The sequence below is a fragment of the Pantoea sp. App145 genome (genome assembly GCF_047947045.1).
Lineage (GTDB): Bacteria > Pseudomonadota > Gammaproteobacteria > Enterobacterales > Enterobacteriaceae > Pantoea.
On sequence record NZ_CP133293.1, the window covers coordinates 1 to 112,838 of the forward strand.

The window sequence follows — 112,838 nt, forward strand, 5'->3', positions numbered from 1 at the left end:
GGAAAAGGAACGTCTTTCAGCACTGTTGCCGAAGGACTGGACGAGGGATGCCACCTCGCTATTTCACCTCAATGAACACGAGCTGAAGTCACTCATGAGTTTCTGTACGGCATGCAGCCTTGACGGTGTGCAGACGCGTGAATACAGCTATGCGCGCAAAAGCAGGCTGGATGCACTGGAAAACTCTCTGGGATTTCATCTGCGCGACTATAAAATCATTACGGCAGATGTTATCAGGTCTATGACACCTTTCGATTTTGAGGATTATCACGCTGGTGGACTGGATATGCGCTGGAAACTGACCTGCAATGTAATGCAGGACCTCAGTACACCGTATGGATGGAATATCAGCAGTGAATACTCGGATGAACTCGGTGGCATTTTCCCGGTCCAGGTGCGATTCACACCTCCACATGGGCGATTTGATATTGCGCTGAACAGCCCAGGTAATTTCAGCCCCGTATGGCTTTTCTCCCTGATTAATGGCGGTCAACTGCCTTTTATCCACCCTGTGGCGGTCTATGATCCGGTTATGATTAATCACATAACCGGCAGGGCAGCAAGACTCGATGCGGAGTTCGGGTCCTTGTCTGATATCGTCAGGACTCTGATGGGAGAAAGTATCGCCGGAGACGTCTCATTAGTGAATCTTCCCGGGCCACGAATGCGACCCCGCATCCTTTCAGCGTACAAAGGTAAATCGGTCCTGCCAGACGAACCGTTCAAATAAGCAAAAAGAGAACTGCTCACGACGTTATGAGCCGTTCTCTCTTCTGCGAAGCCCCGGATTTTTCTGTTATTAAAGGGAATAACACCCTGATACCAAGAAGAAAAGACAGTGTTGAAATTCCATGTTAATGGTTCCAATTATAATCTGATGTCATTTTATTAAGCAGTGGAACAGTTGATTATTGTAGTAATCAACGCCTTTTGAATTAAAGACAAGGGTTAACTAATGTACTATTGCCATGGAGGAAATGAATCAGTATGTTATAAACTTACCATACATGACAGACCATGAATCTCACCTTATAGGTGAATATTTTCAATGCGTTGAATGTGCATGAGAGGGATGTGATTTTTCAGAAAAGGAGTGTTCTGTAATGTTTAACGACATAGTTAATGCCAACGTTCGTTGATGATTTAATTATACCGATGATAAAAGTAGTCATTATCTTAAGTGCATTTATGCTGCATTCTTCGATAGATAAGCTCCAAAGTGCTCAGGAAACAAAGCTAATCAGAAATGAGGCTGAGAAATTTTTACACGCTGAATACCTGAGAGAATTCCATACCGTTAATCATACTGATTTAGCCACTATGTATCGTTGGGAAATGATTATGGGCATATTGGGGGTTGTTTTATCTGTGGCAATTATCTTCAGTCTTGCATTTATAGCAAACACAGAAAATAACATGATTTTCTATAGCTATGCATTTGCTTCATTCATGTTGATAACAGCCACGATACGTTCTGTCAGAAATGTTTTTAAGTATCTCAATGTGATACACCGATGCAAAACTTCCAAAGAGGATACTGAGCATAAGATGTTGCTCAGAGAGATAAATAAAAAGCAACTTATCATTGCGTTACCCCTTTCCATCATTTGCTTAGTGATGTCTGCCATGCTGCTGAATCAGGTTGGGATTGTAGTGTAAGCCAGTTCTAAGGATGCTTAAAAGGCCGGTTCACAGCACCACTTAACACGGCTGTGCAAACTAATCATCTCCAAACCTACTTAAGTGCACAGTGAAATGTCATGCAGTTGGGTTGGTGACAATCGGCAATGCTTGAACCATGATGGTTTGTGTCATCAGCATCACGATATAGTTACAGCTCTTTTCTACGAAAGCATTATCAATGATGTAGAAGTAACATTCAGGTACATCAGGTCCTTTAGCAAATGCGCACGCCAGCTCGAACATAGGCTTATATACGCCATTCTCATAATGAGATAAAGGCGAATAAGCACTGGTTTTTACCAGACCTGCTGATACACCTGATTTCTCCTGCGTCAGATTGGCATTCAATCAGGATTCATTTAAGCGTTTTGCAATCATTATATAAGTGCCAAATACTGACGCATGAAGAAAATTTGGTGTTTAACCAGTAGTTGATATTGCCGTTAAAGGAATTGGCTATAAACTATCCTGGTTGACATTTAACTTACTGAGTTCATTTCGAAAATATAAATGAGCACAGTTAACTTATTTTTTGATAGTTCCGAAAATAGAAGGGTCTTTTATACCCTTGTTTTTTTAATCGAGGATTTTCGTACTCCTCGTCTTGTAGGTTTCCTGTAACGACTTGGCCATATATCTGATGCTGGAATCCCTATTATATCTGCAATGATGTTTTCTCCACGAGGCCAGGGCTTGTTTATGGCATTCATTAAAGTACCAGAAGCAAGGCCATATTCTCTTGATAGTGCCGCAAGAGATTTCTTCTTCTTTCTTACTGCTGCGATAATGTCTTCTTTATGCCAGTCTGAGGTCATGCTTTTTTCCTTCATCTTCACTCCCGATAAAAAATAATTAAAAATCCTTTAAAAGCGGATTGCTAATGCATCATCTTCCTACTCCTAATAATCAGGATATATTTTAGAAGCAAAGCTTTAGCCTTAATTCTGGTTCTGGTGAGACTCAAAGATAGTGCATGAATTAAAGTAGAGGAGGTGCTTTCAAGATAAAAGCAGTAAAAGAAGAGTCCGAATATGTCAGAATGAAAATGTTGAGGAATGCTCTACAGATTAGAAGTCAGAATGAGTTGCATTTTCATATTTTTCATGTGGTTATGAAAAAAATCTCTTTTAAGAAGAGATAAAAAACGACCGCCAGTACAGAGAATGGAGGTCGTTTTTTCAGAAGTGTTTCAGTGTTACATCTTAATTATTATTAGTAAATCATATAACCTTTATAACTCCTTTGATAAAGCTGATTTTTGAAGGATGGAACGTTATAGAGTTACCATCAGCCGTGAATAATAAACGGCGCAAATCGCACCGAAACCCCATTGCATCAGCTGCTTTTGTAAGATTAAGTACTCTGCCTTTAAGAACCTCATGATCAAGTTCTGTAAACTCGATCTTCCTCTCAGGATTTCTATAAAGGTACTCAAAAAGAGTATGATTTAAGGATTGACTACGAAAAGTTGCAAGAATGTATCGATCATCCAGAATGACACTTCGTGTTTCGTAATCATATGCAAGTGAAGGTCTTGCTTCTCGCTGATGAAATTTATCTGTCTTGGATTTCATTTCCATCAACGTAATCACAAGGATAAAAAGCAGGACTTCCAGTGCGCACCAGAATAGAAACATATTCAACACAGAGAAACCACTTTATCCACCAGTTTATCAATGCCTATTTTCGCTTCCCGGAGGTTTTTTGCCAGCATGAACGCAGGGGTGGTTACGATCTTTTTTTCTTCATCAAATACGATTTCATCGTATCCGGCTAGCTGGTGCATACCACCAGATCTTCTGATAAATTCAATGACACTATCGTCATTTCCAATCGTCACTTTAGCATCCGGGCCGTAGACGGTTGGAATCAGAACAGGCGCAATACACATATAACCAGCTGGTTTTTTCTTGTCTGCAAATTTCCTGAGAGTGGAAAGTGTGCTCTTCTCAACATGGAATTCAGATTCAGCTGCTGCAAAATTTGAAAGGCTTTTGGCAACCCCAAACCCACCCGGAACAATTACAGCAGCAAATTCTTCAATGAGACAGTCTGTGAGAGGCAAAATCTCGCCGCGTACAATCCTTGCGGATTCTTTCAGTACATTTCTCGGGATGGCCTCAGTATCCCCAGTTGTATGATCTACTGTATGGTATTGCTCTATGTCAGGAGCGAAGCACTGATATTGAATATCATTACTTTCCAGAGCCAGTAATGTTAGTACAACTTCATTTATCTCTGCGCCATCATAAACACCACACCCAGACAAAATAACCGCAACCTTTTTATTACTCATGGTAAACTCCCTCTTTGTTTAATTTATCAATCAGTTTCCTGTTTGATATGTTTTGGTACTCTTCCATTACATCAGCTATATTGCGTATTTTTTCATCAACGTTTAGCGCGTTGTCGAAAACAACTGAGTAAACGTCTTGAAGGAATTTATTGAAATCGAAATTATCCTGGTACCAGTTTCCTAAATTTTTTATTGGTGTTCTTAAACTGTTAAACTCTCTGATATATGCTGATGATCTGTGTTGCAACATGTTTTTTATTCTTATTTCAATCCTTTCTTTTTGCTTTAAATCATCTGTTAGAAGAATTGAACGCAGTTCCTGAAGTTTTCCACGGGAATGGTACCAGACCATCGCTCTGACATAATTAATGGTCATGTCAGGAGAGATATTGTCCATGACGGCAACATTCTTATGACGCTCCATCTGAGCCTGATATTCATACCAGCCAAAAATACCGATGAGTCCATAAATTGCTAATGCTGTGTATTTTGCAAACGTGAGCATCTTCAAGAAAAGTCCTTTTTATAAGAATTGTCCGTATCCATACCGGTTAGAATAATAAATCGAGGTTATTATTGTTGGATTTTTGATTGATTCCAGTCGAATGCTGAAATTTTTGAGGAATGTCACGGGATTGTATGCAACATGTCTCAATTGCAACTAGAATAATGTGCTACATCAAATAGTAAAGTATGTTGCTGTGAAACACGGTTATACCGCCTATGGAGGCGAAATCAGCCTATACCATCAGTTGCGTTCAGGCATTTTGGTTTCAAATTTTGCTTTGCTGCCATCTTCTTGCGTTCGTATTCGAGTTGGAGTCACCGTTCTGGTTGTGGATTCGGCGCGCTCTTGTTTTCAACTGCTAAATAAGATGATTGCAGTGCCTGCAGGAGCAATAAAACGAGTCTCGCGAATGCAACGAAGGGATATCTTCAACCAACTGTTTTTATTGAAAATAATGTTTATTTCTGCTGTTTGTGTTTCAGATATAAATCGAGAACTTCTGCAGCAAAATCATCTTTAAGAATGTAAAAATAGCATTCAGGAACATCGAGCAATTTAGCGAACTCGCAGGCAAGTTCAAATGTAGGAGTATGAGTCCCTTTCTCATAATGTGACATCCGAGAACTGGCTGTAGATTCTTCAATACCAGCCAGAATACCTAACTTTTCCTGTGTCAGATTCGCTCTTAATCTGGCTTCCTTTAAGCGATTGGGGATCATTCAGTCATTACCTAGGGATTATATTGATACCTCATATTTAGCATTTCTAAAGTTTTTATTTGTTGAGAATTACTAAGATTAGTACTTTTTCTGGGCCATACCATCCCCCGTACAAGCATGTCAGAATTACCAGCTCATCCATTTTTACTATAACTCCATCGAATGGATTGAAATTTTTTTGAAAAATAATATTAAAAACAGATAGTAAGAGATGGTTGGTAACTGCAAGGTGCCTTGTCACTTGCGGACATCAGAGAACGTCTAGATGTTCACCGTATTAGAAACTGGTTACTACTGATCTGCCGTTGAGTGAAAAGTAAGGCATTTACTAACTGTTCACATTGACAGCAGTCTTAGTATTCCTTAAGGTAACAAATCTTAGCAATGCTAAGGTTTATTTTTGAAGAGGGTACTCAGTCAGAATCCAAAACTTATCTGTTCTCCCTATAAGTAGGAATTTACGATGACCAAAAAGGACTGGCACGCAGCAGACATTATCGCTGATTTAAGAAAGAAAGGTACAACGCTATCTGCCATATCAAGAGCTGCAGGGTTAGCTCCAAATACATTACATAATGCTTTAAGGAGACCCTGGCCTAGAGGCGAACGCCTCATTGCAGAGGCGTTACAGTCCAGCCCGGAAGAGATCTGGCCGTCCCGATATAACATTCAGCTACTGGCTTGTTGGTATACCTGATATAGCATCAGCCAACTGGTGGTGCTTGTGCGATCAGAGGTCCTGAAGATTCGTGGCCTCTGTCGCTGCCGAAATTTGTCCTATAAAGGAGTTACGTAATGGATTCATGGAACTTCAGAAATGTCGAGAAAGAAGCTACACATAAAAAGGAAGCAGCACTAACCCCTGAACAATTTCAGGACTTGTATTTGTATATATCTAATAATGGTCGTTTTGCTGGTATCAGAGGAGTGTCCTGGCGAGCATTGGCTGAGTTAACAGCTATTGATGAACCTACGGACAGAGCGGAAGGGATGACGATTTATCTATCAAATGGTTTGCCGGTTGCAGCCTATGAATTTGATATTGGTTTCAGGGTCATGCCAGAAATTAATGTTTGTACCAGGATAAGTTTTTTGTTGAGGAGTAAGCATGTAAATTCGAAACGTCATTAGATTTAACACATTACGGCCACATTTTAAAGCCAGAATAGTTGAGAGTCTGACAGACTAGTTATGAGAGGGACTATGAGGTAGGGGAGTTCCCCTAAATGAGACACCCTCTTAGACTGGAAGCTGATATGTGTTTGAAATGATAATTTATCTTGCTTCTGTAACTGTAAATCACCAAACCTGAGTGGCAGTAAAGAGCGAGGATTGGAAGTTAGCAATTATTCTCACCGTTGATGGCGACTTAACTAACGAGGGGCAAGCCAAGGGTAGTTCTCATTGGACATAGATTCTATATCACTACGATGAAGTCGGGGGCGTGTGGAAAGAGTCTGTACGGTGGAGAAAGTTTGGTAATGCCTCTACGTTATACAGGGTATGGTCGTCTGTTCACATGGCTAAACCTTTAATAGCAAGGCTGTTTAATCTCCGAGCCTCAAAGAATACAACCCCCTTAATTCTGATAGTGCTAACAGCTTCCCTACATATACACATATGGTTAAGATTATTCCCAACGTCATGGAGGGGGATTTATGGGATTACGTTTTAGAAAGCGCCTAAAAATTGCGCCGGGTCTGTATCTCAACGTGTCATCGGGCGGTACCAGTTGGTCTGTAGGTGTGCCGGGTGCAACACTTAACTTTGGGGGAAGGAACGGAGCAAAGGCCACGGCTGGTATCCCGGGTTCCGGAATTTCATACACTCATAAAATCGGTGAAAAAAACTCAGGTTCCCGGACTGATTCGGTCCTCCCGGCCGTGCCTTTTGAATCTGGTCATTCCCCTTCACCAACTTTTGAACATATTGACCTTTCGACCACGCCCGTGGTGAGCGCAGATATTGACACCATTGGTGAAATGGGAATGTCAGAGCTCGCGGATATGATCAATCAGGCAGAAACAACACGTCAGGAGATTTCCAGCGCACTCGCTGCATTAAGAAATCAGAAGCAGAAGCTCGACAGGCAGGCCAGATTCTACGGCATGATTATTCTGCGAAGCCTCTTCAGCAAAAAGCTGGCCACGCTTCGAGACAAAGCACACGCTACTGCCGAAAATATTGAGGGCGGGGAGGCTGAGTTGGAAAGCACGGGCGTGATGTTTGACTGGGGAGGTGATGAGAAAATTCTAGCGCATTATCGCGCGCTCAGTCAGTCATTTGGCACCGTCTCACGGAGCAAGAAAATCTGGGATATTCTGTCATACAGGGACACCGACAAGTTCAGGCAGCGTACCCAGGCGGATAAAGAGGTTTCACGCGAAGGCGTGTTGTTCAGCATGGGACGACCAAACTGCCTTCCGGTTTCCAATAGTGATGAGTTCAGGATGGTCCCGCATCTGGAAAACCGCAATGGGGGAGACGTTTATATATTCCCTGGGTTCCTGCTGATCGAAAACGAATCCCAGTTCGCAGTAGTTTCAATTTCCGACGTGGAGTTAGACTATGGGCGTACACGATTTGCTGAAACCGAAGACGTTCCGACAGATAGCAAAGTGGAGGGGAATACGTGGCGATATGCGAACAAAAATGGCGGGCCAGATAGGCGTTTTAATGATAACCACCCGATCCCTTGGGCCATTTACGGCATCATGACGATTCGTTTCAAAAACGTACTTCATGAGGAGTACATGGTATCGAATGAAGAGGCGGCGAGGCAGTTTGCCCAGCATCTTCTTGCCCTGATTCAACAAACAAAACGGAGTGCCCTCTGACCAGTGTGCTGCTGAGGAACGAACTGTTTACTACTATCTATCTTCAGGGCTCGGCAATCGGTGGTTTGCTCCCTGACATTAGCACACCGTAGTGTTTGTAATGTCCTTTATTGGCACCAGGCAGTCCTACAATATAGGGCTGCTTTGAGCGATGTATTGACTTTCATACTCTGAAAATTTTGCTATCAGGTGATCTAGGGATCTCACAGAGCAATGGTGTTTTAAGTAAGTGGGGGGAGTTAATAAGCCTGTATCCAGGCTGCATAGTCAGTACAGAATTGGATGCTCCCCACAATACTATCTTAAGCGTATTGATCTAAAAGCTGGTGGAGCATCATTTTTCAGCGAGTGATTTCAATTTTTACTTCCTGTTTTTTTGGGTGTGGAGTGACCACTGTTAGATTTATTAGTACCTCTGCGAGGAGTCTCGCTTGCATCTCTCCTTGTAGCTCCCCTATACCGGCTGGGCCATATATCTGATGCAGGTACGCCTATAATATCAGCAATGATGTTTTCTCCCCGAGGCCAGGGTTTATTTAATGCGTTAATCAGAGTTCCTGAGGAAAGGCCATGCTCCCTTGAGAGTGCTGCAAGAGACCCCTTTTTTTTCTGATTGCTGCGAGTATATCTTCCCTGTGCCAATCGTCTGATTCATCGAACTTTTCCATATTACTTACCTCCATATAGGTAGTTGCTCCGAATATCACATGAGGTATTTCAATCTGCTTATATTTAAGGGCAGGGGAATTGCAAAACGAATACAAAGAACTTAATATCAATCCAGGTAAAATAAATTATGTGTCTTTATACCAAATAGACACAAATCAATCATGATGAATATCACATAAATGATCAAGCGTACTCAATTCATTAAGAAAGCCCTGGAACTTTCTGAGTTAATCCTTCCCGAGATTAGAAGTAAAGAGAAGCGACTTGCTTTGATAAGTGGGGAAAAAGAAACGACGGTTAAGAACTGGATTTTCCATGATAAGATACCTGTATCGAGCAAAAGACTCCATATTTCAGATAGTTTTGGTGTATCAGAACAAAGTCTCTTCGATTTATCTGAGAAGCATAGTATTCCTGTCGCGGTGTTTAACAGAGAGTTAAACTGTTATCTAATACCTCAAATTGATGAGTCAGGTCTGGAAAGACTCTTGTCAGCGACACCTCCTCTAATCGCTACCGAAAGGGTGCCTTTAAAACTTCAGGATTTTCTGAAGGATGATATTGCAATTCCACACCTGACATATTGCATCAATGTAGTGAAACTTGTTTTTCCACCATTCATATTGGAAAGTGACATCATATTTATAAATCATACCGCTTCCAGAAAAGGGAATATATTTTGTGTCTATACATCAGGAAGTCAGGTTCAGATTGTTAAAATTAAATGCAGTGACGGGCGGTTTATCCTGATTAACAAAGAAGGGTGTGAAGTCAGGATTGAAGAAAATTCATTTGTTGCTCCAGTTATTCTTACTTTATCAAGAGGTTACTTTCATGAAGTTTAATGTTCTTGACAGGGTGTTTGGACAAACCATTGAGCATGATCACGCAAAAATTTTCTTGCCAGTTTTATTTTGCATCATACTCACGTCATCAACTTTTTTCTTTTTCGATTACAGAACAGTTTATATCATGGGGGCTAAAATTCATTTGTCCATGGGGCTGATATTTTTCCCGGTTACTTTTACACTGGTTAATATCATTCAGGATTTGTATGGCAGACGGTTTGCTAATACAGCTGTAAGGTATGGGTTTCTGTCGGATGCCATCTTTGTTGCCATTGCATATCTGCTCTCACATATTGGTGAGAGGTCGGACTATCTTTCCGTCTATGAACAGTTGCCAACTATCATGGGCATGACATTTTTGTTTGTATGGATCAGTAACATGCTGAATACATGGATTTTTGAAAAACTAAAGGTGGCTCAATACTTTGTTTTTATCAGGTATTTCATATCCGCCTTTGTGGCAGAGACTGTCATTAGTGGAATTTCAATTCCACTAATGATGAGAGAAAATAACCTTAATGAAGGGGCAATTGTATCTGTACTGTTCATTGCAACGTACAAAATGACTATCACAGTGCTTCTTTCTGCTTTAGTCGCGGTGAGAATGAGGATGAATATCCACCGTCCATAAGGAGATCACTGCCAGTCATGAAGTCATTCTCTATGAAAAATTTCACTGCTGTCCATATATCGTGAACCGTTCCGCAGTTCCCGGTAAGATACGCATCACTATAATCAGGTAATTCACCATTATATTTTCGCCGGATCATTGGGGTGTCCACTGTTGCTGGGGAGATGGAGTTTATCTGTATTTTGGGAGCATATTCAACCGCACAGACTTTAGTCAGATTAACAATCGCAGCTTTAGCACTGCTATAGGCAACCATATCTTTGCTGCCAAACGATGCTGTTGAACTTGCAATATTGATTATTTTTGAATGACTATCATTCCTCACCATGCAATTGATTTCTGCTTTGCAGGCATGAAAGGTTGGCAGGAAGATGGCTTTATACGATTCAATCATTTCTTCCGAAGTGATGTTATCGACACTTTTACGTACTCCGGATACACCAGCAGCATTAACGGCATAATCTATTCTGTTGAGATGAGAGAATGTGTCTTTCACTGCTTCCCAGTTTGAGAGATCGCATTGAATCTGATTTATTGACTTCTCCAACCCACTTGTTCTATCTTTATCGATTCCAGTAACATTAAAACCTTCATCATGAAACTTTTTAGCGATATACCATCCAATGCCACTGGCATGCCCGGTAACGATGACGTTGGTTCCCATCTTAAAGTCCTTTTAAAATATAAAATCGTTGGTTTCAGTATGACAAAAGAGACAATCTGGGTTAATTTGTCTTCTTTCTGGACCTTCCGAATTCATAATACCTCATCAGCTACATTGATAAGTCTTCAGGTTAAGGATTGTGTGAAGAACATCAATAAATTTCGCGATGAAGATAAAGATATCATAAAACTCATAGAGTTACTGGTTAACAACAGAAAACTGGAGCGTAGAAAAGTTATTCTTGGCGAGGATATACAATTGGAATATCAAAACGGTGATGTTGCTAAAATAAACCATTGTGCTTTCGTGTCTATTTTGGAAAAAGACACAGGTTCGAAAGATGTAATGGATTTATTGATCAATATTGTTGGGTAGCTAACCGGTTCACAATCCTTGACTAAAATTATAATGTTCATCATAAGGAACCCTCTTTCATCAACACAGGCGATATTTATAAGTAAAAGATGACATAAGGAGGCCATCTCGTCATTTGCTATAAAATGAAGGATGGAAATATATATTTTAATGATCCTGCATCAATAAATCCCGCACCTTATAGCTCAATCATGCCATTGAACAAATTTTACAGCTACTGTTCTGGAAGAGGAACATGTCTTCCAGAATTATAAAATTAATGTCAGGATTTAAGCGTGGTTAAATTTATTTTTTATCGACAAAACAATGTAAGTGTTATCCTTTATTCTATAAAATTCGATAGTGGAGCACTAGAGAATTTAATTTCTTTATTATTGAAACTTATATATCAGAAGAAATGCGTTTTTTAAAAAGTATCTTGCCGAAGGGAGAAGCTTGAGATTACATCTTTGACGAATGGCTTCAACCCGTTGAACTTACAGCACGAAGCGGACAACTTATAGACGACGAAGGGAAGCCAGGAGCGAGCAGCGGAAATTGCTCTCACTAAGACGAATTGTACATTTTCAATACAAACATGAGTGCAATGTCAAACTGGTGGCGCCAATCCGGGGTTAATTAGCCATAACGTAGCAAAGCCTGCTATGTTGCAAATTTTAGTGGCAGCCGAGCTTTAAGGAGTTTATATGATCAATTCGCTTGACGTCGCCGTTTGGTTCCGGCGTGCGGAAGAAAATGAAGTGGAAAAAGTTCGTGAAATAGTACTTGCGGCCTATTCTAAATGGATTTCGGTTATTGGTCGTGAACCGACTCCGATGACGGCCGACTTTAATAAGGCCATCCGTGAGCATGACATTGACCTGGCCATTGTTGAGGGGGAAGCGGCCTGCCTCATTGAAATATGGCTCCAGGCTGATTTTCTTTGGATAGAAAATGTTGCGGTACATCCTCATCGACAGGGGAAAGGAATCGGCCGGAGATTGCTGGCATATGTTGAAAGTAAAGCAGCTCAAGCTGAGATTGGAGAATTTCGCCTGCAGACGAACGAAGCATTCGAGGCGAACATTGCATTATATGTGGCGCTAGGATATGAAATCGATAGACGTGAACCATTCATGGGGGGAACGACCGTCTTTATGAGCAAAAAATTGTAGCGGTTACGAAAACTGGCCCCGAAACAAAAATTTCTTGATTTACATTATGGTGCATCGCTGCTCAGGCCTATCCGCTAAAGGAGCAATGGTAATTATGAGCGAGCTGCGGGTATTTCATGATTAATCTCAGCCATTAAGAGGAGTCTTCCACTCATCTTAATTCGGTATTTATCAATACGCTGGACATAACATCCCTGTTTCACGCCTCACGTCAGAAGCTACAGCAATAATGAATAATGTCTTTTATAAGCGCCTGTTTTATGTTTTCCTGTTTTTATTCATCGCAATAAGGACATCAGCATGAAAATTTTCTGGTCACTCAGAAGCATTCCTGAGCTTTCACAACTGCCATCAAAAGAGTGTGGCAAACGCTGGAATGAGGTCTATGCCTTGACCTTTCGGCACTGGGAAACGTGGGCCGGGCTGGCACTCTGTGCACTCTTATGTGGCATGGGTGTAAAATTTTTTGGTATACCGGGTGTTATCATCATGGGCGCGATTGCTGGATTTCTTTACAGCCAGGTCGTTATTCATGTTGCACGCAAATATTACAGACAACGCTTACTGGGTGAGTCAGTCTGATACCTCAGGCTGAACCTTGGAAATCATACAGGGCAACAGGCAGAGTCAGGGAGGATGAGATGAAGCATTATGTGATTGAGTTCGTCTTTAGCGCCGTATGCTTCTCGGTATTGTGGGGCATGGCCATGTGGTTCGTACAGTGGAAAAATGCCAGTTTTTCACCACGAAAAGCTACCTGCATATCTTTAATTGCAGGTCTGCTTTACGCATCTGGATTTCTTCTACTCAGGTATGTCAGGCACCATTTTTAATATAAAAATTCTATCAGGAACCACCAGCAGTTAACTCTGCAAGCTTCTCAATTACAGATTCCGGATCAGCAGATAAATACTCCATTACGTTTAACCATACGATTTTATGCTTGTCGAATCCGCGATGGAAGAATTGATACCGAAGGCCTGGGGCACAGACGAGAAGAGCAGGAGAGCGTGCTATCAGTATCTCTATATCTGACTCCGTATCGTCAGCGATAACTTTCCATTCAAGACCCATCCGGTCCAACTCGCCCTGAAGATTCTGGATGTATTTCCTGGTAAAAGCGTATGGAAAAACCCCTTTCTGTAAAGGTGAACGACCTAATGTCGGGCTGAGACTATGAATAAAGTAAATAGTTTTGTTGATCATAACTTTCTCTGTGCGTGATAAACCCTAAACATACTGCCAGCCGTACGCTTTTCGAATACAGTTCTGCAACGTTGAATTAGACATGGGAATTCAATATCTGTGTTGCTCGAACGCTAACGTCTGCTTCTGGCACTCAGGTGATGCAGGAAAGGCCACAGGCAGCTTTGAGCGATCAACGGACATTGGTAACAAATTCTGAGTGGAGCAACGGGGAGCAGCTCAGCTACGCTACATAATCGGAAAGTATGTTGCGTAGCGAATTGATTATTCTCGCGAAGTACTACGCTGAAAGCTTTAAATCTTCACATTTCAATCATTGATGTATGTCTGCAAGAACATCGCCGTCGTTACGGCGAACTTTAATACAGATATAATTACCAATGCCCCTCATTTTTCATAGATATCCAAGGCTCGCAGGCTTCCAGTGGCTCACCTTTTTGAAGCAGTTCAATGGAGACATTGTCAGGGCTACGTACAAAAGCCATGTAACCATCCCGAGGAGGTCTATTAATGACAACGCCATTCGCTGCAAGATGTGAACAAAGAGCATAGATGTCTTCGCATTCATAAGCGAGATGCCCGAAATGTCTGCTATCTGAAGGTAAACCTTCGTCCCCGTCCCAGTTCCATGTCAGTTCGACTGACGCTTCATGCTGGCCTGGCGCGGCCATATAGAGCAGGGTGAAACGGCCTTTTTCGTTATCTATTCGTTGAATCTCCTCGAGACCAAGCAGACCAAAAAAGTGCGTTGTTTTCTCGAGATCTTTAACACGGACCATCGTATGCAGGTATTTCATTAATAATTCCTATAGTTTCATTTAATTGGCGGAAGCAGCCATATTGGCTGCTTCACAATTACTTCGCCTGGAAAGAACGAAGGCTTGCCTTATTAATGTGTCGGTGCTGGAGGTGCATCGATCTTAACCCGCATTAGGCTGTATGGTTTTTCGCGCATATCTTTGCCATTGTTGAAACCGGGTTGGCGCTGAACTTGGTTAGCTGTGAAATAAAGATAGCCGTCAGGACCAATCGACAGAGTATCCGGCCATAGAACTCGTGGATCATGAACAATGGTCTGCCAGCTGCCGTCCGCCATGCGCTTACGGATGCCGTTGTGTTCATAATCGCTCGCATACACTGCACCGTTGGCATCAGCTTCAAGACCATCGGACGCACCTTTCTCACCGAGATCTTTCACAGCAGCGGCGAGTTGCACCTCGCTAACGTTCTCATCACGTAGCAGGTCTGTCGATACTGAATATAGATGACGGCTAGACAAAGGACAGAAGTACAGCGTCTTACCGTCAGCTGAAAGAGCAATACCGTCAGAGGCAATGCCTAGCGACTTGAGTTTTCCGTCCGCACCTTTGGTCAGCAATGCCTGTTTTCCTTCAACTACAGGAATGTAATCAGGATCAGGTGTTGTTGATTTTGCTCCACTCAAACGACGTACGGCCTTCCCGGTGGCGATGTCCATTACGATGATGGCTCCTGGACCAGAAATAGATGAGTCAGTGACGTAAATAGTTCCTTCCTTGCCGATTCGGAAGTCGAAACGCATGTCATTTACGTAGGTACTTGGCAGCATCACATTCGGTGGGAAGACTAATGTTTTGACAATCTTATTGCTGGCAAGATCCACTGCGACTAGTTTAGCCCCTCCTTTTTTAGGAGTTGAGAAGCCAGGGGCAGCAGTATCCAGCAACCAGACACGACCTTTCCCATCGGCAACCACGCTTTGCACACTAATCAATCCTTTGGCAGGATCTTTTTCATTTTCACGATTGAACGCCGTGTCTGGATACGCAACCTCCTTGCCATTGCGAATCTCAGCAACGGTGAATTTTACATCGTCGCCCCATTTTGGGTAATTTACAAAAATACGGCCATTTTCGGTGACGGTAACTCCGGTTGGCATCGCGTTATGGAAAGTAAAGACCTGCTCAAGCTGACCTGTCGTTTTCTCGATAGGTGCATTAGCCGGCAGCGGCCTGGCATCTGCAGCGAAGCTGCTTTCGCCTGAAATGGCGATCGCGAATGCCAACGCTGATAAGGCAAAATTGTATTTTTTAGACATAGAAGTTCTCCCTGGCGCTGTCAGAACAGGCCATTTAAAAATGCATTCATAATATTTGAAGGCCATGAAATGGGTTTTTCCATGGACTTATTGGGTTATTCCACAGAGCGAGGTGAACGGACTTGATAGCACCGATGGTGTTGTGGTCGTCGACGAACGCAATGCTGAGAATCTGTTAACTAACTGGTCCGTAGGTCGATAAAGAAAGCTGAGGTGCTCGTGTCATGCTTCTGCTCACTTACAACGGATTGTCTGTGTTTAGGCCTCTAATGTGGCCATATCAATTACGAAGCGATATTTCACATCACCGGCAATCATTCGACTGTAAGCCTCGTTGATATTCTTAATATCAAGCATTTCAATATCGCAGCTGATGTTGTGCTCTGCGCAAAAGTCCAGAACCTCCTGCGTTTCCTCGATGCCACCGATCAGAGAGCCCGCCAGTACGCGGCGATTCATAACCAGGTTGCCCGCATGGATCGCAGGTTCAATCGGCTCGACCAGCCCCACTAAAATGTGAATGCCATCGAATCGCAGAGTTTGCAGATATGGGTTTAAATCATGCTGCACAGGGATGGTGTCCAGCAGAAAATCGAAACGCCCGGAAGCTGCTTCCATTTGTTCAGCATCAGTCGACACGATTACGTGGTCAGCTCCCTGACGGCGGGCCTCTTCAGCTTTGCTCGCTGAACGGGTAAACAATGTTACCTCTGCCCCCAAAGCCTTAGCGAACTTGATGCCCATATGGCCAAGTCCACCCATGCCCAGAATACCCACCTTATCGCCCGCCTTAACACCGTAGTGCTTCAGAGGGGAATAGGTCGTAATGCCCGCACAAAGAATAGGTGCAGCAGTCGCCGGATCAAGTTTCTCCGGAATGCGTACGACGAAGTGTTCGCTGACTACAATGCTGCTGGAATAGCCGCCCATGGTAATTGAGCCATCAACACGGTCCGGGCTGGCATAGGTCAGGGTCGGGCCTTCCAGACAGTATTGCTCAAGATTTGCAGCGCAGGCTTCGCAATGGCGGCAGGAATCAACCATGCAACCGACACCGACCAGATCGCCAACTTTATGCTTAGTGACTTTTTCACCGACTTCAGTAACTTTGCCGACAATTTCATGGCCTGGCATCAACGGGTAAACCGACATGCCCCATTCGTTTCGTGCCAGATGAATATCGGAGTGGCATACACCACAGTAAAGAACCTCGATAGCCACGTCGTCTGGTCGAGGGCTCCGACGATTAAAGGCCATCGGGGCAAGAGGTGCTGTAGCCGTTTGTGCTGCGTAACCTATAGCTTTGTACATTTGCAATATCTCTTTGACGATGATGATTGATATGGCGCAACGGGTAGAGCTAATCGGACGATGACGAGTTATCTGTTGCCGCATCTGTTCGTATTGCTCTCGGTCAGCAAATTTCTCGCCGAAAGTCAGGCGTTCAGTTGTGAGAATCAAATACTTTCCCGTCGCACCATAGTTAGCAGAATCGATGCGATCAGCTTCTGTGCCGGTAAATTAGTATTTCTCAACAACGAATGCTTATTAGAGCGACATTGAAACGGCTGACATCTCTAAAGGTCTAATTTAAAGACACTTTTTAAGATTATCTCTCTTCGAATGGTTCCGTGTACGTCGAGTGGGAAATATGTTAGGTTGTGCAGTATTAATAAACAAGTACGCACAATTATGTGCACTAGTTACATTTTTTATACTGTGGAGATGCCTATGAAACTCGGCACTGCTAATTGCGAGGTTGAAGCCTTTGCCTGTCCGGTGACGTTTACAGTCGACGTAATTGGAGGTAAGTGGAAGGCACTTATCCTCTTTCACCTTATGTCCGGGACTAAACGATTTAATGAGTTGAGACGTCTGGTGCCAGAAGTGACTCAGCGAATGCTTACGCTGCAGCTGAGAGAGCTGGAAACCGACCGGGTTATACACAGGGAGATCTATCGGGAAGTCCCGCCAAAAGTCGAATATTCACTCACCGAACTGGGGAAAACGTTAGTACCTTTGATCAATGCAATGCGTGAATGGGGAGCAGTTCATGAGGAAGCAATCCTGAAATTCCGACATGAGGCGCAGGGTCTTGATGAAACTATGACGTCAGAGACGGTTTAAAGGCATCTGTTTATCATTACTAGCAACGAGTTAGTTTTAATTAATAAATTTATCCGAGCTGTTCTTTCAGACCTCACTTGATACCTTGTTATCTCAACCGGGGGCAGGGCTAAGCATTATTCGGTATGTAGCGAAATACTGCTTCATTTGAGGCAGTATTTCGGCGCTACAAACTTTGTTTTGCGTATCTGTTGTTGGCTCGCTGATCAAGTGAAGTCTGAATGGCTTCTAGTTTTAAATGTGTAATTTTTATTCAAAACATGGTGTTATCATTTGCTGCCTTTTCAGGCACATTCTGAATTACGTCCCAGTGTTCTGTGATTTTCCCGTTTTTGACTTTAAAAATGTCAACGACAGAACGCCCACGATCTTTCTCGCCATTGGTTGAATGCACATGAAGCCAAACCAGGTCACCGTCGGTCGCGCTTCTTACAATTCGGGCATGAGACTGAGGATTATGTTTGAAGAAATCAGAGAAAAATTCTACGAAAGGTTTTTTGCCGTCGGGTACATGAGGATTATGCTGACGATAATTATCTGAAACCAGCTCAGATGCTTCTGCCACATTATGCTCGTTAAAAAAAAGTTCATAAAACTTGATGACTACTTCCCGGTTTGCATTTTCAAAGGGAAGATTGCGATTTAATTCTGGTCCTGATGCTAATGCATAGGTAGAGCTCAGTAATAGTAAGGGAAAAAGAGCAGATTTAAAGAGATTGTTCATGGTATCCATCCTCGTTTAAAAATGTAATATCAATTATTTTTGATGGGATTTAAATCTTTTTTTCAAAGTAATTGGGGGTCATTAAATAACAGGTCAACTCAGTTGAGTTGTGGAAAATGTCACTAGCTTGCCAACTGACCAGATATTTTAGGTTGCGGTATTATCTGGAAAACTATTATTCGAAGAGTTAGCCTGAATCAGGAGCCGGTGAGAAGTTGCGATTCAGGTTTAAATCATTTTATCGTTCGGTTAAGCAAAGAGCATGTATTGCTTTATCAGACGCAGTCAGAATGTGTAAAGCTTAATACGAGCAGCAATGCCACTTGTCTATGATACATCTTCAGCTCTATCCGAAGAAATATCTGAAGAGAAGTCATTGTATCGCTTTAGTAACCAATATTGAGGGATAGAAATGAGTCTGTTATTTAGTGCGTCAAAAATCGGGGATCTTGAGCTTGATAACCGCATAGTAATCGCACCGATGTGCCAATATTCTGCTGAAAATGGACACGCCAGCAGCTGGCACCAAATCCATTATGGTTCTCTGGCAATGTCTGGAGCAGGATTGCTGATTCTGGAGGCGGTCGCCGTTGAGCCGGTTGGTCGTATATCGACGGGAGACTTAGGGCTATGGGATGATGAAACAGAGGCCGCATTACATCGCTTAGTGTCTGATATCCGCACCTGGTCGCCAATTCGTCTGGGGATGCAACTCGGTCATGCTGGCCGCAAAGCTTCCTGCCATAAGCCATGGGTGGGAGGGCATAAACTTCAAAGGAGTGATGGAGGCTGGCAAACCGTAGCCCCTTCGGCTCTGAGTTTTGCTGAACAAGAAGAAACTCCGGAGTCACTGGACGAAGCGGGACTGGAGCGTATCAAACAGGCGTTTGTTGAAAGCGCGAAGCGTGCCGTGCGTTTGGGTATTGAACTGATCGAGCTCCATGCTGCGCACGGTTATTTGTTGCACCAGTTCTTGTCACCGCTGAGTAACCAGCGAGAGGACCAGTATGGTGGTTCGCTGGAAAATCGCTTACGTTTCCCACTGGAAGTATTCGCAGCAGTACGCGCAGCTATACCTTCTGCGATTCCGGTTGGTGTACGTCTTTCCGCAACAGACTGGATTGATGACGGCTGGGATGTTGAGCAATCCATCGTGTTTTCTGAGCAACTGGAACAGATGGGCTGTGATTATCTACACGTTTCCAGCGGTGGGCTTTCCCCACAACAAAACATTGTTGTAGAACCTGGCTATCAGCTTCAGTTCGCACGCATTATTCGTCAGAAAGTAAAAATCCCAGTCATGGGCGTTGGGTTGATCACCGAACCACAGCAGGCCGAAAATGTGTTGATGCAAGGGGATGCAGACCTTGTAGCATTGGGGCGTTCAGTGCTTTATAACCCTCACTGGCCATGGCAGGCTGCCGCTGCACTTGATGCAAAAGTTCAGGCACCGCCACAATATTTGCGCTCTGAGCCTCATGGTGCAAAAGGGACTCTGGTGAAACCTTAATTATTATATCGGCTCAGTAAGCTGGGCCGTAAATTTTCATTCACGAACTACGTTAGTACAAGCAAACTTGAACAGTTTAAGAGTATTTATTTCTCAAGCATGACGCATTCCAATTTCCGGCGGACAGACCTAAAACCCAGACTCACATCTGGTTGAGGCAGATTTTATTAATTTCTTAATAGTATCAAAAATGTGACTAGAGAACATAATTGTGCGTACTTGTTAGCAAGCGCTGAAAGATTTAGCATTGTTCTGAACCAAAGAATACGGAACCCGGAAGTTATCTCGCCACAGTCTCTCTGGGAAGATAACGGCTTCTTATTTTAAAGAGAAGTTTGTTATGAACCGGCCCGCGTATATTTACTCCCAAATTTTTGGATGAATGAAATGAGTAAGATAAATCTCCAACCGAGCCCAAATGGTGAGGTTGCAATTGTCGTTAATTTAGAGGTTAAGGTCGGCGCCGAAGCCGAGTTTGAAGAAGTTTTCCAGCGTTCTGTAACTTACTCGCGATTGGAGCCTGGTAACATTATTTTTAATATCCATAAAGTCATCGGTACAGAGCGCAGCTATGTGCTTTATGAAGTATGGCGAAATGAAGCAGCGGTACATAGTCACTTCGCTCAGCCATACACAGTGGACCTGTTCTCGATGTTTGATCGCAACTTAGTCCACCCACTTTCGGAAGGTGGCCTGAACTTTGTTCAAGATTTGCACCCACAGGCGCGCATGGCTCCAGCTAAGACAATCCCTGATTCCGATGCAGAGTGACGTTGGATTGATCACTGATTAGGTACATCCTTAGCCTCCGCAAGGAGCACTTCTGCGCCAAATGCTATGGAGTCTGAAGAGGGTGAAGAACGATGCTGTTATAGCCCTGACCTGCTACCCGTTGATCAAAAGAGGCTGTTTTAGCTACTTCCGCTTTTGGCACAAAGCAGCCCACGGCAACGGCAACTGCCACGGGCAGCGATGAAGGGCAGTTCGCAATTGTCCCCACAGTTGATCGTTAGTGCTAATCAATGAGGAACAGAACGGGGTGTTTTCACAGGCTTGATTAATTTCGGTTATGGCCAAACTCCCGCGTGAGCAGTATTTGTTTCCAGTGAGTTTCGCGGCGGTCAATTTCACCTTCTTCGGCATTAGGATCCATGACTTCGAGGATCGCGAAAGTGATATTCTGCAGCCGGTTTTCATCGCCTGTGCCGAAAGCTTCCTTAAGCCCTACATTGCCGCCATGCCCGGAACCAAAATAAAATTCCCATCGGCCCCATATCCCCTCGATTCCATCGGCTTTTCCCACGTAGAGTTTTCCGCCATCCCGATCGGTCAATACATAGATGCCTTTAACCACGGACAGTGCGGTGCGCCAGGATTGCAGATTAAGTCTGAGGATCGCGCCGATGCTGTTCCGGTCCAGCACAACGTTGCGGTAGCCCGGGAACTCGCCGAAGGTCAGACGTGACGGGGTGATGGCGCTGATAACCAGTTCGCTCTGAATACTTTCACCGAGGCGAATGAAGTTGCGGGCCGTATTTTTAAAGCTGATATACATCCGTCCTGCATATTCTTCAGTCTCAGGGATTTTCTGAAGGTGTTACTGATAATACAGTTCCTCACGATCAGGATAGGTTTTCTTTCCCGCGTTGCCTGTCTGCTGAAATGCTCCCGCAAACAGCCAGGTTTCAGTCCCCGGGATTCTGATCAGTGAAACGACATATCTGCGGCTAAATTCCAGTCGCTTCTGCCAGCACTGCCAGTCATCGAAAGTCCCTTCCCGGAATTTAACCAGCGGATCCTCTTTATAGTCATTCATTTGCGCAAGATGGACTTTGGTGGTTTCAGGCGTCAGATCTGGAAACTCCATCCTCAGATAATCAAAAAGCTTCAATTCCTCTCCTTAATAATAAGCTGAGTCTGTTAACGCTTTGCCGTGACTTCACGTTACACGCCCGCATTCCACTACGCTGTTGCCCATAAATTAGCACGGTTCGATATCAGCAACGTTCTCTTCTGGCAGGTAATTTCTGGACGGCGGAATAAGGATGTTGCTGCGCGCCTCTGTTATGCCGCCTCCGGCGGGGAAGGGTAATCGTAAGGATGTTGCTGCGCGCCTCCGTTATGCCGCCTCCGGCGGGGAAGGGTAATCGTGCGGCCTGCGGCCGGTGCCGTGCCTTCACTTTAGCCCGGCCGCTGCGGATACAAGGGTCCGCTTCGCCACCATCCTCACCCGTTCGCACTCGCGCCGGCGTAGTCATTCCCGTCGCGGCGCCGCTCAGGTTTCACGTTACCGCCGTCCATGCCAACACCTCTGCTCGCTTGCGCTGCGGCTTCCGGTGGTGCCCCTGCATCCTCCGCTTTCCGCCGGGCTGTCGTTAAGGCACGGCACAGGCCGTGATTGTAATTAACCTTGACGGAGAGCGATTTATGAAGAATCCACAAAAACCCCGGACCATCGTTATTGATGACCGCATGGCATTCCTGCCCATGCTTTTTTCTGACGACCTTCTGCGTGCGGAGCTGAATGTCTATCTTTATGCAGACCGTTTTCTTGAAAATTACGACGGCGGGTTGTGGGAGTTTGTCGGACTGACTGCCGGTGGCGGGTTTATGCAGCCGCCGGGGGAGCGCTGGCGTTTCACCAATCCGGCAAACTGGGCTGACGAAGTTGTTTCAGCTGAGGCGGCGGGGATCATCATCACCGCCCTGGTGCTTAATCATCGCAGCTGGATGCACTATCACGATGATGAACAGGCACTCTGTGAGCACTTCTGCAAACGTTATGATCAGCTGATCGCATTTGCAGACAGACACCGCGAAGCAGTTGCTATATTCCGGGCACTGGACTGACAGGAAGCGGGGCCGGAAGGCCCCGTTATTGCGGTGTGGCTGGTCGACCTGGACACAGCCCGACAGCAGGGGAAAAATGTGGCGCTCCTGGCGCAACAGTCTGTCTGCACTGCCCGTACCGGATAAGCTATAACGGGTAAATAAGCTACAGGAAGAAGATAAGCTGTGATGAGTAATGATGTCGCTTCGCTCCTCTTCAGACCGCCACAGCAGGACTGTGCCGGAAACCCGGTGCAGGCGAAATTCATTTCACAGCATACAGATGCGAAAAAGGCCGCCCCTGGGGGCGACCTCTTCCGGCACTTCCTTTTGCGACCATCCGTTATTTGTACAGTTCAGCGGTCATATGCACACGGTTGTTGGTGTTGGCTTCGGTAATTTTATACTGATCGCCATGCTGTGCGGCCTGAGCGGCAACCTGAGCTTCGGCGCCGTCGAGGGTATCGGCAGTAACAGAGATGCTCTGTGCGAAGCTAGCTGCTGACATCAGAGAAAGAGCAGCTGCGGCGGCGATGGTCATTGCTTTGATAGTTTTCATGGTCTTATTCCTTGGTTTGTATGGTTGAAAGCATGATTGCTTTCGATGGGAATAATGATAACCATAGTGACCATTAGCATATTAACAATAAATACGGATATTGTGATCATGCTAACTATCACGGTGATAGGGCATACCTATAGGCAGCATTCGACTATCGATTCATCAAAGCTGCTTTATGAGAGTTGCTAACTCTTTTCCCCGGCTTTAGCCGTCTGTCCTTAACTTTTCACGCCATCTGTATCTGCTCCGTGGTGCTTAAACATAACCGAACGCTTCCCGGAAGGTGTTTAGCTTGCTCGTATCTGTCTCTCTGTTTGCGGAGTGTTCAGTAAGTTCACGGTGACCCGTTCTGGTGCCATGCCGCCATGGTACAGATCGCCGGGCAACCACTGATATGCTGAATCGGTGGGAATACAGACGGAGTACCAGTAGCCGGGAGCCGGATATTTTGCGGGTTGATGCGTTGATTGAGAGAAAGAGGTTATCAGTCGTATGTCTGCGCAGCGGCGGAAGATATCCGGTTGTGCATGGCTGCTGTCACTGGCCTCTGAGACTGGCAGCCTGCGGCTATTGCACGTTATATCCGCAGTTTACAGGTGAGCTGGGTTATCGGTTATATGCTGATGAAGTCGAACTTTAAAGATGAAGAGCAAATAAAATCATATGGTTATGACGTAAATCATTCGTCTGAGTGGTGCCATGGCTTCTGACAACTGCATGTTCTCTGACTGTTCACTCTGACGGATGATGAAGAATGACTGGCAGGTGGCGCCTGTCTCGCGTCGTACAGACAGAACATGGCCACAATGCGCATGTCGATGTTATGTGCATACCAGCCTCAGCTGGCATTTCAGGGCATTGTGTCGAAACGGAGCAGGTGCGGCAGGAGGAGCAATAATAAGGATCTGACGAAAGGATGAGCATACTCAGAAGAACATCTGATTGTTCTCTTATGCCATCAAGTCAGTGGATGGTCACCCTGTGAAAAGCAGGCTGATGCACTGGCTGACCGATGCTGCCATTTTCATTGCGCTGGCTTTTACGCTGTGAGCATCAGGCCGCTTTACGGCCCTTTTTGTCATTCGTATCTGGCTAGATACGCAGCATAGGCAACCAACTTTTTTTAGCTTATAGTTAGGTTCAGTAGTAGAATGCTTCGCCTCGTCGGGAGATGATGATTATGGAGTCTATCGTGAAATTCAAAATCCAGCATTTGCAGGCCGCAGTGGCGCTGGTACTTGCCAGTTTCCAGCCACAACCTAACGCGGCTACGTGTCAGCCTACGATTGTAGAGCGGGTTTATGAGATGGGCGCCAGAGTCAACAAAACTGACATCAAAGAACTCACTGCTGCTCTCAACTCGCTGGCGGGGGAACTACGCGGCAGTCGCGCTGAACTCTCTCATTATGCAGACAATGATTTTGAAGGTGCTGTCAGAACGGCTAAGGAAATCCGGAGCCAGACTATCCATGTCGCTGGCATTGCTGAATCCTTCGTTCTGATGTTGCCTGAAAAAGAGATCATTATGTCTTACGACAAAAACTCTGTTGAGTTTGCGTTCGTTAAGGCCATCAAGATGGTCAGCATTGCGACCAAAAGCTACCTCAGTCTTATCGACCAGCTTACCCGCACAACCGATGTCCGCGACTCAGGTGTCAATTTTATAGCCATGAACCACCTGCTGAACACTGGCAACAAGGCCGCTGATACATGGCGCTAACGGCTGAATACAGTCGTGTTACGTGGGGTGAATTTTTTCAGCCCACGTTTGCCATTCACCCCTACCTCGAAAATCAGCTCAAAGCCGAGTTCATCACTTATAAATCAACGGGCGCACCTTCGAATCTGCTTGGGCGGGATGCGCCTTTTGACTTTCCACCCTTCGCGGTTGATGCGAACGTACAGCACATCCACGTCAATCTGCACTTTCAGCTGACCTGGAACGCCAGGCAGGAAAATTACAACCGAACCTCTGATCACTATCTCGTTTATACCGAGCATATGTGGGAGAGTGGCCGCTTTTTGCTGATGGGCCTGATTACACCAGCTCATGAGCGCATGTCAGCCAGAGACACCCGGTTGCTCAGGTATTTTTCTGACGTTGCAGAAGACTTTCACGCCTCTTAACCAGACAGAAGCAGATTTGTGGATGGTCAACAAAGATCTTGCTGCGGGCATCCTTACACTGCCTGTGGTGTGAGGTTAAAAACCTGATCAGCACAAATACTCTGCCATCCGCTGAGACAGCAGGCGGTAATATCCTGCCATCTGGTCAGGGTTTTGCTGCTAAGTTTCCAGTGTGTATTCCGAGGATTTCGGTCAGTGATTCCGACGATTTCGATCGCTCTTCTCGCGCTGTTTTTTTCTTCTTTAGTTTTTAACTTGCCTGATCGGTTTGCGTCACTTTTCGCATCGATTCGCCTCTAAGTTCTACCCGATGTCCGTTATGCAGAAGCCTGTCCATAAACGCGTCTGCAACTGTGGGATTGCCCACCAGTTTGTACCATTCCCCCACCAGTAGCTGGCTGATGATGATTGTGCTCCCTCTCTGATATCTGTCTTCCATGACCTCGAGCCGATCTGAGGCCTGACGCGTATTCAGTTTCTCGAGATCCCAGTCATCAAGGATCAGCAGTTCTTTCTTCGATAGTTGCAGGAGCTGTTTCTGGTAACTTCCGTCTGCATGACCGATGTTCAGATCATCAAGTAGACGCGTCTGGCGGTAGTACGTGTCAACAGCAGTTGAACTTTGACCCGCCGGGGGGGCGGGCGTTTTCCTGGACTCTCAGAATCAAAAACATACTGGAACTGGTAGATGTCAGACTACTTGATCACATTATCATCGGGGGCAATGACGTTGTATCCATGGCCAGAGAGGGATTGATCGGGATGTGATATCACCGGGGCAGAAGAAACTCTGCTCCCATTTCCACAAAGGTGAGACCGGATTACTTGAGGAAATGATAAGCACGGCAGATATCAAGAGCATGAATTTGTTTATCATAAACTGAAGACAGGTTGCTGCCTGAGTGAATGTATGTCTGTTTTCTGTTCAGGGTATCTGAGAATAATCTGTACTTATTGCAGAATAGTTTCAATTACATAAGTGGATTTGAAATGTAGGGTCGGGCTTTACATGCCGTATACCACATAAATCAGTCAGTAACGACCGCATAGCCTGTTTATGTATTATCCCCGAAGCATGAGGTTTGTAGATAATGTCTTTCTTTGATAATGATGTCATTAATTCAGTAATGACAAAAAGTTTAAGTAACAGCCTTGCCAGCTACAGTGACGGTAAGTTTGCTTATGCCATTCTTAACAAGAGAAACCTCTCTGAAGTCGCTTTTCTGACAAACTATCCGCCGGAATGGGTCTCTCAGTACAAAGAGAATAGCTATCATAAAACAGATCCTATTGTACTGCAGGCATCCACCACAAACTCACCATTTGTCTGGGGGAAGAATGTTCCGTCAGTAAATAATATCGTTATTAACAGGATTTTTTCTCATTCCAGTGAGTATAATGTTAATAATGGATATACCTTTGTTTTACATGATTACAATAATCATCTGGTCATGCTTTCACTGATTTGTGTCGAGGGTGATGTCGATAAATTCATCGAAAAAATTGATGTGCATAAAAAAGATATCCAGATGCTCCTTATCTCCACACATGATGAAATGATCGCTCTTTATAAAGAACTTCCGAGTAAGAAAACCAGAGAGCATGCTCTTTTCACCGAAAGAGAGAATGAAGTGCTTTATCTGGCAAGTACAGGTAAAACCTATCCCGAAATTGCCGCCACTCTGAATGTAACAACATCAACTGTTAAGTTTCACATGGGGAAAATTGTTACTAAGATTGGGGCTCTCAATGCCAAGCATGCGATCAGCCTGGCAATTGAGTCCGGGATTATCATACCTCCGTTGTTGTGAGTCTGAACAGCAGCGGCCAGTTTTCCAGCTCATCACAGTTAATCAGTATGTTGCTGCTGATACTTTCGATAAGTGTGTTTCTGCTGAGGTATGTAGTCGGCATGAAGAGCAGGTAGATGGACTCTGATGTATCAGGTGCTCTGCCTCTGTTTATTAGTTCAAAACTCCATCCGGATTTTGTTATTATTTTCAACATAGCATGGCTTACGATGGTGTATATCCCGCAGTATTGATGATTGATGCTATAACTGATCATTGCGATGTAATGTAATGTGCTGATAACCCTTTTTTTCTCTATGGTTCTCGTTCTTTCTTTATCGACAAAAAAACGACTGGACTCTATCTGGTTGGGGATAGGTATCGATAAATTATCAAAGCAAGTGGAAAAAGTGTTATCTATCATATTGGGCTGTGACATGTGTCTGAAACGGTTACTGCATATAATATTGTTATCTTTAACGCCCAACAGGTAGACCGTGTCGCTGTTATCATACTCATCGAACTCAATGTTTCCCGTGCATTTGACATCCCAGTTCAACCTGTCTTTAAAGGTTGTTTTTCTGAGTCTGAATAATTCATTTGCGATGCTGGATTGTGCGCTATATCTGACGCTATAAAATTCAATCATAAAATATTCCATTATCTGATGATGACTTTCCATGGTTGGTGAGAAATTAAATCATAGGTCAGTTAACTAATCTTTGGTCTTGTTCACGATAATTGAATTTAGAAGGGATCTGTTCAGGACTGGGTATGAAGTTATGCGCTTTTGTTTTGATCCACATCGGTTCCGGTGACGCCAGGGCTTAAGCTTCGTTTCGCGGGATGGCTGGCCAGGAGGCCTCTCCAGACGACTAAAGCAGGATTATATGAACAGGTAACAGCGTCTGGGGGCACCACTTAATATGACGTTGCTGAGCCCGCAGTGTCTCAATGTGGAGATTATCGGGTTCGGCCATAACACGGAACGCTGCTGAACGAAGTTATCATCTATCAGACTGTACCAGCAAAGCGATATTGTGCCTGGCAGTTGTGTAATGGTTGAATAGTAATCAAGGTTCGGGGCGGACTCTGAATACACGGCTGGCCTCATTTTATCCACAGGGTTTAGGGCCTGATATGCACGTAAGATGTGGACAACAGGAGAAGATCCCTTTCAAGCCTGCAAGCAGATTTGAGAATGTTAAAGACGTTATCCCGGTACCAACAAGTATTACATCAGCGTAAATAAGCGCAAAGTCACGCATCACATGTCCCCCTCCGGCTCCCCGGCACTGCCGGGTCGTCAGCCCAACTCCGCCAGGCGGCGGTAAATCCACCGTCAGTCTACGCCGGATCGCACAAAGACGCGTTCCGGGCCTGTCGGCTAAGGTCTGATGGCTAAACACCAGGTCAATCCCTGCAACCGGCTGTCGCCGGTGCAATCACCGGGCGCGGTTGCGCCCTCTGACGTCGCCACGCCGTTCCGTCGTGTCGGGTGTATTCATACCCGTTCATCCGCCCGTAGAGCATATTCCGGTCGGCCACTCGCGGAGGGCTTTTCGTAGCACCGGATTCCTCACGCCCGCAAGGGGCCGCCTTGCTGTCTCCTCACCCGTTCGCACTCGCCTGCGGCTCGCTTGCGCTGCGGCTTCCGGGACACCCCCTGCTGGCGCTCGTCACCGTTGCTACTTTGCCTTTTGCCGCGACTGGATCGACCGAAACATGACTACACACCGGAACAGGAGAAGTGCCATGAACACACACAACGTCAACATCCAAACCGCCACGCCAGAATCTCTCAAAACATGGGTGAAACAAAACTTCGACGTCCTTCTTGCAACGCGCACCAGTCGCCTGCTCAACCTGGCGAAGCTGGAAGGGGATCTGATGATGTATCGCTCTCTCGCTTCACTGGGTGAAGGGACGGTTGAGGAGGAATATTTGTACGATGCCGTTCACTGGGCGGCAGAATGCATTAACCGGATGGTCGCTGATGGCGACATCGCTACCCCGGCTGCATATGAACTGACCTTATCTGTTCAGACGCTGGCTGAAACGCTGTGGCAGGAAGTCTGGGCAGAGGAGGTTAAAGGGGCTGGGCTGCCTGGCCTGGCAGAGCTGCAAACCTCCGCAGAACATCGTCGCACCGAGCTGCGCCGATCTTTCACTGAAAGCGCACGTCCATTCGGGGTGATCGTTAGCGGGCACATGGAGTTCTCTGAAGACGACCTGTTTTACGGTACCTACTGGCAGGACGGGGAAGTGTGTCTCGGACGTGCTGACACCCTGGAAGACGCGATGGAGCTGCTTATCCAGGCTGATGCCAGCGGCGACTTGAAAATGCGCAAGGATGTTCATGAATACCGGGATGAAGATTTTGGGCGTGAAAGGGTACCGGTCAGCTTTTCCCCGCACATAGTTACCATTATCGACCTGGCAGGCCGGGTTGTGCTGTGTGGCAACGCTCTGACGCTGGTCTGGTCAGTACCGGAAACTGATCCTGCTGTTTTGGAGCGTATCGCCGTAGAAAAAGACGCCCTGCTGCGCGAGGCCGAACAGGCATCAGACTGGGACAATGATGAAACCGCCCGCCAGCTGCGGAGTCAGGCCGCCCTGCTAGATATGCCCCGTACCCATCCGGTGTGGCACAACACTCCGGAGGTTGCAGCTGCCCTGCGAAATTACATTCACCCGTAAGCAATTATCAGTACTCAGGCGGCGGTGCTGCCGGAATGTACCCCACAACAGGGAGAGGTTATATGGATTCACGGAACCACGGTACAGAATCACCCGAAGTAGCAGGCACAGAACTCACCCCTGAACAGTTTCAGGATTTGTATCTGTATATCGCGGACAACGGCGTTTTTGTCGGTATCAGCGGGGTGTCATGGCGGGACCATGTTGCGTTAAAAGCAATCGATGAACCGACCACCGCACCCGAAGGACTGTCAATTTATCTGTCAGCTGGCTGGCCGGTGGCCGTTTATGAATTTGATGTCGGATACAGGGTGATGCCTGCATTCAGACACCGCTGGGGATGGCGTCGGCCTGACGAACAATAAAACTTTTTTCCATTGATACAGCCGGGGTAGATCCCGGTTGTGATTTAACAGCAACACAAATATACGAAATTACGTATATAATGGAGTGCAGGATGCGTAAGAAAGTCAGCTTTATCGGGACCAGCCTGGATGACCTGCGTGCTTTTCCGGAAGGTATGCGTCAGGAGATGGGATATCAGCTTGACCGGGTCCAGCAGGGACTCGATCCCCTGGACTGGCGGCCTTTTAATAAGGTGGGTGCAGGCGTCCGGGAAATTCGGTTAAAAGGGGATGACAGCAGCTACCGTGCTATGTATGTCGCAAAGTTTGAAGAGGTAGTTTATGTCCTCCATTGTTTCCAGAAGAAGTCACAGACGACAAGCCAGTCCGACGTACAACTTGCGAAAAAACGTTATAGCGCCTTGGTTCAGGAGCGTGATAAATGAAAACTCAGACTTATGAAAGTGTGTGGGATGCAATCAGTAATACCCCGCAGGAAGCCGAGAACATGAAAGTGCGTTCTCAGCTGGTGACCAGTATTAACCACTGGATTAAACGGAATGGATTAAGTCAGGCGGAGGCAGCAAAAGCGCTGGGTGTTACTCAGCCGCGGATTTCTGAACTGGCGAGAGGCAAGATCATGTTTTTCAGCGTGGATAAACTTATTACCATGATGGCACATGCGGGAATGCATATCGTGAATATCGAAATTCGGGAAACTGTCGGAGTCTGAATTATCACGTTAAACCGGCACAGGGTGCCGGTTTAACTGCTAAAAATCATGTCCATACCTCTATTAACCTGGTCTCTGGCGCGGTATTTTCCCGGTTTTAATGTTTTTATAGTGCGTATCAATCATCATCGCATATCGGTAACGATTTCTGACTGACTCCCGGCTATTTTTCACTCCTGCATTATACATCCCGACGGCCAGCCATCCGGTCCCGTATTGATTGAAATTACGGCGGAGCAGCATAGCCCCAAGGTGAATATTCAGGCAGGGATCATCCAGCAGCAGCCTTTCGGTGACGAAAGGGTAATCTTTCCGAAACCGCCTGATGGTGGCGTCATTAATCTGCATTATCCCATAATCTGCGCTGATAACGTTACCGTTGCCGTCACGGTTATAATTAATGGCCAAAGTGTTGTATCGGGATTCCTGCCAGGCGATTGCTCTCAGATAGTCTGGGTCAATAGAGAACCATTCACCCGCCTGATTAAAACAATCCGCCTCGGCTGCGAGAGATATCAAACCTGATATCAGCAGAGTAATAGCCTGATTTATTATGCGCATTGCATTTCTTATTTTTAAAAGTTCACTACGGTTATCCTATCCAGAGTATCCTTAGAAACCAAATTCCTACACACCACTCGCAAATCTGTATTTGCAAAAAAACCATCAATAAATCAGTAGGCTGATTGGGGATTGTGTGTTTTTCACGATATAGTTAACTGACTGGGAAGGAATCAAAGAGTAACATTGCCGTTACTGCATTGTATTACTCCAGTGTATCTTTTTAAATCAATGCATTCAGTTCATTTCCTGGGATTAATAACTTCCCTGTGCTAAGCATGTTCCTGTAAAGTAACGTATTCGTAACGCCATAACCTTGCCATAGTCACGCTGCAGGGCGTAGATTACGCCTTTGTGGCCTTGCCTCATCAGAGTACCTGATTTTTATATTTTCTGTTCAACAAGGAAGATAATATGAATAGTCCCTCGATTTCAAAAAGTAATCGCGTCAATCTGACGGTACCTTTCTCGGTGCTGGAAAAGGTAGATGCACATATCGCTCATAAACTTGAGGATGGTGAGTCACGCGAAACCGCAAATCGATCAGCCTTCATTATGGAAATATTTAAGCTTGGCCTGCGTGTTTATGAGAATAAAATTAATAAGGATGTATCGAATAAAACACTGGATCAGAAGCTTGAACTTATCGCGAAAAACGTGATCATCAATGGTTTTATTACCGATGCTATTTTTGGTATCCAGAAAGAAACGGTAGACAAAACAAAAGTCATCAGAAACGAGATGGTGCTGGATCCGGACTGGCCTAAATCCATAAATGAAAGGGTAGCAGGAAAGTTGCAGGAGTACTTTAAGTAACAATTCTTAAGGCTATTTCTTGTTTTTATTAGAGACTGGCTGGATATCACAGATATTCAGCTCGGCTGTTTCTTTATTCTGCGCAATGCGGATATAGCGGCGCAGGGTCAGTGCATTGATACCATACTGCTTACAGATTTGTTTGCGGGTATGTCCACCTGCCAGAACAGCATTTACTGCCTGGTCTCTGTCATGCTTAGATAATGGATTGCGGTTGTCATATTTTACTTTTAAATTTTCAGTTTCCGGAGACTGCTTTGCCTGACGCCAGACTTTTTTGACGGAATCTGTACTCACGCTGAGAATATCGGCTGTTTGCTGGATTGTTTTGCCCTGAACTCTTAATCTGACGATGTCCTGTTTTACTGATTCAGGAATAATGTGGTGATCATCGTTTTTCCCCATGTACTTTATCAGCGTATCAAGACTGATATGATATTCGTCACAGACATCTTTACGCAGAGCCCCCTGGCTAAGCTTTTCCTGGATTAATTCAATATCCCGCGCCAGCAGCTTTCGGTTGCGACGTTCTGTGTCTTCCCTGCCACTTACCATTTTTACCGCATGATAAATCTGTGTGCGACTGACGTTACTGATTTGCTCTATCTCACGCAGCGTTTTCCTGGGTGATGCAAAATACATCTCCGCAATCATCTTCCAGCGCTGCCAGCGCAGATCCGATGCCGAAATACCTTTTTCTTCTCTGAGCAGTTTGTAGACATAGGATTTCGAGCAACCCGTGTTTTCCGCAATATCTGCCACGCTCCAGCCCTGATAAAAACGCTGCATCACTTCGCCTTCTTTCGAACTGACTGGCCCCCGGGATTGTTGTTGCGCAGGAGCGGGATCTATCCCATCAACGTTGAAAGCACCCGTCAGGCTGCGGATTAATTTATCTGCTTCGGCCTGGTTTTCACCAGGGGAGGGAAAGGGGATAAAGATATCTTCATGCACAGCTATCCACACATCCGGATCGGCTGCACCGGAAGCCAGGCTGATGTGTTTCATTGCGCGCGTAAAAAATGCTTTGGCCTGCGGCGTGGCAATACGGTGATCGAGAAAATAGAGGAAAGGCAGGGTGATGGTGCGGCAGGAAAAGAATTGTGTGCCTGAAACCGCCACCTTAAACCAGCCAGGATCACGATTGAAATGATACATGGCATAAGTCAGGACGCCTCTTAAGGCTTCCTCATCGTTGTGACTGAAAATCTGCGCTGTCACGCCTGCAGGGCTGGCGACATGAATAAACAACTGCCCTGTCTTACTCATCTCAGTTCCTGCCAGTCCTTCAGTTACGCCATCAGGTTAGAAGTCTGATTAACTCGATAAGATAAATTGATCTTAAAGATCAATACCTTAAATTGAATAAAACTTATCATTGGCGTAAAAAACACCAACTCTTTTCAACCCGTGAAATGGGTTCAGGTATCGCCATGACGGCGATAAAAAACGACAAGGAGGTGTGCCTCAGAAACGTCAAATCAGCTCACTGCTCTGGCAGCAGCAACTCTACCTTATCTCTAATTAACGGATCCATTATATCCCTAACCGGAGAGATTTCCTATGAATGGCAAGGTTCTCGCGTCTTTACGAAACTGCTGCAAGGCAGGGGCGGTAGCGTGGAAAAAGATGAACAGTACGGTTTGGCTGGCTGTTTGCCTGCTGGTGGCAATGGCTCAACAGGCATATGCCATTGACCTGTTTGCGACTGGCAAGCAGATGATAAATGACACATTAGGAAGTGGGTCAACCGTAGTATGGATTTTGTATATTCTGGAGGCGATTGGTGCCACTTACACCTACATCAAAACCAAAAATCTGGCCATTTTTGGTGGGATTGTGGCTGTCATGATTTATCTCAACGTGGTTTTCGGCATCATTCCGTCATGAAACAAAAACGTGATCGATATCGCTACCCGACCACGTTTTCTGAACAGCGACGCTTTATGGGGCTGCCACCTGACGAATTTTGCCTGTATGTCCCTCTGGGCTTGCTGGCGGTTTTTCTCAACATGTGGATTTTTGGCCCTACGCTTCTCGCTGCCATTGTCGGTGTGCGTCATCTCAAAAAGGGCCGGGGTTCTCAGTATCTGCTCAATCTTGCGTACTGGTGCCTGCCGACCTCATTCATGCGTTTTTTTATCAACGTCCTGCCGGAAAGTTATAAACGACACTGGGTCGCCTGACCCAGTCCGGAGATCTAATGGAATATAAGCTGCGTTCGGCAGGGAATCGCAACCTGGCCGTCGCCATATTAGTGCTGCTGGTCATCAGCATCCTTGCACTGATGCTCTGCTGGCGTCTGTACAGCGACAATCGCGACCTTTTCCGTCAGCTGGCGAATAACCGGCAGATAATCGTGGTGCCTTATGGGGCAGATTCTGCGTTCAGTTTTACCGGTGAACGCGGTGATGCGCGCTATTTGCGGCTGATGGCACTCGCCTGGGCAAACCTGCGGCTCAATATCAACAGCGCCAACGCGGAGGCCAGCCATGAAATGTTGCTTGCCGCAGCCTGCGACGGTGCGGAGGCCGTTATGCAGCCGGTGCTGGCGGAGGAATCCTCGCGGGTTAAGGGTAACAGTGGTGGGTCGGTATTTTATCCCAAAGACTTTCAGGTGTGGCCGGAGAAAGGCATCGTTGATATCGCCGGACAGCTTGAGCTGAGCTACGGCATGCACAGCGGTGGGCTGGTGGACAAACGCTACCGCATTCGCACGGATCTGCGTAACAACCGGCTGTGCTGGAGTGCTTTCCTGGAGGTTCCTAATGTGTAAAAACGTCCTCCTCAGCATGCTGATCTTGCTGGTTACGATCTCTGCTCAGGCAGAGCAACGGACCATCCAGACAGGTGCGCGCGTGTCGGTTGAGGTCAGCAATATCAACCCTAACGCTATCCGGGTCAGTGATGACCGCATTATTAGCCTGCAGGCGACACAGGGCATCCTGACATCGAAAACACCGACGCCAGACGGTGCGATAGTGTTCTCCACCCTGGCAGACAGTCCGTTCACTCTGTTTATTCAGACGGCATCCGGTTTTGGATTTTCCCTACAGGCGACCCCCGCCAGACTCCCCGGGCTGAACCTGACTATTGATAATATCGATGTTCGCGGAACGGAGCAGGCTCAGTATTTTGAGCAGAAGCAGGACAGTTACAGTTCGCTTGTCAGCAATCTGGTGAGCCGCTTTATCCATAACCGTAAGCCGGACGGATATGTTGTGACCAGGAGTACGCAGTTACCGGTGAGTGGGGCAGTGGAAGCCGCTTTCACTCTGCGTCCTGTTACCGCCTGGCAGGGGGATCGTATTCGTATTGTGCGCACGGAAGTGACCAGCCGTTCAACACTGCCACTGCGTCTGTCTGAGCGTTATTTCTGGAGTCCGGGCGTAATGGCCGTTTCCTTTCATCCCCAAATGGATGTGATTTCACCGGGTGAGCAAGTTGCTGTTATCACGGTATTCCGCACACGAGGCCGTGGCGATGAACCTCAATAAGCTCATCCGCAGCAAACAGCGCAAACTCATGGCCATCATTTTCTGCATCGTTGCTGTGTTTGTTGGCGTGCTGTATTTCCTCAACCGGCATGCAGCTGAGATGTCGGGGAGCAAAAGCGAAACCGCAGAAACTGCACAGCCTGAACCGGATCTGACGGGCGGGACGGTAACCAATACGTTTGACGGTTCCGGGCAGAATTCATTGCTGGTGGATGCTCAGCGGCGTGAAAAGCAGACCAGAGAAAACCTGGCAACGATGCAGAAGGATTTTAAGACACTCCAGGACCAGGTGAATGTGGTGCTGAGCAATAACCAGATGCTGCAACAGAGTGTCAGAGAGCTGCTGGAAAAGCTGGCACAGCGGAACACTCAGCCCCAGCTTCCCGCGGCACCTGAGGTTGGTTCACGCACGGAGTACAGCCTGGGGCCAGTGCCGGTCCTGCCCGGACAGATTGATAACACTCTGCTGGACGATCTGTCCTTGAAGAAGAAAGCCACTGATACCTCTTTCTGGATCCCGACCGGTGCTTTTTCCGATGCAATCGTTATTGAGGGAGCGGACACCAACGCATCGGTTCGCGGTGAAAACAACCTTGTACCGATGCAGTTCAAACTGAAAGGGCTGGCACATCTGCCGGGGAACCAGCGTACAGACCGGCTCGATAATTGTTTTGTCACCGCCGCTGCGTATGGCGATATCTCCAGTGAGCGCGCTTTACCCCAGCTTCAGCGCCTGTCCTGCATCATTGACGGGAAGCACATCGATCAGCCGGTCAAAGGGCATGTCGCTTTCTACGGTAAAAATGGCATCAGGGGCGTGCCGGTGATGCGAAACGGCAAAATCCTTGGTCTGGCTTTCACTGCCGGTGCGTTGGGCGGCCTCGGTCAGAGTGTGTCACAGGTCGGCCAGACGGTAGCCGGAATTGGTGCAACGGCCAGCATTAGTGGCGGTGAGGTTGCCCGGACTGCGGTCGGCAGCGGTGTGGGTAAAGCCGCCGACAAACTTGCGGATTACTACATCGAGCGTGCTGAGCAGTATCACCCGATTATTCCGGTAGGCGCAGCCAACCGGGTTGAAGTGGTCTTTATCGAAGGTTTCCGGGCGAAATTCATTGAGGATGAAGAAGCCCGTAAGGCAGAAAAGCCGCCTACCCAGACTGCAAAAGATTCTGCACGCACACAGGGTAATACCGGACTTCCTCCGGATCTGATTGGAAGGCTTGGAGACGCCACCAGACTCAGCATGGATGACTTTGTGGTTCCGGTATCCGGCAAAGTCAGACCGTCATCTGAACCCACCTCACAGGGAGTATCGCCATGAAAGGAAAGAAGTCGATGTTCAATTATGCCGAGCATTGTGGCTGGATAATATTTACCGACCGCACTCTGACTTATACGGGACGTGAGACAGATGTGCGTATCCCCGCACTGCACAAGCTCTTTTGGGCAGGGCTGATAGCACTTAACCTGACCGGTTGTGCCGGGATGAACAGTGAATTTGAGTTCAGCAAACCAGCAAAAGATTCCGGGGTGTGGATGGCAGAGGCGGATGAGATGTCTGCTGGCACTGCATCAGACTTCCGGCTTGATGATTACAGGCTGATCGATACCGGCAGTATTGTTCTGGCACCGCAAACGGTGCCTAAAGATGCTGAAACCAGGCAGGCAATCAGCCCGGGAGCAGAAGAGGATACCCCATGGGGTTACTGCAGTGCCCCACACTGTTTCCCGGAGCCATCAGCCGCCTTTCGCCGCCCGGACAGCGTTGCGCGCATCTGGATTGCCCCTTACGTTTCACCCGCCAGTAACGTGCATATGGGAGAGGTGATCTATACGGTTGCGAACCCGGCAGACTGGCATGGGATCCTGATGTGAGGCACTATGAAACTACCGGAACGCTTCCATTTTGATCCGCTTAACGTTGTAGACACCGTCGCAGATATTCTCGGTGAACGGGACTCGACCTCAGAGACACGAGAAAAACTCCAGGAACTGGATTATCCGCATATTCGAGATTTGTTGCCGTACCAGGATTATGACAGTGACAGCCAGATTTGGGTCAATCAAAGCTCACTGGGTTTCATTATTGAAGCTCAGCCACTGATCGGCGCTAACGAGAAACTGGCTGAGAGTCTTGAATATATCGCGCGTGATGTCGTGCCCCGCGAGACGCCACTGCAGGTCATGCTGGTCTCTACCCGAGCAGTTAAAGAACAGGTCAGTCAAGGTCTGAAGGATTTTGCCTGGCGGGGACATCGTGCGCAGGAGTGCAACGATATTACCGCCCGATTTTACCTCAACGGAGCACGCTATAACTTCAGCAACGGTCTGGATCATCCGCTGACATTACGTGACTACCGGTTGTTCTTTATCTGGAGCATGCCGGTTAAATCGGTCTCGGATACTGAGTTTGTGCGGGTCGGTGATGTACGGCGCAACCTGCTGAATGCGCTGAACTCTGCTGATATCTGGTCTGAGGCCATCGGTGTGACGGAGTTCAACAGTGTGCTGCGCGAGTTTTTTAATCACGACACTGAATGTCTTGAACGGTACGACGCAGCCTATGATCCGGGAGCGGATCTCCGGTCTCAGTTCGTTGACTCCACCACCAGCTGGAGGCTGAAACCCTCGCATATCCGCATTAAAGGGACTGACAAAGCGAACCGGCCGTTCCGCACGCGTATGGTGAACCTCAACCTGGATCGTAACCCGGAGGAGCACTATCTGTGGCAGAACGGCAACATCCTGCAGGACCTGGCATCGCCGACGAATGGGATACCGTGCCCGTTTATTTTATCGATGGTGCTGGTTACCGAAGATCAGATGAAAAGCCAGGGGGAAGCCAACAGTAAATTCCTGGCGCTGGATTCCCGCGTCAACACCAGTTATGCGAAATACATTCCTTCGACGAAAAGCCAGCATGCAGAATGGAGTGATGCGCGAACCCGACTGCTGGCAAATCAGACGTCACTGACCCGCTATTTCTACGGTATTGCGCTGTTCTGTCCGGATGATGATGACCTGACTTCCCGTTATACCGAAAAAACACACAATGCCTTTGCGGCGCAGGGGCTGCGATTTGTGCGGGCGGATTTTATGCAACTGCGCAATGTACTGGCGATGTTCCCGTTTGCCATGGTGGACAGGAAACTGCGCAGTGACTGTCAGAAAACCGGTGCCTTACAGCGTGGGGAGACGTTTCACGCGGTTAACCTGCTGCCGGTGATTGGTGACAACAAGCTGTGTGCCTCAGGCATTCTGATCCCCAGTTACCGCAATCAGCTGGCATTTATCGATGTGTTTGACGAGAGCCTGCCAAATACCAACTTCAACTGGTTTATGTCGGGCACCTCGGGGGCGGGTAAATCCGTGCTGGCCAACTCGATTGCGCGTTCGGTGCTCGAAACGGGTGGCAGCGTCGCCATTCAGGATATTGGTGATTCCTACCTTGCCGCCTGCAGCAGTCTGGGCGGCACGTACATAAACGGGGAGTCGCTGCGCTTCAATCCGTTTGCCAATGTGACGAACATTTCCCTGGCGGCTGAGCGTATCCGTGACCAGCTCTGCATCCTTGCCAGTCCTCATGGCTTACTTGACGAAGTGCATGAGTCGTTGATTCTGGAGGCGATTACCGAGTACTGGCCGTCATACCATCAAGATATGCGCATCGATCATGTGATCGATTATCTGCGGGCGCGTAAGGATGACGTCACCCGCCAGCATTCCCCGCAGATTGGCGGGCGTATTGACGAGATCGTGACGCTGCTGGGCAAATACAGTACCAAAGGGATCTACGGAAAATTCTTCAACTCATCCGAACCAACGTTGCAACCCGGTTTGCAGTTTGTGGTGACAGAGCTGGGTGATTTGCGTAAGCAGCGTGACCTGCTGTCAGCCATCCTGTTTACCATCATGATCTGGAACGAGAACATGATGTATGTGACACCCCGCAGCATGCGAAAGATGAACATCACCGACGAAGGGTGGAAAATGCTGGGCGGATCCACACCGAAGATCGAAGACTTTATCGAGGAAGGCTATCGTACCGCCCGGCGACATAATGGTTCCTACGGTACGGTGACCCAGTCCATACGTGACAAAAATCTCTCCCGGGCGGCGCTGGCAGCGTATGACAACAGCTCCTTTAAGTTCATCTGTATGCAGGATGCTAAGTCATTTGCCACCTTCCAGAAGGAAGAACCCCACACCTTTAATGAGCTGGAATGGAGCCTCATCCGTAAGTTTCCACCCGCCCGGAAGGCACGTTACAGCGCGTTTCTGCTCAGCGTTGGCGAATATTCCAGCTTCCACCGTCTGATCCTCGATCCACTCAGCGACAGCCTGTTTTCATCAAAAGGTGAAGACTTTGCTTTTCGGCAGAAGCGTCTGCAGGAAGGCGCAGACATCAAAGACATTCTGTTTGAGATGGCAGACAACGATGTGCACAAACGGGAAATCATCCGGGCTCTGCGGGGGATGTCGCTGTGAAGACATGGCACCTGATGATGACGGGCACCCTTGCTGTGCTGACCAGCCTGACACTGTGTGTGGCCGCATGGTTCTTTGTGCTGCGACCACCGGGACTGGTGATCTTTGATATGAAAGCCACTGTGAATGCGTTTATCCGTCAGAGTACCGGACTGGATCTGACGGATGAGCAGCGCCAGCAGTTAGTGCATCGTTTTAACCAGAGTCTGTTTGCCGTGACTGATACCTATGCAAAACAGCATCGGGTCGCCATTCTGGTCAGCCCGGCGGTGGTCACCGGCCTGCCGGATGCCACACGTGAGATTCAGGCCCGTCTTGCTGTTGAGATGAATAACGCAGCCCGATCACCGGAAACGGCGGGAGACATCCGATGAAATGCCTTATTTCTGTCATCGTGCTGGCGGCTTTTTCTTCGTCGGTAGCCGCTGTCGATCTCGGTGCCTGGGGGGAGACCTGGGATATCCGGGAACATAACCTGATCACGGTTATGCGCAATAATCTGCAGCTGCATTTCGCCGGGCAGTCTCAGGCTGAAATGGAACAGGAGATACAGCGCAGGACAGAGGCTCAGGCGCTGCGACCGGTCCCTGTCGAAGGGCTGATCACCGCCAGTGAAACCCGGACCCGGCTCTATGATCCTGCTTTCACCGTCACGCAGGATCTCAGTGACCTGAGTGGTACCCTGTTTGCCCGCAGAGGTGAACGGGTGAATCCGTTCGATATCATCCCGGTATTTGATGAAACGCTGTACTTCATTGATGGCGATGATGCGCGCCAGATTGCCTGGATACAGCGGCAGAAGCCGCAGAGTACCACCAACCGTATTATCCTGGTGAACGGCAACGTACGTGACAGCGCCGGGATACTGGGTGAGCGCGTCTACTTCGACCAGAATGGCATTCTTGTCCGTAAGTTCGGCATTAAGCAAATCCCGGCTGAAGTGAAGCAGCTTACCGGAGAGAAGCTTTTCGTCATCAAGGAGTATGGCCTGGTGGATAGCGAATCCGGAGCTGATGATGAGTAGCCGCGAACGGAGGGACAGATACGCGGGGATTCTGCTCGGCCTGATCTTCAGTGGCCAGGTACAGGCGGCGGATCATACCTGTGAAGGACGCTGGGTGAATCCGATCACGGACATTTGCTGGAACTGTCTGTTTCCGATGAGTATCGGCAGTGTTCAGGTGTCGCAGGGTAGCCTGCCGGATACGGAGAATCCGTCATCCCCCATCCAGTTCTGCCCGGTACCTCCGCCTGTCTTTCAGCGGCCCGGAATTGCCATCGGATTCTGGGAGCCGTTTGCCATGACGGATGTCACCCGTGCGCCTGGCTGTATGGTCAATATGGGCGGATTTTCCGTGAATATTCCAAATACCGGTACGGGTACCGGAACAAAAGTTGCCACCCAGCATCCGGGCACGTTCTATCACGTCCACTGGTATAAATATCCGCTCCTTTCATGGCTGAACATTATCGCTTCAGAGATGTGTATGCAGGGCGGGGAATACGATATCGGCTATCTCTCGGAGCTGGATCCGACCTGGCAGAATGACAATCTCGCATTATTCATCAACCCGGAGGTGATGCTGTTTGCGAACCCCGTGGCGCAGATGGCCTGTGCCGCCGACGCACTGGCGTCGGCGGTCAGTAAACCCATTGATGCGCTGTTCTGGTGTGCCGGATCGCATGGTTCGATGTATCCGTTCACCGGCAATATTGTGAATGAGTCCAGCGGGCTAAACAGTTCGGCGCTGCTCTCGGAACGCATGAACTTCAAACTGCACAGGCAGGGGCTAATCCTGGATACGGTGCCGCAGGACCGGGCGGTCTGTTATGAATATCCATCGGCTATTCTGCCAAAAAGCCGTTACCGCTACCAGATGGTGAATACCATTCCCGATGTGGCGTCATGTCATCCTCTTGGCCGCAATGTCATGCAGTGGCAGAGCGGCAAAGAGATGCCGATTTCAAGGAAGAACTACGGATATCTGATATGGAAAAAACGCAACTGTGTTGTGCTTTAAGGGTAGCGCTGGGATTGCTGCTGGCGACGATTTCGCATGCGAAAGCCTCGCCAATCGACGCAACATTGAATGAATCGGCCTACTTCCTCTCCACTTCGATCCCGGAAAAGCAGCTGGCTCTCCTGATTAAAGCAGCGGAGTCACACAACATCCCGGTGTATGTGCGCGGGTTGGTGGACGACAGCATGGAACAGACCGCGAAATACATGCTGCATCTGGTGAGCACTTACCACGTCAGCGGGGTGCAGGTTGACCCGGTACGTTTTGACTACTACAGCGTGCAGCAGGTACCGGCGCTGGTAAGAAAGTGTGATAAACACTTCGATATCATTTACGGCAATATCGCGCTGAACGATGCGTTCACGCTGCTGGATCAACGCGGTGAGTGTCGCGCCTTACCTTAATCCTCTTTCTCTCTCAGCCCGGAAAATCAGATGACGAATCCAATCCGTTTCCTGCTGGCGGGGATGCTCTTTGCCTGCCTGTCCGTGAACCTGTATGCCACTTCCATGGACGCCTCAAATCAGGAAGGCATTGAAGCGGGAAAACAGGCATCAGGTGCAATCCGGCCGGATCCGCACAGTTATTTCGAAAACTTCAGTGCGCAGGCACCCCAGGCGTCTTACTACGGTGGCGTCACCCAGACGGATACCGATATGGCCGTGCATGGCGAAACGGAGCTGAATACTTCAGAACTGGGGCAGACGGCTCAGGAGGCGTATATCAATAATCCTGCCGACAGCATTAGCCATGACTCTGACATGATGAAGTACAGCGATGAAGTGCGCAGCAACGCAGAGGCCATCGCCGGAGATTCGGTCAACCAGTGCGTGGCGCAGGAGCTGAGCAAAACCACGTATACCACTCACCAGTGTGAAATGGCTTCTGACCTGAGTCAGTCCTGCATACGCAAAGCCACCATAATCACCACCGGATCGCTGGAAAGCGTCCAGACCAGGCTGGTACTGGATGCGGGCAGCGTCAGTGGCCGACGTGCTGAGGATTACTGGATCCAGTATGACTTCACGATGCCGGAAGATGGCACGCTCAGCAGCGGCAGCTGGGAACTGCTGTATCCGGCTGATCCTGGTTATCACGGTGACCGGCTGGATTATTCCATTCAGGCATTCGGGCAGAGCATCCGGGCAAAACTAAACAACTCAGGCCAGTTTGTGATTCCTGTTCAGCAGGTCAGCCAGGGGCAGGTCATCAGTCTGCGGGTGCGTTATAACACCGATGGCCATCATGACTCTGGCGCTAACGGGCTGATGAATGCAATTTCCCGTGGAACGATTGTGGTTCGCGTGACTCTGCCGATGGATGTCATCCGGGAGACGCTGAAGCCGGTGCTGCAATGGACCAGCAGTTGCCCGGCAGAAATGGGCGATGCTGTCTGGATGAGTGAGGAATGCACAGATCCCGGTGGAGAACGGACCGTGGTGCTGAATGGTATTCCCTACACCCTGTACAGCGATTGCTGGGGCTATACCACCCTCTGGAGCCTTTACGAGAACGACACCAACAGCTGTCAGGCGTTTATCGACGATCCCAATTGTAGCGAGGGCATGCGGACCTGCGCAGAGAAGATCGGTAACTACTGCGTATTTCATCATATGACCTGGCAGTGTGCTCACACGGAGAAGAGCACCGGCTATGTCTGCGGTTCTGAGTTCTACTGCTCTGATGGCAGCTGTGCAGCGATGCAGGCCGGGGAGAACCTGAGCTTTGAAGGTGCTGTTTCACAGCTGGCTGCACTGGCGGCGGCCGGGAAAGAATTCGCGGGTATGGATCCGGCATCCGTCAATGCGTTTACCGGCACAGGGATGGCCTGCCGCAAAAGCGCCGCAGGCTTTAGCAACTGCTGTAAAAGCGGTGGCTGGGGGCAGGATGTCGGGCTGGTGCACTGCAACAGCGAGGAAAAACAGATTGGCACCGGGAAAGAGAAAAAGCTGGTGGTGAGTGTGGGAAGTTACTGCGCCAGAAAGGTGCTGGGTGTCTGCCTGCAGCGTAAGGAAGGTTACTGCGTGTTTGACAGCAAACTCGCCCGTATTCTGCAGGTTCAGGGACGTCGCGAACAGCTCGGAATTGGTTTTGGTTCCGGTGATAACCCGGACTGCCGGGGTATCAGTATCGGCGAGCTACAGAGGATCAGCTTTGAGCGTATCGACTTCACCGACTTCTATGATGACCTGAACAGCCACGTCGAGTTACCTGATCGGGAAGCGCTGGAGCAACGAATTCTCTCTGATATTCAGAACAGCCTAAAACCCGGCGGAGGCTGATCATGAAAAAGCGACTCTGTTTTACGTTACTGCTCGTCGTACTGCCGCTCTGTGCAGAACAGGAGAAGCCAGACGGCTATCACTATCTGCCCGCTGTCGGCTGGTACTGGTATAACCGGCCGCAGCCTGTTGCAGAGGAAGAGGCGGTAACTTCCGCCCAGGAACAAATCCCGGATACGCCGACCAGCCGAATGAGCCGCCTGCAGGCATTTCGCGACGATCTCATGAATGAGGCGATGCTGCACCCCTCTGTTGAGAATATCCGGCGCTACAAAATCGTGCAGGACTGGATGGTGAACCAGGCCAGCCTGTTTGCTGCCCGCTGGGAAAAAGTTCTGCTGGATAACCCGGAACTGGATTACAGCTTGACGCATCCGTTCTACAACGGCACGGCGAATATCCAGCACATCCGCCAGCGGCAGAGACAGCAGGAGGCGATCCGCTTCGTCAATCAGCGTTATGGCGTGTTCTTCTTTTACCGGGGGCAGGAGCCGCTGGATAACCGTCTGGGCAGCGTGGTGAAGGAGTTCAGCGCACAGTACGGTCTGACGGTTGTCCCTGTCACCATTGACGGACGAATAAACCCGGATCTGCCCGACAGCCGCATTGACAGCGGACAGGCCGGAAACATGCAAATCGAACACTTCCCGGCCATCTATCTGGTGGAACCGAACAGCAAAAGATACCAGCCACTGGCTTATGGCTTCATCACTCAGGATGACCTTGCACGCCGCATGCTCAACGTCGTGACAGACTTTTCACCGGAGGATTAACCGATGCTGACTCACCTTCTGATACTGCTGCTGTTACTGGTTCCGTCTGTGGCGGAATCGGGCACCCTGGATGACATTGCCCGATTGGAAAAAAAGAAAGAGAAGATACCGCCGTCTCCGCCTGCGGAGCCCGTGTCGGTCTGGTTCCGTCTGGCTGATGGTCGCCCGGTAAATATCAGCCACTGGCAGATTGTCCATTTCTTGCGTTCCGACTGTGTCCATTGCCATCGTTTTAACCCGGTACTGAAGTCGGTCGCCAGGCAGACCGGGCTGAATGTATTTGTCTTCAGCTTCGACGGGATAGGCGATGAGGTATTTCCGAAGGTGATGCCGGTGAATGAGAGCGTGGTGAAGGATTTTTTCGCTGAACTGCCGCGGGCAACCCCGACCGATTTCCTTATCAACACGAAAACGCTGGTCACGATTCCACTGTCGCAGGGGGATATTTCCGAGGAAGCACTGAAGCAGCGACTGATGGAGACATTTGCTCTTGCAGCCCAACTGGAGGTTCTCTGATGAATAGCCGCAGGTCTCTTTTTTATTTCACCACGGCAGACACCATCGTGCGCGATAGCTTCAGTGATGCATTCGTCAGCAATCTGACGTGCCACCTTAAAAGTATGAAGAAGATCGTGATGACCTGCTATCGTGCAGGCCCGGCGATCACCGAGTTAGTTATTCATACTCACGATGAAAGTCTGTTCTGCCTGACCATTTGGCAGGGAGATCTCAGTGTGAACGCAATGACAACGGACGACCTCCGTCTGGGACACAAGGAAATCTCTCTTCCTGACGCCGCTGATATATTCGCACTGGTAACGACGCTGGCCCGTTATGCCGGGCTTTCACCTTCGCTTAATACGGATAACGAGTCATCTTCATTCTTAGTGTTCAGTTCATAGTAAATAGCCAGCTGACGCAGTTTTGTTATTTCGAGGTTTATTGCAGTTTTCCCATTATTAAGTTCCTTTTCAGATACGATGGGGTTCAAAAGAAATATGCGGAAATATCTGACATCAGCTGTGCTGAGTATTTCATCCACATAATGGCCGAAGCGACTTGCATTCATGATGTCTTTGCTGACATACAGATTAATAGATTTGTCTTCATGTCTGTCAAAGAAGTTAATCAGAAATCCTTTGCCATAGCGCTTGACCAGTTTTCCACCACCATAAACCACACCATCATACTTGTTGGTCAGACCGCTTTTGATGTGGGTGATGTAATTATGTAAATAGACCTGACCGCGGTTAACGATATTTATCCTCATTGCACGGTATTCATCTTCAGGGAGTCTTTTTGCTTCCTGCCATGAATCGATCAGGCGTTGCAGCTGGTTAGTGCGTGTGTATCTGCTCCAGCCAGGATTTTCAGTGGTATCCGATGAGGGATTACTGGGCTGAGTATTCGGATTGCCATCATCCGTAGCTGTGAGTGATGGGTTCGATGAACTATTGACATCGTCAATTGAGGGATCAAAGCAGTTTATATAGTCATGTAATTTCTGCCTTGCTTTTCTCTCCTTGTAATCCTGTTCAGACTCGTCAGGGCGTTTTTCCTGCACGGTATCTTCGGTGAACTGAAGCCATTCACAGCCAAATTGATGGGGAACATGAGAGCGGAAATGTGCTTCTTTGAATTTGTGACCATCCTCAGCCTTAACGTGATAGTTAACGCCGGTGATGCTGACATTACAGTGGCGATCGCTGCAGGAGAACTTAAAACGTTTCCTTTTATCTGGCAGCGCGGAGAAATACTCCGTTCGGGCTTCGTCAATAGAAACACTACGATCCAGTTCATGACAGTAAGCAAATAATACTTTTGTATTGGACATGAGTGCTCCGCATATTATTTCTGATTGAGGTTATCACATGAATTATCAAATTACGGCCGCGACAGCAAGTATCAGTCTGTTGTTATCCATCGGCTCCTATGCGGATGTGCAATCAGATATCAATAAATTCTTTGCCGAGATTGGCGGTGGCAATTACACACAACCTGCCGCCTGGCAGGGCCAGTCTGCTGGTTATCTTACTGGCGGTAACCTGTTTATCCGCACCCCGGTGCGCAATATACAGCTTATCTCCGTCACGCTACCGGATATTAAGTCCGGCTGCGGAGGCATCGATGCTTACCTTGGATCGTTCAGTTTCATCAACAGCGACAGCATCAAAATTATGGGCAAGCAGATCCTGAGTAACGCGGCAGGTTATGCCTTTGATCTCGGGCTGGAGACCATCTGTCCGCAGTGCAAATCCGTGAAGGATTATCTGCAGAAGCTGGCGGCAGATACCAACAATATGAACATTTCGACCTGCCAGGCGGCGCAATCATTCGTGGGTGGCCTGTGGCCTAAAACCCAGGCCGCGAGTACTCAAATCTGTCAGGACCTGGGCACCCGGCATGACGTGTTTTCGGACTGGGCGGCCTCGCGCCAGGGTTGTGGTGTAGGCGGGCAAACGGACAGCGTGTTCAGTAAAGCCACTGAAGAAGAGAAGCGGCGTATTCCGCGCAATCGTAATCTCACCTGGGACTCGTTCAGCAAACTGAATCAGTTCTTCAGCAACGACCGGTTGCTGAAGGAGTTTCTGATGTCGATGGTGGGCACGGTGATGTATGACGACAGGGGCAATCCGACCTTCCTGCAACCGCGCGGCGGCAGTGAGTCCATGTTCAACACGCTGCTCAATGGTGGTACGGAAAAAATCTATCGCTGTAATGACAGCGACACCTGTCTGTCGCCGGTGGTCGCCAGTCTGACCCTGGCGGAGCAGGATGGCATGACAGGGCAGGTGCGCAATATGCTCAACGATATCTTCGACAAGAGCCGCAGTGATATGGCGTTGTCGGAAAACGAGAGGGCGCTGATCAGCAGTACCCGTGTTCGTATCCTGCGCTACACCATCGATTCTGCCTCGGTCGGACTGGATCAGAGCGTGGTCAGCAGCCTGGCTGAGTACATTGCTGCCGACATGGTGATGTCCTATATCAACGGACTGATCGATGTGGCGTCCAGCGGAGCCGCAGGCACGCTGGACACCGAAGAGGAAAATAAACACTTTCGCGAGAATCTGCGTCAGGTCAGAAACGAGCTGAGTCAGCGCGTGGCGCGCATCCAGGTGCAGCAGAATGGCCTGGCGGAGTACGATCGCAGCCTGCGTGAGATCCGGCAGCAGCTCTCAACATCACTGTCCGATCATATGATGGCCAGCTATGAGTTCGGGGGCTGAGTGATGGCGCTCGATATCTGGGTGGTCAGTGCTGGCAGCATGATCACACTGGGCCTCAATGCCGTCGCCACCCTGATGCAAAACGGTGGCTGGCGCACGGTGCTGTGGATTGCCGAATTGCTGGGGGTGCTGCTATGCGCATTTACCTACATTCGCAGTCACGATCTGAAGGTTATGTTTGCCTGGGGGCTGACGTTTACGCTGGTGACGGCACTGCTGCTGACGCCAAAAGTCACTGTCATCGTTAACGATCTGACGGCGCCGGAGAATATCGGGCGCGTTGATAATGTACCGGTGGGGCTGGCCGCACCGCTTTACCTGATTACCGGCATCGGTTATACCCTGGCGACCACGTACGAAGACACTTTTCACTTCCCGAACGAACGCGCATATACCAGAAGCGGGATGATGTTTGCCTCAAAGTTGATGCAGGACAGCTTCACCATCGACAGCCGGGATCCGGTACTTGCCTTCAATCTGGTGGAATACACGAAGAACTGTGTGGTGCCGGATATCATGCTCAACCACAAATACAGTTACCAGGATGTGATGGAGTCCGGTGAGGTGCAGGCGGTGATTTTCAGCCAGCCGAGTCCATTGCGCGGGGTGTACTGGCGTGATGCCAGTGGCAGTGCCTTTATGTTCTGCCGCGAAGCTGCTCCCAAACTGAAGGCTCTGTTGCAGGCGGAAAGCAGCAGCACCGGCACCACCTTTATGAACCATGCCGTGAAAATGCTGCCGGGTAATAACGCGCCACAGACAGTATATGCCGATCAGTTGGCAGGATCTTACAGCTATTTTTTCAACAGCAGTAAATCGGCCCAGGCCATCATGCTGCAGAACATCGCGGTTGCCGGGCTGCGACGTGGCATGAGCAGTTATATGAAAGGGATGAGTGATACCGCCTCGATGGTGGATATCGCTTCGGAAACCTCCCTGATGAAGCTGCGTTTGTCCCATGCTGTCAGCTATGCCATTGCTACCGAAGTGCTGCCGCAGCTGCACACGGTCCTGCTGCTGTTCAGCGTATGCATTTTCCCGGTGATGGTGCTGGCGCTTTACGTGCGCGAACTTGCATGGCCGGTTTGCCGCAGCTACCTGAATTTTATGGGCAGCCTGATGCTATGGCCCATCATGTTCGCCATCTTCAATTTTGCCGTCAACTTCAGCACCCAGAACAGTTTTCACGCTACTGGCCCGACGCTTTCCAATATGAACCGCCTGATGGAGACCAGCTCCACAACAGCGGGTATCGCTGGCTGGCTGATGATGTCGATCCCGTTCCTCGCCTTCAGACTGTTTACCGCGCTCGGCTCCGGTTTTGCCAGCCTCAGTTCCAGCTTGGGCAGCGCACTCAGCAGCTCAGCGTCTGCTGATTCGTCGGCCGTTGCCTCCGGGAATCTCAGTGCTGGCAACGTACAGGTGGATAACGTTAATGGCTTCAAGACCAACCTCAATCGCGACTACCGCGAGGGAATGACAACGCAGCAGCTGGGTAACGGGGCGCTGGAGTCGCAAACCACCAATGGTCAGACGGTGTTTGATACGTCCGGAGCGATCAGCCGGTTGCCGGTCGATTTGCATCTTGATCGCCATCTTGCCAGCACAGCCCAGCAAATGACGCGTGACAGTATAAGTCAGACAGAATCAGCATTGCAGGGATATAACCATTCCCTGCAAAAAAGCGGTTCTCAGCTGAGGCAGTTTCATGAGCAGTATGGCAACAGCGATTCCAGCACGCTCTCGGCCTCGACAGGCCTGAGTATTACCGAAGCGGAGAAGGTCAGCCGGATGCAGAACGTGGCGGAAGATTACGCCACCCGCAACCATATCAGCCTGAACCAGGCCTATTCAGAGCTGGAGGATAAATCCCGCAGTCTGGCCGCCAACGCTGGCGTTCGGGGACAGGCCGGTATCGACAGCAGCAAAGCGCTGTGGGGCAGAGCAGGACAGTGGATAACCGGCGCATCGGCGAAAGGGGATATTCATAGCGGCATAGAACTGACCGGACGAACGGGATCCCATTCGCAGACAACGGACAGCGGTAGCAAGGGGTTGGACACTTCACGGACGCTGTCAGCCCGGGAATCGCTGGATTTCAGCCAGGGTATGGATGTGCTGCGCAACTACAGCCTGACCTATAACGGCCAGCACATTGATAACAATGCGGCAGGTCTGATGCACCAGGTTTCATCCGGTATCACAACTTCCGACAGCCAGTATCAGCAGTACACCGCCAGCCTGTCCCATACCCACGAGCTGCAGCGTATGGCATCTGAAACTGAGACGCTCAGCGCAGGAGCGAGAGAAAACTATACCCAGCAGTTTGTGGAATGGGTCAGGCAGAAGGATCCCGGGGATGCGCAGGCCATCCTGACCAACACCGCAGATCCCGGTGTCGCCCGGCAGCGTGAGGAGAGGGTACAGGCGTTTGTGCAGGATAAACTTCAGGGCCGCATTGGTGATGATTATGCCCGCCATGCCGGGCAGACAGGACAGGGGATGGTGATACCCGTCAACGCAGCAGAAGCGCAGTTTGGTCTGGCATATGAACAGGCTGGTGAGCAGATCGATGCGGGTCATGCGCTGCATAATATCCGCACCGATGTGAAGAAAGAAGTTGATGCTCAGCAGACGATAGTGAAAGATAGAGAAAACTATACTAAAGGTGAGTTTCTGGAAGGGGGAAAGATTACGGATGCAGGTAAAGCTGAGCGCCAAAGTGATGATGGAATCACATCTAAAAATTACGAGGATAACGAACATCTTTCTCGGTCTTCCCAGAAGAATATGCTTCCTAAGGAATTGAGCGACTGGTTGCATAAGGACGATAAAAAATAAATTAACTAACTAACGATCATTTCATTGGTGATTTATATGCCTCTTACATATAAGAAAATACAATTTGAAATTAAAGAGATCTCGCTTGATATAATCTATTCTCAGGAAGTCGTCCCCGGAGTGCTGGCACATATCAAGCTGACTTTGTTGCCGATGGCTTTGTACTTTGGATTCTATGTTACGTGTGCATTTACGGATGTTTTTATTCAAAACATATGGTTGGGGTTAGGTTTGATATCACTGGCTTTTTGGACTTTCCTGACGATTTTTGTCAGTGGCTATCGATCCCTTTTTTCTATGCTACCCGCCGATGCATTTGATAAATATGAAATCCTTAAGCTATATAAAAAGAAGGTCATAATTTATTATTCAATATGGCTATGTTTCATCGTGATGGGTGGTTTAGTCTCCGTGTTTACCATGTTAAATATACTCCCCCTCGTCGCAATGACGTTGCTATCAACAATAATCCTTTCTTTGCTATTTCATCTGGATATTTCTCGCTATCAGATATCCAGTTTGTTCGGGGCGTTAAGTGCAGTCAAAGAGAGCATTAGCGATGACTGACCAGGTTCAGATTTCTGGCTGACTCATCTCTCATTCAGTTAGCTTATTCCCCCATCACTCCTGACTAAGGAACAGTCCATGAGCCTCAACGCCCGTGATTTCACCCAGGGCGGGCAGGTAATGAAATACATGATCGGCATGTTTTTGCAGATCATGAATATCGCCTCTTACTGGGTTGTGCTTTTCTCCGTGCTGGTCTTTTTATCATGGATGCTGCTGCGGTTGACCTTGCAGGAGTTCATCCACGGCAGCGCCTACTGGTTGATCAAATGGTTTGTCATCCCTCTGCAGGCGCTGAGTGGGCGCGCATCAGGTGGCAGCTGGACATTCCATTTTAAACGGACCAATGGTGATGTCGTGGCGTTCAGGCGAACTGCTGCGGAGGTCATGTCTGATCCGTATTTTGTGCAGATGGGGGAACAGGTCAGTGATGCCGCTTTTTATGGCTGGGGACTTGCCACCTTCAGTTTCCTGGGAGCTTTTCTCGGCATCACCTGGTTCCTTGGTCGGAAAGGCGCTAAACAACGCGAAAGCGAAATAACCGGTGGCCGTGTACTTGCCCGGAACGTCAGAGAGGTTAACCAGCTGCTGGAAAAAGCCGGTATGCAGTCACTGCTGAAGATCTGCGGGCTGCATCTCCTTAAAGACTCTGAAATGCAGAATCTGGGTCTGCACGGAACCGTTGGCACAGGTAAGAGTACCGTCCTGAATGACTTACTGATGCAGCTGCGGAAACGAGGTGACCGGGTCATCATCTATGACAAAGGGAATAACTTTATCCCCCTGTTTTACCGGCAGGACAAAGACAAAATTCTCAACCCCTTTGATGCCCGCTGTGCGCCCTGGGATTTATGGGCAGAATGCCAGTCGGTTGCTGACTTTGACAACTTTGCCACGACCTTGCTGCCGGACAGTGGCGGTGGCAGTGATCCATTCTGGGTGCTCTCTGCGCGCGCACTGTTTGTTGCAACAGCACGGCGTGTAGCAAAAGACAAAGATCGTAATATCGCATCTCTGCTGAAAAAACTGATGTCCATCAGTATGGTGGATTTGCGGGCCTATCTTCAGGGAACCGATGCTGCAAACCTGGTGGAAGGCAGTATTGAAAAAACTGCCATGACTATCCGTACTATCCTCACCACCTATGTTCGTTCCCTGCGCTATTTGCAGGGGCTGGATGAGCAGGGGCACCGGCCTTTCAATATTCGTGACTGGCTGGCAACGGAAGATGCCGATGGCGATAACCCGTGGATATTTGTCTCCAGTGATGGCCGTCACCATGCCGCCATCACACCGCTGTTATCTGCCTGGCTCCATATGACCATGACCAGCATCCTGGGTCTGACTGCCAGCCGATCCCGACGAATCTGGGTAGTGTTAGATGAAATACACACTCTGCACAGACAGCCTGTCATGCCTGAGTTTTGTGCGGAAGGACGAAAGTTCGGCGCCTGCATTATTGCCGGGGTGCAGAATTTCCCGCAGCTGAAGGAACAATTTGGTGCCAACTTTGCGGAATCCATCTGGGATCTTCTCAATACCCGCATCTTCTATCGTGCGCCCAGCGGCACAGTAGCGGAATGGGTGCGCAATGAGATTGGCGAGTGTCGGCATAAAAAGTTTCGCGATCAGTACAGTTACGGCATCGATATTATTCGCGACGGGGTGCAGTTCTCTAAAGACGAGGTAAATGAATACCTGGTCAGCTATTCCGATGTGCAGAAACTGAATGATCTGGAGTGTTACGTTACCCTGCCCGGTGACTGGCCGGCAGTCAGAATGAAACTCCGGCGCAGAGAATATCGGGTTATTGCGGAGGGACGCATCGACAGATCGGTGGAAGATCTGTTCGACCCGGAACTGGAAACACAGCTGGCTGGTGGTTTTAACGATGTGCCGATAAATAACCTGGTAACTAAGGTGTTTGACGGAACCGCTGTTACTGCTGCATCAGAAGAAGCGGATGGCCGGGATAACAGCACTTTGCCTCCTGTTCCGACACCCGTCCCGGTACAGGAAAGCGATCAACCTTTGCCTTCGGAACAGGCAACTCCGCCTGCATACATGCAACCCATTGAAGATCTGAAGCATCACGCTCACCAGCCCGATTCGTGGGACCGTTTCTGAGGCCATCCATGCTGTCCGTATCCGGTGTTAAAAACGCCTCAAAGGCGGCTGCCTACTATACGGCAGAAGACAACTATTACTTCCTGGGTGACCAGTCTACGCAGTGGTACGGCATCGGTGCAGAGCACCTTGGGCTGAAAGGGCCGGTTGTTCGCGATACGTTCACTGCGGTAATGGAGGGACAGCTGCCGGATGGAACCGACATGCGGCACATAGAGAATGGTGTCAATAAACACCGGCCGGGCTATGACCTGACATTTTCAGCTCCAAAGAGCGTTTCTGTACTGGCGCTGGTCACTGGAGATAGCTTCCTGGTAGAAGCCCATAAACGCGCAGTAAGTCGCACCCTGGATGAGGTGGAGAAGCTCACGACCACACGAACCATGTGCGACGGCATTACCAGTATGGAGCGTACCGGGAATCTGATCATCGCCCGCTTTACCCACGATACCAGCCGGAATCTGGAGCCGCATCTGCACGAGCATACAGTGCTGGCCAATGCCACACGGGCCGAAGGCGGGTGGAAAACCCTCTCGACAGATATCACCGGTAAGCAGGGGTTTACCGATGTGGTGTGGAAGCACCAGGTCAGCATCGGCATGCTTTACCGCGGTTTCCTGCGGGAAAATCTGACTGAAGCGGGATATCCGATTACCACGACAGGTCCGAAGGGCGAGTGGGATATCACCGGCGTACCCGTGAAGCCGTTCTCATCGCGACGCCAGGAGATCCTCGACCTGGTCGGCGCTGACGCGAGTGCCAGACAAAAAAGCATTGCTGCGCTGGATTCGCGGGAAGCGAAGCACTTCACCAATATGGAAGCGGTCCGGGAGCACTGGCAGGTCCGGCTGGCTGCCACAGGATTTGACCATCAGGCATTGATGAGAACGGTTATGGCTAACCGCGAAAAGGAGCGGGCAGAAACGGGTGTGATATCACCAGGGCTGGAGGATGCAGTCAGGCAGGCAATTGATCGTTTGTCCTGTAACAGCGTGCGATTCACCTGGGATGACGTCATGACCAGCGTACTGAGCCATGTACCCATTGAGCCAGGTGTTTACGGTAAAGCCCGCGCGGCAATTGATAACGCCATCGGGCGAGGTCAGATGCTGGCGGTGAATAAACACCAGACGTTATTCACTTCTGCGGTGCATGTCCGGGATGAAGCCCGCCTTGCACAGCTTGCTGCTGGGCTGGCGGAAAAAAAAGGCGGTTTACTGGCACCCGCCGGTGAGAAAGGAGCCATGGCTCAGATCGCGGATGCGAATCGCGCGGTGAGCCTGATTGATGTCAGGGGAGGCACTGCGTTTATCGGTGAACTGAGCCACAGCGTGATGAAGATGGCAGAGCGTAACCAGCGCTCGTTGGTGGTGGTGGCAGCCGATGGTGCGGCGCTGAAACGCCAGGCTGCGATATTCAGTAGTAACCCGGATGTCATGCTGATTACGGCTGACAGATTTCAGGCCCTCCCGCTGCCGGATAAATCTCTCGTCCTGGTCAGTGAGTCAGAACGCTTCAATACCTCTGGCCTGCATGATGTGCTGAAAACAGCGGCACAGCAGGGTGCGGTGACGGTGGTGACTGACACCCATGCCCGCCGTGCCACCGGCTTTGCTTCAGAAGTGCTGCGGGCTGCCGGCGTGGTGAATTTCACAGCTTCGCCGAAAACTGAAAATGTCAGTATCACCCTGGTGACCAGGGACTCGGCTGAGGATCGACTGTCTGCTGCGGCCAGTTATTACGCACAGCAAAGGCTGCAGGGAAGAACCGCCGTCCTCCAGGCGGGGAATGCGCGTATGCGGGAGCAACTGACAGCGCGTACCCGAGCAACTCTGGCAGAAGAAGGGGTGCTGGGTCGCGTGATTGGCGACGTAACGGCACGAATCCCGGTGTGGCTCGATGCGTCTAACCGCAATGATCGTCGTAGTTATCGCGAAGGTATGGTGCTGGAACATATTCAGAGGAACGGTCTCATTGACAGTTTTACCGTTACCGGCATCAGCGAAAAGCTGAACCTGCTAACTCTTTCTGATGATAAAGGACAGGTACATGGGTTAAAAATCCGCGATATTGACAGCGGATGGCGACTTTTTCGTGAAAAAAAGCTGCAAATTCGGGAAGGCGAACAGCTGCGCACCACTGCTTTTCACAGCCCGAAAGCGCCCGGCAGTGAAAAACTCACCGTTCTTCGCGTCAGACAGGGTAACTGGCTGTTTAAAGAGAAATTTGTGATGGAGAACACAAAAGGAGAGACGCTGCATATGAACGGGAACGCGCCTTTATATGTGGATTACGATTACGTGGAGTCGTTCGGAGCGACCCGAAGCACGAGTGGCAGCGTCATTGCCGTGCTGGCCGCAAAGGAAGTTACAGATCCAACAGTCAATCTTCTCCGGCGTAGCGGTGACAGGGTGATTGCCTTTACCCCGCTGGATGAGAGCACCATCAACCGTCGCCTGGCAGAAAATCGCCCGTCAGTGACTGTATCGCAAAGCCTGAGAACTGTGTCCGGAACAGACTGCATTAAGCATGCCCTGCGTAGCATCGAGGCAAGCAGGATATCGTATCCGGAACGGGCCATGCGTCTGGCGATTGAAAAAGCCACGGGTACGGGCGTGACCTTCAGCGGGATAGAGGTCATGGCTGAGGTGACAACCAGCGAGAGCCATATCAGCCTGGAACGTGCTGAGCAGGAACTGCTTAGGCTCCAGACGCGAAGGGATATTTTTCCACTGGCTGCGGAACAGGGCGCAGCCGGGAGTTTTATCACGCGTGAGAATTTTGATAACGAAGTCACCATCCTGAGCCATATCACGGAAGGAAAGCGTAGTGTGCACCCACTATCGGCTTCCGGCGTCAGCCAGCGGGAGAGTGGTCAGCTGACCGGGGGGCAGCTACAGGCAGCACAACTTATCCAGACATCAGTAGACAGAATTACCGCCATTCAGGGGTATGCCGGTACCGGCAAAACCACACAGTTTCGTACCGTAGCAGCAGCACTCAGGCAGCTGGAAAACCCACCTGAGATTATCGGGCTGGCACCGACCCACAGGGCGGTGAGTGAACTGAGCGAGGCGGGGATCTCTTCACAGACAATAGCCAGTTTCCTGAGCGAAAGCAGCCAGTGGCAGGCAGCCGGGCAGTCTCGTGATTACGGCAATACGCTGTTCATTATCGATGAATCCTCCATGAACGGGAATGCGCAGCTGGCTTCCCTGCTGACGATCATTACTGACGGAGGTGGTCGTGCGGTGCTGAGTGGTGACCGTGACCAGCTTAAGTCACTGGAGTCCGGTGTACCTTTCGCACTTGCTCTGGACCGCAGTGCTGCGGACAGGGCGGTGATGCAGGAAATTGTTCGTCAGGTTCCTGCGCTGCGGCCTGTCGTTGAAGCCATGATTGCAGGCAATGTCCGGGAGGCCCTGCGTGTCGCAGTCGCCACGGTACCGGTAGTGGTGCCACGCCAGGAGGGTGCCTTTGTTCCGCCAGCCAGCACGGTTGATGGGAAATTGTTGATCACGGCTGAAGAGGATGGAGCCGACCTGCACGCGTTGATTGCGGATGACTACTGCGGTCGGACGGCTCAGGCGCGTTCAGATACGCTTATCGTGGCCGAGCTGAACAGTGACCGTATGGCGATAAATGACGCGATTCATCAGCGACTGAAAGAGGATGAGGTACTGGGTGACAGTGTCACGCTACCGGTGCTTATCAGGGTCAATAATACCCACGCTGATCTGGGTCTTAATGCATTCTGGCAGAGGCAGACCGGCAATGTCATCAGGATGGGCGAACACTATTACGGCATTGGTACGACCGATACGGACAGCGGAGTTATCAGAATGAACGGGTTGGATGGCCAAGCCGATCGCTGGGTGAGGCCAGCTGAACTGCGTAAAGAGGACGTAGCCGTTTTCCAAAAGCAGGAGCGTGAAATCAGTATCGGTGAAAAAGTCAGGCTCACCGCGACCGATCGTGAGCGCAATCTACGGGCAAGCGATATGGCCGTTATCAGCGGCATCACGGATGAAGGTAAATTGTTGCTTGATACCGGTGGAAGAATCCTGACTCTCGATCCGGCTGGAGCGCACACCGATCAGCATATCGATTATGGCTATGCCGTGACGACTTACAGCTCACAGGGTGCCTCCATTCCTTATGTCATCGCGCTGGTAGGGGCCGAAGGGAGCAGAAGGATGATGGCAGCGCTGGACAGCACCTACGTAGCGCTTTCCCGTGCGAAAAACCATATCCAGGTGTATGCAGATGACATGAATAAGTGGCTGTCGGCGGTCGCCCACCACAGCGGAGAGCGCGAAACCGTGCACGATGTGCTGATGCGGGCTGAGGATATCCGCGCCGGGCGTGAAATGCATTTGTGGAACAACAGCCTGCCGGTGTCGGAAACGCTGCTGGCGGCTAAAACCGAACCGCACCTTACAGTTGATGCGCGATTTTTGTCAGGTCGGACTCCGGAACTGCTCTGGCCGGTGATGAATTCATACGGGAAACAACGGGGTAACTGGCATGTGCCAGTTTCTCCCGCGACCGGCCTGATGGATTTCAGCCGTGCTCACTATAAGGGGGCAGCGGACGGTGAATGCATCGTTCTGCAGTCGGGTGAACCTCATGCAGAAACGCTGGAAGCCGCGGATATCAGGGAAGCGACCGCGATGATGGTGGCGCATCCCGGTAGTCAGATAGTGCTGGTTACTGACTACAGTGAACGTTCAGATGAACAAAAAACGGCGGCTGCAGAAGAAGCCGGTGGTGAGGAACTGGCGCGTAAGGAAGACGAAGCGCTTGAAAAGGCCGTCAAAGACGCTGCCCGGATGGAGAAGGATGAACATATCCCGGATAGCACAGCGGAAAAAGAACACATGCTGGCAGAGATTGACCAGGAAGACCAGCCGGCAGACACCCTGCTCGACAGGGACAGCGAATGGGCAGACGTCATGAATCACGCCCCGGATATGGATAAAGCCGAAAAACACCCCTTCATGAATGACGAGGCAAACATCTCTCGCCACTCCCGTAACGAGCATACCCCTGAACTGTTGCCGGAGCGTTCTAAAACGCTGGAGTAACCCCATAAAAGGAAAACCCCGAAAATCTTTCCTGAGTTTGGCGACCTGGAAGATTAACGGGGCTGTCTTCAACCACACAGGACATATTGCCCTGTGCCCAGAGTATAAAATTATGACCGGAAAAATGGAATATTTTCTGTGCACGCTGCTGTTGAGCGGCGTAAGTGCAGGTTATGGTGGATAAGTTAAATACTGCCCGGCAGATCCGGAAGCGTGCAGATCGCCGCCATCGTGGAATGCATTCAACAGCCTGCAAGTGTCCGCATCCGGAATGGTTTGCACCGAAAGATTACCGGCCTCTTCCGGGTGAACTGGGGCATGCCATGCGGCAGCTGGTTATCAGGGATAAAGTGACCGGGATCCGACGGCTGCGCAGAAGGGTATCTCTCGATCCTTACTTCGTCTTTCTGCGCAAAGCGGCAGGGCGGGTACGTAATTTCAGACCGGAGCGGCAGGCATTGATTGATTCCATTTTCCCGCTGCTGGTACAGCGTGCTGACCTGGCAACCTGGATAGTGACGGTGAATGTAGGACGACTGGCGGCAGAACTGAGTGAAAAGGATGAGGACGGCAACATCATTCCTGAGACTCGGGTAGAGCCATCACGTCTGTCCCGACTTTTACCGGAACTCGCCAGGTTCGGGATCATCGAAATACCGGATCTTGAGTGGGACCCGATAGAGAAGTACTGGATGCCCCGACACATCAGGCTGACCGAACGCTTCTGGCAGTTGTGTGGGGTAAACATGGATAAGTTACTGGCGCAGCGTAACGCCCGTCTGGAAGCTGAAGGTCGGACCTATGCTGAACCTGGTACGATGGCTTCTGTTCGGGAAGCCCGTAATCACTGGTATGAAAATGCACGGATAAATACGCTGCGTCAGCGGCGTAAGAATGTCTTGCGAGGGAAGCGAAGAAAACGTCTGGCTTTGCTGTCTCTGGATGAGAGGAGGTATGTTATGTCTTCCTGGCTTATCAGGACACTGCCAAATCATGAGCTGTTCAATATGGATAGTGACAGCTTTGATCGTCTGGTCTGGCAGTATCTGAACTCTCTGGGGCTTGGTATTACTTACGAAGCCTGCGTTTCTGATTCAGTTCAGTAAATTTTCAATTTTCATTGTACCGCCTTAACTGGCGGTGAAGTTGTTTGCCCAGTAATGGAGAATTGAAAATTCTGCCAGTTCTGAGCATTTCTTTCATGCATTCAGGGAAGATGTCTTAAATGTTCTGCTTTGTCCACAGCTAGCTGCAAACGATGAGATCAGGATTTTTGCTCACAGTTTAATCCCTATCAGCAGTACATTCCTGACCTATGGTCAGTAGAAGAAAATATCTAATTAACAATTTTTTATTCGGTCAGACAGGATGAAGAACAAGCCTAATCATCTTAGTGTTTAGGTTAAGAGAAAGGATTGCTGATTTCAGAAAGTAGACAATCAATCACATTACTGTGTTTGAAAAAGGAGGGGGCTCGCAGAGTAAAAAAATTTACTGCAGTAACTTTGTCAGTATTGCCTGACACGTAGCGGCTCTGTAAACAGTAAACCCTAAAAATGCCTCTGCGATGTGTTACATTATACTTTTTTCACATTAATTCCGGCATCAGTGATAAGTCTGATTACTTCATTTTTCTCAACATAACGACCGTGAATGCCAACAGTATTGATGTTCATTTCGATTTCGATAGCTGCCCGACTGGCCTGCCAGGAATCCTGCCAGCATACCCAGGCGTTTCCTGTAGACGGATCATCATAAACATTGCCATTTTTCAGAAGATCATAACCCTTATCATCGGCCCATTCTTCGAAAACTGTTCTCATCGATTCAATCATCTGCCGTCCTTCAATAAAAAGTAGGGACACCTAATGGATTTATGATTATAAACCATATGTTTTAATAGATAAATATATGGTTTATATCTTGAGGTAAGTAGATTCCGCTATTTAATAATCAATTGAAGGCTCTATCAAGATTAAAATTAGATAGACCATTTATCAGTTTGGGCATAAGGAAAAATGCTATCATTCTTTCTTAACATGATCCCAAACAGCGCAAGCGAGCAGATGTAGTAGGTAGGCCCACGCAGCAGAAAATACGCATCCGAGCAATCCAAGATAAAAAAGTAAATCTGACACTCCTCCACAAATTAGCAAAACCGTTGTGAAAACAAGAACGCACCAAAAACCCTTCAATACATAACCAGACAATGTTTTAAAGTCATTCACTTTGCTATTCCTAAGAAATTAATTCCAGTCTTCAAATCATCGTGCTCATTTTTAGTCTCGAGAGATTACACATTAACACTGCTCATCTCAAACTTATTCTGCTGCAGCGGGAGTAAAGGTTAAAATGCGGGGCGTATTATGATACGAAGTAACTTAGAACCCCACATTAGTTACAACAAGCAAAAGACTATTACGTGTAAACACCGACCCAAATCCAGCACCTTGCCCCTCCACGCAAGTCCCGGAGAAAATCCTTAGCATCGAGCCCCTCTCAGACAGGGATCAGGGTGTTCTGAAATTCCGAGTGCTCATTAACAGGCCGCCCCGCCGGGCCGTAGGCCCGTATGTGTTTAGTTTCTGTGAATGTCTGTTGTAACTAAGCCTCTAACCTTTTCTGTCCTTTTGAACAGAAAAGGCAAGACCCCGGAAATCACTGCTTACGTGTCGCAAGCGCCACGAAATCAGCTCACCGGGGCGTCGGGCTTAGTGTTAAGTAAATTACGACAGACAGGTTGTCAGGCTTATCAGGGATAAGTCGGCGATCAACTCAGCTCTTCTGAATCGGAAAGATATCCCAAAATTGAACTTAGCAAATTTACCGCATTTGATAATCATGCTTATATTATTCAATCGATTTAAACTGACAGGAGAAAGTGACATGAATGATAACAGACCCGTTCCGTGGCCATGGGCTGAAAGCATCAGGGATGCTTATAACAACAGAAGATAATGAAATATTATGGCCCCGGTCTGTTTCCAGTCGTCAATCGCTTGGAAAAGAACTCATCGGAAAAACCTGTCAGATTTATCGTAAAGGCGATTTACTCATTCAAAATATTGTAGAAGGGCGCATTACTATCTGCCTTGATGAAGAGGGAAAAGTTATTGATGTTTTTGAAGAAGCGACACTTGATGAGAAATGAAGGTAGAACGCTAAGGGTTTTTCAGACAGGAACTCCGTGGAAAACCAGCAGATATGTGAATGAGATCGATATCTGCTGGCCTGAACCAAGTGTTAACAATCGGGAAGTGGCAAAAAAGAGCTTTTTAAATCAGGAAATCATCCAGAGATTTACCGCTTTCGATTGCTGCTTTAATCGGAGCTGGTGTACGTCCCTGACCAGTCCAGTTTTTCTCCTGGCCATTTTCATCGGTATATTTATACTTGGCCGGGCGAGGGGCACGTTTAGCACGCGGTTTGCCTGTGCCTTGCAGGGAGCCCAGCAATTCAGTTGGGTCAATGCCTTCTTCCAGAAGCATTTCACGATATTTAGCCAGTTTCTCGGCTTTCTCGCGACCGGCTGCTTCTTCCGCATGACTTTCTTCACGACGTTCAGCTACAACAACACTGAATTTTTCCAGCATTTCTTCAAGATCAACAAGTGCCAGCTCACGTGCCTGCGCACGCAGTGTACGAATATTATTTAGCGCTTTAAGTGACTCACTCATGTCCGTCTCCAGAATCTGGGTTATAGAAAATCAACTAATAATGTCCTCATGATTATGAAGACTGCTTTGATTGGATTATATACAGCTGGTACATTACAGAAAAGTAGAAGGTAATGCAATAAATGACAAAAAGTCTGATTTTTATTCTGGTTCGTTAGAGAGTTCTTTAAATTACCTTAGTTACTCTGTAACCGGACTATTTGTATCAGAAAAAATCTGAATTACTGCAAGGAAACGTAATTTTATCTATGATTCAGGACTGTAAACGAAGTCACAAATCATTCACGATGATAAAATCCCATTTCTCCTGAGATGAATGGCGAACGATTGTTCTCGTTGATTAAGTAACCTCCTCCCATTCATACGATAAAAAACAGATTGATCTGGCAACAAAGATAGTTGATTAAAGGAATACAATGCAGATTGAAGATTTGTATCAAAAAATCGGACAAATCGTTTTTAGCTGTGGTCCGGACAATGCTACCGGGCTGTACGTAAAAGCAACACTATTTCCGGAAGAGGATGGTGGTGAATTTGAATTCGATTACCTGGACGCAGATAGTGAACCAGACTGGTTTGATCCTGATCCGCTTGCCGTAGCCGACCTGTCTGATGCACTAAGAGAGTTACAACGCATTTTTATCGAAGAAAATACGAACAGGGGTATGGCAATCTGGACCAGATGCTCGATTACTGTGAATGTTGCTGAAGAAAATATCGACATCGATTTTCAATATGAATAACCCCATCAGCGCACAGGTCGGGGCAATACTGGAGCAGTTCTTAATTACAGGGAGGGGTAACGTGTGATGACTGAATCGATAACAGAAAAATCGGGGCATCTGGCATGGTGCGCTCTGGTTGCTCTTGAGCTGGCCAGGCATGACGGACAGGTAAGTTCCGAGTCTCAGGAGAATATTTTTCTGACACGCTGGCTGGCCACTGCTCTCAAACAACATCGTTTCCCACGTGAAGTGGCGACAGATATTCAATGGTTACTGAAGCAGGGCAGGATGCTCGGCATAAGAGCCAGACTACGGCATAAACTCGATTATCTCTGGCGCTCATGCACCGGCGACCTGACACAACAGAATGATTTATTCCGTCTGACCTATGCGATCGAAACTGCCAAACAAATGCAATGGGTATATCGGCTACTCAGTGACAGAGAGTGGTCCGGGCGCAACGCTGTACCGATAAACCAGAATGTAAATGGTATTTATCTGCCCCGAACATCACTAAATACAGCGTTCGATGATGAAGGCAGGCAAATTACCCCCCTTACAGCAAGACTCACTGGCAACCTGGCAGGGCTGGATAAACTGTTAAACCGTTGTGGATGGCGTCGTAAACTTGCTGACGGGGACAAATCCTCATCGGAGTATTTGCTTTTGGCCAACGCTGAAAACTTCGGTTCTGTATGCCCGGCTGATGGCCCTTAAGCATGTACTCGGGTTGGGTGGTTATAAGAGGGCGACAGGGGTATGTTCAACAGGCTGCTGTCATATTTCCGGGTTTTCAATTCTGGCTATTAGATTTTCCCCATGATTACGTATATTGCCGACGGCCCGACTCACCGGATGCCAGGCAAATGCTGTTTCAGGAAGAACACCATGGTGAATGATCTCTTCAGCGCGTTCTGAACGGGTTTCATTACTCAGCCATTCCCGTACTGCGTCTGGACAAAGTGCCAGTGGCCGCCGATCGTGGATGTCGACCATGCCCTGATTACTGTCCGCCGTGACAATCACGAATCCTTCATGGCCATGATCTTCATTACATGGTGCCTTGCCAATAGCAGCAAAAAATAGTGGCTGCTTATCGGCGCGATATATGAAGTAGGGCTGTTTTTTATTTCCCTCTCGTTTCCATTCGAACCAGCCATCAGCTGGCACTATCGCGCGGCCGTGATTCCAGAGCGGCTTAAACATACGGCTGGAGGCGGCTGTCTCGCCGCGGGCATTGATGAGAGGCTGCTTCTGCCACCATTCCGGACCGTAACCCCAGAATACAGGGTCGAGGAATAGACCTTCATTCCTGGCATTAAGCAGCAATACCCGTGTACCGGGGGCAACATTGAAGCGCCCGATCGGCTCAGGGTCATAAAGTATCTCATCAGGCCTGATACCCGCAGCTTCAAAATAATCATCCCGGCTGCGGTACTGGGCGAAGCGTCCACACATAGCCACCTCCTGATTAAAGGATAGCGCTATACAGACTCCGGCAGGGCAACGCGATACGGGATATTACTGATTCGTTTTATCTCATGGGTTACCACACCCACTATACGTATATCTTCCGCCAGGACCTGACCGCTATCAGTGACGATACGCCATGGGTTAATAAGCATCGTTCCCCATTCATAATTACCGGATATCTCCAGCAACACTCTGCTGCCATCACCAGGGGATTTGTACTCGTCAATGATGCAGCGCTCTCCGCCACACTCGACCAGATAACAGGTTTTGCTGGTAGGCAGGATCTGCGCCAGCTTTTTCATCACAAACGTCACTTCGCGACGGGCAGTTCGGCATACCTTGTTGTGTATGCCGGAGATAACATTTCCCGTTTCATTGCCCATGCTTTCTGAATCCCCTGTCCTGCGAACCATATTTTTCCCTTCCCGCTTTGATTGAGGCCGTCAATGACGCGCATCAGCGCCTCACTGTTGGCCTGTGGACTGTATTCGTCAAAGAGATTGAGCTGCGCCACGCCCTGTCTGAAAAAATCCCCCAGCATTACGCCAGCTTTCATGTAACGATGACCGTCAATCCAGATACGATCGAGTGCATCCATCGCAACACGCACAATGTCACGCGTATCATTTGACGGAGTGAGCAAGCGGCCCGTCGCCTGGTTGCCGTAAAACACTTCATTTTCTGCATGCGGGCTGGTGCGCAGAAAAACGGATATCTGCCGGCAGTATTGCTTCTCTTCACGAAGCTTTTCAGCCGCCCGTTCGGCATAGGCACACACGGCCTGACGCATATCCATATAATTCGTGATGCGGGAGCCGAACGATCGTGAGCAGATAATCTGCTGCTTTGTCGGGGCATACTCTTCAAGCGCAAGACAGGATTCGCCACGCAGCTCCCGTATGGTTCGTTCCATCACCACAGTAAAATGCTTACGCATCACCCAGGCGGAACTCTCTGCCAGCTCCAGCGCAGTTTCGATCCCCATCAGATTGAGTTTTTTACCAATACGGCGTCCGATCCCCCAGACATCATCCACCGGAACCTGAGCCATCAGCTTTCGCTGCCGATTAACATTTGACAGGTCAACCACACCGCCGGTTTTACTCCACTTTTTAGCGGCATGGTTGGCCAGTTTCGCCAGCGTCTTTGTCGGGGCTATGCCCACGCCAACGGTCAGATGCGTATCCCTTGACACCCGTTCCCTGATCATCCTGCCAAACGTTTCCAGCTCCATGCAGTTACGTACGCCGGTCAGATTCATGAAAGCCTCGTCAATCGAGTAAATCTCAACGGAAGGGGCCATCTCCTCAAGCGTGGTCATCACGCGCTTGCTCATATCGGCATTTATGTGGAATGGAAATACCACAGCTTTAAGGGTGACGTTTTAGTAGTAACGACGATGGATCGCCTCGGACGCAACGCAATTGATATCAGAAAGATCGTTGAGCTGCTTTCTCCGTCAGAAATACGGCTACACTGCCAGACGCTGGGTGAGGTATAACTCGTCAGCCCGGCACGAAAGATGGCTATACAGTTAATATCTGCGGTTTCTGGATTAGAATGTGATCTGATACCTGAACGTACATATGCTGGTATCGCGTGGACTAAGGCATTCGGAAAACGTTTCAGGCGCCCGCATGTTATGGATGATAGATAAACCTGCGTCTCAGTGAAGGGAAAAGCATCAGCGTGATCGCCCCTGAATTTAACATCAAACGGCAAATCATCCTCAGGGTGATAGCGGCAATGTAAGACGCTGATGCTCGCCCGCGAGTTGCATCTCAGTAAGTGTCCGCTTAAATCCAATAGTGAATGTTCGTATTTAATTATGTAGTTAAAGTAAATTTCAAACCGCTCTTTTTAACATCGATCCTTTTTGAAACCCTCACTTTTCTGAAAATATTTAATACTAATCAAATTTCAGTATAAATATATTAAAATAAGAATTTTCCAGTTGCGTGGAGGGGGTGGGAATGGAGAGGGCATCTACTGGGGCGACTTTAGCCCCTTTACTGACAGGAGTCATCGGCGAAGCCGTACTCGAACTGATAGATCGTGGCTTAATTGTTAGCAGTGAAGACATCGTGACCATGCTGGAAAAGAAAAAGCGTGTGTGCGAGCTTCCGGCGGTCACGCGCGTCATTGATGATGCGCTTTTCTGGATGCGTAAAGGTAGCTCCGGCTAATTTTTTGCAAGGGTCTAAGGGAAGGCCGGATATCAATAAGCGATATGCTTTTCTTGTGCTGTTGTAGAGAGAGGGGAGGGGGGCATTACGTAACAACCTTCAACGCTGAGTGTCTGATGCGTAGTTCTGATCATTTGACACTGGTTTGATCGGCAATCCTAATAACTTCGCCTTTTCGCAGCACGCGGGAATAGGTCAGCACCAGGCCGCTCATGGCATGGTTCATCACGCCTGCCGAGCCCAGCGTCAGCATCAGTCCGAAGAAAACGCTAATTCCTTTGAAGGCGAGCGAATTAGCGCCAGGTAAAAACGGATACGCCGCCGATAAGGCGAATAACCAGATGACAACGCTGATGAGTTTCCAGGTGACGCCAACGGTATCCGGATGCAGGCCCGGCAGGTGTAACTGCCCGGTCTCAACGCGTCTTAGCACCAGCCGGAGCAATCGCGTCACCAGCGTCGTGATCAGAAAGATGACAACAACAATCAGCATACCCGGCAGCACGGAAAGGATTGCCAACCCGAGACGTTGCAACAACCCTACCGCATAACCTCCCAGCTCCATGCTCCAAATCCGCGTCCATGGGAACAGCCGCAACACCCAGCTCATATTTCTCCCGGCCTGTTTCGGCCATAATTAGTCACCCGGCTAAGCCACTCACTGATTACCTTGAGTCGCGGCACATTGCGCAGGGTCAAACACCGTTTTCCACTCTTTCTTCATATCGACGATGACCCAACCCTTTTGCGGTGCCAGTTTGAGCCCGCTAATAAGTTTGCCACTGGCGGGCGGATGCGCGTCGTAGGCATATTCACGCGCAGCATCGGTGTGATGAACCAGTAAACCAAAGGATTTGTACGTCGGATTCGCAGAGGTGTACTGAAGCATCGGCACATCGCCGTCGCTGTTACCGAAGGCACCGACCGGATACCGCCCCATGAACAGATGGATGGCGACCGGTTTCATCGCTTCGTCATCGTAAAACGCGCCGTTCATGGTTTTACGCAATTGCGTTCCGTTGTTTGTCAGAGAGAACTCACTCAGCGAAAAGGAGCCAACAACCTGTTCGGGCGGGATGCCGTACATTTTTTCGGCAAGTACGCGCATAAAATCGATGCCGCCGCCCGACACAATCCAGGTTTTGAACCCGTTAGCGCGCAGATAATCGAGCAGCTGGCGCATCGGCTGATAGCCGAGTTGATCATAGCGACAGCCGAAACGTGCATGCCGGTGGCTATCGACCCAGTTACTGACGCGCTGGCTAAATTCTTCCGTTGTCATACCGCTGTGTGTCAGAGCCATCAGCTGCATCAGCCCCTTTTTGCCAGCCTGAGCCACGGTTTTCATATCGTCGTTAATCACTGCCTGCACCAATGCATCGCTATTCCATTCCGGATGCTGCGGGGCGAGGCGTTTGATTTCATCTATCACGAACTGCAACTGGAAGGTCAGCGGCGCTTCCGGCCACAATGTGCCGTCATTATCAAATACCACATAACGTTGACTGACAGGAATGAAGTCCTTGCTCTTCGCTGTGGTGGTTTCGTTCACCCACGTCTCAATCGCCTGTTTGGCGTGACCATCATTCCAGGCACTGAGCGGGTCGTCTGCCGCAAAAGCCGGACCAATATGAGCAGTAATCAGCAATGCCAGCAGAGGTTTTAATTTCATCATCTTTTCCTTTTGGTCGGAATGAGGTCGGGCAGCGGGACGATCCGCCAGTATTCCCGCGTTTGATGGACCAGCCGTTGCAGGATATGGCTCAGGAGGTGCCGGAAAAAGAAACCCAGAAGCAGCAGCGCCAGTAGCGTCGCCGATCCCATAAACAGCGGCTTCCAGTGCGTCGGAGCACGCGCTTTCAGTGTCTGTTCACTGCCAGCCTGACGCGCAGCCGCAATGGTGTAATGCGCACCGGGTAATTCGGCCAGTTGCCACTGATGCTGGCGCGTATCCCACCAACGTAAACGCAAAGGCGGGACCACCAGTTCGCCTGGCTGAGAAGGCAGATAACGCAGCCGTTCTTTACGCTGCACGCCGACAATCTCATCCCGTCCTTGTGTCAGGTTGCTGTTGATCGGCGGCAAACGTTGCGCACCGGAACCGGGAATGGCATACAGCAGCTGCGGGATTTGCACCGCAATCACATCGGTGGCGCGCAATGTCACCACGCGCTCAATCACATCACCGACATGTAACTGCTTATCTTCAGTTGCGCAATAAAGTTGCCATTGCTGCGAGAGTTCAAGACTGCTGGCGGGTAAAAAACGGTCCGGCTGACGCACATCGGCGGGCCAGTTGACTGACTTCTGCAGGACCGGTAGCGACACCGTTTTTGGCGGCTGATTCGCCGAACGAATCACCACATCTGCTGCCGGAAAACGCAGGTCGCCCTGATCCCACGCCATAACCTGACGTTCCATGCGGATGCCGCTCCAGCTGATACCGTCGTTATTGCGCGTAACCAGTTGGTTGGGCAGCGGCGTGTTAAGCAGGTTTCCGTTTTCAATCACCATTTCCGGCCATTGCGGCGGCGGATTAAACCAGCTGTCCGTCCAGAAGGTCACAGCAATCGTGATCGGCTGTCCCGGCACCATTTGTTCCGGCGCAATCAACTCACGCGTCATGGTCATTTCGGCGCCCACTGGCAGGCTAAGATGTAATAGCAGACAAAGCAGAAGTCGCTTCATGGTGCCTCCGCCGGCGCTGAGTGGTAGAGATTTTCCAGTAAACCGCCGGGCGAAAGGGTCAGATTGCTGTACCACTGTTCAGCCGAGGGCGCGGCGGAGGCGATGGGCTTCATATCCAGCTGGTTCACGCCCTGATCGGGTTTGAGATCGTGCTTGATGGCGTCAGGGTCTTCATCTTTTTGCTCATGCTGATCTGCCTGCCGGTCGCGTTCTTTCTGTCGCAACTGCATGATGATATGAGCAATCTTCGCCCGGTTCTCCTGAGCTATTGGCCATTCAGGCCGTAAACTCAGTGCCTGATCGTAGCTGTTCAGCGCCTGCTGCCAGGATTTTTGCTGAGCATAACAGTTGCCAATCCACAACAGACTTTCAGCCGTGGCGGGAACCTGACGAAAAGCACCCAGCGCTGAGACGTAATCCTGCGCGTAATAGAAGGCAATACCCCGCCGCAACGGATCCTGAAAATGCTGTGCGGCGGCATCATAGTTACCGTGACTGAAAGCGAATTGTCCCTGTACATCGGGGCGGATCCAGGCGTCCACCAGTGCGGCTGAACTGCCGGGAGACCAGATAATTAACGGCAGCATCACGAAAGCCAGACAGAGCAGCTGTTGCCGCCACATCAGCAACAGCAGCAGCATGGGGATGACCAGCAGATAGCCGCTGTTCTTCCACTGCAGATCCTGTCTGCTGTTCTGTTGCGTCGTCACGCTCTGCTGAATGTTACCGTTGACCGCGCGCAGATCATCATCTTCGGCTGAGACCAGCGTCACCGGAATGCCGCCCTCGCGAATTTGCTCGAAGCGCGCGACGTTAAGTCGCGTATCAATGCCCTGCGACGCCTGCGCTTCCGGCAATCTGCCGCCGTTGGCCGTGCCCGCCACCCAGATCTGCAGCGGCAGATTTTGCTGCCGCAGCCAGTCTGCATCCTGTTGCGCGACACTATCAGCAACCAGTATCAGCGCGCGTGGAGCGTCAGGCGTTGAAGGCAGATTTTTAAGCGCAAGGGCAATCGCCTGCCGTAGTCCTGAACCCTCGCCCTGTGGCACCAGCGTGGGCTGCTGGGCCATCAGGAAGAGGTTATAAAAATCCGCATCATTGGTCAGTGGCGTGGTGAGCCAGGCATGCGCGCTGTAAACCACTAAACCAAAGTGGCTGCCAGGCAGTTGCGCCATCAGCGCGGCAATTTTCTGCTGCATACGCTGATGACGGTCAGGCGGCACATCCTGCGCCAGCATGCTGAGATCCTGCTGCATTATTACCATCACATTGTTTTCTGGCGTAAAGGCGGCAGGCAAGTCGCGTTGCCAGCTCGGGCCGGCTAACGCCAGAACACCTAAGGCAAACAGCCACGGCAGCACCTGTCGCGCCCGCACGCGCTGACCTTTTATCAACGCATCCGCAAACGGCTTGTCCATTACACGATGCCAGGCACTGCCTGAACGCTGGGCCAAAAGATAGAGCAGCGGACAAAGCAGCAAAACCAGTAATCGCCAGGGATAAATGAAGTGGAAATCGCTCATGTGCGTCGCCTCATCATGGTGCTGCTAATGGCAAACAGTAGTAGCACAAGTAGCGCGAGGGCTAACGGCCAGATAAAAAGCGGGCGATGCCAGGATAAACCTAGCGTTTTCACCTGTTGCGGCGTCTGCGCATCAATTTGCTGCCAGACCTGCGCCAGCGCATCGCGGTTGGTGGCGGTGCGCCACGCGTTACCGCCGGTGATATGAGCAATGTTTTCCAGCAGCGCCGTATCGACTTTATCCTCACCGCTGCTGTTAACATCGCCAAAGGCGATGGTGTGCACCATAACGTGATGCGCGGCGGCGAGTTGCGCAGCGAGCGTGGGTTGCAATTGAGAGGCGGTATCGTTGCCATCTGTCAGCAGAATCGCCATTTTAGACGCGTCGGCTTCTAGACTGTGATCCAGCAGTTTCACCGCCACGCCCAGCGCATCGCCTATTGCCGTTTGCTGACCAATCATGCCCGGTGCGAGCTGGCTGATGCGCGACTGTAGCGCCTGCTTATCTTCGCTGATCGGCGCAAAAGGCCACGCCTGACTGGCAAAAATAACCAGACCGATACGATCATTTTTGCGCTGGCTGATAAAGGTACGCACCGTTTGCTGAACCGCCTGTAAGCGCGACTGACCATTCTGACCGTCGTTTTTTTCCATTGAGCCGGAAACATCGAGAATCAGCACAATATTGCGCATGGGTTTTATCAGCGTTTTTGGCGGCATCAGATATTCCGGCCGGGCAAGTGCAGCAATCATTAATATCCATACCGCCCAGAACAGCAGCCGATATTGCCAGCTGGCTTGCGGTGCGGGCGCTGAGAGTTGAAGGGCTTCAGCCAGTTCCGGTAAAAAAGGGACCCGAACCTGTTCAGTCACTGGCTGCTTTGCAGGAAGCAGATAATGAGTCAGCAACGGTAAAAACAGCAGCACGCCCGCCCACGGCCAGGCAAAATCGATGCGCGAAATAAACTCAGACATAAGGCAGCGTCTCCAGCCAGTGGCGTAACTGCTGAGAAATACGCTGATTGATACTGCTTTCCAGCTGATTGTCCGGCTGACAATAGTGACGACACATCAACGTGCGCAATTCTTCGTCCAGCGATGTCTGTGCCAGAAGTTGTTCAGGCGTTTGCCACTGGCTGACTTGGGCGCGCGGGTGTTGCACCAGCAGCACCCGCTTAATCAGTGCAATCCAGCCATCTACCTGCTGTTGCTCAAGCTGTTTTCTCGCTTCGCGGCGCCAGCGATTGCGGCGAAAGCGGGCTAGCCCTATCAGCAGGGCAATTGACATCGCCAGCAACAGCATCACGCCGAGCACCATCCAGCCTGCCGGTAACGGGAACCATGAGGCGGCGCCAGGTAAAGCAGGATGTGCCAGTTCCGGCGTGCTAAATCCTTTTGCCAGCATGCACGTCCTCCTGTTGAAGCTGCGGCAGAATCACCTCACCGGTAACCACGGTTTTTACCGTGACGCCCAGGCGCTGTAACCGGCGCTGCTGCTGCGACAGACGCTCGGTGACGCTTTGGTGAACCCGATCGCTGAGCTGTGAGGTGAGATTGAGTGTGGTGCTGACGTCCTGGTAATAAGCCGCCAGTTGGCCGCGCGGCGGCAGGCGGCGATGAAGATCATCAAGCGTGACGTAGGCGGTAATTTCGCAACGGCGGCGCAGGTGAGCCAGCACCGCATCACAGCGCGCATCAAGGTCGTGAAAATCACTGATAATCCCCAACCAGCAGCCGGAGGGCAGCAGTCGGACGATACGTTGCAGCGCGTCTGACAGGGAGACGGTTTGGCGAGGGTGTTGCGCATAATGTGCGGGAAGCTGTGCATTGATGCGTTGAAGGTCAGTAAGGATCGGCATCAGGTTGCGTTTAGGCGCGCGACACGGATGCAGCGCCAGTTCATCATCGCCCAATATCGCGCAGCCCAGCCGATCACCATCATGCCAGCTTCGCCATGCCAGCAATCCGGCAATATTCCCGGCGGCCACTGATTTCATCTGCAGCCGGGTACCGAAGTACATCTCCAGACGCTGATCCACAAGAAGGAATACCGGGCGTTCGCGCTCTTCATTATAGAGGCGGACCCAAGGTGTACGCAGGCGCGCGGTGGCTTTCCAGTCAATCAACCTGATGTCATCGCCCGGCTGATAGCGACGCAGGCTGTCGAAGTTCAGGCCGCGTCCCTGGTGGCGGGATACGCGCTCACCGGTTAACGCGCCGGGTGAGATTTGCCCCGGCGGATTATCGAGTCGCTGAGCGTCACCAGCCAGCGCCATCAGATCGGCCATTTCCAGCGTCAGCGGCTGCGGCATCATGCCACCACTGCATTAAGAAGCATGGCGATCGCCTGATCGGCCGTGCAGTTATCGGCGTTGGCCTGATAGCTCAGCAGCAGTCGATGGCGCAGCACGGCCGGTGCGATGCGTTGAATATCTTCTGGCAACACCGCATCACGACCATCCAGCCACGCGCAGGCGCGACCACAGCGATCCAAGGCCAGCGTACCTCGCGGGCTGATGCCGAGGCTGATATAACTCGCAAAGGCATCGCTGACCTGATCGGGATGACGCGTCATTTCCACCAGATTAACGATATATTGCTCGACGGTGGGTGCCACATAAACCGTGGCAATTTCACGCCAGCAATCGGCGATGTTCTGTTGGCTGATCAGCAAGCCAGTTTCTGGTGGCGGCGTTTCATGCTGCGCAGCCTGGTATTTTGCCTGCTGCTCAGCACGCACCAGCTGCATCACCAACTGCTCATTCTCTTTCGATGGGTAATCAACGATCACCTTCATCAGAAAACGGTCGAGTTGGGCTTCGGGTAACGGCCAGGTGCCTTCCTGATCGACCGGGTTTTGTGTCGCCAGCACCATGAATATCCCCGGCAGCGGCCAGGTTTTGCCCGCAACGGTCACGTGGCGCTCTTCCATAGCCTCCAGCAGCGCCGACTGCACGCGGGCTGAGGCACGGTTGATCTCATCAGCGAGGATAATGTTACCGAATACCGGCCCGGGACGAAAACGAAACTGATCCTCTTCGCGCGTGGCATTTTGCTGGTAAATTTCGCTGCCGGTAATGTCGGAAGGCAGCAGGTCTGGCGTGAACTGAATGCGACGGAATTCGCCTTCGATGTGACGCGCCAGTTCCCGCACCGCACGGGTTTTCGCCAGACCCGGTAAGCCCTCCAGCAGCACATGTCCGTCACACAGCAAGGCGACGATCAGCATCCGCACCAGCTCCTGCTGTCCAATCACCTGCTGATTCATACTGGCTTCCAGCGCCAGCAGCTTTTCACGATTATTCATTAGGCAGGTTCCACCGTCTGACGTTCCAGCAGCGTGGCGATGCCTACCAGCATCGGCTGCGCATAATCAAAGAACGCTTTAATGCCGGGGCAGAGATAATTCATGCCCAGCTCGCCTTCTTCGCTCCTGACGATGCGGTTTTTCGGGCATTCGCCATAACAGAGTTTCAGGTAAGGACAGCGTTTGCAGGCAGCGGGCAGCGTATCGCGCTTACCTAAACCAAAGGCTTTTTGCCGCTCGGAAAAGGCCATGTGCGCCAGTTTGGTGTTCTGCACATTGCCTAATTTGTATTCGGGATAGACGTAGTGATCGCAGGAGAAGATGTCGCCATTTTTCTCAATCGCCAGACCTTTGCCGCAAAACTCGGAGGTGACACAAATTTGCGCGGGCATGCCCATGGTCTGCGCCACCGCGGTTTCAAACAGATTGACCTGCACGCGGCCTAAATCGTTGTTCACCCACTCTTCGAAAACCGCAATCAGAAAGCGTCCCCAGTCATCCGGATCGACAGACCAGTCGGTGACGATGGAGTCGAGATCGCCGGGGCGCGCGCGGCGTGAACCAGTTACCGGGATGGTGACGTCGTGCCAGAACTGCGGAGCCGTTTGCTTGAAATCAACCGGCTCAACGCAGGGGTTGAACTGGATATAGGTGGCACCCAGTTCGCGCGTCAGAAAACGATAAACCTCAAGCGGGAAGCGCGCGTTGGTGCGGTTGACGGTAACCAGAGCGTTAAAGGGAACATGATGACGCTTCAAGGCGGCAACGCCCGCCATCACTTTTTCAAACGTGGGTTTACCGCTGCGCGTCACGCGGTAGCGATCGTGCAATTCAGCCGGGCCATCAATCGAAATGCCGACCAGGAAATTGTGCTGACGCAGAAAGCGCGCCCAGTGGTCATTTATCAGAATACCGTTGGTCTGCAGATCGTTTTCAATGCGCTGACCCGGTTTCTGATATTTCTTTTGCAGTACCACGATTTTTTCAAAGTACTCCAGCCCCATCAGTGTCGGTTCGCCGCCTTGCCAGGAGAAAACCACCTGCTCGCCATCCTGGCTGTCGATATATTGTCGGATGAAGGTCTCCAGCACCTCATCGCTCATGCCGCTGTGTCTGTCCTGTTCCAGTAGCTGTTCTTTATGCAGGTAAAAGCAGTAGTTGCAGTCGATATTGCAGCGTGACCCGGTGGGTTTTGCCATCACGTGAAAGCGTCGGGTGTAAGCCGGCCCCTTGCCACTGAACTTTTCCGCCGTAGGCAGCGGTTTAACCGGCAACGTTGTGCTGTATTTCATGAACGCCTCCTGAATACCGGGTGAAGTAGTTCACCCGGTGTTGTGGTCAGAGCATCAGTTGGTAGCCGGACTGCCTTCCTCGATGAGTTTCGAAACATCAGACACGGTGAATGAACCCGGTTTCTGACGCGGCGGGAACTCTTTGAAGCTTTGCAGCATTTCAGTGGCATATTTCTGCGCACCGCCCAGCAGGAACAGGCGGTCATAGAACCAGTGGTTGTAATCCATGCCATCGGTACCTTTTTCCAGCGGATCGATTTTCAGATCAAAGATCAATGGCACACGCAGTTTGACGAACGGGTATTTCCACACATCCATGCCTGAACGTTCCTGAATCATGAAGTGTGCCTTCCAGCGACCGTAGCGCATCGCCAGCAGATCACCGTCATCACTCCAGTAGAAGAATTCTTTGCGCGGATCCTCCTGCGTTTTACCGGTGATGAAATCAAGCTGGTTATAACCATCCAGATGCACTTTGTAGGTCATAGCACTGGTTTTATAACCCTTGAGTAACTGCTGTTTAATGTCCGGCACGCCCGCTGCAGCAACCAGCGTCGGGAACCAGTCATTACTGCCGAAGATGTCATTGATCAGCGTGCCTGGCTTAATATGCCCCGGCCATTTGACCATCGCCGGTACGCGGAACCCGCCTTCCCAGCCGGTGTTTTTCTCACCACGGAACGGTGTGATACCGGCATCTGGCCAGGTGGCCGTCATCGGGCCGTTATCGGTGGTGTAAACAACAATGGTGTTGTTTTCAATGCCGAGGTCTTTGATTTTCTTCAGTACTTCACCGACGATTTTGTCGTGCTCCACCATTCCGTCAGCGTAGTCACCCAGTCCGGTCACGCCTTTATCGGCCGGTTTTATATGGGTTTTGTTATGCATACGCGTGGTGTTGTACCAGGTGAAGAACGGCTTGTTGGCTTTGACCTGCCGCTCCATAAAGTCGTTGTTTGCCGCCAGCGTCTCTTCATCCACGGTTTCCATACGCTTGACGTTGAGTGGACCCGTGTCCTCAACTTTCCCGTCCGCGCTGGACTTAATGACGCCACGCGGGCCGAACTGTTTTTTGTATTCAGGATCTTGCGGGTAATCCGGGTTCTCCGGTTCCTCTTCCGCATTCAGATGGTAAAGGTTACCCATAAACTCATCGAAACCATGCGCGGTAGGCAGAAACTCGTTGCGGTCACCAAGGTGGTTCTTACCAAACTGGCCGGTAGCGTAGCCAAGCTGCTTGAGGATGCTGGCAATGGTAGGATCTTCTTTCTGCAGTCCCTGCGGTGCGCCGGGCATGCCAACTTTACTCATCCCGGTACGGAACGGCATCTGTCCGGTAATGAAGGATGAACGGCCGGCTGTGGAGCTTTGCTCTGCATAGTAAGAAGTGAACTTGGCTCCTTCGGCCGCAATGCTGTCGATATTGGGCGTCTGGTAGCCCAGCATTCCCTGATTGTAGGTACTTAGGTTCCAGTACCCGATGTCATCACCAAATATCACGACAATGTTGGGCTTCTGATTGTTTTGCTCCGGCGCCGTCGTAGTATTGCTGGCCTGGGCTGCATAAGCGCTGGTCGCACAGCAGGCAACAGACAACATCGAGGCGAGCAGCGATTTGCAAAATGGCACTTTTGACATTTCTGTGCTCCAGATAAGTGGACTCTCGTAGGAAAGGCATAGGTATCGCCCGCCCGGTCAAATCGTTCGACAGTAAGTTAAGTGATGCGCCTCCTTAGTTGGCCGAGTCAGAACGTCCGGCTGTAGTTGATGCCAAAGAAATAGAGAGCAGGAGTGTCATAGCGGCCTTTGACCAGCGGCGATGCGACCTGTGACGAGTCAATGTGCGCGTATTCGAAGGCGGCGCCGATACTGCTGTCAGGATCGAGTGGGTAACGCGCGCCAACGCCCCAGCGCCAGGTATCGCCAGACGGCATCGTCAGAGAGGTATCCTGCTGGTTGCGGTAGAAGCTGCTGTCAAAGGCAACGCCGGTGTTTAACGTCCAGTCAGCAGAGAGTTTGAACTGGGTGCCGAGTGCGAGGTGCCAGGTATCACGCAGACGCCCGTTGTCGCCCACCTGATTGCCCGCCACGGTTATTTCGCTGTTGCTGTAATCGCTCCAGTCCTGCCATCCCGCATCCCCCATGACAGCCCAGCGATCGTTCAACTGATGGAAAAAGCTGAGCATGATTTGTTGGGGTGTATTGACGGTGGCTGCAACAGGCAACGTCCAGGAAGGGGAATTATTCAGCTGGTCAAGACGGACTGTGTTGTTAACGTTGAAATGATAATTGGTCCGGCTGTTATAAGTTAATCCGGCACGCGTTTGTGGGGTAAACTGCCATAACGCACCTATTTTGCCGTTGAGCGCCCAGTCATGATCGGATAGCTCATCGCCCCGGGCGCGCTTGATTTTCAGCAGGCCATAGTTGATCCCGACACCCGCACCCAGCGACAAGGCATCATTGATTTGCCACGCCAGCGCGGGCATCAGCGTTACGGCCAGCAGCGTGCTGTCTTTAATCAGATTGTCACCAGCCCAGTCACCGAAATGCAGGCCGAGGCCATAATTGCCATAGAATCCTAATCCGGCACTGACGGTCGGGCTGATCCGTTGCGTGTAAAAAGCACTTCCGCCGGGAAACCAGCCAATTACATTGCCGGGGCTGTTGCCGCTGAGTTTTGCGTCATCATCAAGGCGGTACGGGGCATCTCCATAAAGTGCCTGGGCACCCACTGTGAGCATTTTCTCTGGCAACAGAGTCATGCCAGCAGGATTGGTAAATAGCGTTGAGGCATCCTGCGCACGCGCCGCCTGACCGGCACCAGCCAGCCCTATATCGTCAGTGCCAATTTCATATAGATAAAGTCCACTTGCGTAAGCAGATGAAAGGTTAAATAAAAAGGCCATGGCGATTATTTTGCGCATGAAACTCTCGCTTAAAACATTGACGAACAGTGCGTTACATGAATGCGAAAAATCGATTAACAACCCGTATCAGCCATGACAAAGCCTGGCTAATATCAGTTATCACTGGTGTAGGGAAAAGAAAGGTTGGGAAACTCGGCGAAGCCAAACCTGCAGTTTACCTGCAGAAATTATCTTTTATTTACAGTTTGATATTTAAGTTAGCGGGTTTTTACCTTTCGACAAGGGGGGGGTTAGAAAATTAATAAGTTACATGTTAAAAATATGATTTATCTCTAAATTATGAGGCTGCGTCATCTAAAAAGGACATTGTTGTTTAATGTATTGATTTAATTCACTTATCCCATTACTGTGGTATAAGTAAGCCAAAAGTTATAATTTTAATTTCGTTACTTTTCAATGGGTAATGTGAAATGAGTTGTAAGGTGTTTTTAGGATTTTCGCCATAATGAAGCTTGCTTTAAAATTTGCATTTTTGCTCATTAATTTGAACGCCTCGCTCATTGTAAAACCAAAAACCCAGGGCTAAACATTCATGTATGGTAGAGGTTTTGTTGAAAACGCCTACAACTCTCCGGTCCTAAAGAGGATTATTGTAAATGGCACATCTGTAAAAATAATTATTTGATTTTATTGAATTCTAAGCTAAAGATTTTAGGGTAGTGAAAAGGCTCTGGGTTTTAAAAAAATCATTCAAAGGATTAAATAATGAGAAAGTTATCTGTAAGCATGATATCTCTTGCATTAACGACTCTGACTTGCTCATCGGCGTTAGCTGCCAAGGAGATTTCTAAGGAGGAGGCAAAACAATATGAGAAGATCGGAGAAGTGAGCACGACCAAGGAATACACTGCACCCTCCGATGCAGTGAAAGATATTTCGCAGAAAGCTGATGAAACGGGTGGAAAATATTTCGTCATTACATCAGGTAATGAAGACGATAAAATTCGTGGCGCCGCGACAGTTTATAAATGACAGCATTTGTAATACCCTAGGTTACAGGGCATTCATCCTTGCGAGCTTTAATTAACCCTGTTGGTTTTTATTAACCATAAAAATTAAATCTGTAAAAAGAAGAAGTAATATCTTAACGCTGAAATAATTAATTTCTTCTAATCATATGATTCATCTCTTATTTAGCTAGAATGTTGCTATGTCGGCCCCTCGCTTATAGTTGACCTTATCAGGACGCTAAGGAAAGTTTACTTATCAAGATTTTTTATCTGAGCCTTTTTCGAGAGTAGTTAGAGCCTAGGATTTAGTGAATGGAAATAAATGGAATCACTTATGGTGTTCATATATATCCATATATCATACCCTGAAATTTTCCATATTACAGTTAAGTTATGGGCCGACAAATACCTCCTGATATTATCGCTTAAATGTTAGTAAGGCACTGCTCATCGGGTGACAGAATATGATGGAATGTAATATCCGTCTTCGAGCTAATTCAGCTAGAATTATTTGTCTGGTTTTAAACTCAGCTTTTTCAGCGCTATTTCAACTTTTTCAGCATCCTGCTCTACAATGGCTTTCTCATCCGGCGTCAGTGGGACTTCTTCAAGATAGCGCCTGATCGATGATTTACTCTCGAGTATAAGACCACGAGCGCTGTCCTTCAGCAGGTTAAAGTCGCAACCGATGCAGGCCATCCGGTGCTGACAGCTGCTCCAGAAGGGATTCGTGCAGTAGGAGTCGCCCAAATCATAATACGTCGCGGGGCCGGTCAGGCTGGCGGCTTCAGGATCATGGTCTATCAGCACGCTTATCATGTGAGCAACCCTGTCAGCCTTGACGAACGAGGCAGCCAGTTGAGTCGGACGGATACGAAGATAGTGCATCGTAGACTGAGGCGTTGAATGTCCGGTCCACTGCATCAGTTCATACAGCGACATCCCCTGCGGAACGCTCGCCAGCGCGGTCACTGCCGATGCTCGTCCCCGGTGGCTGGTTATTGTGCCGCCGCTGTCTTCTGTGGGTACGCCGGCTCTTGCACATAACATCGGTATCAGCGTACGGTTCATGATAGCGCTGCCAGCGGGCTTCCCCCGGTACTGAAACAGAAGCCGGACTTTCTCACCGGTCCGCTCATCAGACAGCATGGCCTGTTCTGTCGGGCGTTCAGCCAGCCAGATATCGACATATTTTTTCACCACAGCCGCCACGGGTTTAACATAGGCTTTTGAGGTCTTCCCGGCGGGGATATGCAGGTAGCACAGGGTTCCGGCAGGGATAACGCTGCCGTCATCTTTCACAATTTCATCCGCCTGAGGCGTGATACACCCGGTAGTCAGACGGAGTAGCTCGTTTTTCCGCAGCCCCGCATGGGTCCAGATAACGGCCATAGCCTGCAGCATGGCCAGCGGATAATGTATTTCAGTGAGCAGATCTTCCTGACGCAGATTGAGGCTGGCCCAGATGAGCTTAAGCCATACCGGATCGTCAATAACCCGTGGATTGACGCCACGGCGGAACAGGGGCGTGTCGGGCGTGGAAAGATGGCGCGAAGGGCTGAAGCGAAGCCGGCCCCAGCCCCAGTTTTCATAATCAATCATAAAACGGCGCAGTGAATAGATAAAATTCGCCCTTGAATGCGGCATCATGGGCTCGCCGGAGCGAGCCGACTTTCTGGTGCCCCTCTCGGTGCCAAGCTGAAGTTCATCCACGTTCATCCGGCCAACCGCCGCAATGAAGCTGGCGCAGGTCTCCATCGTCCAGTCTGCCGGTTCCCGCACCTCCGGATGCTCCCGGGTCAGCCAGAGACCACAGCGCAGAGCAAAGCTGTACTGGGTTTCGCGGGTGCGCGGCCTGAGTACTGACGTCTCCCGCCAGCGCCGGCACCAGTGCACCCAGGCCGGATCGATACCTTCCACCGGCTTCTCGTACCACTTCGTATAGTTTCGCATCCTCATCGGGGCGCTGATAATGCCCAGCGCGGCGAGCGCATGTGAAACCCGACCGACATACCGGGAAGTCCCTGCCTCCATGCCGGACTGGACCTGCCAGAGGAGTTCCGGCGTAAATGACTCAAGGCGGGGATCCCTGTTCACGATCATCAGCGTTGCCAGTATGCCCGATGTGTGCTGTTTCTGGCTTCCCGCGGCATAACCCAGTGACGTCAGCGTATCGGTCAGCCGGTGCAGCTCCTGATAATAAAAATTCTGACCGAAGATGGCGCAGGCATAGAGGGCGGGTTTCCGGATATCAGGGAGGCTGAGCGTGTCATGCAGACCTCCCAGGTGCCAGGCAAAAGCGGCCATCAAGGGGCGACCCTCCCTGACTTCCCGGCAGAGCGTCTGCCAGCTTTCCCGTGGCCAGCACCAGCAGGGAACGCCGGATAAATGCATTTCGCGCAGCAGTCTCGCTATCACCAGGCCGGCGATTTTGCTGCTGCATCCGCTTGCGGCGGCAATATCCGTCAGCGGCCTGATAAAATCAGGTCCGGGATTCATACGTAACATACCGGACCGGCTGTGAGAGCTGGCCAGCGCCGTCCGTTCATCGGGAGTCAGTGACGGCTCAAGCCGGTATTCATCAATGCTGAAGGCACGCCAGCTGATTCCGGTCGGTGTGCTTGTTCTCATGTTAACTCTCCTGGCTGAAAATGAGGTTCGCCATTCTGATATCTGCCGTTTCTATCGCGCCCGCCATCCTGGCGGCGAGATCCCGGCCCGAAAGGTGGATGTAAATCTGGGTAGTCCCTGGATCGCGGTGTCCCGCATAGGTCGCCAGCTCGTGCAGCTTCCAGCCTGCGCGGGCCAGATGTGTGAGGCGAAGGTGCCGAAAGGTATGTGTTGAAATGTCCGGTAGCCCTGAAACCAGTGCCCAGTTCCGTACCGTTTTGCTCCAGGTCCAGAATGAGAGCGGCGCGCCCTGATTACGGTCGGACTCAGAACGGAACAGAGCACCTTTTGTGATCCCCTCCCGCTTCATCTGCAAAAGATGAGCTGCCAGCACGGGTGCCACGGCCGGGTTGTAACAGACGATGCGTTCACGCCGGCTCTTGGTGGTTTCTGCCCGGATACGGATAAGCCGGTGTGCAAAGTCGAGGTCGTCGACACTCAAGGAGGTAATTTCAGATCGTCGCAGCGCGCCGTAATAGGTCAAGGCCAGCATCAGGCGATCACGAAGCGGGGATGAGGCAGCATGAAAAAGAAAAGCCTCCCACTGCGCATCATCAGGGATCCGTGGCAGCTTCACGACGCGAGGAACCAGCCCTCTGCCGGAACTCAGCATGCCTGGCGTGCCGGAACGGGGCAGCGGATTCACCAGACAGAGATCCTGGTACATCAGAAAGTCATACCAGAGGCGGATCGCCGACAGGCGCAGCTGGAGCGTGGCGCTGGCCACGGGAAAGGGCATACCGGGTAACTGAGGGCTGATATAGGCGGCCAGATCTTCAAACCGGGCCTTTTCAGGTTCAATTCCGTTCTCGCTGCAGAACGCAAAGTAATGGCGGAGTGCACTGCGGTAGGCTGTGAGCGTGGCCTGCGCACGACCCAGATCGGATAACAGCTTCAGCCAGCGCTCGGCCAGTAACAGAGCATGTGCATTTGGTGGGATCAGCATTGCAGTTTACCTCTGACAGCATCTTGGCTGCTTAAAGCTTACTCAATCAATGTTGCATTCCACTTAACTTACTAGAGCGCATAATTAGAACTAAATACATGAACTTTATCAGGAAAATCCCGATTTTTTATCTGGAACCAGGGTGCACCCATAGGAATGCCTATTTTTTTCGCGGATACGTTGCGTGCGATCACACAGCCGTCGTGGTATCTGAATGTCGCTAACAGTTAGTTATATGTAACAATCTAATTTTAATTACTATTTAATTGCTATCTTTTTCTGTGTGTTTGGTCTCGGTGTGTAGACCCTGAGCCCACAATCCTGTCCGATTCGTGCCAAAACCGGAAATTGCCATAGTGGTTTGTGTGAGTCAACGCGGAGCAGGTCATAGGAAAAAACGATTCTTGTGCAAGAGAATATATAAATATAAAATTAAATCTTACCATTCCTGACCATCAAGGAAGCATCTCTGTATATATTCGATAAATATGGTTCTTTCTCATTTTGGCGGAGTTTTTCTAATGTAGAGATGGTTGCTTTTCTTGTCACTTCATGACCAGAATTAATAAGTTGGCGTACTGCTTTATGAATAGCGTCAGAAACCAGCATGTGTCTGTCATTATCTTTATGCATAATTGCCCATTAAAGTGAGATAACTCTGACGAACAGATCTTCCGGAAATTAAATTTATCGGATTCCTGTAATTATCGAAAATGACTTTAACCAGTGAAAGTAACAATACTTACTACCCATCCGTTTCCTTTCGCAACATTAACTAGAAATCTATTCATAGAGATAACCATATAAAGTTATCAACAACCCTTTACTTAGGGGGGCAATCTAACATATAAATAAAACCCTCAAAATATTTGTGCTTTCACACATCAGCACGATTTATAATTAATTCGGCATTCTGATGACCGGGGGGAAGCGACATCCAGAAAGTCACATCCATGGATATCTCATACTCCGCATGTGATTCGACAAAAAAGTGAGTGCCCCCTTGGGATTGACCACCATAGAGCCAACCGCCTTGAACTTCACCCGACTTAAATTGAACAACACATTCCTGCTTAAGCCCCTGAATTTGCTCATTAATATCAACCCATTCAAGTATATGACGCATGTTTTCATCCTATTGGATATTTTCTTACTGATAAAAAGAGCTGGCTCATCAACTGATGAAGACTGAGTTAACTGTCTTTTCTATTCAGCTTCCAGTACGAACAGCACTTTACAATGCGGGCAGATCATAGCCTGTCCACGCCGTTGTTTTTCCAGAGATTGCACTGCATTTCTTTTGCAAACGGGGCATTTTATATTCGCCTCAGTCCGCACGAAAAATTTTACAAACGGGTTTGACCATTGCATAAATCACTTCCTGGTGTTGAGATATCATTCTAGCATGAATATTTACTATTCATTAACCTTATCACTCCAAATTGTCCTTTTTTTCTCAATGTACTATTTTTGTTGTATATATATTTTTAGTATAAAAACACGGAAATTAAAGAAAATTAAATCGTGATTCACACTATACTTTAATAAGGCATAGGTTTATTTCCACGTGTCTGGGATCTGGTTTTAATCTTGCCACGTAGTTTTCAAAGCGAGTTATTTATGTTACATATGATGCCATTATGAAAAAAAAGCACACCTCTTAACCTGTTTACATAACACAATCACAACGGGAAATACCTCATGAAAAAGACGCATTTCCTGCGAAAATGTTGCCTTATCAGGACAACCAACAGGATATTTTTTCTGATGCAGAAATGGATCGCTATAACGATCGCATGTCACGGAGTCATAAATTCGGAACAATCAGGCCATGCTTTGCCCCGGATGCAAGGCTCTGTTTATCTCCCTGGCTCGACCTAAAACCGCAGACCAGAGCCCATATCCTATACTTATGTTAAATTCTGGCAGCTGTTAAATCCCTGATGCCTGACACCCATCCTGAGAGAACGTTTCTGAACTGATTTCGCAACTGCTCATGCGCGCTAACGTTGCATCAGAGCTATGCTATGAAAATGAACCCCAGAGCGTGGTTTAACCACTCCCGTATTCCGATGAATGCCTCCGAAAACGTCACGTTTTCGGCGAACGATCCTGCCGGCGAAAGCACTCCGCGGTCAGAACTCTTTTCGACCGTCCAGATGGAACGCTACGGTCAGAAGCTGGCGCGGACTCATAAAGTATCGCCGGATAAACATCCTTATTATCTTCTGAAACGGCTTGGCGACAATGAGGCCGTTATCACCCAAAACTGCTATGAGCTTAACGCGGGTAAAAAGACCAGTATCATGCCCGCCGGGGAGTGGTTACTGGACAATTATTATCTGATTGAAGAACAAATCCGCACCGTCCGCCAGCACTTGCCGAAAAGCTTTGGTAAAGGTCTCCCGTCGCTGATGTCGCCGCTGAATTGCCCACGAATTTATCATATTGCATCAGAGGCCATTGTTCACGGCGATGGCCGCTGGGATGCCGCCACCCTGACCAGCTATCTCACAGCCTATCAACAGGTGACACCGCTGACACTGGGTGAAGTCTGGGCGTTACCGGGAATGCTGCGCCTGGCGCTGATTGAAAATCTTCGTCGTATCAGCATGGAAGTGATAAAAGCTCAGCAGGACAGAAACCTGGCAGATTCGTGGATAACAAGGATTTTCGAATGTGCAGAGAATGCACCTGGTGATTTAATTATGGTGGTTGCCGATATGGCGCGCTCCCGACCTCCGTTAACCAGTGCGTTTGTCGCAGAGCTGGTGCGGCGCCTGCAGGGGCATGGCAACGCGCTGTCGTTACCTCTGACCTGGGTTGATCAGTGCCTTCGGGAACAGGGGATCACCACCGACGTTCTCATACATAGCTTCAATCAACAGCTTGCCGCCAGCCAGCTGTCTGTCAGTAACAGCATCACGGGTCTGCGATTACTGAGTGAAACGGACTGGGCTGATTTCGCCGAAACGATAAGCGTCGTCGAGCAGGCATTACGCAATGATCCTGCCGGTATCTATCCCCGGATGCACTTCAATACCCGGGATCACTACCGGCACGTTGTTGAGGTCCTGGCCAGAGACAGTGGTCTCAGCGAGCCTGAGGTTGCTGACAGGGTGCTGGCGCTTTCAGAGGAAAAAGCTCCCGATACACCGGAACATCACGTTGGTTATTATCTTGCGGGTGAAGGTCGACAGGCGCTGGACATTCATCTGTTGGCAGACACCTCAAGGCTCATACGCTTGCGGCACAGTTTCAACAGAATAACCCTGCTGTCATGGCTTGGAAGCCTGGCGTTGTTGACAACCGCAACGACCGCGGCAATATTGCACGAAACAGCCATGCAGGGCGCAGACTGGCTGTTGATCGCGGTGATATTGCCTCTGATTATCGCTTTGACTCAGTTAATGAGCGATTTACTCAGTGACGCAACCACCCGTTTTCGCGTTCCTCGCCCCTTGCCGGAGATGGATTTTTCAACGGGTATTCCCGCTGACAGTGCCACCATGTTAGTCATCCCCTGCATGCTGACTAGCCACGAAAGTTTCAGCCAGCTCCTCACCAGTCTTGAAGTCTGCTGGCAGGGGAATGAAAACGAAAATCTCAGGTTCGCGCTGCTCACTGATTTTGCTGATTCTGAAAATGAACCCTCGCCGGAAAGTCACATGCTGCTCAGACAGGCGATTGCCGATACGCAGGATCTGAATCGCCGCTACCCCTCCAGCCGCCCACGTTTTTATCTGCTACACCGCCAGCCTGAATGGAACCCCGTGGAAGGAACGTGGATGGGCTATGAACGCAAGCGGGGAAAACTGGCGTTACTGAACAGCTGGTTGCGCCATCCGGGGACACAATTCGTCAGCATTGCTGACATGCCTGCCCACCTTTTACCTGGTCACATTAAATACGTCATTACTCTGGACAGTGATACGGTGCTGCCGCGCGATACGGCACACAAACTGGTTGCGACGATGGCACATCCGCTGAATACGCCAGAGTATGATCCGGTACTCCAGAGGGTTGTCAAAGGATTTGGCATTTTACAACCCGGTCTTGCGGAGAAGATACCACGCAACGGTCAGGGGAGTTACGCAGCCCTGCGCAGCAGCATACCGGGCAATAACCCTTATTCGATGATGTCTTCGGATATTTATCAGGATCTCTTTGGGGAAGGATCGTTCGTGGGCAAAGGGATTTACGATGTTGACATTTTTATGCAGGCTACTGCCAATACCTGCCCGGAAAATCTGATTCTCAGCCATGATCTACTCGAAGGATGCTATGCACGTTCGGGTCTGCTGAGTGAGGTGCTACTCTACGAGCAGTACCCTAATAATTATCTGTCGGATGTTGCACGCCGTTCACGCTGGATCCGGGGTGACTGGCAACTGCTTAACTGGCTGAAACCACGTGTCAGAAAAGCCGATGGAACCCGGGCCAGGAATCCGCTGAACGCGCTTTCTTACTGGAAATTACTCGATAATCTGCGTCGTAGTCTGGTAGCCCCCTCTTTACTGGTATTGCTGTTCTTCACCCTGCTTTGGGTACCCAATCCGGTTTACTGGCTTGGCGTACTGTCACTGATATGGCTGTTGCCAGCCATCCTCTGCATCACCCATGACCTTCTGCATAAACCGCTGCGTCGCCGCCTGAAGCCGCATCTGTTACTGGTGGGGGCGGGCGGGCTGAAGCGTCTGTCAGGTATCGGCCTTAATTTTGCGATACTGCCGCACGAAGCCGGATATTCGCTGAAAGCGATCGCCGTGACGCTATGGCGACTGGGGATCAGCAGGCGTCACCTCAGCCAGTGGGTCAGCCACAGCCAGGACAGCAATAAGGCCAGCCCCACTGTTGCACGTTTTTATCAGGCGATGTGGCTGAATGTTGCAGGTGGCGTGGCGCTGACAATACTGACCGGAAAATTTGGCCCACAACTGCTGGGGATTGCGTTACTGATCGGTTTGTTATGGTGTGTGGCGCCGCTGCTGCTGAGCTGGCTGAGTCGCCAGCCCGTGCGTAAGGTGTTTTCGCCAAATCAGGAACAAAAACAGCTGTTACGCCAGACAAGCCGTGAAATCTGGGCATTTTTTGAAACCTTTGCCACAGAAAAAGAGAACTGGCTTCCGCCTGATAACTATCAGGAAATACCACAACCGACGGTGGCACATCGAACTTCCCCTACCAATATTGGTCTGTCCCTTATGGCTAACCTGACGGCATGGGACTTTGGCTACCTGCCAGGCGGAGAAGTGCTCCGGCGCGTGTCGCTCATGCTCGATACGCTGGACAAAATGGAGCACTACCGGGGCCATCTCTACAACTGGTATGACACCCGCACGCTGGCCCCCCTCAGCCCACGCTATATCTCAAGTGTCGACAGCGGCAACATGGCCGGGCATTTGTTGACACTGCGTGCAGGGCTGTCCGCCATGCGTCATCAGCCTGTTTTAAACAGCCAACAGATACTGGCAGGACTGAACGATACGCTGGATATTCTGGAAAAACAGTGGGGTCAGAACCCACCTGACAGCCTGCTGCAGCTGCGCAAACACTGCCTGAGCGCGGTGTCGCTCTCTCCGCAGGCGTTTTTCCGCGAACTGAAAAACATGCGCACCCAATGCAACCATCTGACCACGCCATGTCATCAGGGATCTCCCCTTCAGATACGCTGGGCAGGGCATCTGGAGCATCAACTGGTTCAGATTTGCCATGAGTGGTCGCTGTTGCTTGGCTGGTTACCTGCATCCTGGAACGAACAGACGCTGCCGACGCTGAGCGAGCTTGCCCGTACGACAACCGGTACAGGAACACCTCCGGCGTCAGCGACGGAGCAGGCCCGAATGCGACTCAATATTATCACCGAGCTTGAACAGCGGCTGGATGAGCATGCCCGGATGGATTTCGCCTTTCTGTACAGCGAAGCAACCAGTCTGCTCAGTGTCGGTTATAACTGTGACACGAATACGCCTGACAAGAGCCACTATGATCTCCTGCCGTCTGAAATCCGCCTCACCAGTTTTCTTGCCATTGCGACTAATCAGCTGCCTCTTAAAAGCTGGTACGCGCTGGGTCGACTGTTTACCACAATTGATAATGAAACTGCCCTGATGTCATGGAGCGGGTCCATGTTTGAATACCTGATGCCGAATCTGGTGATGCCCACCTTGCCCGGCAGCCTGCTCGATGAAATGAGTAAGTCGGCGGTTATGCGACAGATTCACTGGGGGAAAGAACGCGGGGTACCATGGGGTGTTTCAGAGTCTGGCTATCATGCTTTTGATGTTCAGCATAATTATCAGTATCAGGCATTTGGTGTGCCGGGTCTCGGGCTGCGCAGGGGGCTTGCCGATGACATGGTTGTTGCCCCTTACGCCACACTACTGGCGCTGATGGTCTCCCCACAGAGAGCCTGTGAGAACCTGTTCCGGCTGCAAAAAAATGGTGCACATGGCGAATACGGTTTTTATGAAGCGCTGGACTATACCCCCTCACGCCTCGCAACCGGTCAGCTCTATGCGGTGGTACAGTCCTGGATGGCGCATCACCAGGGCATGGCATTTCAGGCGCTGGCTCATGTGCTGCTTGACGCCCCGATGACTGAAAGATTCATGTCCAGTACGGTCTTCCGGTCAGCGAGCCTTCTGTTACAGGAGCGCGTGCCGGATGCGGTCGATCTGTACAGTCCGCGCCGTCATTTTGAATCTCATGAGGGCAGGATCAAACCCGTTCGCTATGAACCCCGTATTTTCTATAGCGTGGATACACCAGCTCCGGATATTCAGCTCCTGTCCAACGGCCATTATCATCTGATGTTGACCGCGGGTGGCGGTGGTTACAGTCGCTGGAATGATATTGCACTTACACGCTGGCGCAGTGATACCACCCGCGATAACTGGGGAGCATTCTGCTATATCCGCGATACACAGACGGGAAATGTGTGGAGCAATACCTGGCAACCGACAGGTTACACCAGCGGACGCGACGAGGAAGTATTATTCACCGATGCGGGGGCTGAATTCAGACGCACCTTCGGGGAACTCAGCGTCAAAACTCAGGTGGTGATCTCCCCGGAGGATGATGTTGAGTTGCGACGGCTCACACTGATTCATCGTGGTCGCCAGCCCCGCTCTCTGGAACTGACAACCTATGCTGAAGTGGTACTGGCACCTGAGGCCAGCGATCTGGCACACCCGGCATTCAGCAATCTGTTTATTCAGACTGAGCTGGATCCTGAGCGTGACGCTATTCTTTGCCACCGGCGCCCGCGCTCCACGGATGAACCCGGTCCTTGCCTGTTTCACATGATGGTGGTGCGTGACGATAACCGACATGATGTCTCGTTTGAAACGGACAGGGAAAAATTTATTGGGCGTGGCAGAACCCCTGCTGATGCCCTGGCAATAGAGGCTGGAGGGACGCTCAGCAACACGTCGGGGTCAGTGCTGGATCCGATACTGACAATTCGCCACGCCATCATTCTGCAACCGGCGCAGCCGGTCACGATTGATATCATTTATGGTATCAGTGAGACCCGTCAGCAGAGCCTGGCGCTGCTGGAAAAATATCGCGATTACCCTATTGCCGATCGCGTCTTTGAACTGGCCTGGTCTCACAGTCTGGTGGTATTACGCCAAATGAACGCCAGTGAAGATGATGCCACTTTGTTCAATCGTCTCGCCAGTGCTGTGCTTTACCCTGTCCAGGAGCTGCGCGCCGAAGGCCAGGCGATCAGCCGCAACCGGCGTGGCCAGTCCGGTCTGTGGGGCTGGGCAATTTCGGGCGATCTACCGATAGTGCTGCTTAGTCTAACCAGCGAGGAAAGTATCACCTCAGTGACCACGCTGATTCAGGCACACCGTTACTGGAGACAGAAAGGGCTGGATGTTGATTTGGTTATCCTGAATAACAGCCCCGGCGGCTACCAGCAGGGATTACAAAATCAGATTATGGATTTAATTTATGCCGGGTCTGAAGCCAGTCTGCTGGACAAAACGGGCGGGCTTTTTGTCCGTAATGGCGAGCATCTATCCGCTGAGGATAAGTTGCTTTTGATGAGCGTGGCCTGTCTTTATCTTGATGACTGCGCAGGGGGTATTAATGAGCAGCTTAACCAGCGTATTCATACCCTGAAATCGCCGGCCAGAGCATTCATTCCGCGTGCTGTGCGCGAGCGTAATCAACATAAGGACTGGAGCCCCGATATCAGTCAGTTATGCCATTTCAATGGGTACGGTGGATTTTCTCAGGATGGTCGGGAGTATCAGATTGTCCTGCGGGAAAATGCGCTTACACCGGCCCCCTGGTCAAACGTACTGGCAAATTCCCGTTTTGGCTGTGTGATTTCAGAGGCAGGACAGGCCTACTCCTGGTATGAGAATGCACATGAATACCGGTTGACACCGTGGGAGAACGATCCGGTGAGCGATCGCAGCGGCGAGGCGTTTTATCTGCGCGATGAAGAGAGCGGTGAGTGCTGGTCACCGACGGCTTTGCCTGTTCGCGGACACGGTGATTACCTGACCCGCCATGGTTTTGGTTACAGCGTTTTTGCCCATCGTGAAAGTGGTGTAGACAGCGAGCTGACGGTCCTGGTTGCCGAAGAGGAGCCAGTTAAACTGGTGCTCCTGACGCTCAGTAACTCTTCGGGACGGACACGTAAACTCTCCGTCACAGGCTATGTTGAGTGGACGCTCGGAGGATCACTAACTCGCTCAGCCCCTCACATTGTGACACATGCAGCCAGAACGCCTGGTGGCTGTGGGGTGCTGGCGAACAACTTTTATGGCGATAACGGTGGCGGCCGAACTGCATTTTTTGCCGTCAGCGGTAATGACTGTTCGCTGACGGGGGACCGCCGGGAGTTTATCGGCCGTAATGGTTCCCTGCACGCCCCGTCGGCCATGAAACTGAGCAGGCTTTCAGGTAAGACGGGCGCTGGTCTGGATCCCTGCGGGGCGGTACAATCTACGGTTACATTAATTGATGGGGATCAGAGGACGTTTATTTTTATCCTCGGCGCAGAGGAGAATGATGTTTGTGCTCAGGAAACGCTGGCCCGTTACATGAACGAGGATACGGTCCGTCAGGAACTGAACCGGGTTCATAACCACTGGCATAATGTGCTCGATAAAATCGTGGTTAACACCCCCGACACGTCCGTAAATTTACTGGTTAATGGCTGGCTGTTGTATCAGACAGTAGCCTGTCGCCTTTTGGCCCGCAGTGGTTACTATCAGTCTGGCGGTGCATTTGGTTTTCGCGATCAGCTACAGGATACACTGGCACTGAGCCATGCTGACCCGGACCGGATGCGTGAACAGATAATACTGTGTGCATCACGCCAGTTTATCGAGGGTGATGTGCAGCACTGGTGGCACCCGCCACTCGGCAACGGTGTGCGCACCCGCTGTTCTGATGACTACCTGTGGCTGCCGCTTGCCGTTTGCCACTATGTTGAAACGACGGGGGATACGGATGCACTGGAAATACGCATTCCTTATCTGGAGGGACGCCCGCTTCAGCCTGGTGAAGAGTCTGTCTATGACACTCCGGCCATCAGCGGCACCGAAGAGACACTCTGGTTACACTGCGTCAAAGCGATTCGCCATGGACAGCGGTTCGGGGTGCATGGTCTGCCTCTGATGGGGGCAGGTGACTGGAATGACGGGATGAACCGCGTGGGTATCGAAGGCAAAGGTGAAAGCGTCTGGCTGGGCTTCTTCCTGTACAACATTTTGCAGCGGTTTGCAGGGCTGGCGGAGCGCAGGCTGGATGAAAGTGTCGCCTCGATGTGCCGTTCACAGGCGCTGCACCTGCAAAGCAATCTCGAAGCCCACGCCTGGGATGGTGAATGGTACCGGCGCGGATATTTTGACGATGGTACTCCCCTGGGGGCGAAAGCCTCACAGGAGTGCCGGATTGATGCGATTGCGCAGAGCTGGTCTGTATTGTCCGGGGCCGCAAGCCCGGGACGGTGCGCAAAGGCCATGCAGGCGCTGGATAAGCACCTTGTGGATAACGAGGGGGGACTGATCAAACTGTTAACGCCCCCTTTCGATGGACACGGTCCAAACCCGGGTTACATACAGGGGTACCTGCCCGGCGTGCGGGAAAACGGAGGGCAGTATACACATGGCGCCATCTGGGCAGTGATGGCATTTGCCCGAATGGGGAATGCCGAACGTGCCTGGCAACTCTGGTCAATGCTCAACCCTATAAATCATACTCTGAATGCGGGATCGGTCGGGATTTATAAAGCTGAGCCTTATGTCATGAGTGCTGATGTCTACAGCGTCGCTCCCCATACCGGACGTGCAGGATGGAGCTGGTATACCGGTTCCGCAGGCTGGGCCTGGCGTTTACTTACCGAGGAATTACTGGGGATAAAACGTTCCGGTACTGACTTTACGGTTCATGCCCGGTTACCGGATGAGTGGCCGTCTTTTTCTGTGGCCTATCAATATGGCGAAAGCCATTATCAGATTAGCGTTGCACGCGGCGACGGAGAGTATCGGGTTACGCTGGATGGCATCCTCCTGTCTGACGACAGAATTCCGCTGCTGGATGACAGACAACACCATACGGTTGAGATAATTCAAAACTGAGACTGACTTAAAATGCGCATTACAGCCTGCCGTTAATGCGCTGATTATCTCTGAGAACATCAATCGCCGTCTGCATGGCGACTTTGTCATCCCGCCTTTTTTGCCTGCCCTGCATTACCTGTAAGTACTCAAGCAAGGTTCGGGTATTTATCGGCCGGCCCTGTTTACCCACAGCCAGCACGGCTTCGCCAAGAATAATTTTCACTGGCGGTAGCTGTGCCGGGTACCAGTCAAGGGTGTCTTCTGATTTCATCATAAATTTCTCATGGAAGGGTATTGTATCATAAATCAGACGTTCATTTTTCAATGTCTCATGTTCTGATTAAGTTATAAATCATCATAACTTAAGCCAGTTATTTTTATATTAAAGCGTATAATAATTAATGTATTCATCAGAGAATATTATTTATGTCTTTTATACAAAAGGACTCAGGTACTTTAAAGAAAGACCGGTTGATGTTGCCTGCCCGGTATGCGAGTACAGAGCCGATCAGAAAGCAGGTAAACTAAGACAAGATGCGGTTCTGGAGTCCCCTGCCTTCAGGCTGTTGTTCAGGCCATCAGAATGCTGGTGTATCGGCGGCTGATCAGCTTCTTCAACTTAACGTGAGCGATGTCAGGTAATGACACTATTTCTCTTGTACTGCAGTTGTCGAGGGAATGATGATGAAATCTATAAAATCTGCTTCTGTTGAAGGGTATATCCTTTCGAACAGCTGTCATGGGCAGGCCGGTCAACCTTTCTGTATCCACAGGGTCAGATTTAGTAATGGTAAATATGCGATTATCCGGGAAGCATCAGGCATATGTTTCAAACCTGGTGAAATTATTCAACGAAACGATTGCGAGTGGTTTTATAAACTTACCAAAATACGCCTTCTTTCTTTTGAATACCTTAAGGATGATGAATCAAGAAGGCAACCCATTGAATATAAATGATAAAGTCATATATTTATAACGGCATAACTTTGCTGATTTACAATTCATTCCTGACTCTCCAAATCGTTTGTCATTAATTGAAAAAATTATTTTTTTCTGAATTTAGATGGATTTAAACTGTCTAAAAGAAGTGTATCGCTAAAGACAAATTTTCCTTTTGCGTTATAACCTTCATTAGCATTTAGGAAATTTATGTCACAGTCTTTTACTCACAATTTACTCCATCCCCGCTACTGGCTTACATGGTCTGGTTTGGGCCTGCTGTGGCTTATCGTTCAACTTCCTTACCCGGTTTTACATATTCTGGGTTCTGGTCTTGGAAAAATATCCAGGCCCTTTCTGAAACGACGGGAAGGAATTGCGATTAGAAATATCGAACTCTGTTTTCCCGAGATGACCCCGCTTGCCCGAAGCCAGATGATCAATAAAAACTTTATTTCTCTCGGGCTTGGGCTGATGGAGACTGGTATGGCCTGGTTCTGGAGCGATGTGAGAGTCAAAAAATGGTTTGATGTCGAAGGGATTGAAAACCTGACCAGTGCAACCAGAGGGGTAATGGTTGTCGGGATCCATTTCATGTCCCTTGAATTGTGCGGAAGAGTTATGGGGTTATGTCACCCCATGATGGCAACGTATCGCCCGCACAATAATCCATTGATGGAATGGGTTCAGACAAAAGGGCGTATGCGTTCAAATAAGGCGATGATTAATCGACGTAATTTATCTGGCTTTGTTCATGCGCTCAAGGCAGGTGAAGCAGTGTGGTTTGCACCAGATCAGGATTATGGGTCAAAGGGGAGCGTTTTCGTACCTTTTTTCTCGGTAAAGAAAGCAGCCACGACGAACGGAACGTATACACTTTCAAAACTCGCTGGTGCACATTTGATCACACTCAGCATGATTCGACGGAGCGATAAAAAAGGTTATCACATGTATATCAGTAATCCGTTGTCGGGCTTTCCTGAGGGAGACAAGGTCGCCGCAGCTGCTTATATGAACAAGATTATTGAGCGTGAAATTCTCCGTGCTCCTGAGCAATACCTGTGGATGCACCGCAGGTTTAAAACGCGTCCTGAAGGCGAAGTCTCTTTATACAAATGAATCATTCTACTGGTCATGAGCCAGAATCTATCTTGCCTGCCACTGTGTATTTGTTAAGAATGGGATGTGTAATTATATGGTCTACTGGGTATTTGTATTCACTAACTAACGTTTCTCACCACTCAGATCGTTGTTACTGAGAGCCACCACGGCCTGACCGCGCAGGTCGGGCCTGAACAGCGCCTCGCAGCTGGCATAAAAGCTGTTCACATCGGCCAGTCCGAACATCGGCATCATTACCTCCGGCGCGTGCGCGTGCTGTGGAAGAACCAGGTCACCACGCCCATCAGCTGCAGCGTCTCCGGATAAATGACGGGATAAGCCGGATTCATCGGCAGCAGCGCCAGTCGCGGATGCAGCTGCAGGCGCTTGACGGTGAATTCCCCGTTCACCTCGGCGATCACCACATCGCCCTGGCAGGCTTCTTCTGCCCGGTCAACGACCATGACGTCACCGTCGAACAGCCCCAGATCTTCCATGCTGCTGCCGCTGGCCCGGACAAAATAGCTGGCCGCCGGGCGCCGGATGCAGAGTTCATTGAGGTCGAGCTCGGACTCAACATAATCCGCGGCCGGGCTGGGGAACCCGGCCGGACACAGGTCGGCATAGAAGGGGATCCCCAGCTGAATTCTGTGCTCTGCGGGACGAAGCAGGGTCATCCCCGTCGGGACAGGCAAAATTTCACTCTCAGCAGCCAGCGCCTGTGCGTCACAGGGCGGAGAAATGGTGTGAGTCTGCGGCATGTTTTTTACCTTTCCTTGGCTGTATATATATACAGTATCAGATCGAATTACCGCGATCGCAAGAGGGCAGGGGAGGGGAGGGGCGTCTGCGTGAACCATGTGGCTGACGCGGCAGGCAATTTTATTTCTCCGCTGCTTATGCCGGAAACCACACTATAATCACGGTGAGCAACGTAGCGGCAGGGAAGCCTCAGCACAGGACTTTCTGCCTGCCCGGGTTCGCCCGGGCCTTTTTCCATGACTTCCGCAGTTTCAGCCCGTTCCGGGCGTAAGCAGACACTCTCCGGTCCCGATGATATGACGCTTCCTCGCCACGGCTGTTCGTTCCTCGCTGGCGCTGCGGTACGCCTCAGCCGTGACTGCGGCGAGCGTTGCCGGCAGACGGAAAGAGCGGGTAATTATTTCCGGTCAGTTATTGTGCAGAGCAGAGACGGCGTTTTATTCTGGCGGTAACAATAATGAAAAAACTCTGTGGTCTGTATGGACGGGTGCACTTCTCCCGGGCGGTTTCTTGCTTATCTTATGGCAGAGCACGACATTTCCGTGGAAATGTTCTGCCACCGGACGGGACTGGATAACGCCGACGCGTGGGCCTTTCTCGGGGGGCGAATTCCGGTCACGCCCGGGCTGGCTGAGCAGCTGGGCAGAGTGTTTCACTCGCCAGGATTCTGGCTCATCCGGCAGGCCATGTGGGAGCTGAAGGCGCCTGCTGCAGATGACAGGACGGACTGAACGGCGTGGTCATTCCGCCCGGTGCGTGATAATTTCTGACAGGCCTGCGCGGGCTCTTTAATCCATCCAACACCGGGGTTAAATAAACTGTGCGCCCGCGCAGGCTCCCTGCTTAAGCCACATTTCGTTACAGGGTTGCATTGTCCCGCCACTGAATTATTATTCTTCTGCTACTCACTATTGCATGGCAGTCTTCATGCACTCACGTTACCCCTGTGGTCTCTCTGACAGCCGCAGGGGTCTTTTTTAATCGAGCCGGCCTGAAGACCGGACATCTGAGTCGATATGGCTTCATCGCCCGGTTTAACCTCCCGGGCTTTTTTTTGTCCGTTTTCTGAAGGCCGTCGCTGCGCTCCGCTTCTGCGCGGCGCGGCGTCCCGCCTGACGCCGCCTGCTGTTACCCCCTCACTTTTTCAGCTGATTTCGCGGGCTACCCGGGGCACGCCGTGCCTTCACGTTAGCCGGGCCGCTTCTCAGTCGAGCGTTCACTCCGTCACCTGCTCACCCGTTCCCCGCCGTGCGCGGGACATTCAGTCCGCTCCGGCGGCGCGTGCGGCTTCCGCGGGAGCGCCTGCCTGCTCCGCTTTTCGCCCGGCTGCTGTGGCGGCACGGCGTGAGAGTGCGCCGTGCAACCATCAACGGAGGAGAGGAACATGCCGAACTGGTGCTGTAACCGGCTGCGCGTGAGCGGCCGCAGTGAAGATATCGGGCAGGTGAGGGCGCTGTTTGCGGGCGGTGGTTATCCGTCGTATGCGCGGGCGGCAGCGGAGGGTGTCCAGCTGTTTCTGGCCGGGTGTGCCGGGGTTCTTCGCCCTGACGGTGGGGCGCATTATGCGCCGTATCCGGCGCTGACCGGCACAAAAGGTTATCCGTCATGTGCAGGAGAGGGACGCGACGGGCACAACGATGTGACGGTGGAGCACTGGTATGCGGAGCAGGGCTGCGACTTCCGCGGTTATGCCCGTTACGCCGGTGGGGTACAGACGGAGAGCTTCAGCGATTCGCTGGGGTGGAGCGACGCGAATGAGGACGATGAGGACGCCTGCCCGGAAGTGACCGGCCCGGCGTGGATTCAGGACAACGTGGCGCATTTCGGCGGCTGACAGGAGGCAGCGGGCGCAGGCCCGCCGGTAAGAGCATGAATAAACACATCACCATTGCAGATTTGATCGCACACCTTCAGCGTTTTGACCCGGCCACGCCCTGCGTCGGTCATATCTGGACAGCGGATGACTTTGAAGACGTCGCCCCGGAACTGACCCCGGAGGAGATCAGGACGGCACTGGCGCTGGCCGATGCCAGCCTGGATGCGGATATCAGTCTCAGCTGGTACTTCCTGCGGCACTGCGCCGACACCGTTCTGGCACAGCGGGAGGAGAAGGGATGAACGCATGGCTGGTGACGTTTCAGGCGGAAAGGGACGGTGTGGAGTATGAGCACCATCTGCTGCTGCAGGGCACAGACCTGCCGCTGACGGAGGCGGCCTGCGGACTGATGGGGGAAACCTGGTGGCGGGGTGAGCGCCCGGTCAGCGCAGAGGGCTGCTACTGGACATACCTGCATGGCAGTGCGTGGCTCAGCACCATCCTCCTGCTCAGTGATGCGGAGAGGGAGACCCTCTCCGGGCTGAAATTTCTGGACAGGTGGTTCGTGACCGGCACGCCGGACGACCCGGTGGTGCAGGACGAACAGGGTAACCGGTGGCAGGACTTCCGCAGCTGAAGACGATATAAGGTGGCCGCCCGGCAGGGCGGCGCTTTTCACGTAAAGGATAATGATGTCGCTGCGCTCCGCTTTCATGCCGTCTTCCGTCCTGTGGCCGGAAAACGGCGGGCCTGAAGTGCCGTGCCCTCACGGTAGCCGGGCGGCCTCGCAAACAAGGTAAGCTGTCGCCGGACAGCTCACCCGTTCCCCGCCGTGCGCGGGACATTCAGTCCGCTCCGGCGGCGCGTGCGGCTTGCGCGTCCGCCCCTGTTTGCTCCGCTGTTCGCCCGGCTGTGTGGAGGCCACGGCACCAGAGGGGTGCCCCTTCACACAGAGGAGCAGAACATGTCCCGATTCATGCAGGGCGACAGCGTACAGATTATGTCCGGATTCCCCGATAACAGCATCGATTTTATATTGACCGACCCGCCTTACCTCGTCGGTTTTAAGGACCGTTCCGGGCGCTCAATTGCCAACGACGTGAATGATGAGTGGGTGCTGCCGGCGAGCCGTCAGATGTACCGCGTGCTGAAAAACAACAGCCTGGCGGTGAGCTTCTACGGCTGGAACCGGGTGGATACCTTTATGCAGGCCTGGAAGACCGCGGGGTTCCGCGTCGTCGGCCACCTCGTTTTCACCAAGCCCTATGCTTCAAAGTCCGCCTTTGTCGGCTACCAGCACGAAAGTGCATATGTGCTGGCCAAAGGGCGCCCGGCGCTGCCGCGTAATCCGCTGCCGGACGTGATGCCCTGGCAGTACACCGGCAACCGCCGCCACCCGACGGAAAAACCGGTCAGCATCCTGCGGCCGCTGATTGAGAGCTTCACACAGCCCGGTGACCTGGTTCTGGACCCTTTCGCCGGCAGCGGCTCAACGTGCGTCGCGGCGGACCAGTGCGGGCGCCGCTGGATTGGCATCGAGCTGATGGAGCAGTACCACGCGGCGGCCCTGCGTCGCCTCGGTGAACAGCGTGCCGCGCGCGCGGCCTGACGGAGAAGAATCATTATGATGAGCACAGATAATCAGCAGCAGCGCGCCCGTGACCGCCTGGCGGAAGACGTGGCCGACATTGACGATACCCTGACAGAGCTGTTTCTGCGCATCCATGCGATGCGCCAGTATTGCCCGCGCGACAGTGACAGCGCGGACCTGCGCCTGACCATGCTGGCGGTGGAGGATATTCACCGGGTGCTGACGGACGCCTCCCGCCGGGCGGCCCGGCTGCGGTCCTGCCTGCGGGGATGACTGAGTATACCGGTGTGTGGTTAAAAAGTGACCACGCACCAGGAGGGCTGATGCTCAGAGGCAGGGCCGTTTTTATCCACAGGATTCCGGGGCGGATATGCACCCCGGATGTGGACAAGGCATTAAGGATGTTGCTGCGCGCCTCATTGATGCCGCCTGCGGCGGGGAAATAAAACCGTGCTGTCTGCGGCCGGTGCCGTGACTTCACTTTAGCCCGGCCGCTGCGTGTTCAAGAGACCGCTTCGCTCGTCTCCTCGCCCGTTCGCACTCGCGCCGTGGCGCTTACTCCCGTCGTGCTGTCGCTCAGTTTTCGCGTCAGCACCGTGCGTAATCCCCTCTCTGCTCGCTTGCGCTGCGGCCTCGTCGTCGCTCTTGATCACTCCGCAATCCGTCGGGCTGTCATTCAGTCACGGCACTGGCCGGAACTGTTAACCACCCTGACTGCGGAGATTTTCTGATGAATACAGCCACCCCCGACTTTGAGCCCGCGCGCGTCCTCGACGGCTACGTGCGCCTGCGTTTTCTGCCCGCCCTGTTCGGCGACGATTTCTTTCGTGCTGAATATAACGTGTATCTGTACGCCGGGCGTTACCTGGAGGGATATGACGGGGCTGTGTGGGACTTTGCGCTGCTGCCGGACAGCGGCGGCTTTATGAAGCCCACCACGGATGAAGGCTGGCGCTTTGTGAACCCGGATAACGGCAGTGATATGACTGTAAGCAGCGAGGCGGCGGGGATCATCATCACGGCGCTGGTGCTGAACCACCGCAGCTGGATGTATGACCGGCACGATGAGGAAGAACTGTGCCGTCATTACTGCCTGCGCCACCGCCAGCTGATGGTGTATGCAGAAACCCACCCGGAAGCGGCCACGATTTTCCGCGCCCTGGACTGATAACAGCCGGGGCGGCGGTGCCGCCCCGCAGAGGAGATATCGCGATGACCGGACACGGTAATGTGAATGAAATCTGTGCGTGGCTGCTGCGTGATTACGGCCCGGACATGCGCCTGACGGCGCTGATCTGGACGGCTGAGGACGTGCATCACTGCGCGGAGGGAATGGGCACGACGGACGACGAAGCGGAAATTGTCCTGGCGGATATCGCCGCGCACCGGGAGCACCACGACACCGGTATTGACCGGCAGGCGGTGCGCGAAATGGTGAGAAACTGGCGGGCGGAAGCGCACCGTACCCGCATGGTGAGCCTGCCCGCTGACAGCCTGGAGATGCTGCTGAACAGCGCGGGCCGGTGGCTGGTATCCGGGGGTGAAGACGCTGACGGCATCCGTCAGGCCGTCGGGCTGGCGCAGGAAGCGCTGCGGAAATGACAGCGGCGGGCAGGGAACCGTTCCTGCGGGGAGGCCGCCGGAAAACCCTGCCGCTGCGCGGCAGTGCGGAGAGCCCGCGCCTGCGGCGCGCCTTCCGCACGTCTCATCTTTACGCTGAAGCAGAACATCACTGAAATCCGGGGCGGCTGCCGGGACCGGATGCAGGTTTTTGTCCTGCTGGTGCGGTTTTGCCGTTTTTTATGCAGAAACGGCCTGAAAAACAGGAACTGAAGCCGGGCCCCCTGACGGCTCCCCGGCGGTGCCGGGTCGTCAGCCCCGCTCCGCTAACCGGCAGAGCCGGTAAGCTCCACCGGACCACGCGGGGGCGTGTTCCGGGCCTCCCGGCCAGGGTCTGATGGCGAAGGTCAGTGGCTGCAACCGGCTGTCGCCGGTGCATTCACCGGGCGCGCTGCGCCCTTTAATGCCGCCACGCCGTTCCGTCGTGTCGGGTGTGTTCCTGCCCGTCTGCCCGTCCGGAGAGCATGTCCCGGTCGCCACTCGCGGAGGGCTTTCCGTAGCACAGTCGATTCACTCCCGAAAGCGCACCGCTTCGCTGCCTCCTCACCCGTTCGCACTCGCTCTGCTCGCTTGCGCTGCGGCTTGCGGGGGCTCCCTTTCTCCGTTCACTGCCGGTGCTACTTTGCCCTTCGCCGCGACTGGATCGACCGAAACATGACTACACACCGGAACAGGAGAAGTGCCATGAACACACAGAACGTCAACGTCAACACCGCCACGCCAGAATCTCCCAAAACATGGGTGAACAACCCTTCCATCACCTTTATTTCCCGCAAAACCAGTGCGCTCATCCGTCTCGCAAAAACGGAAGGCGATTTGATGATGTACCGCGCCTTTGAACGTCTCGGTATTGATTCACGGGATTATAACGATGAAATTTGCGCACCCCAGGAAGCCGCTCACCTGGTGACAGAGCTGGCAGACATGGGCGGGATCACCACGCCTACGGTGTATGACATGGTCCGCTCCGTAGAGTCTCTGGCACAGGGTATGAAGCTGTCATATCTGTGGGATGAGGAATACCCGGAAAGCCTGCCGGAACTGGCGGTGTTTCAGGCCGCATCGGCAGAAAAGAAGGCGCGGACTCTCCGGAGTATGACAACAGTCGCTCCGGTGTCTGCTGACGTGCCGGAAATACCGGGCCTCAGTCAGGCACTGCGCAACGATCTGGCCTGTCTGGCCAAACTCAGCACGAGAGAAATGGACGAAATGGAACGGGAGGAGCTGCTGAACGGCACGATTCGGAATATCGCGGATCGCGTCTGCAACACGGTAACGGACTGGACCCGTCCGCGTCCGGTGGTGCCGTTTTCCTCCCTGTCAGCCTGGAACTGCGCCGGTCAGCTTGCCATGAAATTATTCGGAGAAACCGGTGAAGCCGCGTGGAGTGCGGGGCGTTCTCACCTGGCGCTGTTACTGATGGCAGGGTATGCCATGTATGTGGCTGATATTGCCTGATTATTTATCCGGCAGCCTGGCTGCCGGATCGGGAGATAACCATGAAGACACATCACGCAGACAGTACAGACACGTCCCTGCCGGGAAAACTCACACCCTTTGCCGGTCTGTCGCCGGAGCTGGCCGACAGTCTTGCCGAACTGACCGCACTGTGCACGCAGCACCTGAGCGTCATCGAACAGCATGCACTGCTCTGGTCCGTGCTGCGTAACCTTGCGCAGGTGGTTGCTGACACCGCGACCGGCGATGTGCTGCCGCTGGCATCATTCCGGGCCTGGATACTGGCGAGTCATATCGTGCATGAGCGATTCGGACTGGCGGGAGAGGTGGCGTGGGGGCGGGCCAGCGGCTGGCTGGCCGGGCGTCTCAGTGAAATCAGTGACGGCGCGTCCGGCAGAACACAGGCGTAAAAAAAGCAGGCGTCTGCCTGCTTCTTCCACGGTCGCCAGTTCGCATCTGGCGACCCGTCAAAATCAATCTCTGGAGAGTTGTTATGAATTCTGACCCGCAAATCCTGTCACAGGCAGAGGCGTTTGTAAATGGCCTCAGAAATGGCCGCAGGGCCACCATGCGTCCCATGCCATTCCGGCAGTGGCCGCAGTTTATGCAGGCTGTACACACAATGATGGAGGCAAAAGCATGAGTACGGAAACCCTTCTGAATACGGCATCAGCGCTGACGCCGGTCGCACAGGCCGATATCGCCCGCGTGATGGGTGCATACTGTTTTATCCGCCTTGATAACGGGGATGAGGCCTTTTTCCACAACGGGCACTGGCTGGACGGCGCGGACGCCGCCAGCGGCGAACCTTCAGTGCTCGGTCTGGCACAGCGGGCGGCACGGGCAGGGGAGAAATTCCTGCGCTGCATGGAGCTGCCGGTGCCGGATTCGGCAGAGTGGTGCTGGAACGACGTCGCGGAGCAGCTGGCGCGCAGCGCCGTCACGGTGGGGGTGCGCATGGAGCTTATCGTCACGGGGTGTGAAACGCGACAGGGGCGGGGCGTGCACTTCTGTAACGATCCGCTGCTGAGCGGCATCAACAGCAACCTGTGGTTTCCGGTGCGCCCGGATGAGGACTGGTTTGCGGGCATTGAGCGCATTCTGGTGATGAACGGCGTGGCGGAGAACGTGGTCAGTCTGACGCCGTTGCGGGACAACCCGTCCTGTACCGACTGGAAAGTTATCTGTAACCGGAAAATTATCGTCTGACGGAAAAAAGGCAGGGGGGTGTGCCCCTGCCCGTTTCCGTTGCCGGTCCGGTAAAACCAACAACCTCACCTTAACCTCGGAGAAGCATCCATGTCTTCACTTGTTACTGTAGCAGCTGCCTGCCATCCTGTTTCTCAGGACCTCTGTTTTGCCGACCTGGTCACACTGGCCGGTGACGGGGACGGGATTCTGCCTTTCGACACCGGTAACACTGAGCGTATCAGCGCCGCGGCGGCTGCACTCGTGACCTTCGCGGAAAGGACCGGCCCCGATGCTGACGGGGAACCGGCAGAGACCGCCGTCACGGACCTGCTGGCTGACCTGATGCACCTGTGTAACAGCGGCGGAATGGCGTTTGATGGCCTGCTGGCGACTGCCCGGCTGCACCACGATGCGGAGACGGAAAACGAAGAATAAGGGTGGTAAAAGCAGGAGCGGCCCGGTGCTGACGCACCGGACTGCTTCCTCCTTCTGCGTCCGCCCCGTGCAGTGTTCGCGTTTTCCTCCTGCTGCTTTTCCTCACGTTGTGCTTTTTCGCCGGTTGTCTTCAGGCATTTTCCGCACCAGAACCACAGAAGAAAAGGGCATGGCCCCCTGACGGCTCCCCGGCGGTGCCGGGTCGTCAGCCCCGCTCCGCTAACCGGCAGAGCCGGTAAGCTCCACCGGACCACGCGGGGGCGTGTTCCGGGCCTCCCGGCCAGGGTCTGATGGCGAAGGTCAGTGGCTGCAACCGGCTGTCGCCGGTGCATTCACCGGGCGCGCTGCGCCCTTTAATGCCGCCACGCCGTTCCGTCGTGTCGGGTGTGTTCCTGCTCATCTCCCCGGTCGTGCAGCCTGTTCCGGTGAGCTCCCCGCGGAGGGCTGTTCGTAGCACCGTTCTCCGTCTGCCCTGAAGGGTACGCTTCGCCGTTCCTCGCCCGTTCGCACTCGCTCTGCTCGCTTGCGCTGCGGCCTCCGGTGACGCCCTTCGTGCATCCCTCGCCCGTCGCTACTCTGCCCTTCGCCGCGAGGAACTCACCGAAACAGGGTTAAAGCAACCGATAAGAGGAAACCAGCATGAACACACAGAACGTCAACACCGCCGCTTCAGAATCTACCGAAACACGGGGGAAGGGACAGGAAAACCGCGACCTGAGTCCGGCTCAGTTTGCGGACCTGTACCTCTGGATCCGTGCAAACGGTGAGTTTACCGGCGTGGCGGGCGTGCACTGGGCCGTACTGGCCGGGATGACGCTCATTGAGGAGCCTACCCCGGAGCCGGAAGCCCTGAAAATTTACGTCCACAAAGGGTATCCCGTGGCCGTCCAGGAATATGACACCGGATTTGTGGTCGTCCGGGAGTATTACGCCGCTGCCGCCGGGGAATGATCCCGGCCAGAAAACACGTTGATTTGACCGTCTTTCTCAATATAAGGAATTTTATTATGGTCCGTTTTGCCACCCGCTACGCCGCCCCCACGTCTGTCCGTAAAAATAATCCACTGACCAATGATGAGCTGATGCGCGTCGTGCCGAGCGCCTTTTCCGCTGAAAAACACGACTCACGATCTGACCGATATACGTATATTCCAACCATCACCCTGCTGGATAAACTGCGCGACGAAGGTTTCCAGCCTTATTACGCCAGTCAGTCACGCGTGCGCGACCCGGAGCGCCGTGACTTTACCAAACACATGATCCGCCTGCGCCGGGGAAATAATCTGTCCGGTGCCGAAGTCCCTGAAATTGTTTTACTGAACAGTCACGATGGCTCAAGCAGTTATAAAATGATCCCCGGTATTTTCCGCCAGGTGTGCAGCAACGGACTGGTGTGCTGGAAATCATTTGGCGAAATCAGCGTGCCGCACAAAGGTGATGTTGTGTCGCAGGTGATTGAGGGTGCTTATGAGGTGCTGGGCGTATTCGATAAGGTCGAAAATAACATCGACACAATGAAATCCATTCAGGTAAACAGTGAAGAACGCCGCCTGCTGGGGCAGCTGGCTCTGGAGTATAAATATGACGGTAAAGAGTCGCCAGTCACGGCAGAGCGTATTATTAAGCCGCGCGCCTGGTATGACAAAGGCACTGATTTGTGGACTGCATTTAATATCGTGCAGGAGAATCTGATCAAAGGTGGCGTCTCCGGCAGAACGGCGAAAGGAAAAAGAACCACTACCCGACCGGTGACGGGCATTGATGGCGATATAAAACTTAATCAGGCGCTGTGGAAAATGGCGGAGGAGTTCGCAAAACTCAAAGCGTAGCGATTAACCACGGTGCGAGGAGTTATTTTATGGGGGTGTCAACGTCTGCGCTGATAAAGGTTTCCGGCGCAGGCGTTTTTTTATTATGCTGTATCATGGCAGCATAAACCTCATCGCGGGCGATAAGCACGCGATATATACTTTTAATTATTTCCGCATACTCACGGCGCTGTTTTATGAGCTTCGGTCTGGGGCCGGTATTATACATCCCGACGCTGTCCCAGTTTCTGCCGTACTGCCTGAAATTGCGCGCCTCGATCCACGCGCCGGTATAAATGCAGATGCACGGATCTTTCAGAAGCCTTTCCCGAGTAATATCAAACTTTTTCAGCTGATCAAAATGAGAGCTGTTAATCTGCATGTTGCAGACGTCATGCGTTCCCCCGCTGCTTTTGGTATTCAGCGCATTGTTACGCATGCGCGACTCCTGTATTGAATGTGCCATCAGCAGGCGCGGATCAATACCGAAATCTTCCCCGGCCTTTGTGAAACACATTTCTGGTGCAGCCTGCACGCTGAATATTGCGGCAAAGCCTGCACAGGCAAACCATTTCATAAAAATAATCTCATCATAACGCGCATAATGCGCTGAGGGCGTTTGCGTGAAAAATACCCTCTCAGGTAATCCGGCGCAAGATAATTCGTTACAGACGCGCACGGGGCGCTCTGCGTGACCTTCTTACGGCCATGTCGGATTATTTAAAACAGCGGGAAGGGGGTTATTTCACAAGCCGCTTTTACAGGGTTACTCACATCACACCCCACGCAAGATTTCATCTTGCAGTTTTTTGTTTTTAAAACATGATGTTACTTGTGATTATTTGCCGCATCTGGCTTGTATCAGAAGAAAGGTGTGTTAATTAACACACTTTACAGTGCCGTATTGTGTGTTAATGCAGTGCCGGATTGTGTGCTGATACAGTGCCTGATTGTGTGTTAATCCGGCACTGCAAACGGCACTGTATGGTGTGTTAATTGTGGCTATGTATTTAAATCAGTGTGTTATGCATGATTTTTGCGTCAGTAGTGCCGGATCAACACACATAAAAACGAGGTGCAGTGCCGGATTAACACACATAAAAACGGGGTGCAGTGCCGGATTAACACACATAAAAACGGGTTACAGTGCCGGATTAACACACATATAAACCGTGTGCAGTGCCGGATTAACACACCCCGGAAAATTAATGCACAGTGCCGGATTGACACACAGTGACTTCCGACAGAATAATAAAAAAAGCAACATAGTGATTTTACGTATTCCGCAAGCTGTCCCGGAAGTGAAAAAACAGAAATATTCATCAGTCACTGTGCAGGTAATACCCTGCTCAGGCAGTAAGGATAATGGCATGGCCAGAAGAAATATTTACTTTAAAGAGAAAACCGAAAGGGAAGTTCAGGACCTGGTGCAAATTGAGATACAGAATGGCGCGACGCACGGCGATGTGAACTTCTCTTCCGTGGTCAATGAACTGGTCGGTATCGGACTGATGGTTAAAAAACATCAGGGTGAAGGGAGTAAATTTGACCTTGATGGTTTTAACCGGGATTTAATTCGTAAGGTGTCAGGGAGTCGTGAGGGTATCAGCATCATGATGGCGATGCTTTCTGAAATGTATCTGCGCATGCGGGGTGAGGATGTGGAAAGCGGGCTGGAGGGAATTATTGACAGTAACCTGTCAGGAATGCATGCCGCAGAGGATAAGGCAGAAAGTAAACATTTCCTCTCTGAGGAACAGTAATCTGCTCACGGAAATTTACCTGCGTGGCTGTTTCCGTGACAGTATTTTTGTTATTTCTGTTCCGGCGTATAAATCCTGTCATCACTCTTCTCCCGTAATCTCTGATGGTTCTGCTGCTGCCAGAGGAAAGAGACGCCCAAAAAATCATAAGCCTCTTAATAAGAGGCTGCCCCTGTCAGTCTGTTATGGCAGCGCTCACGCTGTCCACCGGGGTCTTCAGGCACTCCGGGGGATTTCGTTATATTTCATACAGGTGTTATTCCACCGTGATTTTTCACACTTACCGAGAACACGGAGTGAAAGTATTTTACCTCCTGCATGAGGGGTGAATTAATCACTGACGTGAGGTGGATGATTTTACCTGTGTAAGGGACGCGGTCTGGCGAATGATAATCCTGAATTCAGGAAGGGGTGCAAAGGGATGGTCAGACTTAGGTGAGTATTTTATGCGATGATACCAGTGATTTTTTCCGGCCAGGTAAAATATGCTAACCGGGCATCCTGCCCGGTCTGAATTCTGTCTGTCAGGACTGTTTTTTCTCATCTTCCGGCTTTTGCGTCAGCGGATTTTCGGCTGCAGCGACTTTCTCCGAAATAAATTCATCAAAAAGAATGGCCAGCTCACGCAGGCGGTGAACTTCCTCACTTTCAGGCAACTGCTGCTCCGTGAAGTAATTCAGCGAACCCAGCAGACGCTCCATAATCTCCTGATTGACGCTGCGCTGATTAAACCTTGCGCTGATATCCATATCGCGGCGTAAATTAACCGGAAAGCTGCTGCTGAATGCCCGGTTTTTTCCGGGGACAAATGTTTTTTTGTTCGCATCATCATTATTTTCCTGCCCGGCGTACTCCTGCCGGATGATTTCGAGTTTTTCCTGCAGGAACTCATCAAATAATCGAGCCAGAGCGACCAGACGCTGCCCCTGTCCGGTTTTAATCACCGGCCTGCGCGGCGTAAAACGCATTGAGGCCACGAGGCGGCTGATGATTTCGTCATTGGTGGTGTACCGGCGGACGCGCGCTGCCACGCGCAGTTCCATCAGCAGATTTTCCGGCAGCCACAGCTTGCGGTACTGCATCTCCCCCTGTGCATATTTACGCGGACGTCCACGCCCGTCGCCCAGCTTCTCTTTGACTTTCATTGTTTTTGTACCTCCCTGCGAGGCATGCCCTGAGTTAGCACAAAGCCTACAGCCCTCTCTTCCGGGAATAATCCTAAAAATTATCAATTACCTCTTAAAAATGTGATATGCATCACAGATTTTTTTTTTTTGAGAAAATGTAGACTTACGGTGCGTTACGTCTGTTTACGCGCAATGACGTTCCCTTAACTCAATCCGAGGATTTTTTTATGAAAGTTGTCTCAGGCAAACCTGCTCTGGCGGGGGCGGGGGCTGCGGAAGCCTGCCCGGTCTCCAGGGGCCGGTCAATGTCCGGCTTCATCGGTACGCTCAAACGCAGTGCCGGCTCTCTGTACCGTCACCGCGTTAATCTGACGCTGATTGGTCTGGCACTCCTCTGCTTCGCGCTGCCGCACCTGGTTCGCGCCGAGGACATGCTGGCAAGTCAGAAACAGGACGCGCAGGATACGTTCGGTCACGGCAGTACGCTGGAGTGGGGGTTTTATATCGGTGAAGTCCTGCTGTCTATCTACCTCTACATTAAATCCCGTAACCCGATGGTGTTTGTCGGTGGCCTTGTGTTCCTTGTCGTTGTAACCCGCACCCTCTTCGCCATCGCCGGTTAACCCTGTCATGGACAGGGAAACCTTTCAGTACCAGTTCCCGGAAACCCTCAATCTGCAGAAACGCGTGCTCGGACTCCCGCCTGAGGAGGCCTTTGTCATCGTTGCGTGCGCCGGTATCGGCCTGCTCTGCGACATCTTCATCGTGATGCTGATTGTGGCGGGCGCGCTCTGGCTGTTAATCCGCTACCTCAAGAAGGGGCAGGGCACCTGGTGGCTCATGAACCTTCTTTACTGGTATCTGCCAACCGCGCTGCTCCGGCTGCAGTTCCGGCGGGTGCCCGACTCAGGCAACCGGCACTGGATGCAGTAACCCGCGCGCCACCTCCGGGTGGCGCTTATTTCCGACAGGAGGAAGCAACATATGAAGTATCAGGTCAGGGAGGGGCGTAACCGTGTAACGGTCATGGCACTGACGGGGCTGGGGTCTCTTCTGGCCCTCAGCGTCGCCGCGAACTGCATCACCGGTGCGCTCGCGTGGCACTTTGCCCGAACGCAGAAAACCGTCACCACCCCGATGATGTTTGACAGGCCGTTCACCTCCGATTCCGCCTCCGGAGATGCGGCCCTCAACGCTATGCTGGTGCGTGCGTTTATCAATCTCCGCCTTTCCGTCACGCCCGAGACCGTGGACAGCCAGTACGCCGCCCTGCTGCGCTTTGTTCCGCCGGAAAACCGTGACGCCATGAAAAAACAGCTTGCCGCCGAAGCTGAATATATCAAAAAGAACGGCGTTTCTTCCGTGTTCCAGATTGACGATGAAATCACCGACACCACCACCGGTGACATCATCGCCCAGGGAACACTTAGCGCCAGCACCTCCAACGGCAAACTGAAGCTCACGCTTCCGGACGCCAACAAAGCCTACCGGCTCAGCCTGCACTACGTGGACGGACTTATCCGCCTTACGGCCTTCCCCGAGGTGCCCTGGACAAACCTGCATGCCGCCCGCAACAGGACTCAATAATGAAGAAAACCGTTTCCACGCTGGCCGTCACTGCGGCGCTCGCATTGATATCCGCTGCTGCATCGGCTGCGGTGCCCGGCCCGGCCGGTACCGTGTTTGAAAACAACGCGCACCTGAAGGCGCAGATGAGCAACACCAGTCCGAATAAAATCGTGATTGACGGTGAGCTCATTACCGGTGTCACCGGTCCGGAGGGTGCCTACACCAAAGACAACACTGCAGACGGTGCGCTGCTTATCACCCCGCTGACCGGACAGGACTTCACCGTCTTTCTGGAAACCGCAGGCGGGGTGAGCGTATCACTCGATGTGTCCCCGAAACCCGGCAGTGGTCGCACACTTGAGCTTATCCCGGCGGATGCGCCACGGAAGCCGAATCCGGATGCGAAAGCCTGGGAAGAAAGCCAGCCGTTCCAGAAGACGCTGGTCAGCGTCGCCCGCACCGTGATTAACGGCGGCGTACCGGACAGTTATACCGACATGAAGGCCACCCGCGGGCCGCTCTATAACCCGCCTGCCGGCGTGCAGCTGACGCCGGAGCGCCAGCTTGCTGGCTCGCACCTGCAGGTGATGCGCTACCGCATGAAAAACACCGGTTATGTCACCCGCACCCTAAGCGAAAAGCAGTTCTGGCAGAAAGGCGTGCGAGCGGTGATGCTCTCCACGCACACCCTGTATGCGAACGGCGAAGGGTACGTGTGGGTGATTTTCTCCACGGATGACGAGGGGGGCGCATGAGCAACATCAACACCCTGACGCGTCGTCGTCAGTGGATAATCGCGGGTGCGGCTGCCGCGGTCATGCTGGCCACGGGAGGCGGTATCTGGGCGTATGTGCACCATCAGAACGAAATCAGCCATCCGGTAAAAAAAGCTGCACCGGACCTGACCGGCGGCCTGGTGAATAAATCCTTCACCGATGAGCTGGCCACCTCTGCGCTTCAGCAGCAGCAGAACAAAACGGCCGGTCTGGAAAAAGACTTCGCCACTCTCACGGGCACCCTGAAAACGCAGAACGACGAGCTGAAGCAGCAGCTGGGCACGATGGCGGATGCCATTTCCCGGTTGCAGCAACAGCAGGCGCAGGAGAATAAGGCACCGGCGGGTCCCGCGCAGAGTGCCCCGCCCGCTACCGCGCCGGTTAACGGCCCCGTGGCGACCGGTCCGGCAGGCCCGGCGCAGTGGCGCGTTTCCGGAGGTCCGTCAGCAGAGCAGGGCAGCCGGTTCTATCCCGGCACCGGGTCGGTACGGCAGGGAGGACTGCAGCGTGACACCTTCACCTAT

Annotated in this window: 115 protein-coding genes and 5 pseudogenes (1 of these 120 running past the window's edge); 72 read left to right on the plus strand and 48 right to left on the minus strand. The window is 51.0% G+C overall.

The features are described 5' to 3' along the window. Positions 1–241 precede the first annotated feature (241 nt). A complete protein-coding gene (psiB, locus tag RCF31_RS24845; RefSeq protein WP_416414558.1) occupies positions 242–730 on the plus strand; it encodes a conjugation system SOS inhibitor PsiB in 489 nt (162 codons plus the stop codon). 392 nt (positions 731–1,122) lie between these two features. Beyond that, complete coding sequence (locus tag RCF31_RS24850) at positions 1,123–1,659, plus strand: hypothetical protein (RefSeq protein WP_416414333.1); 537 nt, start codon at positions 1,123–1,125, stop codon at positions 1,657–1,659. A 99-nt stretch (positions 1,660–1,758) separates the two neighbouring features. Here RCF31_RS24850 and RCF31_RS24855 read toward each other — a convergent pair whose 3' ends face one another. The 6 genes from RCF31_RS24855 to RCF31_RS24880 form a co-directional block, all read right to left on the minus strand. Beyond that, complete coding sequence (locus RCF31_RS24855; protein ID WP_416414334.1) at positions 1,759–2,031, minus strand: transcriptional regulator; 273 nt, start codon at positions 2,029–2,031, stop codon at positions 1,759–1,761. Positions 2,032–2,243: 212 nt separating this feature from the next. Beyond that, complete coding sequence (locus tag RCF31_RS24860) at positions 2,244–2,513, minus strand: helix-turn-helix domain-containing protein (RefSeq protein ID WP_416414335.1); 270 nt, start codon at positions 2,511–2,513, stop codon at positions 2,244–2,246. A gap of 390 nt (positions 2,514–2,903) precedes the next feature. Then, positions 2,904–3,329: a hypothetical protein gene (locus tag RCF31_RS24865; protein WP_416414336.1), complete on the minus strand. Its 426-nt coding sequence runs from the start codon at positions 3,327–3,329 to the stop codon at positions 2,904–2,906. Further along, complete coding sequence (gene elbB, locus RCF31_RS24870) at positions 3,323–3,979, minus strand: isoprenoid biosynthesis glyoxalase ElbB (RefSeq protein WP_416414337.1); 657 nt, start codon at positions 3,977–3,979, stop codon at positions 3,323–3,325. The genes RCF31_RS24865 and elbB overlap by 7 nt, the downstream gene beginning before the upstream one ends. Next, positions 3,972–4,484, minus strand: a complete 513-nt coding sequence (locus tag RCF31_RS24875) for a hypothetical protein (protein WP_416414532.1) — start codon at positions 4,482–4,484, stop codon at positions 3,972–3,974. Before RCF31_RS24875 ends, elbB begins: the two co-directional genes overlap by 8 nt. Before the next feature lie 461 nt (positions 4,485–4,945). Beyond that, entirely contained in the window at positions 4,946–5,206 is a 261-nt protein-coding gene (locus tag RCF31_RS24880; RefSeq protein ID WP_416414338.1) for a helix-turn-helix transcriptional regulator, read from the minus strand. A 463-nt stretch (positions 5,207–5,669) separates the two neighbouring features. On the opposite strand from RCF31_RS24880, the gene RCF31_RS24885 reads away from it, so the two are divergent. From RCF31_RS24885 to RCF31_RS24895, 3 genes are all read left to right on the plus strand, one after another. After that, on the plus strand, positions 5,670–5,903 hold the full coding sequence (locus tag RCF31_RS24885) for a helix-turn-helix domain-containing protein (RefSeq protein WP_416414339.1): 234 nt from the start codon (positions 5,670–5,672) through the stop codon (positions 5,901–5,903). Positions 5,904–6,001: 98 nt separating this feature from the next. Continuing rightward, entirely contained in the window at positions 6,002–6,337 is a 336-nt protein-coding gene (locus tag RCF31_RS24890) for a hypothetical protein (protein ID WP_416414340.1), read from the plus strand. Positions 6,338–6,864: 527 nt separating this feature from the next. Then, entirely contained in the window at positions 6,865–8,043 is a 1,179-nt protein-coding gene (locus RCF31_RS24895) for a DUF4236 domain-containing protein (RefSeq protein WP_416414341.1), read from the plus strand. Positions 8,044–8,397: 354 nt separating this feature from the next. On the opposite strand, the pseudogene RCF31_RS24900 reads toward RCF31_RS24895, so the two are convergent. Then, a pseudogene (locus RCF31_RS24900) lies at positions 8,398–8,711 on the minus strand (helix-turn-helix domain-containing protein). 180 nt (positions 8,712–8,891) lie between these two features. Here RCF31_RS24900 and RCF31_RS24905 point away from each other — a divergent pair. Then, positions 8,892–9,557, plus strand: coding sequence for a hypothetical protein (locus RCF31_RS24905; RefSeq protein WP_416414342.1), 666 nt, complete (start codon positions 8,892–8,894; stop codon positions 9,555–9,557). Beyond that, positions 9,547–10,191, plus strand: a complete 645-nt coding sequence (locus RCF31_RS24910) for a VUT family protein (RefSeq protein WP_416414343.1) — start codon at positions 9,547–9,549, stop codon at positions 10,189–10,191. The genes RCF31_RS24905 and RCF31_RS24910 overlap by 11 nt, the downstream gene beginning before the upstream one ends. Here the strand turns inward: RCF31_RS24910 and RCF31_RS24915 are convergent. Continuing rightward, positions 10,130–10,855 carry an SDR family NAD(P)-dependent oxidoreductase gene (locus RCF31_RS24915; protein ID WP_416414344.1) on the minus strand — a complete coding sequence of 242 codons (726 nt, stop codon included), beginning with the start codon at positions 10,853–10,855 and terminating at the stop codon, positions 10,130–10,132. The two genes, RCF31_RS24910 and RCF31_RS24915, sit on opposite strands and share 62 nt — an antisense overlap. Positions 10,856–10,996: 141 nt before the next feature. Here RCF31_RS24915 and RCF31_RS24920 point away from each other — a divergent pair, with 141 nt between their 5' ends. The 4 genes from RCF31_RS24920 (at position 10,997) to RCF31_RS24935 (ending at position 13,217) form a co-directional block, all read left to right on the plus strand. Then, positions 10,997–11,230, plus strand: coding sequence for a hypothetical protein (locus RCF31_RS24920; RefSeq protein WP_416414345.1), 234 nt, complete (start codon positions 10,997–10,999; stop codon positions 11,228–11,230). A 686-nt stretch (positions 11,231–11,916) separates the two neighbouring features. Beyond that, positions 11,917–12,384: a GNAT family N-acetyltransferase gene (locus RCF31_RS24925; protein WP_416414346.1), complete on the plus strand. Its 468-nt coding sequence runs from the start codon at positions 11,917–11,919 to the stop codon at positions 12,382–12,384. Between the two features lie 300 nt (positions 12,385–12,684). Continuing rightward, positions 12,685–12,966, plus strand: coding sequence for a hypothetical protein (locus RCF31_RS24930; protein ID WP_416414347.1), 282 nt, complete (start codon positions 12,685–12,687; stop codon positions 12,964–12,966). Positions 12,967–13,091: 125 nt separating this feature from the next. Next, complete coding sequence (locus RCF31_RS24935; RefSeq protein ID WP_416414534.1) at positions 13,092–13,217, plus strand: hypothetical protein; 126 nt, start codon at positions 13,092–13,094, stop codon at positions 13,215–13,217. 13 nt (positions 13,218–13,230) lie between these two features. Here the strand turns inward: RCF31_RS24935 and RCF31_RS24940 are convergent, their stop codons facing one another. From RCF31_RS24940 to RCF31_RS24955, 4 genes are all read right to left on the minus strand, one after another. Then, complete coding sequence (locus RCF31_RS24940; RefSeq protein ID WP_416414348.1) at positions 13,231–13,590, minus strand: hypothetical protein; 360 nt, start codon at positions 13,588–13,590, stop codon at positions 13,231–13,233. 374 nt (positions 13,591–13,964) lie between these two features. Then, positions 13,965–14,387, minus strand: coding sequence for a VOC family protein (locus RCF31_RS24945; RefSeq protein WP_416414349.1), 423 nt, complete (start codon positions 14,385–14,387; stop codon positions 13,965–13,967). Between the two features lie 92 nt (positions 14,388–14,479). After that, complete coding sequence (locus tag RCF31_RS24950; protein ID WP_416414350.1) at positions 14,480–15,667, minus strand: L-dopachrome tautomerase-related protein; 1,188 nt, start codon at positions 15,665–15,667, stop codon at positions 14,480–14,482. A gap of 258 nt (positions 15,668–15,925) precedes the next feature. After that, on the minus strand, positions 15,926–16,978 hold the full coding sequence (locus tag RCF31_RS24955) for an NAD(P)-dependent alcohol dehydrogenase (RefSeq protein WP_416414535.1): 1,053 nt from the start codon (positions 16,976–16,978) through the stop codon (positions 15,926–15,928). A 420-nt stretch (positions 16,979–17,398) separates the two neighbouring features. Here RCF31_RS24955 and RCF31_RS24960 point away from each other — a divergent pair, with 420 nt between their 5' ends. After that, positions 17,399–17,794, plus strand: a complete 396-nt coding sequence (locus RCF31_RS24960) for a winged helix-turn-helix transcriptional regulator (protein ID WP_416414351.1) — start codon at positions 17,399–17,401, stop codon at positions 17,792–17,794. A 253-nt stretch (positions 17,795–18,047) separates the two neighbouring features. On the opposite strand, the gene RCF31_RS24965 is transcribed toward RCF31_RS24960, so the two are convergent. Then, positions 18,048–18,518, minus strand: coding sequence for a nuclear transport factor 2 family protein (locus tag RCF31_RS24965; RefSeq protein WP_416414352.1), 471 nt, complete (start codon positions 18,516–18,518; stop codon positions 18,048–18,050). A gap of 412 nt (positions 18,519–18,930) precedes the next feature. Here RCF31_RS24965 and RCF31_RS24970 point away from each other — a divergent pair, with 412 nt between their 5' ends. Both RCF31_RS24970 and RCF31_RS24975 read left to right on the plus strand, forming a co-directional pair. Next, a complete protein-coding gene (locus RCF31_RS24970; protein ID WP_416414353.1) occupies positions 18,931–20,028 on the plus strand; it encodes an NADH:flavin oxidoreductase/NADH oxidase in 1,098 nt (365 codons plus the stop codon). 387 nt (positions 20,029–20,415) lie between these two features. Further along, on the plus strand, positions 20,416–20,799 hold the full coding sequence (locus RCF31_RS24975; RefSeq protein ID WP_416414354.1) for a putative quinol monooxygenase: 384 nt from the start codon (positions 20,416–20,418) through the stop codon (positions 20,797–20,799). A gap of 286 nt (positions 20,800–21,085) precedes the next feature. Here the strand turns inward: RCF31_RS24975 and RCF31_RS24980 are convergent, their stop codons facing one another. Together RCF31_RS24980 and RCF31_RS24985 are read right to left on the minus strand one after the other, a co-directional pair. Then, the gene (locus tag RCF31_RS24980) at positions 21,086–21,583 is read right to left on the minus strand and encodes a GIY-YIG nuclease family protein (RefSeq protein WP_416414355.1); all 498 of its coding nucleotides are present in this window, start codon (positions 21,581–21,583) and stop codon (positions 21,086–21,088) included. A gap of 42 nt (positions 21,584–21,625) precedes the next feature. Then, positions 21,626–21,919 carry a hypothetical protein gene (locus RCF31_RS24985; protein ID WP_416414356.1) on the minus strand — a complete coding sequence of 98 codons (294 nt, stop codon included), beginning with the start codon at positions 21,917–21,919 and terminating at the stop codon, positions 21,626–21,628. 536 nt (positions 21,920–22,455) lie between these two features. Between RCF31_RS24985 and RCF31_RS24990 the strand changes: the two genes are divergently transcribed. After that, on the plus strand, positions 22,456–22,878 hold the full coding sequence (locus tag RCF31_RS24990) for an antirestriction protein (RefSeq protein WP_416414357.1): 423 nt from the start codon (positions 22,456–22,458) through the stop codon (positions 22,876–22,878). Between the two features lie 322 nt (positions 22,879–23,200). On the opposite strand, the gene RCF31_RS24995 is transcribed toward RCF31_RS24990, so the two are convergent. Next, entirely contained in the window at positions 23,201–23,416 is a 216-nt protein-coding gene (locus tag RCF31_RS24995) for a YdgH/BhsA/McbA-like domain containing protein (protein WP_084872098.1), read from the minus strand. Between the two features lie 1,195 nt (positions 23,417–24,611). Here RCF31_RS24995 and RCF31_RS25000 point away from each other — a divergent pair. Next, a complete protein-coding gene (locus tag RCF31_RS25000; RefSeq protein WP_416414358.1) occupies positions 24,612–25,139 on the plus strand; it encodes a hypothetical protein in 528 nt (175 codons plus the stop codon). Beyond that, entirely contained in the window at positions 25,130–25,546 is a 417-nt protein-coding gene (locus RCF31_RS25005) for a type II toxin-antitoxin system YafO family toxin (protein ID WP_416414359.1), read from the plus strand. The genes RCF31_RS25000 and RCF31_RS25005 overlap by 10 nt, the downstream gene beginning before the upstream one ends. A gap of 250 nt (positions 25,547–25,796) precedes the next feature. Here RCF31_RS25005 and RCF31_RS25010 read toward each other — a convergent pair. Continuing rightward, positions 25,797–26,147, minus strand: a pseudogene (locus RCF31_RS25010) (ATP-binding protein); the annotation flags it as partial. A gap of 14 nt (positions 26,148–26,161) precedes the next feature. Between RCF31_RS25010 and RCF31_RS25015 the strand changes: the two are divergent. Both RCF31_RS25015 and RCF31_RS25020 read left to right on the plus strand, forming a co-directional pair. Further along, the gene (locus tag RCF31_RS25015) at positions 26,162–26,314 is read left to right on the plus strand and encodes a JAB domain-containing protein (RefSeq protein ID WP_416414360.1); all 153 of its coding nucleotides are present in this window, start codon (positions 26,162–26,164) and stop codon (positions 26,312–26,314) included. Positions 26,315–26,637: 323 nt separating this feature from the next. Beyond that, a complete protein-coding gene (locus RCF31_RS25020; protein ID WP_416414361.1) occupies positions 26,638–27,357 on the plus strand; it encodes a helix-turn-helix transcriptional regulator in 720 nt (239 codons plus the stop codon). Here the strand turns inward: RCF31_RS25020 and RCF31_RS25025 are convergent. Further along, on the minus strand, positions 27,338–27,985 hold the full coding sequence (locus tag RCF31_RS25025) for an acyl-homoserine-lactone synthase (protein WP_416414362.1): 648 nt from the start codon (positions 27,983–27,985) through the stop codon (positions 27,338–27,340). The genes RCF31_RS25020 and RCF31_RS25025 overlap by 20 nt on opposite strands. 1,106 nt (positions 27,986–29,091) lie before the next feature. Here RCF31_RS25025 and RCF31_RS25030 point away from each other — a divergent pair. The 4 genes from RCF31_RS25030 (at position 29,092) to RCF31_RS25045 (ending at position 31,113) form a co-directional block, all read left to right on the plus strand. Next, positions 29,092–30,036: a hypothetical protein gene (locus RCF31_RS25030; RefSeq protein ID WP_416414363.1), complete on the plus strand. Its 945-nt coding sequence runs from the start codon at positions 29,092–29,094 to the stop codon at positions 30,034–30,036. A gap of 62 nt (positions 30,037–30,098) precedes the next feature. Further along, the gene (locus tag RCF31_RS25035; RefSeq protein WP_416414364.1) at positions 30,099–30,401 is read left to right on the plus strand and encodes a hypothetical protein; all 303 of its coding nucleotides are present in this window, start codon (positions 30,099–30,101) and stop codon (positions 30,399–30,401) included. A gap of 92 nt (positions 30,402–30,493) precedes the next feature. Then, positions 30,494–30,826, plus strand: a complete 333-nt coding sequence (locus RCF31_RS25040) for a type II toxin-antitoxin system RelE/ParE family toxin (protein WP_416414365.1) — start codon at positions 30,494–30,496, stop codon at positions 30,824–30,826. Continuing rightward, positions 30,823–31,113 carry a helix-turn-helix domain-containing protein gene (locus RCF31_RS25045; protein WP_416414366.1) on the plus strand — a complete coding sequence of 97 codons (291 nt, stop codon included), beginning with the start codon at positions 30,823–30,825 and terminating at the stop codon, positions 31,111–31,113. The genes RCF31_RS25040 and RCF31_RS25045 overlap by 4 nt, the downstream gene beginning before the upstream one ends. 63 nt (positions 31,114–31,176) lie before the next feature. On the opposite strand, the gene RCF31_RS25050 is transcribed toward RCF31_RS25045, so the two are convergent. After that, positions 31,177–31,674, minus strand: a complete 498-nt coding sequence (locus RCF31_RS25050) for a lytic transglycosylase domain-containing protein (protein WP_416414367.1) — start codon at positions 31,672–31,674, stop codon at positions 31,177–31,179. 414 nt (positions 31,675–32,088) lie between these two features. Between RCF31_RS25050 and RCF31_RS25055 the strand changes: the two genes are divergently transcribed. Further along, positions 32,089–32,490: a hypothetical protein gene (locus tag RCF31_RS25055; protein ID WP_416414368.1), complete on the plus strand. Its 402-nt coding sequence runs from the start codon at positions 32,089–32,091 to the stop codon at positions 32,488–32,490. Positions 32,491–32,502: 12 nt separating this feature from the next. Here the strand turns inward: RCF31_RS25055 and RCF31_RS25060 are convergent, their stop codons facing one another. Beyond that, on the minus strand, positions 32,503–33,759 hold the full coding sequence (locus RCF31_RS25060; RefSeq protein WP_416414369.1) for a helix-turn-helix domain-containing protein: 1,257 nt from the start codon (positions 33,757–33,759) through the stop codon (positions 32,503–32,505). A 360-nt stretch (positions 33,760–34,119) separates the two neighbouring features. Here RCF31_RS25060 and RCF31_RS25065 point away from each other — a divergent pair, with 360 nt between their 5' ends. From RCF31_RS25065 to RCF31_RS25135, 15 genes are read left to right on the plus strand one after another with little or no spacing between them, the layout of a single operon-like run. Next, positions 34,120–34,380: a hypothetical protein gene (locus RCF31_RS25065; protein ID WP_416414370.1), complete on the plus strand. Its 261-nt coding sequence runs from the start codon at positions 34,120–34,122 to the stop codon at positions 34,378–34,380. Continuing rightward, on the plus strand, positions 34,377–34,676 hold the full coding sequence (traL, locus tag RCF31_RS25070; RefSeq protein ID WP_416414371.1) for a type IV conjugative transfer system protein TraL: 300 nt from the start codon (positions 34,377–34,379) through the stop codon (positions 34,674–34,676). Before RCF31_RS25065 ends, traL (RCF31_RS25070) begins: the two co-directional genes overlap by 4 nt. A gap of 17 nt (positions 34,677–34,693) precedes the next feature. Continuing rightward, on the plus strand, positions 34,694–35,266 hold the full coding sequence (locus tag RCF31_RS25075; protein ID WP_416414372.1) for a TraE/TraK family type IV conjugative transfer system protein: 573 nt from the start codon (positions 34,694–34,696) through the stop codon (positions 35,264–35,266). Next, positions 35,259–35,987, plus strand: a complete 729-nt coding sequence (locus RCF31_RS25080) for a TraK domain-containing protein (RefSeq protein ID WP_416414373.1) — start codon at positions 35,259–35,261, stop codon at positions 35,985–35,987. The genes RCF31_RS25075 and RCF31_RS25080 overlap by 8 nt, the downstream gene beginning before the upstream one ends. Next, entirely contained in the window at positions 35,974–37,308 is a 1,335-nt protein-coding gene (locus RCF31_RS25085) for a TrbI/VirB10 family protein (RefSeq protein WP_416414374.1), read from the plus strand. The genes RCF31_RS25080 and RCF31_RS25085 overlap by 14 nt, the downstream gene beginning before the upstream one ends. Continuing rightward, a complete protein-coding gene (locus RCF31_RS25090) occupies positions 37,305–37,862 on the plus strand; it encodes a TraV family lipoprotein (RefSeq protein WP_416414375.1) in 558 nt (185 codons plus the stop codon). Before RCF31_RS25085 ends, RCF31_RS25090 begins: the two co-directional genes overlap by 4 nt. Positions 37,863–37,868: 6 nt before the next feature. Continuing rightward, complete coding sequence (traC, locus tag RCF31_RS25095; protein ID WP_416414377.1) at positions 37,869–40,475, plus strand: type IV secretion system protein TraC; 2,607 nt, start codon at positions 37,869–37,871, stop codon at positions 40,473–40,475. Continuing rightward, positions 40,472–40,849, plus strand: a complete 378-nt coding sequence (trbI, locus tag RCF31_RS25100) for a type-F conjugative transfer system protein TrbI (RefSeq protein ID WP_416414378.1) — start codon at positions 40,472–40,474, stop codon at positions 40,847–40,849. Before traC ends, trbI begins: the two co-directional genes overlap by 4 nt. Further along, a complete protein-coding gene (gene traW, locus RCF31_RS25105) occupies positions 40,846–41,499 on the plus strand; it encodes a type-F conjugative transfer system protein TraW (protein ID WP_416414380.1) in 654 nt (217 codons plus the stop codon). The genes trbI and traW overlap by 4 nt, the downstream gene beginning before the upstream one ends. Beyond that, positions 41,489–42,496, plus strand: a complete 1,008-nt coding sequence (gene traU / locus RCF31_RS25110) for a conjugal transfer pilus assembly protein TraU (protein ID WP_416414381.1) — start codon at positions 41,489–41,491, stop codon at positions 42,494–42,496. Before traW ends, traU begins: the two co-directional genes overlap by 11 nt. Next, positions 42,466–42,900, plus strand: coding sequence for a type-F conjugative transfer system pilin assembly protein TrbC (trbC, locus tag RCF31_RS25115; protein ID WP_416414382.1), 435 nt, complete (start codon positions 42,466–42,468; stop codon positions 42,898–42,900). The genes traU and trbC overlap by 31 nt, the downstream gene beginning before the upstream one ends. A gap of 30 nt (positions 42,901–42,930) precedes the next feature. Then, positions 42,931–44,778, plus strand: coding sequence for a conjugal transfer protein TraN (locus tag RCF31_RS25120; RefSeq protein ID WP_416414384.1), 1,848 nt, complete (start codon positions 42,931–42,933; stop codon positions 44,776–44,778). A gap of 2 nt (positions 44,779–44,780) precedes the next feature. Next, on the plus strand, positions 44,781–45,551 hold the full coding sequence (gene traF / locus RCF31_RS25125) for a type-F conjugative transfer system pilin assembly protein TraF (RefSeq protein WP_416414386.1): 771 nt from the start codon (positions 44,781–44,783) through the stop codon (positions 45,549–45,551). Positions 45,552–45,554: 3 nt separating this feature from the next. After that, positions 45,555–46,067: a type-F conjugative transfer system pilin assembly thiol-disulfide isomerase TrbB gene (gene trbB / locus RCF31_RS25130; RefSeq protein ID WP_416414387.1), complete on the plus strand. Its 513-nt coding sequence runs from the start codon at positions 45,555–45,557 to the stop codon at positions 46,065–46,067. Beyond that, positions 46,067–46,453 (plus strand): hypothetical protein, encoded by a 387-nt coding sequence (locus RCF31_RS25135; protein ID WP_416414388.1) that lies wholly within the window; start codon positions 46,067–46,069, stop codon positions 46,451–46,453. Before trbB ends, RCF31_RS25135 begins: the two co-directional genes overlap by 1 nt. Here the strand turns inward: RCF31_RS25135 and RCF31_RS25140 are convergent. After that, the gene (locus tag RCF31_RS25140) at positions 46,384–47,385 is read right to left on the minus strand and encodes a hypothetical protein (RefSeq protein ID WP_416414390.1); all 1,002 of its coding nucleotides are present in this window, start codon (positions 47,383–47,385) and stop codon (positions 46,384–46,386) included. The genes RCF31_RS25135 and RCF31_RS25140 overlap by 70 nt on opposite strands. A 37-nt stretch (positions 47,386–47,422) precedes the next feature. On the opposite strand from RCF31_RS25140, the gene RCF31_RS25145 reads away from it, so the two are divergent. The 6 genes from RCF31_RS25145 to repA all read left to right on the plus strand — a co-directional run bounded on the left by RCF31_RS25145 (position 47,423) and on the right by repA (position 60,509). Next, positions 47,423–48,781 carry a conjugal transfer protein TraH gene (locus RCF31_RS25145; protein WP_416414392.1) on the plus strand — a complete coding sequence of 453 codons (1,359 nt, stop codon included), beginning with the start codon at positions 47,423–47,425 and terminating at the stop codon, positions 48,779–48,781. A 3-nt stretch (positions 48,782–48,784) separates the two neighbouring features. Continuing rightward, on the plus strand, positions 48,785–51,622 hold the full coding sequence (gene traG / locus RCF31_RS25150) for a conjugal transfer mating-pair stabilization protein TraG (protein ID WP_416414394.1): 2,838 nt from the start codon (positions 48,785–48,787) through the stop codon (positions 51,620–51,622). Between the two features lie 36 nt (positions 51,623–51,658). Further along, positions 51,659–52,189 (plus strand): hypothetical protein, encoded by a 531-nt coding sequence (locus tag RCF31_RS25155; RefSeq protein ID WP_416414396.1) that lies wholly within the window; start codon positions 51,659–51,661, stop codon positions 52,187–52,189. Positions 52,190–52,267: 78 nt separating this feature from the next. Beyond that, on the plus strand, positions 52,268–54,316 hold the full coding sequence (gene traD, locus RCF31_RS25160; protein WP_416414397.1) for a type IV conjugative transfer system coupling protein TraD: 2,049 nt from the start codon (positions 52,268–52,270) through the stop codon (positions 54,314–54,316). A gap of 8 nt (positions 54,317–54,324) precedes the next feature. Further along, the gene (mobF, locus tag RCF31_RS25165) at positions 54,325–59,403 is read left to right on the plus strand and encodes a MobF family relaxase (RefSeq protein ID WP_416414399.1); all 5,079 of its coding nucleotides are present in this window, start codon (positions 54,325–54,327) and stop codon (positions 59,401–59,403) included. 173 nt (positions 59,404–59,576) lie between these two features. Further along, a complete protein-coding gene (repA, locus tag RCF31_RS25170) occupies positions 59,577–60,509 on the plus strand; it encodes a plasmid replication initiator RepA (protein ID WP_416414400.1) in 933 nt (310 codons plus the stop codon). A 471-nt stretch (positions 60,510–60,980) separates the two neighbouring features. Here repA and RCF31_RS25175 read toward each other — a convergent pair whose 3' ends face one another. Then, positions 60,981–61,238, minus strand: coding sequence for a hypothetical protein (locus RCF31_RS25175; protein WP_416414402.1), 258 nt, complete (start codon positions 61,236–61,238; stop codon positions 60,981–60,983). 1,055 nt (positions 61,239–62,293) lie between these two features. Between RCF31_RS25175 and RCF31_RS25180 the strand changes: the two genes are divergently transcribed. Continuing rightward, positions 62,294–62,554 (plus strand): hypothetical protein, encoded by a 261-nt coding sequence (locus tag RCF31_RS25180; RefSeq protein WP_416414403.1) that lies wholly within the window; start codon positions 62,294–62,296, stop codon positions 62,552–62,554. A 124-nt stretch (positions 62,555–62,678) separates the two neighbouring features. Here RCF31_RS25180 and RCF31_RS25185 read toward each other — a convergent pair whose 3' ends face one another. Further along, complete coding sequence (locus RCF31_RS25185; protein WP_416414405.1) at positions 62,679–63,080, minus strand: H-NS family nucleoid-associated regulatory protein; 402 nt, start codon at positions 63,078–63,080, stop codon at positions 62,679–62,681. A 416-nt stretch (positions 63,081–63,496) separates the two neighbouring features. Here RCF31_RS25185 and RCF31_RS25190 point away from each other — a divergent pair, with 416 nt between their 5' ends. Both RCF31_RS25190 and RCF31_RS25195 read left to right on the plus strand, forming a co-directional pair. Further along, positions 63,497–63,823: a hypothetical protein gene (locus RCF31_RS25190; protein ID WP_416414407.1), complete on the plus strand. Its 327-nt coding sequence runs from the start codon at positions 63,497–63,499 to the stop codon at positions 63,821–63,823. Between the two features lie 66 nt (positions 63,824–63,889). Then, positions 63,890–64,522: a DUF2913 family protein gene (locus RCF31_RS25195; protein ID WP_416414536.1), complete on the plus strand. Its 633-nt coding sequence runs from the start codon at positions 63,890–63,892 to the stop codon at positions 64,520–64,522. Positions 64,523–64,582: 60 nt separating this feature from the next. Here RCF31_RS25195 and RCF31_RS25200 read toward each other — a convergent pair whose 3' ends face one another. The 3 genes and pseudogenes from RCF31_RS25200 to umuC all read right to left on the minus strand — a co-directional run. Further along, positions 64,583–65,263, minus strand: coding sequence for an SOS response-associated peptidase family protein (locus RCF31_RS25200; protein WP_416414408.1), 681 nt, complete (start codon positions 65,261–65,263; stop codon positions 64,583–64,585). A 26-nt stretch (positions 65,264–65,289) separates the two neighbouring features. Then, a complete protein-coding gene (locus RCF31_RS25205; protein ID WP_416414409.1) occupies positions 65,290–65,583 on the minus strand; it encodes a hypothetical protein in 294 nt (97 codons plus the stop codon). 5 nt (positions 65,584–65,588) lie between these two features. Continuing rightward, a pseudogene (umuC, locus tag RCF31_RS25210) lies at positions 65,589–66,620 on the minus strand (translesion error-prone DNA polymerase V subunit UmuC); the annotation flags it as partial. Positions 66,621–66,653: 33 nt separating this feature from the next. Here umuC and RCF31_RS25215 point away from each other — a divergent pair. Further along, positions 66,654–67,030 (plus strand): annotated as a pseudogene (locus RCF31_RS25215) (recombinase family protein); the annotation flags it as partial. Between the two features lie 221 nt (positions 67,031–67,251). Beyond that, on the plus strand, positions 67,252–67,464 hold the full coding sequence (locus tag RCF31_RS25220; RefSeq protein ID WP_416414410.1) for a hypothetical protein: 213 nt from the start codon (positions 67,252–67,254) through the stop codon (positions 67,462–67,464). Between the two features lie 148 nt (positions 67,465–67,612). Here RCF31_RS25220 and RCF31_RS25225 read toward each other — a convergent pair. The 11 genes and pseudogenes from RCF31_RS25225 to RCF31_RS25275 form a co-directional block, all read right to left on the minus strand. Then, positions 67,613–68,074, minus strand: a pseudogene (locus RCF31_RS25225) (mechanosensitive ion channel protein MscS); the annotation flags it as partial. A 48-nt stretch (positions 68,075–68,122) separates the two neighbouring features. After that, positions 68,123–69,136, minus strand: coding sequence for an HAD family hydrolase (locus RCF31_RS25230; RefSeq protein ID WP_416414411.1), 1,014 nt, complete (start codon positions 69,134–69,136; stop codon positions 68,123–68,125). Beyond that, positions 69,136–70,152, minus strand: coding sequence for an oxygen tolerance domain protein (locus RCF31_RS25235; protein ID WP_416414413.1), 1,017 nt, complete (start codon positions 70,150–70,152; stop codon positions 69,136–69,138). Before RCF31_RS25235 ends, RCF31_RS25230 begins: the two co-directional genes overlap by 1 nt. Next, positions 70,149–71,675, minus strand: a complete 1,527-nt coding sequence (locus RCF31_RS25240) for a VWA domain-containing protein (protein ID WP_416414414.1) — start codon at positions 71,673–71,675, stop codon at positions 70,149–70,151. The genes RCF31_RS25235 and RCF31_RS25240 overlap by 4 nt, the downstream gene beginning before the upstream one ends. Then, positions 71,672–72,649, minus strand: a complete 978-nt coding sequence (locus tag RCF31_RS25245; RefSeq protein ID WP_416414416.1) for a VWA domain-containing protein — start codon at positions 72,647–72,649, stop codon at positions 71,672–71,674. The genes RCF31_RS25240 and RCF31_RS25245 overlap by 4 nt, the downstream gene beginning before the upstream one ends. After that, positions 72,642–73,079 (minus strand): DUF4381 family protein, encoded by a 438-nt coding sequence (locus RCF31_RS25250; protein ID WP_416414417.1) that lies wholly within the window; start codon positions 73,077–73,079, stop codon positions 72,642–72,644. The genes RCF31_RS25245 and RCF31_RS25250 overlap by 8 nt, the downstream gene beginning before the upstream one ends. Then, the gene (locus tag RCF31_RS25255) at positions 73,060–73,986 is read right to left on the minus strand and encodes a DUF58 domain-containing protein (RefSeq protein ID WP_416414538.1); all 927 of its coding nucleotides are present in this window, start codon (positions 73,984–73,986) and stop codon (positions 73,060–73,062) included. The genes RCF31_RS25250 and RCF31_RS25255 overlap by 20 nt, the downstream gene beginning before the upstream one ends. Next, on the minus strand, positions 73,986–74,981 hold the full coding sequence (locus tag RCF31_RS25260; RefSeq protein WP_416414418.1) for an AAA family ATPase: 996 nt from the start codon (positions 74,979–74,981) through the stop codon (positions 73,986–73,988). The genes RCF31_RS25255 and RCF31_RS25260 overlap by 1 nt, the downstream gene beginning before the upstream one ends. Beyond that, positions 74,981–76,273, minus strand: coding sequence for an anaerobic sulfatase maturase (locus tag RCF31_RS25265; protein WP_416414420.1), 1,293 nt, complete (start codon positions 76,271–76,273; stop codon positions 74,981–74,983). The genes RCF31_RS25260 and RCF31_RS25265 overlap by 1 nt, the downstream gene beginning before the upstream one ends. A 54-nt stretch (positions 76,274–76,327) precedes the next feature. Then, positions 76,328–77,911: an arylsulfatase gene (locus RCF31_RS25270; protein WP_416414421.1), complete on the minus strand. Its 1,584-nt coding sequence runs from the start codon at positions 77,909–77,911 to the stop codon at positions 76,328–76,330. Positions 77,912–78,018: 107 nt separating this feature from the next. Next, on the minus strand, positions 78,019–79,200 hold the full coding sequence (locus RCF31_RS25275) for an OmpP1/FadL family transporter (protein ID WP_416414423.1): 1,182 nt from the start codon (positions 79,198–79,200) through the stop codon (positions 78,019–78,021). Positions 79,201–79,908: 708 nt separating this feature from the next. Here RCF31_RS25275 and RCF31_RS25280 point away from each other — a divergent pair. Continuing rightward, a complete protein-coding gene (locus tag RCF31_RS25280; RefSeq protein WP_416414424.1) occupies positions 79,909–80,175 on the plus strand; it encodes a YdgH/BhsA/McbA-like domain containing protein in 267 nt (88 codons plus the stop codon). 485 nt (positions 80,176–80,660) lie between these two features. Here RCF31_RS25280 and RCF31_RS25285 read toward each other — a convergent pair whose 3' ends face one another. The 5 genes from RCF31_RS25285 to RCF31_RS25305 form a co-directional block, all read right to left on the minus strand. Then, the gene (locus RCF31_RS25285; protein ID WP_416414425.1) at positions 80,661–82,784 is read right to left on the minus strand and encodes a tyrosine-type recombinase/integrase; all 2,124 of its coding nucleotides are present in this window, start codon (positions 82,782–82,784) and stop codon (positions 80,661–80,663) included. 1 nt (position 82,785) lies between these two features. Continuing rightward, positions 82,786–83,769, minus strand: coding sequence for a tyrosine-type recombinase/integrase (locus RCF31_RS25290; protein WP_416414426.1), 984 nt, complete (start codon positions 83,767–83,769; stop codon positions 82,786–82,788). A gap of 432 nt (positions 83,770–84,201) precedes the next feature. After that, positions 84,202–84,402 (minus strand): hypothetical protein, encoded by a 201-nt coding sequence (locus RCF31_RS25295; protein ID WP_416414427.1) that lies wholly within the window; start codon positions 84,400–84,402, stop codon positions 84,202–84,204. A gap of 244 nt (positions 84,403–84,646) precedes the next feature. Beyond that, positions 84,647–84,895, minus strand: a complete 249-nt coding sequence (locus tag RCF31_RS25300) for a hypothetical protein (RefSeq protein WP_416414428.1) — start codon at positions 84,893–84,895, stop codon at positions 84,647–84,649. 80 nt (positions 84,896–84,975) lie between these two features. Then, positions 84,976–85,140 (minus strand): YnfU family zinc-binding protein, encoded by a 165-nt coding sequence (locus RCF31_RS25305; RefSeq protein WP_313684631.1) that lies wholly within the window; start codon positions 85,138–85,140, stop codon positions 84,976–84,978. 656 nt (positions 85,141–85,796) lie between these two features. Between RCF31_RS25305 and RCF31_RS25310 the strand changes: the two genes are divergently transcribed. Then, positions 85,797–94,376, plus strand: a complete 8,580-nt coding sequence (locus RCF31_RS25310; RefSeq protein WP_416414429.1) for a GH36-type glycosyl hydrolase domain-containing protein — start codon at positions 85,797–85,799, stop codon at positions 94,374–94,376. 19 nt (positions 94,377–94,395) lie between these two features. Here RCF31_RS25310 and RCF31_RS25315 read toward each other — a convergent pair whose 3' ends face one another. After that, on the minus strand, positions 94,396–94,629 hold the full coding sequence (locus tag RCF31_RS25315) for a hypothetical protein (protein ID WP_313685181.1): 234 nt from the start codon (positions 94,627–94,629) through the stop codon (positions 94,396–94,398). A gap of 878 nt (positions 94,630–95,507) precedes the next feature. Between RCF31_RS25315 and lpxP the strand changes: the two genes are divergently transcribed. Next, positions 95,508–96,416, plus strand: a complete 909-nt coding sequence (lpxP, locus tag RCF31_RS25320) for a kdo(2)-lipid IV(A) palmitoleoyltransferase (RefSeq protein ID WP_416414430.1) — start codon at positions 95,508–95,510, stop codon at positions 96,414–96,416. 105 nt (positions 96,417–96,521) lie between these two features. Here lpxP and RCF31_RS25325 read toward each other — a convergent pair whose 3' ends face one another. Continuing rightward, entirely contained in the window at positions 96,522–96,653 is a 132-nt protein-coding gene (locus RCF31_RS25325; RefSeq protein ID WP_416414561.1) for a hypothetical protein, read from the minus strand. Continuing rightward, positions 96,653–97,075 carry a translesion error-prone DNA polymerase V autoproteolytic subunit gene (umuD, locus tag RCF31_RS25330; RefSeq protein ID WP_416414539.1) on the minus strand — a complete coding sequence of 141 codons (423 nt, stop codon included), beginning with the start codon at positions 97,073–97,075 and terminating at the stop codon, positions 96,653–96,655. The genes RCF31_RS25325 and umuD overlap by 1 nt, the downstream gene beginning before the upstream one ends. 1,469 nt (positions 97,076–98,544) lie before the next feature. Between umuD and RCF31_RS25335 the strand changes: the two genes are divergently transcribed. From RCF31_RS25335 to RCF31_RS25385, 11 genes are all read left to right on the plus strand, one after another. Continuing rightward, complete coding sequence (locus RCF31_RS25335) at positions 98,545–98,994, plus strand: hypothetical protein (protein ID WP_416414431.1); 450 nt, start codon at positions 98,545–98,547, stop codon at positions 98,992–98,994. A 35-nt stretch (positions 98,995–99,029) separates the two neighbouring features. Continuing rightward, complete coding sequence (locus RCF31_RS25340) at positions 99,030–99,278, plus strand: hypothetical protein (RefSeq protein ID WP_416414433.1); 249 nt, start codon at positions 99,030–99,032, stop codon at positions 99,276–99,278. Next, entirely contained in the window at positions 99,275–99,613 is a 339-nt protein-coding gene (locus RCF31_RS25345) for a hypothetical protein (protein WP_416414434.1), read from the plus strand. Before RCF31_RS25340 ends, RCF31_RS25345 begins: the two co-directional genes overlap by 4 nt. A 327-nt stretch (positions 99,614–99,940) precedes the next feature. Further along, entirely contained in the window at positions 99,941–100,585 is a 645-nt protein-coding gene (locus RCF31_RS25350) for a DNA methyltransferase (protein WP_416414436.1), read from the plus strand. Between the two features lie 15 nt (positions 100,586–100,600). Continuing rightward, positions 100,601–100,840 carry a hypothetical protein gene (locus RCF31_RS25355; RefSeq protein ID WP_013512854.1) on the plus strand — a complete coding sequence of 80 codons (240 nt, stop codon included), beginning with the start codon at positions 100,601–100,603 and terminating at the stop codon, positions 100,838–100,840. Positions 100,841–101,297: 457 nt separating this feature from the next. Beyond that, positions 101,298–101,735, plus strand: a complete 438-nt coding sequence (locus RCF31_RS25360) for an antirestriction protein (RefSeq protein WP_416414438.1) — start codon at positions 101,298–101,300, stop codon at positions 101,733–101,735. Between the two features lie 44 nt (positions 101,736–101,779). Continuing rightward, positions 101,780–102,169 (plus strand): DUF1380 family protein, encoded by a 390-nt coding sequence (locus tag RCF31_RS25365; RefSeq protein ID WP_416414440.1) that lies wholly within the window; start codon positions 101,780–101,782, stop codon positions 102,167–102,169. Positions 102,170–102,871: 702 nt separating this feature from the next. Further along, positions 102,872–103,645 (plus strand): hypothetical protein, encoded by a 774-nt coding sequence (locus RCF31_RS25370; protein WP_416414441.1) that lies wholly within the window; start codon positions 102,872–102,874, stop codon positions 103,643–103,645. Positions 103,646–103,686: 41 nt separating this feature from the next. After that, positions 103,687–104,055, plus strand: coding sequence for a hypothetical protein (locus tag RCF31_RS25375; RefSeq protein ID WP_416414442.1), 369 nt, complete (start codon positions 103,687–103,689; stop codon positions 104,053–104,055). A gap of 229 nt (positions 104,056–104,284) precedes the next feature. After that, positions 104,285–104,854, plus strand: coding sequence for a hypothetical protein (locus RCF31_RS25380; RefSeq protein WP_416414443.1), 570 nt, complete (start codon positions 104,285–104,287; stop codon positions 104,852–104,854). A gap of 90 nt (positions 104,855–104,944) precedes the next feature. Then, on the plus strand, positions 104,945–105,271 hold the full coding sequence (locus RCF31_RS25385; RefSeq protein WP_416414444.1) for a hypothetical protein: 327 nt from the start codon (positions 104,945–104,947) through the stop codon (positions 105,269–105,271). A gap of 205 nt (positions 105,272–105,476) precedes the next feature. On the opposite strand, the gene RCF31_RS25390 is transcribed toward RCF31_RS25385, so the two are convergent. Beyond that, positions 105,477–105,671, minus strand: a complete 195-nt coding sequence (locus RCF31_RS25390; RefSeq protein WP_416414446.1) for a hypothetical protein — start codon at positions 105,669–105,671, stop codon at positions 105,477–105,479. 239 nt (positions 105,672–105,910) lie between these two features. Between RCF31_RS25390 and RCF31_RS25395 the strand changes: the two genes are divergently transcribed. Together RCF31_RS25395 and RCF31_RS25400 are read left to right on the plus strand one after the other, a co-directional pair. Further along, positions 105,911–106,222 (plus strand): hypothetical protein, encoded by a 312-nt coding sequence (locus RCF31_RS25395; protein WP_416414447.1) that lies wholly within the window; start codon positions 105,911–105,913, stop codon positions 106,220–106,222. Positions 106,223–106,278: 56 nt separating this feature from the next. Next, positions 106,279–107,100 carry a DUF932 domain-containing protein gene (locus RCF31_RS25400; RefSeq protein WP_416414448.1) on the plus strand — a complete coding sequence of 274 codons (822 nt, stop codon included), beginning with the start codon at positions 106,279–106,281 and terminating at the stop codon, positions 107,098–107,100. Positions 107,101–107,122: 22 nt separating this feature from the next. Here the strand turns inward: RCF31_RS25400 and RCF31_RS25405 are convergent, their stop codons facing one another. After that, positions 107,123–107,656, minus strand: a complete 534-nt coding sequence (locus RCF31_RS25405) for a lytic transglycosylase domain-containing protein (protein ID WP_416414449.1) — start codon at positions 107,654–107,656, stop codon at positions 107,123–107,125. 793 nt (positions 107,657–108,449) lie between these two features. Between RCF31_RS25405 and RCF31_RS25410 the strand changes: the two genes are divergently transcribed. After that, entirely contained in the window at positions 108,450–108,842 is a 393-nt protein-coding gene (locus RCF31_RS25410; protein WP_416414540.1) for a conjugal transfer protein, read from the plus strand. A gap of 524 nt (positions 108,843–109,366) precedes the next feature. Here the strand turns inward: RCF31_RS25410 and RCF31_RS25415 are convergent. Next, entirely contained in the window at positions 109,367–110,074 is a 708-nt protein-coding gene (locus RCF31_RS25415) for a hypothetical protein (protein WP_416414450.1), read from the minus strand. 122 nt (positions 110,075–110,196) lie between these two features. Between RCF31_RS25415 and RCF31_RS25420 the strand changes: the two genes are divergently transcribed. The 5 genes in view from RCF31_RS25420 to traB are tightly spaced (at most 51 nt apart) and all read left to right on the plus strand, a layout consistent with a single transcriptional unit that may run on beyond the window. Beyond that, a complete protein-coding gene (locus RCF31_RS25420) occupies positions 110,197–110,592 on the plus strand; it encodes a conjugal transfer protein TraA (protein WP_299455874.1) in 396 nt (131 codons plus the stop codon). Positions 110,593–110,599: 7 nt separating this feature from the next. Then, positions 110,600–110,902, plus strand: coding sequence for a type IV conjugative transfer system protein TraL (gene traL, locus RCF31_RS25425; RefSeq protein WP_416414451.1), 303 nt, complete (start codon positions 110,600–110,602; stop codon positions 110,900–110,902). Positions 110,903–110,953: 51 nt separating this feature from the next. Beyond that, positions 110,954–111,556: a TraE/TraK family type IV conjugative transfer system protein gene (locus tag RCF31_RS25430; protein WP_416414452.1), complete on the plus strand. Its 603-nt coding sequence runs from the start codon at positions 110,954–110,956 to the stop codon at positions 111,554–111,556. Next, a complete protein-coding gene (traK, locus tag RCF31_RS25435; RefSeq protein WP_416414453.1) occupies positions 111,556–112,293 on the plus strand; it encodes a type-F conjugative transfer system secretin TraK in 738 nt (245 codons plus the stop codon). The genes RCF31_RS25430 and traK overlap by 1 nt, the downstream gene beginning before the upstream one ends. Further along, positions 112,290–112,838, plus strand: the 5' end (the start) of a protein-coding gene (gene traB / locus RCF31_RS25440; protein ID WP_416414454.1) for an F-type conjugal transfer pilus assembly protein TraB. The gene runs 804 nt beyond the window's last position; the window shows 549 of its 1,353 coding nt (coding positions 1–549); the start codon lies at positions 112,290–112,292; its stop codon lies beyond the right edge, outside the window. The genes traK and traB overlap by 4 nt, the downstream gene beginning before the upstream one ends.

What these genes read in the sequence shown, in the direction of transcription:
- RCF31_RS25250 (WP_416414417.1), bottom strand. Translation starts at nt 73,079, where the DNA reads ATGCTGGCAAAAGGATTTAGCACGCCGGAACTGGCACATCCTGCTTTA.
- RCF31_RS25080 (WP_416414373.1), top strand. Translation starts at nt 35,259, where the DNA reads ATGTGTAAAAACGTCCTCCTCAGCATGCTGATCTTGCTGGTTACGATC.
- RCF31_RS25155 (WP_416414396.1), top strand. Translation starts at nt 51,659, where the DNA reads ATGCCTCTTACATATAAGAAAATACAATTTGAAATTAAAGAGATCTCG.
- traL (WP_416414371.1), top strand. Translation starts at nt 34,377, where the DNA reads ATGAAACAAAAACGTGATCGATATCGCTACCCGACCACGTTTTCTGAA.
- RCF31_RS25355 (WP_013512854.1), top strand. Translation starts at nt 100,601, where the DNA reads ATGATGAGCACAGATAATCAGCAGCAGCGCGCCCGTGACCGCCTGGCG.
- traD (WP_416414397.1), top strand. Translation starts at nt 52,268, where the DNA reads ATGAGCCTCAACGCCCGTGATTTCACCCAGGGCGGGCAGGTAATGAAA.
- mobF (WP_416414399.1), top strand. Translation starts at nt 54,325, where the DNA reads ATGCTGTCCGTATCCGGTGTTAAAAACGCCTCAAAGGCGGCTGCCTAC.
- RCF31_RS25050 (WP_416414367.1), bottom strand. Translation starts at nt 31,674, where the DNA reads ATGCGCATAATAAATCAGGCTATTACTCTGCTGATATCAGGTTTGATA.
- traU (WP_416414381.1), top strand. Translation starts at nt 41,489, where the DNA reads ATGATGAGTAGCCGCGAACGGAGGGACAGATACGCGGGGATTCTGCTC.
- elbB (WP_416414337.1), bottom strand. Translation starts at nt 3,979, where the DNA reads ATGAGTAATAAAAAGGTTGCGGTTATTTTGTCTGGGTGTGGTGTTTAT.
- traW (WP_416414380.1), top strand. Translation starts at nt 40,846, where the DNA reads ATGAAATGCCTTATTTCTGTCATCGTGCTGGCGGCTTTTTCTTCGTCG.
- trbC (WP_416414382.1), top strand. Translation starts at nt 42,466, where the DNA reads ATGGAAAAAACGCAACTGTGTTGTGCTTTAAGGGTAGCGCTGGGATTG.
- RCF31_RS25175 (WP_416414402.1), bottom strand. Translation starts at nt 61,238, where the DNA reads ATGATTGAATCGATGAGAACAGTTTTCGAAGAATGGGCCGATGATAAG.
- RCF31_RS25335 (WP_416414431.1), top strand. Translation starts at nt 98,545, where the DNA reads ATGCCGAACTGGTGCTGTAACCGGCTGCGCGTGAGCGGCCGCAGTGAA.
- RCF31_RS25405 (WP_416414449.1), bottom strand. Translation starts at nt 107,656, where the DNA reads ATGAAATGGTTTGCCTGTGCAGGCTTTGCCGCAATATTCAGCGTGCAG.
- RCF31_RS25400 (WP_416414448.1), top strand. Translation starts at nt 106,279, where the DNA reads ATGGTCCGTTTTGCCACCCGCTACGCCGCCCCCACGTCTGTCCGTAAA.
- RCF31_RS25230 (WP_416414411.1), bottom strand. Translation starts at nt 69,136, where the DNA reads ATGAAATTAAAACCTCTGCTGGCATTGCTGATTACTGCTCATATTGGT.
- RCF31_RS24890 (WP_416414340.1), top strand. Translation starts at nt 6,002, where the DNA reads ATGGATTCATGGAACTTCAGAAATGTCGAGAAAGAAGCTACACATAAA.
- RCF31_RS24880 (WP_416414338.1), bottom strand. Translation starts at nt 5,206, where the DNA reads ATGATCCCCAATCGCTTAAAGGAAGCCAGATTAAGAGCGAATCTGACA.
- RCF31_RS25140 (WP_416414390.1), bottom strand. Translation starts at nt 47,385, where the DNA reads ATGTCCAATACAAAAGTATTATTTGCTTACTGTCATGAACTGGATCGT.
- RCF31_RS25295 (WP_416414427.1), bottom strand. Translation starts at nt 84,402, where the DNA reads ATGCATAAAGATAATGACAGACACATGCTGGTTTCTGACGCTATTCAT.
- RCF31_RS24875 (WP_416414532.1), bottom strand. Translation starts at nt 4,484, where the DNA reads ATGCTCACGTTTGCAAAATACACAGCATTAGCAATTTATGGACTCATC.
- RCF31_RS25055 (WP_416414368.1), top strand. Translation starts at nt 32,089, where the DNA reads ATGAATAGTCCCTCGATTTCAAAAAGTAATCGCGTCAATCTGACGGTA.
- umuD (WP_416414539.1), bottom strand. Translation starts at nt 97,075, where the DNA reads ATGACCCTGCTTCGTCCCGCAGAGCACAGAATTCAGCTGGGGATCCCC.
- RCF31_RS24990 (WP_416414357.1), top strand. Translation starts at nt 22,456, where the DNA reads ATGAAGAATCCACAAAAACCCCGGACCATCGTTATTGATGACCGCATG.
- RCF31_RS25385 (WP_416414444.1), top strand. Translation starts at nt 104,945, where the DNA reads ATGTCTTCACTTGTTACTGTAGCAGCTGCCTGCCATCCTGTTTCTCAG.
- RCF31_RS24860 (WP_416414335.1), bottom strand. Translation starts at nt 2,513, where the DNA reads ATGAAGGAAAAAAGCATGACCTCAGACTGGCATAAAGAAGACATTATC.
- RCF31_RS25235 (WP_416414413.1), bottom strand. Translation starts at nt 70,152, where the DNA reads ATGAAGCGACTTCTGCTTTGTCTGCTATTACATCTTAGCCTGCCAGTG.
- RCF31_RS25075 (WP_416414372.1), top strand. Translation starts at nt 34,694, where the DNA reads ATGGAATATAAGCTGCGTTCGGCAGGGAATCGCAACCTGGCCGTCGCC.
- RCF31_RS24935 (WP_416414534.1), top strand. Translation starts at nt 13,092, where the DNA reads ATGTGGTTCGTACAGTGGAAAAATGCCAGTTTTTCACCACGAAAAGCT.
- RCF31_RS24915 (WP_416414344.1), bottom strand. Translation starts at nt 10,855, where the DNA reads ATGGGAACCAACGTCATCGTTACCGGGCATGCCAGTGGCATTGGATGG.
- RCF31_RS24950 (WP_416414350.1), bottom strand. Translation starts at nt 15,667, where the DNA reads ATGTCTAAAAAATACAATTTTGCCTTATCAGCGTTGGCATTCGCGATC.
- RCF31_RS24980 (WP_416414355.1), bottom strand. Translation starts at nt 21,583, where the DNA reads ATGTATATCAGCTTTAAAAATACGGCCCGCAACTTCATTCGCCTCGGT.
- RCF31_RS25260 (WP_416414418.1), bottom strand. Translation starts at nt 74,981, where the DNA reads ATGAATAATCGTGAAAAGCTGCTGGCGCTGGAAGCCAGTATGAATCAG.
- RCF31_RS25390 (WP_416414446.1), bottom strand. Translation starts at nt 105,671, where the DNA reads ATGAGCAGGAACACACCCGACACGACGGAACGGCGTGGCGGCATTAAA.
- RCF31_RS25325 (WP_416414561.1), bottom strand. Translation starts at nt 96,653, where the DNA reads ATGATGCCGATGTTCGGACTGGCCGATGTGAACAGCTTTTATGCCAGC.
- RCF31_RS24970 (WP_416414353.1), top strand. Translation starts at nt 18,931, where the DNA reads ATGAGTCTGTTATTTAGTGCGTCAAAAATCGGGGATCTTGAGCTTGAT.
- RCF31_RS25040 (WP_416414365.1), top strand. Translation starts at nt 30,494, where the DNA reads ATGCGTAAGAAAGTCAGCTTTATCGGGACCAGCCTGGATGACCTGCGT.
- RCF31_RS25430 (WP_416414452.1), top strand. Translation starts at nt 110,954, where the DNA reads ATGAAGTATCAGGTCAGGGAGGGGCGTAACCGTGTAACGGTCATGGCA.
- RCF31_RS24945 (WP_416414349.1), bottom strand. Translation starts at nt 14,387, where the DNA reads ATGAAATACCTGCATACGATGGTCCGTGTTAAAGATCTCGAGAAAACA.
- RCF31_RS24975 (WP_416414354.1), top strand. Translation starts at nt 20,416, where the DNA reads ATGAGTAAGATAAATCTCCAACCGAGCCCAAATGGTGAGGTTGCAATT.
- RCF31_RS25395 (WP_416414447.1), top strand. Translation starts at nt 105,911, where the DNA reads ATGAACACACAGAACGTCAACACCGCCGCTTCAGAATCTACCGAAACA.
- RCF31_RS25300 (WP_416414428.1), bottom strand. Translation starts at nt 84,895, where the DNA reads ATGCGTCATATACTTGAATGGGTTGATATTAATGAGCAAATTCAGGGG.
- RCF31_RS24910 (WP_416414343.1), top strand. Translation starts at nt 9,547, where the DNA reads ATGAAGTTTAATGTTCTTGACAGGGTGTTTGGACAAACCATTGAGCAT.
- RCF31_RS25280 (WP_416414424.1), top strand. Translation starts at nt 79,909, where the DNA reads ATGAGAAAGTTATCTGTAAGCATGATATCTCTTGCATTAACGACTCTG.
- RCF31_RS25005 (WP_416414359.1), top strand. Translation starts at nt 25,130, where the DNA reads ATGGCGCTAACGGCTGAATACAGTCGTGTTACGTGGGGTGAATTTTTT.
- RCF31_RS25120 (WP_416414384.1), top strand. Translation starts at nt 42,931, where the DNA reads ATGACGAATCCAATCCGTTTCCTGCTGGCGGGGATGCTCTTTGCCTGC.
- RCF31_RS25345 (WP_416414434.1), top strand. Translation starts at nt 99,275, where the DNA reads ATGAACGCATGGCTGGTGACGTTTCAGGCGGAAAGGGACGGTGTGGAG.
- RCF31_RS25350 (WP_416414436.1), top strand. Translation starts at nt 99,941, where the DNA reads ATGTCCCGATTCATGCAGGGCGACAGCGTACAGATTATGTCCGGATTC.
- RCF31_RS25200 (WP_416414408.1), bottom strand. Translation starts at nt 65,263, where the DNA reads ATGTGTGGACGCTTCGCCCAGTACCGCAGCCGGGATGATTATTTTGAA.
- RCF31_RS25380 (WP_416414443.1), top strand. Translation starts at nt 104,285, where the DNA reads ATGAGTACGGAAACCCTTCTGAATACGGCATCAGCGCTGACGCCGGTC.
- RCF31_RS24885 (WP_416414339.1), top strand. Translation starts at nt 5,670, where the DNA reads ATGACCAAAAAGGACTGGCACGCAGCAGACATTATCGCTGATTTAAGA.
- RCF31_RS25145 (WP_416414392.1), top strand. Translation starts at nt 47,423, where the DNA reads ATGAATTATCAAATTACGGCCGCGACAGCAAGTATCAGTCTGTTGTTA.
- RCF31_RS25410 (WP_416414540.1), top strand. Translation starts at nt 108,450, where the DNA reads ATGGCCAGAAGAAATATTTACTTTAAAGAGAAAACCGAAAGGGAAGTT.
- traG (WP_416414394.1), top strand. Translation starts at nt 48,785, where the DNA reads ATGGCGCTCGATATCTGGGTGGTCAGTGCTGGCAGCATGATCACACTG.
- RCF31_RS25195 (WP_416414536.1), top strand. Translation starts at nt 63,890, where the DNA reads ATGACTGAATCGATAACAGAAAAATCGGGGCATCTGGCATGGTGCGCT.
- RCF31_RS24965 (WP_416414352.1), bottom strand. Translation starts at nt 18,518, where the DNA reads ATGAACAATCTCTTTAAATCTGCTCTTTTTCCCTTACTATTACTGAGC.
- traF (WP_416414386.1), top strand. Translation starts at nt 44,781, where the DNA reads ATGAAAAAGCGACTCTGTTTTACGTTACTGCTCGTCGTACTGCCGCTC.
- RCF31_RS25045 (WP_416414366.1), top strand. Translation starts at nt 30,823, where the DNA reads ATGAAAACTCAGACTTATGAAAGTGTGTGGGATGCAATCAGTAATACC.
- RCF31_RS24940 (WP_416414348.1), bottom strand. Translation starts at nt 13,590, where the DNA reads ATGATCAACAAAACTATTTACTTTATTCATAGTCTCAGCCCGACATTA.
- RCF31_RS25025 (WP_416414362.1), bottom strand. Translation starts at nt 27,985, where the DNA reads ATGATTGAATTTTATAGCGTCAGATATAGCGCACAATCCAGCATCGCA.
- RCF31_RS25060 (WP_416414369.1), bottom strand. Translation starts at nt 33,759, where the DNA reads ATGAGTAAGACAGGGCAGTTGTTTATTCATGTCGCCAGCCCTGCAGGC.
- RCF31_RS24895 (WP_416414341.1), top strand. Translation starts at nt 6,865, where the DNA reads ATGGGATTACGTTTTAGAAAGCGCCTAAAAATTGCGCCGGGTCTGTAT.
- trbB (WP_416414387.1), top strand. Translation starts at nt 45,555, where the DNA reads ATGCTGACTCACCTTCTGATACTGCTGCTGTTACTGGTTCCGTCTGTG.
- RCF31_RS24930 (WP_416414347.1), top strand. Translation starts at nt 12,685, where the DNA reads ATGAAAATTTTCTGGTCACTCAGAAGCATTCCTGAGCTTTCACAACTG.
- RCF31_RS25090 (WP_416414375.1), top strand. Translation starts at nt 37,305, where the DNA reads ATGAAAGGAAAGAAGTCGATGTTCAATTATGCCGAGCATTGTGGCTGG.
- RCF31_RS25305 (WP_313684631.1), bottom strand. Translation starts at nt 85,140, where the DNA reads ATGCAATGGTCAAACCCGTTTGTAAAATTTTTCGTGCGGACTGAGGCG.
- RCF31_RS25065 (WP_416414370.1), top strand. Translation starts at nt 34,120, where the DNA reads ATGAACAGTACGGTTTGGCTGGCTGTTTGCCTGCTGGTGGCAATGGCT.
- RCF31_RS24905 (WP_416414342.1), top strand. Translation starts at nt 8,892, where the DNA reads ATGATCAAGCGTACTCAATTCATTAAGAAAGCCCTGGAACTTTCTGAG.
- psiB (WP_416414558.1), top strand. Translation starts at nt 242, where the DNA reads ATGACACCTTTCGATTTTGAGGATTATCACGCTGGTGGACTGGATATG.
- RCF31_RS25085 (WP_416414374.1), top strand. Translation starts at nt 35,974, where the DNA reads ATGAACCTCAATAAGCTCATCCGCAGCAAACAGCGCAAACTCATGGCC.
- traC (WP_416414377.1), top strand. Translation starts at nt 37,869, where the DNA reads ATGAAACTACCGGAACGCTTCCATTTTGATCCGCTTAACGTTGTAGAC.
- RCF31_RS25360 (WP_416414438.1), top strand. Translation starts at nt 101,298, where the DNA reads ATGAATACAGCCACCCCCGACTTTGAGCCCGCGCGCGTCCTCGACGGC.
- RCF31_RS24925 (WP_416414346.1), top strand. Translation starts at nt 11,917, where the DNA reads ATGATCAATTCGCTTGACGTCGCCGTTTGGTTCCGGCGTGCGGAAGAA.
- RCF31_RS25285 (WP_416414425.1), bottom strand. Translation starts at nt 82,784, where the DNA reads ATGAGAACAAGCACACCGACCGGAATCAGCTGGCGTGCCTTCAGCATT.
- RCF31_RS25275 (WP_416414423.1), bottom strand. Translation starts at nt 79,200, where the DNA reads ATGCGCAAAATAATCGCCATGGCCTTTTTATTTAACCTTTCATCTGCT.
- RCF31_RS25020 (WP_416414361.1), top strand. Translation starts at nt 26,638, where the DNA reads ATGTCTTTCTTTGATAATGATGTCATTAATTCAGTAATGACAAAAAGT.
- RCF31_RS25370 (WP_416414441.1), top strand. Translation starts at nt 102,872, where the DNA reads ATGAACACACAGAACGTCAACGTCAACACCGCCACGCCAGAATCTCCC.
- traL (WP_416414451.1), top strand. Translation starts at nt 110,600, where the DNA reads ATGGACAGGGAAACCTTTCAGTACCAGTTCCCGGAAACCCTCAATCTG.
- RCF31_RS25420 (WP_299455874.1), top strand. Translation starts at nt 110,197, where the DNA reads ATGAAAGTTGTCTCAGGCAAACCTGCTCTGGCGGGGGCGGGGGCTGCG.
- traK (WP_416414453.1), top strand. Translation starts at nt 111,556, where the DNA reads ATGAAGAAAACCGTTTCCACGCTGGCCGTCACTGCGGCGCTCGCATTG.
- RCF31_RS25240 (WP_416414414.1), bottom strand. Translation starts at nt 71,675, where the DNA reads ATGAGCGATTTCCACTTCATTTATCCCTGGCGATTACTGGTTTTGCTG.
- RCF31_RS24995 (WP_084872098.1), bottom strand. Translation starts at nt 23,416, where the DNA reads ATGAAAACTATCAAAGCAATGACCATCGCCGCCGCAGCTGCTCTTTCT.
- RCF31_RS24960 (WP_416414351.1), top strand. Translation starts at nt 17,399, where the DNA reads ATGAAACTCGGCACTGCTAATTGCGAGGTTGAAGCCTTTGCCTGTCCG.
- lpxP (WP_416414430.1), top strand. Translation starts at nt 95,508, where the DNA reads ATGTCACAGTCTTTTACTCACAATTTACTCCATCCCCGCTACTGGCTT.
- RCF31_RS25035 (WP_416414364.1), top strand. Translation starts at nt 30,099, where the DNA reads ATGGATTCACGGAACCACGGTACAGAATCACCCGAAGTAGCAGGCACA.
- RCF31_RS25310 (WP_416414429.1), top strand. Translation starts at nt 85,797, where the DNA reads ATGAAAATGAACCCCAGAGCGTGGTTTAACCACTCCCGTATTCCGATG.
- RCF31_RS25180 (WP_416414403.1), top strand. Translation starts at nt 62,294, where the DNA reads ATGATAACAGACCCGTTCCGTGGCCATGGGCTGAAAGCATCAGGGATG.
- RCF31_RS25375 (WP_416414442.1), top strand. Translation starts at nt 103,687, where the DNA reads ATGAAGACACATCACGCAGACAGTACAGACACGTCCCTGCCGGGAAAA.
- RCF31_RS25255 (WP_416414538.1), bottom strand. Translation starts at nt 73,986, where the DNA reads ATGCCGCAGCCGCTGACGCTGGAAATGGCCGATCTGATGGCGCTGGCT.
- RCF31_RS25270 (WP_416414421.1), bottom strand. Translation starts at nt 77,911, where the DNA reads ATGTCAAAAGTGCCATTTTGCAAATCGCTGCTCGCCTCGATGTTGTCT.
- RCF31_RS25030 (WP_416414363.1), top strand. Translation starts at nt 29,092, where the DNA reads ATGAACACACACAACGTCAACATCCAAACCGCCACGCCAGAATCTCTC.
- RCF31_RS25265 (WP_416414420.1), bottom strand. Translation starts at nt 76,273, where the DNA reads ATGAAATACAGCACAACGTTGCCGGTTAAACCGCTGCCTACGGCGGAA.
- RCF31_RS25135 (WP_416414388.1), top strand. Translation starts at nt 46,067, where the DNA reads ATGAATAGCCGCAGGTCTCTTTTTTATTTCACCACGGCAGACACCATC.
- RCF31_RS25340 (WP_416414433.1), top strand. Translation starts at nt 99,030, where the DNA reads ATGAATAAACACATCACCATTGCAGATTTGATCGCACACCTTCAGCGT.
- RCF31_RS24850 (WP_416414333.1), top strand. Translation starts at nt 1,123, where the DNA reads ATGCCAACGTTCGTTGATGATTTAATTATACCGATGATAAAAGTAGTC.
- RCF31_RS25245 (WP_416414416.1), bottom strand. Translation starts at nt 72,649, where the DNA reads ATGTCTGAGTTTATTTCGCGCATCGATTTTGCCTGGCCGTGGGCGGGC.
- RCF31_RS25185 (WP_416414405.1), bottom strand. Translation starts at nt 63,080, where the DNA reads ATGAGTGAGTCACTTAAAGCGCTAAATAATATTCGTACACTGCGTGCG.
- RCF31_RS25220 (WP_416414410.1), top strand. Translation starts at nt 67,252, where the DNA reads ATGGAGAGGGCATCTACTGGGGCGACTTTAGCCCCTTTACTGACAGGA.
- RCF31_RS25190 (WP_416414407.1), top strand. Translation starts at nt 63,497, where the DNA reads ATGCAGATTGAAGATTTGTATCAAAAAATCGGACAAATCGTTTTTAGC.
- RCF31_RS25290 (WP_416414426.1), bottom strand. Translation starts at nt 83,769, where the DNA reads ATGCTGATCCCACCAAATGCACATGCTCTGTTACTGGCCGAGCGCTGG.
- RCF31_RS24955 (WP_416414535.1), bottom strand. Translation starts at nt 16,978, where the DNA reads ATGTACAAAGCTATAGGTTACGCAGCACAAACGGCTACAGCACCTCTT.
- RCF31_RS25315 (WP_313685181.1), bottom strand. Translation starts at nt 94,629, where the DNA reads ATGAAATCAGAAGACACCCTTGACTGGTACCCGGCACAGCTACCGCCA.
- repA (WP_416414400.1), top strand. Translation starts at nt 59,577, where the DNA reads ATGGTGGATAAGTTAAATACTGCCCGGCAGATCCGGAAGCGTGCAGAT.
- RCF31_RS25365 (WP_416414440.1), top strand. Translation starts at nt 101,780, where the DNA reads ATGACCGGACACGGTAATGTGAATGAAATCTGTGCGTGGCTGCTGCGT.